Origin of the sequence: Flavobacterium gelidilacus DSM 15343 (assembly GCF_000422685.1) — a bacterium.
GTDB classification, from domain to species: domain Bacteria; phylum Bacteroidota; class Bacteroidia; order Flavobacteriales; family Flavobacteriaceae; genus Flavobacterium; species Flavobacterium gelidilacus.
In genome coordinates this window covers 240,942-356,284 of record NZ_KE383904.1, presented here as the reverse complement: position 1 = coordinate 356,284, position 115,343 = coordinate 240,942, and the positions used below count along the sequence as shown (strand labels likewise).

The 115,343-nt window shown below is 29.7% G+C and carries 114 protein-coding genes and 1 tRNA gene (2 of these 115 cut by a window edge); 51 read left to right on the top strand and 64 right to left on the bottom strand.

Going from position 1 to position 115,343, the window contains the following annotated elements:
• Both G507_RS0114250 and G507_RS0114245 read left to right on the top strand, forming a co-directional pair.
• Positions 1 to 382 carry the 3' end of a sensor histidine kinase gene (locus G507_RS0114250; protein WP_026718120.1) on the top strand. The gene continues 395 nt to the left of window position 1, outside the view, so the window shows 382 of its 777 coding nt (coding positions 396–777); the start codon falls outside the window, past its left edge; its stop codon occupies positions 380 to 382.
• Between the two features lies 1 nt (position 383).
• Complete coding sequence (locus tag G507_RS0114245) at positions 384 to 1,022, top strand: response regulator transcription factor (RefSeq protein WP_026718119.1); 639 nt, start codon at positions 384 to 386, stop codon at positions 1,020 to 1,022.
• Between the two features lie 10 nt (positions 1,023 to 1,032).
• Here G507_RS0114245 and G507_RS0114240 read toward each other — a convergent pair whose 3' ends face one another.
• The 6 genes from G507_RS0114240 to G507_RS0114215 all read right to left on the bottom strand — a co-directional run bounded on the left by G507_RS0114240 (position 1,033) and on the right by G507_RS0114215 (position 7,399).
• A complete protein-coding gene (locus G507_RS0114240) occupies positions 1,033 to 2,073 on the bottom strand; it encodes a hypothetical protein (protein ID WP_026718118.1) in 1,041 nt (346 codons plus the stop codon).
• A 3-nt stretch (positions 2,074 to 2,076) separates the two neighbouring features.
• Entirely contained in the window at positions 2,077 to 3,867 is a 1,791-nt protein-coding gene (locus G507_RS17040) for an OmpA family protein (RefSeq protein ID WP_051191723.1), read from the bottom strand.
• Positions 3,868 to 3,980: 113 nt separating this feature from the next.
• Complete coding sequence (locus tag G507_RS0114230; protein ID WP_026718117.1) at positions 3,981 to 4,208, bottom strand: hypothetical protein; 228 nt, start codon at positions 4,206 to 4,208, stop codon at positions 3,981 to 3,983.
• 7 nt (positions 4,209 to 4,215) lie between these two features.
• Positions 4,216 to 5,121: a prohibitin family protein gene (locus G507_RS0114225; protein ID WP_026718116.1), complete on the bottom strand. Its 906-nt coding sequence runs from the start codon at positions 5,119 to 5,121 to the stop codon at positions 4,216 to 4,218.
• Complete coding sequence (locus G507_RS0114220) at positions 5,118 to 6,494, bottom strand: MATE family efflux transporter (protein ID WP_026718115.1); 1,377 nt, start codon at positions 6,492 to 6,494, stop codon at positions 5,118 to 5,120. Before G507_RS0114220 ends, G507_RS0114225 begins: the two co-directional genes overlap by 4 nt.
• A gap of 26 nt (positions 6,495 to 6,520) precedes the next feature.
• Positions 6,521 to 7,399, bottom strand: a complete 879-nt coding sequence (locus tag G507_RS0114215) for a PPK2 family polyphosphate kinase (RefSeq protein ID WP_026718114.1) — start codon at positions 7,397 to 7,399, stop codon at positions 6,521 to 6,523.
• Between the two features lie 61 nt (positions 7,400 to 7,460).
• Between G507_RS0114215 and G507_RS0114210 the strand changes: the two genes are divergently transcribed.
• The 10 genes from G507_RS0114210 to G507_RS0114165 all read left to right on the top strand — a co-directional run bounded on the left by G507_RS0114210 (position 7,461) and on the right by G507_RS0114165 (position 18,107).
• Complete coding sequence (locus G507_RS0114210) at positions 7,461 to 8,282, top strand: DUF6929 family protein (RefSeq protein WP_026718113.1); 822 nt, start codon at positions 7,461 to 7,463, stop codon at positions 8,280 to 8,282.
• Between the two features lie 66 nt (positions 8,283 to 8,348).
• A complete protein-coding gene (locus tag G507_RS0114205) occupies positions 8,349 to 8,882 on the top strand; it encodes an RNA polymerase sigma factor (protein ID WP_026718112.1) in 534 nt (177 codons plus the stop codon).
• A gap of 1 nt (position 8,883) precedes the next feature.
• A complete protein-coding gene (locus G507_RS0114200; protein ID WP_026718111.1) occupies positions 8,884 to 9,852 on the top strand; it encodes a hypothetical protein in 969 nt (322 codons plus the stop codon).
• A 44-nt stretch (positions 9,853 to 9,896) separates the two neighbouring features.
• Positions 9,897 to 12,101, top strand: coding sequence for a VWA domain-containing protein (locus G507_RS17035; RefSeq protein WP_035666302.1), 2,205 nt, complete (start codon positions 9,897 to 9,899; stop codon positions 12,099 to 12,101).
• 17 nt (positions 12,102 to 12,118) lie between these two features.
• Positions 12,119 to 13,615, top strand: coding sequence for a DUF2330 domain-containing protein (locus G507_RS17030; RefSeq protein WP_051191721.1), 1,497 nt, complete (start codon positions 12,119 to 12,121; stop codon positions 13,613 to 13,615).
• A 68-nt stretch (positions 13,616 to 13,683) separates the two neighbouring features.
• The gene (locus G507_RS0114185; protein WP_051191719.1) at positions 13,684 to 14,508 is read left to right on the top strand and encodes an RnfABCDGE type electron transport complex subunit D; all 825 of its coding nucleotides are present in this window, start codon (positions 13,684 to 13,686) and stop codon (positions 14,506 to 14,508) included.
• A 49-nt stretch (positions 14,509 to 14,557) separates the two neighbouring features.
• Entirely contained in the window at positions 14,558 to 16,009 is a 1,452-nt protein-coding gene (locus G507_RS17410; RefSeq protein ID WP_051191716.1) for a hypothetical protein, read from the top strand.
• Positions 16,010 to 16,114: 105 nt separating this feature from the next.
• Positions 16,115 to 16,570: a heme-binding domain-containing protein gene (locus G507_RS0114175; RefSeq protein WP_026718109.1), complete on the top strand. Its 456-nt coding sequence runs from the start codon at positions 16,115 to 16,117 to the stop codon at positions 16,568 to 16,570.
• Positions 16,571 to 16,636: 66 nt separating this feature from the next.
• On the top strand, positions 16,637 to 17,014 hold the full coding sequence (locus G507_RS0114170; protein ID WP_026718108.1) for a hypothetical protein: 378 nt from the start codon (positions 16,637 to 16,639) through the stop codon (positions 17,012 to 17,014).
• 73 nt (positions 17,015 to 17,087) lie between these two features.
• Positions 17,088 to 18,107 (top strand): TQO small subunit DoxD, encoded by a 1,020-nt coding sequence (locus tag G507_RS0114165; RefSeq protein ID WP_026718107.1) that lies wholly within the window; start codon positions 17,088 to 17,090, stop codon positions 18,105 to 18,107.
• Between the two features lie 58 nt (positions 18,108 to 18,165).
• Here G507_RS0114165 and abc-f read toward each other — a convergent pair whose 3' ends face one another.
• Positions 18,166 to 19,803, bottom strand: a complete 1,638-nt coding sequence (gene abc-f, locus G507_RS0114160) for a ribosomal protection-like ABC-F family protein (protein ID WP_026718106.1) — start codon at positions 19,801 to 19,803, stop codon at positions 18,166 to 18,168.
• Positions 19,804 to 19,969: 166 nt separating this feature from the next.
• Between abc-f and G507_RS0114155 the strand changes: the two genes are divergently transcribed.
• Both G507_RS0114155 and G507_RS0114150 read left to right on the top strand, forming a co-directional pair.
• Entirely contained in the window at positions 19,970 to 20,710 is a 741-nt protein-coding gene (locus tag G507_RS0114155; RefSeq protein ID WP_157496613.1) for a hypothetical protein, read from the top strand.
• A gap of 172 nt (positions 20,711 to 20,882) precedes the next feature.
• Positions 20,883 to 21,497, top strand: a complete 615-nt coding sequence (locus G507_RS0114150; RefSeq protein WP_026718104.1) for a YceI family protein — start codon at positions 20,883 to 20,885, stop codon at positions 21,495 to 21,497.
• 56 nt (positions 21,498 to 21,553) lie between these two features.
• Here the strand turns inward: G507_RS0114150 and G507_RS0114145 are convergent, their stop codons facing one another.
• The 8 genes from G507_RS0114145 to G507_RS0114110 all read right to left on the bottom strand — a co-directional run bounded on the left by G507_RS0114145 (position 21,554) and on the right by G507_RS0114110 (position 28,803).
• Positions 21,554 to 21,772 (bottom strand): putative signal transducing protein, encoded by a 219-nt coding sequence (locus tag G507_RS0114145; protein ID WP_026718103.1) that lies wholly within the window; start codon positions 21,770 to 21,772, stop codon positions 21,554 to 21,556.
• Between the two features lie 54 nt (positions 21,773 to 21,826).
• Complete coding sequence (locus G507_RS0114140) at positions 21,827 to 22,441, bottom strand: DEAD/DEAH box helicase (RefSeq protein WP_026718102.1); 615 nt, start codon at positions 22,439 to 22,441, stop codon at positions 21,827 to 21,829.
• Between the two features lie 44 nt (positions 22,442 to 22,485).
• A complete protein-coding gene (locus tag G507_RS0114135) occupies positions 22,486 to 23,649 on the bottom strand; it encodes a sigma-54-dependent transcriptional regulator (protein ID WP_026718101.1) in 1,164 nt (387 codons plus the stop codon).
• 188 nt (positions 23,650 to 23,837) lie between these two features.
• Positions 23,838 to 24,662 (bottom strand): mechanosensitive ion channel family protein, encoded by an 825-nt coding sequence (locus G507_RS0114130; RefSeq protein ID WP_026718100.1) that lies wholly within the window; start codon positions 24,660 to 24,662, stop codon positions 23,838 to 23,840.
• Positions 24,663 to 24,665: 3 nt separating this feature from the next.
• Positions 24,666 to 25,967 (bottom strand): ABC transporter permease, encoded by a 1,302-nt coding sequence (locus G507_RS0114125; protein WP_026718099.1) that lies wholly within the window; start codon positions 25,965 to 25,967, stop codon positions 24,666 to 24,668.
• Entirely contained in the window at positions 25,967 to 26,890 is a 924-nt protein-coding gene (locus G507_RS0114120; protein WP_026718098.1) for an ABC transporter ATP-binding protein, read from the bottom strand. The genes G507_RS0114125 and G507_RS0114120 overlap by 1 nt, the downstream gene beginning before the upstream one ends.
• A 160-nt stretch (positions 26,891 to 27,050) precedes the next feature.
• Positions 27,051 to 28,172 (bottom strand): molecular chaperone DnaJ, encoded by a 1,122-nt coding sequence (gene dnaJ / locus G507_RS0114115; protein ID WP_026718097.1) that lies wholly within the window; start codon positions 28,170 to 28,172, stop codon positions 27,051 to 27,053.
• Positions 28,173 to 28,245: 73 nt separating this feature from the next.
• A complete protein-coding gene (locus G507_RS0114110; RefSeq protein ID WP_026718096.1) occupies positions 28,246 to 28,803 on the bottom strand; it encodes a nucleotide exchange factor GrpE in 558 nt (185 codons plus the stop codon).
• A 173-nt stretch (positions 28,804 to 28,976) separates the two neighbouring features.
• Between G507_RS0114110 and G507_RS0114105 the strand changes: the two genes are divergently transcribed.
• Entirely contained in the window at positions 28,977 to 29,621 is a 645-nt protein-coding gene (locus G507_RS0114105; RefSeq protein WP_026718095.1) for a YceI family protein, read from the top strand.
• Between the two features lie 35 nt (positions 29,622 to 29,656).
• Here the strand turns inward: G507_RS0114105 and G507_RS0114100 are convergent, their stop codons facing one another.
• On the bottom strand, positions 29,657 to 30,580 hold the full coding sequence (locus tag G507_RS0114100) for a TIGR01777 family oxidoreductase (protein WP_035666300.1): 924 nt from the start codon (positions 30,578 to 30,580) through the stop codon (positions 29,657 to 29,659).
• A 174-nt stretch (positions 30,581 to 30,754) separates the two neighbouring features.
• Positions 30,755 to 31,213 carry a DUF4442 domain-containing protein gene (locus G507_RS0114095; protein ID WP_026718093.1) on the bottom strand — a complete coding sequence of 153 codons (459 nt, stop codon included), beginning with the start codon at positions 31,211 to 31,213 and terminating at the stop codon, positions 30,755 to 30,757.
• Between the two features lie 305 nt (positions 31,214 to 31,518).
• On the opposite strand from G507_RS0114095, the gene G507_RS0114090 reads away from it, so the two are divergent.
• The 4 genes from G507_RS0114090 (at position 31,519) to G507_RS0114075 (ending at position 35,274) form a co-directional block, all read left to right on the top strand.
• Positions 31,519 to 31,842, top strand: a complete 324-nt coding sequence (locus tag G507_RS0114090) for a PadR family transcriptional regulator (protein ID WP_026718092.1) — start codon at positions 31,519 to 31,521, stop codon at positions 31,840 to 31,842.
• Between the two features lie 10 nt (positions 31,843 to 31,852).
• Positions 31,853 to 33,577: a PspC domain-containing protein gene (locus G507_RS0114085; RefSeq protein WP_026718091.1), complete on the top strand. Its 1,725-nt coding sequence runs from the start codon at positions 31,853 to 31,855 to the stop codon at positions 33,575 to 33,577.
• Between the two features lie 38 nt (positions 33,578 to 33,615).
• Positions 33,616 to 34,356, top strand: coding sequence for a head GIN domain-containing protein (locus G507_RS0114080; protein WP_026718090.1), 741 nt, complete (start codon positions 33,616 to 33,618; stop codon positions 34,354 to 34,356).
• Positions 34,357 to 34,437: 81 nt separating this feature from the next.
• On the top strand, positions 34,438 to 35,274 hold the full coding sequence (locus G507_RS0114075) for a GIN domain-containing protein (RefSeq protein ID WP_026718089.1): 837 nt from the start codon (positions 34,438 to 34,440) through the stop codon (positions 35,272 to 35,274).
• A 241-nt stretch (positions 35,275 to 35,515) separates the two neighbouring features.
• Here G507_RS0114075 and trxB read toward each other — a convergent pair whose 3' ends face one another.
• Both trxB and G507_RS0114065 read right to left on the bottom strand, forming a co-directional pair.
• Complete coding sequence (gene trxB, locus G507_RS0114070) at positions 35,516 to 36,463, bottom strand: thioredoxin-disulfide reductase (RefSeq protein WP_026718088.1); 948 nt, start codon at positions 36,461 to 36,463, stop codon at positions 35,516 to 35,518.
• Positions 36,464 to 36,610: 147 nt separating this feature from the next.
• Positions 36,611 to 36,685 (bottom strand) — tRNA-Pro (locus tag G507_RS0114065).
• Between the two features lie 132 nt (positions 36,686 to 36,817).
• On the opposite strand from G507_RS0114065, the gene udk reads away from it, so the two are divergent.
• Genes udk through G507_RS0114040 form a run of 5 tightly spaced genes read left to right on the top strand, consistent with a single transcriptional unit; the run spans position 36,818 to position 41,725 of the window.
• The gene (gene udk, locus G507_RS0114060; RefSeq protein WP_026718087.1) at positions 36,818 to 37,429 is read left to right on the top strand and encodes a uridine kinase; all 612 of its coding nucleotides are present in this window, start codon (positions 36,818 to 36,820) and stop codon (positions 37,427 to 37,429) included.
• Entirely contained in the window at positions 37,430 to 37,783 is a 354-nt protein-coding gene (locus tag G507_RS0114055) for an FtsB family cell division protein (protein WP_051191715.1), read from the top strand.
• Between the two features lie 49 nt (positions 37,784 to 37,832).
• Positions 37,833 to 39,191 carry a methylmalonyl-CoA mutase subunit beta gene (locus tag G507_RS0114050; protein ID WP_035666352.1) on the top strand — a complete coding sequence of 453 codons (1,359 nt, stop codon included), beginning with the start codon at positions 37,833 to 37,835 and terminating at the stop codon, positions 39,189 to 39,191.
• Between the two features lie 3 nt (positions 39,192 to 39,194).
• Entirely contained in the window at positions 39,195 to 41,318 is a 2,124-nt protein-coding gene (gene scpA, locus G507_RS0114045; RefSeq protein ID WP_026718084.1) for a methylmalonyl-CoA mutase, read from the top strand.
• A gap of 23 nt (positions 41,319 to 41,341) precedes the next feature.
• Positions 41,342 to 41,725 (top strand): hypothetical protein, encoded by a 384-nt coding sequence (locus tag G507_RS0114040; RefSeq protein WP_026718083.1) that lies wholly within the window; start codon positions 41,342 to 41,344, stop codon positions 41,723 to 41,725.
• 78 nt (positions 41,726 to 41,803) lie between these two features.
• On the opposite strand, the gene G507_RS0114035 is transcribed toward G507_RS0114040, so the two are convergent.
• The gene (locus G507_RS0114035; protein ID WP_026718082.1) at positions 41,804 to 43,432 is read right to left on the bottom strand and encodes an amidohydrolase; all 1,629 of its coding nucleotides are present in this window, start codon (positions 43,430 to 43,432) and stop codon (positions 41,804 to 41,806) included.
• Between the two features lie 92 nt (positions 43,433 to 43,524).
• A complete protein-coding gene (locus G507_RS0114030; protein ID WP_245575625.1) occupies positions 43,525 to 44,079 on the bottom strand; it encodes a hypothetical protein in 555 nt (184 codons plus the stop codon).
• Between the two features lie 300 nt (positions 44,080 to 44,379).
• On the opposite strand from G507_RS0114030, the gene G507_RS0114025 reads away from it, so the two are divergent.
• The gene (locus tag G507_RS0114025) at positions 44,380 to 47,478 is read left to right on the top strand and encodes a T9SS type B sorting domain-containing protein (RefSeq protein WP_026718080.1); all 3,099 of its coding nucleotides are present in this window, start codon (positions 44,380 to 44,382) and stop codon (positions 47,476 to 47,478) included.
• A 230-nt stretch (positions 47,479 to 47,708) separates the two neighbouring features.
• On the opposite strand, the gene G507_RS17020 is transcribed toward G507_RS0114025, so the two are convergent.
• Positions 47,709 to 48,620 carry a glycerophosphodiester phosphodiesterase family protein gene (locus tag G507_RS17020; protein ID WP_084518991.1) on the bottom strand — a complete coding sequence of 304 codons (912 nt, stop codon included), beginning with the start codon at positions 48,618 to 48,620 and terminating at the stop codon, positions 47,709 to 47,711.
• Between the two features lie 207 nt (positions 48,621 to 48,827).
• Between G507_RS17020 and G507_RS0114010 the strand changes: the two genes are divergently transcribed.
• From G507_RS0114010 to G507_RS0113985, 6 genes are all read left to right on the top strand, one after another.
• Positions 48,828 to 49,595: a ParA family protein gene (locus G507_RS0114010; protein WP_026718079.1), complete on the top strand. Its 768-nt coding sequence runs from the start codon at positions 48,828 to 48,830 to the stop codon at positions 49,593 to 49,595.
• A gap of 3 nt (positions 49,596 to 49,598) precedes the next feature.
• Positions 49,599 to 50,495 carry a ParB/RepB/Spo0J family partition protein gene (locus G507_RS0114005; protein ID WP_026718078.1) on the top strand — a complete coding sequence of 299 codons (897 nt, stop codon included), beginning with the start codon at positions 49,599 to 49,601 and terminating at the stop codon, positions 50,493 to 50,495.
• Between the two features lie 116 nt (positions 50,496 to 50,611).
• Entirely contained in the window at positions 50,612 to 51,055 is a 444-nt protein-coding gene (locus G507_RS0114000) for a DUF5683 domain-containing protein (RefSeq protein ID WP_415776910.1), read from the top strand.
• Between the two features lie 54 nt (positions 51,056 to 51,109).
• A complete protein-coding gene (gene dapB / locus G507_RS0113995; protein ID WP_026718076.1) occupies positions 51,110 to 51,808 on the top strand; it encodes a 4-hydroxy-tetrahydrodipicolinate reductase in 699 nt (232 codons plus the stop codon).
• A gap of 63 nt (positions 51,809 to 51,871) precedes the next feature.
• On the top strand, positions 51,872 to 53,635 hold the full coding sequence (gene lepB, locus G507_RS0113990) for a signal peptidase I (RefSeq protein WP_026718075.1): 1,764 nt from the start codon (positions 51,872 to 51,874) through the stop codon (positions 53,633 to 53,635).
• Between the two features lie 13 nt (positions 53,636 to 53,648).
• Complete coding sequence (locus G507_RS0113985; RefSeq protein ID WP_026718074.1) at positions 53,649 to 54,260, top strand: WbqC family protein; 612 nt, start codon at positions 53,649 to 53,651, stop codon at positions 54,258 to 54,260.
• Between the two features lie 3 nt (positions 54,261 to 54,263).
• On the opposite strand, the gene G507_RS0113980 is transcribed toward G507_RS0113985, so the two are convergent.
• The 7 genes from G507_RS0113980 to G507_RS0113950 form a co-directional block, all read right to left on the bottom strand.
• Complete coding sequence (locus G507_RS0113980) at positions 54,264 to 55,304, bottom strand: endonuclease/exonuclease/phosphatase family protein (RefSeq protein ID WP_026718073.1); 1,041 nt, start codon at positions 55,302 to 55,304, stop codon at positions 54,264 to 54,266.
• A 6-nt stretch (positions 55,305 to 55,310) separates the two neighbouring features.
• Positions 55,311 to 56,153, bottom strand: coding sequence for a rhomboid family intramembrane serine protease (locus tag G507_RS0113975; protein WP_026718072.1), 843 nt, complete (start codon positions 56,151 to 56,153; stop codon positions 55,311 to 55,313).
• 29 nt (positions 56,154 to 56,182) lie between these two features.
• Positions 56,183 to 56,929 (bottom strand): rhomboid family intramembrane serine protease, encoded by a 747-nt coding sequence (locus tag G507_RS0113970; RefSeq protein WP_035666348.1) that lies wholly within the window; start codon positions 56,927 to 56,929, stop codon positions 56,183 to 56,185.
• On the bottom strand, positions 56,929 to 58,764 hold the full coding sequence (gene mutL, locus G507_RS0113965; protein WP_026718070.1) for a DNA mismatch repair endonuclease MutL: 1,836 nt from the start codon (positions 58,762 to 58,764) through the stop codon (positions 56,929 to 56,931). The genes G507_RS0113970 and mutL overlap by 1 nt, the downstream gene beginning before the upstream one ends.
• Entirely contained in the window at positions 58,765 to 59,040 is a 276-nt protein-coding gene (locus tag G507_RS0113960) for a hypothetical protein (protein WP_026718069.1), read from the bottom strand. It abuts the gene before it with no gap.
• A 104-nt stretch (positions 59,041 to 59,144) separates the two neighbouring features.
• Complete coding sequence (gene ribH, locus G507_RS0113955; protein ID WP_026718068.1) at positions 59,145 to 59,624, bottom strand: 6,7-dimethyl-8-ribityllumazine synthase; 480 nt, start codon at positions 59,622 to 59,624, stop codon at positions 59,145 to 59,147.
• A 2-nt stretch (positions 59,625 to 59,626) separates the two neighbouring features.
• Positions 59,627 to 60,409 carry a tetratricopeptide repeat protein gene (locus G507_RS0113950; RefSeq protein ID WP_026718067.1) on the bottom strand — a complete coding sequence of 261 codons (783 nt, stop codon included), beginning with the start codon at positions 60,407 to 60,409 and terminating at the stop codon, positions 59,627 to 59,629.
• 156 nt (positions 60,410 to 60,565) lie between these two features.
• Between G507_RS0113950 and recF the strand changes: the two genes are divergently transcribed.
• From recF to G507_RS17015, 8 genes are all read left to right on the top strand, one after another.
• On the top strand, positions 60,566 to 61,645 hold the full coding sequence (gene recF, locus G507_RS0113945) for a DNA replication/repair protein RecF (protein ID WP_026718066.1): 1,080 nt from the start codon (positions 60,566 to 60,568) through the stop codon (positions 61,643 to 61,645).
• Between the two features lie 53 nt (positions 61,646 to 61,698).
• The gene (gene murB, locus G507_RS0113940; RefSeq protein ID WP_026718065.1) at positions 61,699 to 62,706 is read left to right on the top strand and encodes a UDP-N-acetylmuramate dehydrogenase; all 1,008 of its coding nucleotides are present in this window, start codon (positions 61,699 to 61,701) and stop codon (positions 62,704 to 62,706) included.
• Positions 62,707 to 62,822: 116 nt separating this feature from the next.
• Positions 62,823 to 63,026 carry a hypothetical protein gene (locus tag G507_RS0113935; protein ID WP_026718064.1) on the top strand — a complete coding sequence of 68 codons (204 nt, stop codon included), beginning with the start codon at positions 62,823 to 62,825 and terminating at the stop codon, positions 63,024 to 63,026.
• 12 nt (positions 63,027 to 63,038) lie between these two features.
• Entirely contained in the window at positions 63,039 to 64,145 is a 1,107-nt protein-coding gene (locus tag G507_RS0113930; protein WP_026718063.1) for a glycosyltransferase, read from the top strand.
• Positions 64,136 to 64,696 carry an RNA polymerase sigma factor gene (locus G507_RS0113925; protein WP_026718062.1) on the top strand — a complete coding sequence of 187 codons (561 nt, stop codon included), beginning with the start codon at positions 64,136 to 64,138 and terminating at the stop codon, positions 64,694 to 64,696. Before G507_RS0113930 ends, G507_RS0113925 begins: the two co-directional genes overlap by 10 nt.
• 117 nt (positions 64,697 to 64,813) lie before the next feature.
• Complete coding sequence (lipA, locus tag G507_RS0113920) at positions 64,814 to 65,689, top strand: lipoyl synthase (protein ID WP_026718061.1); 876 nt, start codon at positions 64,814 to 64,816, stop codon at positions 65,687 to 65,689.
• Between the two features lie 118 nt (positions 65,690 to 65,807).
• The gene (gene gap / locus G507_RS0113915; RefSeq protein ID WP_026718060.1) at positions 65,808 to 66,803 is read left to right on the top strand and encodes a type I glyceraldehyde-3-phosphate dehydrogenase; all 996 of its coding nucleotides are present in this window, start codon (positions 65,808 to 65,810) and stop codon (positions 66,801 to 66,803) included.
• Positions 66,804 to 66,838: 35 nt separating this feature from the next.
• A complete protein-coding gene (locus tag G507_RS17015) occupies positions 66,839 to 68,314 on the top strand; it encodes an ATP-binding protein (protein ID WP_051191710.1) in 1,476 nt (491 codons plus the stop codon).
• On the opposite strand, the gene G507_RS0113905 is transcribed toward G507_RS17015, so the two are convergent.
• Both G507_RS0113905 and lpxK read right to left on the bottom strand, forming a co-directional pair.
• Positions 68,297 to 69,112 (bottom strand): purine-nucleoside phosphorylase, encoded by an 816-nt coding sequence (locus G507_RS0113905; RefSeq protein WP_026718059.1) that lies wholly within the window; start codon positions 69,110 to 69,112, stop codon positions 68,297 to 68,299. The two genes, G507_RS17015 and G507_RS0113905, sit on opposite strands and share 18 nt — an antisense overlap.
• Positions 69,084 to 70,103 (bottom strand): tetraacyldisaccharide 4'-kinase, encoded by a 1,020-nt coding sequence (gene lpxK / locus G507_RS0113900; protein ID WP_026718058.1) that lies wholly within the window; start codon positions 70,101 to 70,103, stop codon positions 69,084 to 69,086. Before lpxK ends, G507_RS0113905 begins: the two co-directional genes overlap by 29 nt.
• An 82-nt stretch (positions 70,104 to 70,185) precedes the next feature.
• Here lpxK and G507_RS0113895 point away from each other — a divergent pair, with 82 nt between their 5' ends.
• From G507_RS0113895 to G507_RS0113865, 6 genes are all read left to right on the top strand, one after another.
• Positions 70,186 to 71,280 carry a Nif3-like dinuclear metal center hexameric protein gene (locus tag G507_RS0113895; RefSeq protein WP_026718057.1) on the top strand — a complete coding sequence of 365 codons (1,095 nt, stop codon included), beginning with the start codon at positions 70,186 to 70,188 and terminating at the stop codon, positions 71,278 to 71,280.
• A 3-nt stretch (positions 71,281 to 71,283) separates the two neighbouring features.
• Positions 71,284 to 72,063, top strand: coding sequence for a zinc ribbon domain-containing protein (locus G507_RS0113890; RefSeq protein WP_026718056.1), 780 nt, complete (start codon positions 71,284 to 71,286; stop codon positions 72,061 to 72,063).
• A gap of 220 nt (positions 72,064 to 72,283) precedes the next feature.
• A complete protein-coding gene (gene rluF, locus G507_RS0113885) occupies positions 72,284 to 73,081 on the top strand; it encodes a 23S rRNA pseudouridine(2604) synthase RluF (protein WP_026718055.1) in 798 nt (265 codons plus the stop codon).
• A 32-nt stretch (positions 73,082 to 73,113) separates the two neighbouring features.
• Positions 73,114 to 74,958 carry a PLP-dependent aminotransferase family protein gene (locus G507_RS0113880; RefSeq protein WP_026718054.1) on the top strand — a complete coding sequence of 615 codons (1,845 nt, stop codon included), beginning with the start codon at positions 73,114 to 73,116 and terminating at the stop codon, positions 74,956 to 74,958.
• 218 nt (positions 74,959 to 75,176) lie between these two features.
• A complete protein-coding gene (locus tag G507_RS0113870) occupies positions 75,177 to 77,024 on the top strand; it encodes a Xaa-Pro dipeptidyl-peptidase (RefSeq protein ID WP_026718053.1) in 1,848 nt (615 codons plus the stop codon).
• A gap of 163 nt (positions 77,025 to 77,187) precedes the next feature.
• On the top strand, positions 77,188 to 78,498 hold the full coding sequence (locus G507_RS0113865) for a DUF2254 domain-containing protein (RefSeq protein ID WP_026718052.1): 1,311 nt from the start codon (positions 77,188 to 77,190) through the stop codon (positions 78,496 to 78,498).
• A 4-nt stretch (positions 78,499 to 78,502) separates the two neighbouring features.
• On the opposite strand, the gene G507_RS0113860 is transcribed toward G507_RS0113865, so the two are convergent.
• The 3 genes from G507_RS0113860 to ffh all read right to left on the bottom strand — a co-directional run bounded on the left by G507_RS0113860 (position 78,503) and on the right by ffh (position 81,429).
• On the bottom strand, positions 78,503 to 78,994 hold the full coding sequence (locus G507_RS0113860) for a GNAT family N-acetyltransferase (protein ID WP_026718051.1): 492 nt from the start codon (positions 78,992 to 78,994) through the stop codon (positions 78,503 to 78,505).
• A 102-nt stretch (positions 78,995 to 79,096) separates the two neighbouring features.
• Positions 79,097 to 79,984 (bottom strand): bifunctional 5,10-methylenetetrahydrofolate dehydrogenase/5,10-methenyltetrahydrofolate cyclohydrolase, encoded by an 888-nt coding sequence (locus tag G507_RS0113855; protein WP_026718050.1) that lies wholly within the window; start codon positions 79,982 to 79,984, stop codon positions 79,097 to 79,099.
• A gap of 107 nt (positions 79,985 to 80,091) precedes the next feature.
• Positions 80,092 to 81,429 (bottom strand): signal recognition particle protein, encoded by a 1,338-nt coding sequence (gene ffh, locus G507_RS0113850; RefSeq protein ID WP_026718049.1) that lies wholly within the window; start codon positions 81,427 to 81,429, stop codon positions 80,092 to 80,094.
• Positions 81,430 to 81,598: 169 nt separating this feature from the next.
• On the opposite strand from ffh, the gene G507_RS0113845 reads away from it, so the two are divergent.
• Complete coding sequence (locus tag G507_RS0113845) at positions 81,599 to 82,597, top strand: FAD:protein FMN transferase (protein WP_026718048.1); 999 nt, start codon at positions 81,599 to 81,601, stop codon at positions 82,595 to 82,597.
• Positions 82,598 to 82,652: 55 nt separating this feature from the next.
• On the opposite strand, the gene G507_RS0113840 is transcribed toward G507_RS0113845, so the two are convergent.
• The 7 genes from G507_RS0113840 to G507_RS0113805 all read right to left on the bottom strand — a co-directional run bounded on the left by G507_RS0113840 (position 82,653) and on the right by G507_RS0113805 (position 87,421).
• Positions 82,653 to 83,513, bottom strand: a complete 861-nt coding sequence (locus G507_RS0113840) for a T9SS type A sorting domain-containing protein (RefSeq protein ID WP_026718047.1) — start codon at positions 83,511 to 83,513, stop codon at positions 82,653 to 82,655.
• A gap of 31 nt (positions 83,514 to 83,544) precedes the next feature.
• Entirely contained in the window at positions 83,545 to 84,090 is a 546-nt protein-coding gene (locus G507_RS0113835; RefSeq protein ID WP_026718046.1) for a YceI family protein, read from the bottom strand.
• Between the two features lie 10 nt (positions 84,091 to 84,100).
• On the bottom strand, positions 84,101 to 84,472 hold the full coding sequence (locus G507_RS0113830) for a c-type cytochrome (protein ID WP_026718045.1): 372 nt from the start codon (positions 84,470 to 84,472) through the stop codon (positions 84,101 to 84,103).
• Positions 84,473 to 84,484: 12 nt separating this feature from the next.
• Positions 84,485 to 85,363, bottom strand: a complete 879-nt coding sequence (locus G507_RS0113825; RefSeq protein WP_026718044.1) for a DUF5777 family beta-barrel protein — start codon at positions 85,361 to 85,363, stop codon at positions 84,485 to 84,487.
• A gap of 8 nt (positions 85,364 to 85,371) precedes the next feature.
• Complete coding sequence (locus G507_RS0113820) at positions 85,372 to 85,767, bottom strand: OB-fold protein (protein WP_169627296.1); 396 nt, start codon at positions 85,765 to 85,767, stop codon at positions 85,372 to 85,374.
• A 128-nt stretch (positions 85,768 to 85,895) separates the two neighbouring features.
• Positions 85,896 to 86,366 (bottom strand): hypothetical protein, encoded by a 471-nt coding sequence (locus G507_RS0113810; protein WP_026718042.1) that lies wholly within the window; start codon positions 86,364 to 86,366, stop codon positions 85,896 to 85,898.
• A gap of 23 nt (positions 86,367 to 86,389) precedes the next feature.
• A complete protein-coding gene (locus tag G507_RS0113805) occupies positions 86,390 to 87,421 on the bottom strand; it encodes a hypothetical protein (RefSeq protein ID WP_026718041.1) in 1,032 nt (343 codons plus the stop codon).
• A 98-nt stretch (positions 87,422 to 87,519) separates the two neighbouring features.
• Here G507_RS0113805 and G507_RS0113800 point away from each other — a divergent pair, with 98 nt between their 5' ends.
• From G507_RS0113800 to G507_RS0113780, 5 genes are all read left to right on the top strand, one after another.
• Positions 87,520 to 88,032, top strand: a complete 513-nt coding sequence (locus G507_RS0113800) for an RNA polymerase sigma factor (protein ID WP_026718040.1) — start codon at positions 87,520 to 87,522, stop codon at positions 88,030 to 88,032.
• A 57-nt stretch (positions 88,033 to 88,089) separates the two neighbouring features.
• Positions 88,090 to 89,001 (top strand): FecR family protein, encoded by a 912-nt coding sequence (locus tag G507_RS0113795; RefSeq protein ID WP_026718039.1) that lies wholly within the window; start codon positions 88,090 to 88,092, stop codon positions 88,999 to 89,001.
• Positions 89,002 to 89,057: 56 nt separating this feature from the next.
• Positions 89,058 to 91,535 (top strand): TonB-dependent receptor plug domain-containing protein, encoded by a 2,478-nt coding sequence (locus G507_RS0113790; RefSeq protein WP_169627295.1) that lies wholly within the window; start codon positions 89,058 to 89,060, stop codon positions 91,533 to 91,535.
• Positions 91,536 to 91,598: 63 nt separating this feature from the next.
• Positions 91,599 to 92,024: a QcrA and Rieske domain-containing protein gene (locus G507_RS0113785; protein WP_026718037.1), complete on the top strand. Its 426-nt coding sequence runs from the start codon at positions 91,599 to 91,601 to the stop codon at positions 92,022 to 92,024.
• Between the two features lie 65 nt (positions 92,025 to 92,089).
• Complete coding sequence (locus G507_RS0113780) at positions 92,090 to 92,392, top strand: heavy metal-binding domain-containing protein (protein ID WP_026718036.1); 303 nt, start codon at positions 92,090 to 92,092, stop codon at positions 92,390 to 92,392.
• A gap of 71 nt (positions 92,393 to 92,463) precedes the next feature.
• On the opposite strand, the gene G507_RS0113775 is transcribed toward G507_RS0113780, so the two are convergent.
• From G507_RS0113775 to G507_RS0113665, 23 genes are all read right to left on the bottom strand, one after another.
• Positions 92,464 to 92,652 (bottom strand): YgaP family membrane protein, encoded by a 189-nt coding sequence (locus tag G507_RS0113775; protein WP_026718035.1) that lies wholly within the window; start codon positions 92,650 to 92,652, stop codon positions 92,464 to 92,466.
• Between the two features lie 12 nt (positions 92,653 to 92,664).
• Positions 92,665 to 92,970: a hypothetical protein gene (locus G507_RS0113770; RefSeq protein ID WP_026718034.1), complete on the bottom strand. Its 306-nt coding sequence runs from the start codon at positions 92,968 to 92,970 to the stop codon at positions 92,665 to 92,667.
• A gap of 5 nt (positions 92,971 to 92,975) precedes the next feature.
• Entirely contained in the window at positions 92,976 to 96,206 is a 3,231-nt protein-coding gene (locus tag G507_RS0113765) for an efflux RND transporter permease subunit (RefSeq protein WP_026718033.1), read from the bottom strand.
• An 84-nt stretch (positions 96,207 to 96,290) separates the two neighbouring features.
• Complete coding sequence (locus tag G507_RS0113760) at positions 96,291 to 97,382, bottom strand: efflux RND transporter periplasmic adaptor subunit (protein WP_026718032.1); 1,092 nt, start codon at positions 97,380 to 97,382, stop codon at positions 96,291 to 96,293.
• 92 nt (positions 97,383 to 97,474) lie between these two features.
• A complete protein-coding gene (locus tag G507_RS0113755; protein ID WP_026718031.1) occupies positions 97,475 to 98,788 on the bottom strand; it encodes a TolC family protein in 1,314 nt (437 codons plus the stop codon).
• Positions 98,789 to 98,950: 162 nt separating this feature from the next.
• A complete protein-coding gene (locus G507_RS17945) occupies positions 98,951 to 99,079 on the bottom strand; it encodes a hypothetical protein (protein WP_281169401.1) in 129 nt (42 codons plus the stop codon).
• A 47-nt stretch (positions 99,080 to 99,126) separates the two neighbouring features.
• Entirely contained in the window at positions 99,127 to 100,587 is a 1,461-nt protein-coding gene (locus tag G507_RS0113745) for an NAD(P)/FAD-dependent oxidoreductase (protein WP_026718030.1), read from the bottom strand.
• Between the two features lie 100 nt (positions 100,588 to 100,687).
• A complete protein-coding gene (locus tag G507_RS0113740) occupies positions 100,688 to 101,584 on the bottom strand; it encodes a hypothetical protein (RefSeq protein WP_026718029.1) in 897 nt (298 codons plus the stop codon).
• A 72-nt stretch (positions 101,585 to 101,656) separates the two neighbouring features.
• Complete coding sequence (locus G507_RS0113735; protein WP_026718028.1) at positions 101,657 to 102,361, bottom strand: DUF6799 domain-containing protein; 705 nt, start codon at positions 102,359 to 102,361, stop codon at positions 101,657 to 101,659.
• A 196-nt stretch (positions 102,362 to 102,557) separates the two neighbouring features.
• Positions 102,558 to 103,169, bottom strand: coding sequence for a DUF2202 domain-containing protein (locus G507_RS0113730; RefSeq protein WP_026718027.1), 612 nt, complete (start codon positions 103,167 to 103,169; stop codon positions 102,558 to 102,560).
• Between the two features lie 104 nt (positions 103,170 to 103,273).
• A complete protein-coding gene (gene cydB, locus G507_RS0113725; RefSeq protein WP_026718026.1) occupies positions 103,274 to 104,311 on the bottom strand; it encodes a cytochrome d ubiquinol oxidase subunit II in 1,038 nt (345 codons plus the stop codon).
• 10 nt (positions 104,312 to 104,321) lie between these two features.
• The gene (locus G507_RS0113720) at positions 104,322 to 105,668 is read right to left on the bottom strand and encodes a cytochrome ubiquinol oxidase subunit I (RefSeq protein ID WP_026718025.1); all 1,347 of its coding nucleotides are present in this window, start codon (positions 105,666 to 105,668) and stop codon (positions 104,322 to 104,324) included.
• Positions 105,669 to 105,773: 105 nt separating this feature from the next.
• Positions 105,774 to 106,898: an ABC transporter permease gene (locus tag G507_RS0113715; protein ID WP_026718024.1), complete on the bottom strand. Its 1,125-nt coding sequence runs from the start codon at positions 106,896 to 106,898 to the stop codon at positions 105,774 to 105,776.
• Between the two features lie 79 nt (positions 106,899 to 106,977).
• A complete protein-coding gene (locus G507_RS0113710; protein ID WP_026718023.1) occupies positions 106,978 to 108,084 on the bottom strand; it encodes an ABC transporter permease in 1,107 nt (368 codons plus the stop codon).
• A 196-nt stretch (positions 108,085 to 108,280) separates the two neighbouring features.
• The gene (locus G507_RS0113705; protein WP_026718022.1) at positions 108,281 to 109,015 is read right to left on the bottom strand and encodes an ABC transporter ATP-binding protein; all 735 of its coding nucleotides are present in this window, start codon (positions 109,013 to 109,015) and stop codon (positions 108,281 to 108,283) included.
• A gap of 3 nt (positions 109,016 to 109,018) precedes the next feature.
• Entirely contained in the window at positions 109,019 to 109,915 is an 897-nt protein-coding gene (locus tag G507_RS0113700) for an ABC transporter ATP-binding protein (RefSeq protein WP_026718021.1), read from the bottom strand.
• Between the two features lie 52 nt (positions 109,916 to 109,967).
• Positions 109,968 to 110,333 carry a cupin domain-containing protein gene (locus G507_RS0113695; RefSeq protein ID WP_245575624.1) on the bottom strand — a complete coding sequence of 122 codons (366 nt, stop codon included), beginning with the start codon at positions 110,331 to 110,333 and terminating at the stop codon, positions 109,968 to 109,970.
• Between the two features lie 37 nt (positions 110,334 to 110,370).
• Positions 110,371 to 110,655, bottom strand: coding sequence for a cupin domain-containing protein (locus G507_RS0113690; protein WP_026718019.1), 285 nt, complete (start codon positions 110,653 to 110,655; stop codon positions 110,371 to 110,373).
• A 197-nt stretch (positions 110,656 to 110,852) separates the two neighbouring features.
• A complete protein-coding gene (locus G507_RS0113685; protein ID WP_026718018.1) occupies positions 110,853 to 111,725 on the bottom strand; it encodes an HlyD family secretion protein in 873 nt (290 codons plus the stop codon).
• 1 nt (position 111,726) lies between these two features.
• Positions 111,727 to 112,977: a TolC family protein gene (locus tag G507_RS0113680; RefSeq protein ID WP_026718017.1), complete on the bottom strand. Its 1,251-nt coding sequence runs from the start codon at positions 112,975 to 112,977 to the stop codon at positions 111,727 to 111,729.
• Positions 112,974 to 113,582, bottom strand: coding sequence for a TetR/AcrR family transcriptional regulator (locus G507_RS0113675; RefSeq protein ID WP_026718016.1), 609 nt, complete (start codon positions 113,580 to 113,582; stop codon positions 112,974 to 112,976). The genes G507_RS0113680 and G507_RS0113675 overlap by 4 nt, the downstream gene beginning before the upstream one ends.
• 81 nt (positions 113,583 to 113,663) lie before the next feature.
• A complete protein-coding gene (locus G507_RS0113670) occupies positions 113,664 to 113,867 on the bottom strand; it encodes a hypothetical protein (protein ID WP_026718015.1) in 204 nt (67 codons plus the stop codon).
• A gap of 76 nt (positions 113,868 to 113,943) precedes the next feature.
• Positions 113,944 to 115,343, bottom strand: the 3' portion of a protein-coding gene (locus G507_RS0113665; protein ID WP_026718014.1) for a hypothetical protein. Its footprint extends 199 nt past the window's final position; only the last 1,400 of its 1,599 coding nucleotides appear in the window; its start codon lies off the right edge, out of view; it ends in the stop codon at positions 113,944 to 113,946.

Sequence of the window (115,343 nt, the reverse complement as noted above, 5' to 3'; positions counted from 1 at the left end):
TTCAATTATTGACCTTATAGAAAATGAATGTGTAAGAATAAATGATTTAAAAAAATGTGAAGTAATTTTTAAATATGAGTTAAAAATAATTGTAGACTCTTATCAAATAAAAAGCATCTTATTCAGAATTACACAAGAGTTTTTACAAAACAGTATTAAGCATTCTAAATGCAAAATCATCAACATTTCTCTTAAGAAATCTGAAAATTCTATTCAATTAGAATTACAAGATGATGGAGTTGGTTTTAATATTAATACTATTGAATCAAAAGGAATAGGATTAAGTAATATGAAAAAAAGAACCGAAATTTTAAATGGAACTTTTGATTTAGAAAGTAAAATTAATTTTGGAACAAATCTTATGATACAAATACCAATTTAAAATGAAAAAATCTATTGTAATCGTTGATGATCATGTATTAATTGCAAATGCATTAAGCAGCATAATTTCAAACTTTCAATCTTTTGAAGTGCTTTATGTTTGTGAAAATGGTAAAGATTTGCAAGACAAATTTGAAACCAATACAATTCCAGATATCATTTTATTAGATATAAGTATGCCTATTATGAATGGGTTTGAGAGTGCAAAATGGCTTAAAGAAAATCATCCAAATATATTGATTATGGCTTTAAGTATGCAAGATGACGAACAAAGCTTAATCAAAATGATAAAAAATGGCACAAAAGGTTATATGCTTAAAAATGTGCATCCTACAGAATTAGAAAATGCTTTATTAAAACTAGTTTCAAACGGACATCATTTTCCTGAATGGGCAGCTAGTAAAGTATTTACAAGTATTGGTGATGACAATATCGATGCCGAAAGCAAAATTATTTTATCGGATAGAGAAAAAGAATTCCTAAAATATACTGTAACCGAAATGAATTACAGAGAAATATCGGAAAAAATGTTTTGTAGTCCAAGAACTATAGAAAATTATAGAGATAGTCTTTTTGAAAAACTAGAGCTCAAAACTAGAGTTGGATTAGCCGTTTATGCCATAAAAAATGGCTTTGAATAGTGATCTATTGTTACGGGCAAACAAAAATATTAAAATTCTTTACTTCATTGTTTGAAACAGTTACTTGAAAATTATTAGGAGAAATAGATGCTGCAGAGGGTAAAGTTGAAAGGTTTATTGTATAAGTTCCGTCTGGTAAACCTGCAAAAAAAACATCTTCAAATCCTTCTATTTGTTGAGTAAGAATTAAATTTCCAGAAGTATCAAAAAGAGAAACTGTTGTAAAATTATTAGATAAAACATTATCGATATTCGAATCAAAAAAACCATCACAACTATTGTCTTCTATAAGCATTAAATTTATTACATTATTTGCGCAACAGTTATTCTTATTATTTGATAGAACAAAAGAGTTATCAGTTGTTTTAATATTTCCTACTAATGAAAATGCTGGTAATGTAGAACCCTTATAAATTAAATATGCTCTAATACTATAATTTCCAGGCAGAACATTAACAGTTTCATTCCAAGACATTAGATTAGCTGTAGCACTTTGACTAGTGCTATATGTTATATTAGTGCTATTATTAATCAACTTAAAGTATACTTGTAAATTTCCTCTTGCTGTAAAGTTAATTATTAAATTAGTTGGCTGTTTTACGCAAAAAGATCTTTCAAAGACATAAGGTGTATAGTCTATATTGTCTCTTACAGTTACAGCGTTAAATGATTGTGTTGTTCCTGCATTTAAAGCACAGATTGGTGATGAATTTTCTTGATTTATCCAATTTGTAGTATTACTTGAGTCATTATTATCAACTAGAAATGCATTTCCATTAATTGTATTTACTAACTGTTGGTCAGTTGCGGAAACCGTAGATTGCTTAAACAAAGGCCTATTAATCAATCTCCAATACGGATCTATAACTCCTGTTCCGGGAGCAATAACATTTCCCGATTCGTCAATTCCTGTTGATAAGTTTAAGATATTTGTTGTACCACAAGGATCAATAATTGTTACATACTCACAATCATTACTAGAACAAGATGTAGTAATTGAAAACAGAACTACTATTAATGCTAAAACTGGATATACTATTATTCTTTTCATAATTTATTTATTATCTGGACAAATAACTTTCATTTCTGTTCTTCTATTTACTTGATGTTGTTCTTCTGTACAATCTACCCCATCAGCACATTCATTTAAGAGTTGAGATTCACCATAACCATTTGCTGTTAACCTACTTCTTTTTATTCCTTGTGAAACTATATAATCAACAACTGAATTTGCTCTGTTTTGAGACAATGTTTGGTTATATGTATTTTGACCTCTTGAATCGGTATGAGAAGATAATTCTACTTTTATCTCAGGATTATCGTTTAAAAACTGAACTAGTCTGTTTAGTTCAACTTTACCTTCTTTCTTAACTGCATATTTATCTGTGTCGTACTGAATGTCGTTAAGTTTAATTGCTTTCCCACAGTCAACTTGTTCCATACAAATTTCCAACTTGACAAATAATGTTGTCATTCTGTCAAAGTTTTCTGTATTAATAGTTTCTGTTTGTGAAAAATAACTGTCTTTTTTACCATAAATAGTAAATGAAGTTTTTTCATTTAGGTTAAAAGTATATTCACCATTTTCATTTGTAATTGAATTTTTCTGAATAGTTGCATCTAAACTTCTCAATATTACAGATACATCAGCTAAAGAACTTGTCGTATTACATCTTACAGTTTTTCCTTTTAGAATAAAGTTTTTATCTGTATAACTCAACTCTTTTTGAAGTGTTTTTCCCTTTTTGAATTCGCGTTTTTTTGCATCTTCATTTTCTAAATTAATACCGTATAACGAACCTTCAATAACATAAGAATCAGGCTCAATTTCTTCAAATACTACAACTCCAAAATTATTAGTTTTACCTGTTTTTAAAATTTCCCCATCATTATTTTTTAAGACTATTTCCGTTTCTGGAAGAATGTCTTTTGTAAATTTGTCTCTTGCTGTAACTGTCAACGAATAAATTTCCTTCTCTTTTTCTTTTTTAGTTTTTTCTTTCTTAGGTTTATTTGGGTCTGAAGTAAATTTATAAACAAGTCCAACAAAAATACCTATAGAGCTAACATCACAATTACATGGATTTTCTCTTAATTGTGTATTAGATGTTTGATTAGTATATTCATTATTAGTACCTAAAACAGGTGTGATTGGCTTATAGCTAGTAGTATAATTTAATAAAGTGTTTTTTGATTCTTCTGAATCAAAATGTTTTAAATAATAACCTCCAAGACTTAAACCAAGTTTTTCAGTTACAAAATAATTAAACTGCAATGATCCTTTTGCAGAAAATATATTAGTTTGAGAATATCCATTATGATAATTAAATATTTCTGTTGAAGGTACATTGGAAGAATTCACATAACTCCCTTCTAAACTTGTTTTTCCGCCATCTATTGAACTTATACCTGCTCTTAATTTTAACTCTACACTATATTTTTTTGTAGGCTGATATTGAAAACTGGGACCAATTCCTATAAAGTTTCTAGTGATTTTATCTTCTGTTAAATTAAAATTAGTGACGTTGTTACCGTTATAATATAAATTTCCAGTTCGATAACTACTTGAAGGTTTGTTTTGTATATAATCAAAATCAACTCCTAAACCATACCATTTAAAATAATAATCAATAGAAGCTCCAGCCATTAATCCTCCTTTATAGTCAATATAAGGAGTGTTATTATCAAATGTTGGAATATCAAATCCACCTCTCAAAGCTACTTGAAAACCTTTTAAATTAACAACATTAGCAATAGTGTCAGTTGGTGCCAACTCTTGGGCATTTATACTTATTAATCCACTTAAATAAAAAGTGATTATTAATATTAATTTTATTTTTTTCATATTTGTATATGGTATATAGTCTAATTAATTCATATTAAATATATTAAATCTACTACAAAGATTATAAAAAAATATTTAATATTAATGTGCTTTCTATCTTTTTAGAAAAAAAACTATTCTTCGTAATTTTCCATTTCTTTATCGTAAAATTCACCCGCTAAAGTGATTAAATGTTCCATTTCCGATTCTAACTCGCGTTCATCTTCTTCTTCAATATCCTCTAGAAACTCTACTTCGTCATCTTTTAAATTTATTAAAAAACGTGGGTAATCTAAATGCACAATAAAGATATCATCCGGAAAATCAGTATTGTCTCCTAATATAAATTTTGGTCTTTCCATTTTAATTTTATTTATCTGAAAGTATTATTGGTGTGGTTTTGCCATTCATTAATATCACTTTGGCATTTTGTGATTTTGCTATTTCTAATTGAGCTTTAATAGACTCATACTGTAGCTGTTTATCAGTTAGTCCAGAAGAAATAATTTTTTGATAATCTGCAATTCCTTGAGCTTCTACTCTTTTACGTTCTGCTTCTTGCTTTTCTTTTTGCAAAACGAATGTCATTTTTTGTGCTTCTTGTTCTGCATTAATTTTAGATTCAATTGTAGTTTTAACTGATTCAGGTAAATTAATATTTCTTATCAACAACTGCTCTAAAATTAAGCCTCTACTTTTAAAATCTTTTTCAATTGAATTATAAATTCGAGTTTGAAATTCTTCTCTTTTTGAGGAATATAAAGCGACAGCATCATAAAAAACAGCATTGTCTCTTATTCTTGTTCGTGTAACAGGTCGTACAATTTTGTCTGAATAGTTTACACCTAGTTTTTTGTAAATAACTGGTGCGTCAGCTGGTAAAACTCTATATAAAACTGTTAAATCTATAATTACTTCTAATCCGTCTGCAGATAAAACCCTAATTGCATCATCTCCAGATTTAGCTCCTTCTTCATTTAAAGCTGACATAGTATAATTTTGTGTTTGAATATCAAATGATGTAACATCTATAAGTGGATTAACAATATGCAAACCACTTTCCAATATAGTTGGTTTAACTTCTCCAAAAAGCGATTTCACACCTACATTTCCTGCTTCTATTTGCACAAAAAGTGAAGATAAAATACCAATTAATACAATTAGTATACCTACATATTTTAGGGGAATTGCAATTTTATTTAAAGGAGAAGTTTGAGATTTTAAAGCAAAACTTATTAGTATTAAAATTATTCCTAGTACTGCTGCTGCTATCATAATTGTTGATTTATTAATTTCTTTGTCAAATAATTAAAGCGAAGATACAAAAATATTGCTGCTGACGTTAATCCTGCCAAAAGTCCTATCCAGATTCCTGTTGCTTTTAAATCTGTATAAATTCCTAAATATATTGAGATTGGAAAGCCAATTACCCAATAAGAAATAAAAGTCATATACATTGGAATCTTAACATCTTGCAAACCACGCAAAGCTCCTAAAACAACTACTTGTATTCCATCAGAAATTTGAAAAACCGCTGCTACCATTAATAATTGTCCTGCAATAGCTATTACTTCTTTATTTTTTGCTAAATCGGCTAAACTATTCATATCAACAAACAAAGCTGGTAATGAGTTGTGAAACAAAATAAATAATAAGGCAAAAATTATTGATAAAAGTGTTGCTAATAAAAACATCGATAAAGCTACAATTCGCAACTTCTTATAATCGTTCAATCCTTTTTGATTTCCAACTCTAATCATTGCAGCAACACTTAATCCCATGGCAAACATAAAAGTAAATGAAGCCAAACTCAATGCAATTTGATTAGCCGCTTGACTTGTAGTTCCTATATAACCAGAAAGTAAAATGGCTCCAGTAAACAAACCTATTTCAAAAAACATTTGTAAGGCTGAAGGTGTTCCCAATCTGATTATTTTCATATTGACTTCTCTTTTAATTTTCTTTAAATCAAAGCCTTTAAAAAAAGGATGGAATTTTTCTTTTTTATGCATCACATAATGCATGTAACCTAACATAACAAAACGTGACACAATAGTTCCAATAGCTGCTCCAAGAATTCCTAATTTTGGAAAAACCCAAACACCATAAATCAATAAGTAATTCAGAAGAACATTAACTAAATTAGCTAATATGGTTGCCCACATTGAATATTTAGTTTCACTCATTCCATCAGCAAACTGTTTGTAAGCTTGGAAAATGATTAAAGGAACTAGTGAAAATGCTACAATATCTAAATAAGGTTTAGCTAATTCCACAACGTGTTCTGGTTGCCCCATGAATGAAATTAGTGGTTTTGAAAAGAAAATCAAAGTAAATAAAGCAAATCCTAAAATCGTACACAAATACAAACCGTGATGAAAAGCACTTCTTCCATCTTCAATATTATGTTTTCCATCTGCTTCTGCAACCAAAGGGGTTATGGCAGTTGAAAATCCTATTCCAAGTGACATGGCTATAAAAACGAAACTGTTTCCTAAAGAAACTGCAGCCAATTCATCTGGACCAATTTTTCCAACCATTATATTATCGACAATACCTACAATAGTATGTCCTAACATTCCAAGAATAATAGGATAAGCCAGTTTTAAATTATAAGTAAACTCTTTGGTATAAGTAGATAAATTCATTTGCAATTTTGAATCGGCAAAGATAGTTATTTCTCACTACTTAGCTTATCATGATACATTTTAATATTATCTTTTACTTCTTGATCTAACTCAGGATAATGAAACTCGTATTTATTTAGTTCATCTAGCATCGTTTTTGCAACAATATATCTTGCAGTTTCCTTATTATCAGCTGGAACTATGAACCAAGGTGCATGTTCTTTTGAAGTTTTATTCAAAATTTCTTCATAACAATTTTGATAATCATCCCATAATAAACGCTCTTTTAAATCATCTGGAGAAAATTTCCAATTGTGTTTTTCTTTTTCTAATCTTCTTAATAAACGCTGACGTTGCTCTTCTTTACTCAAATGTAAAAAGAACTTCATAATGATAATTCCATTTGTAGCAATATGTTTTTCAAAAGCATTAATACTTTCAAAACGATTTTCCCAAAATTCTTCTGTAATATCTTCTATATTTTCAATTTCAGGAATATTTTCGTTCATGATATAGTTAGGATGGACTTTGGTAATCAAAACATTTTCATAATGAGTTCTATTAAAGACAGAAAATTTTCCCTTTTCAGGTAAAGCAATATAATGTCTCCATAAATAATCGTGTTCCAATTCGTTCGAAGAAGGCGTTTTGAAGCTATTAACTACTACTCCACGTGCATTAAATTCTTTAAAAACCTCACGAATTAAACTATCTTTTCCGGCCGTATCCATTCCTTGTAAACAAATTAAAACGCTATATTTATTATGAGCATACATTTTGTCTTGTACTTTGCTTAATTTCTCACGAATCTTTTGCAACTGTTTTTCTTTTTTCTTTTCAGAAGTTTCTACATTTATAAATGTTGAAATTTCGCTCAATTTTATGGTTTCAGATACTTTAAAGTCTTCAGATTTTAAGGATTTCATATGTTTTTGCTGTTTTTTACAATTATATTTGTGACAGTAATTTAACTCGTTTTGTAAAAGTATGGAAAATTTTCAATTGCAACTATTTTTTCAAATTATAGGAATTGGTTCAGCCTCTGGACTTTTATACCATAATGATTTGCTTTATCTAATTTCTGACAGTAGTTCCTTTTTGTATGAATATAGTATTAATGAAAATGAATTAAACAAAATAGCTTTAGTAGAAAATCCTGAAAAAAATATTCCTAAAAAAGATAAACCTGATTTTGAATCAATAACTTTGGATGGAAACAAATTACTTATATTTGGTTCTGGTTCTACTGAAAATAGAGATTCATTAAAGACATATCATTTTTCTACTAAAAAAATTAGAGCGAAAGATTTATCTGAACTTTATAATAAAATAAAGTCTCAATTTTCAATACAAAATGATGAACTAAATATTGAAGGCGTTTTTTATCTTAATAAAAAGTTTTATTTATTTCAAAGAGGAAATGGAAAAAATGCTTCAAATGGAATTTTTATAGTAAATAAAGACAAAGAAATTGAAATCCAATTTAAAAAAGTAGAGTTACCTAAAATCAATAATATTCAATCTTCTTTCACTGATGCAATTTTAGTAGATGAAACTATTTATTTTTTAGCTTCTGTAGAAGACACAATCTCAACTTATGACGATGGAGAAATATTAGGAACATTTTTAGGCAAAATGAAATTAGCCGATTTTTCAATAGAAGAAACTATATTAATTTCTGATAAAAATAAATTTGAAGGAATTACACTTTATAAAAAAACAGAAAATCAATTAGAATTTTTATTATGTGAAGACAATGATACTGATGTATTAGAGTCAAAAATATATAAATTAACGATTAATAAATAATTTTTTTTAAATGCTTTCCAACCTTTTACAACTTTTTATGCTCTTATAATAAAGGAACCTTTTATGATGGATGAAAAAATAATCATAGCCTGCAAAAAAAATCAACGAGAAGCCCAACGTTTACTATACGAACAGATGGCAACTAAATTGTATTATACTTGCAAACGCTATCTAAAAAAAGAAGAAGAGATTGAAGAAGTATTGGCCGATACTTTCTATATCATCTTTACGAAAATAGAGCAACTCAAAGAAATTAAAGCTTTTGAAGGTTGGGCACGAAAAATTGCAGTCAATCAATGTTTGTTGCAATTAAAAAAGAATTTAAATTTCAATCTTTATTTGGAAGATACAAACATACAATCGCAACCTTTTACAGATGAAGTAACTGATTTAGAAGAAGAAGATTTATTGAAGTTGGTTGAGAAAATTCCAGAAGGTTGTCGAACCATTTTTAATCTTTTTGTTATTGAAGGTTTTTCGCATAAAGAAATTGCAGAACAACTCAAAATATCAGAAGGAACATCCAAATCACAATTAAACGTTGCTAAAACAAAATTGAAAGAATTAGTGAATACTTTTTACTATCAAAAAGCAAAATAAAATGAATCAAGAAGAAAAAATATATCAAAAAATAAAAAACGCTTCTAACAAAGCAGAAGAAACATCTTTTTCAGGAATGGATAAAGTGTGGAATCGTGTAGAAGAAAAACTCGACACCAAAATAATTAAGAAGAAAAGTGAAGTTTGGAAAAAATTAGCAATCGCTGCTTCTTTCTTATTGTTTTTTACAGTTGGAATTCAATTATTTACTACTCAAAAAGAATTGACCAAACCAATTGAACCAAAACTAAATATAGAATCTACAACTGAACAAATTCAAGAGAATATTGAAACCAAAATAGAGGTTAAAAAAACAGAAAGCAATAAGCCTTTACCAGAAGTAGAAACTTTTGCGAATTCAAACAATGTTCAAACAAACACCAACAAACCTAAATCAATTGTTTCTGAAAGTTATGATGATGTTCCTGAAATTGTTAAAAAAGAAACAAAAAGTTCAGTAGCAGCCAAAACATCCTTTGCTGCTGAAGAGATTTCTGATGAAATTCAAATCATGTCTCAAAAAGAAGCTATTGAAAAAGGATACTTAAATAGTGCAAGTTCAAAAAGTAATGATTTTTTAAGCAACAGAACAATATATGCTGCTAGAAGTTCAAACTTTAAATATGATGTTTCGATTTCTAAAAATTCAAAAGTTGAAGAAAAAGCTAAAAAACCTCAAACAAAAAGCGATGATTTAGTTCTAATTAACGGAGAATTATCATCTAAAAAAAGAGAAGATTTAAGTTCAAGCGAAATGGATGAAATGGTTGAACTAAAAAACCCAATCTACATTATTAATGGTGAAGAGTTTTCAGAAGAATCCTTATTTGGAGAAAGTCCCACAAGTAAATATGCTCCATTAAATTCCCAAAAGATAGATTCTATAAAAGTCTATTTACCTGATGAAGCCAAGCCAATTTATGGTGAAAAAGGCAAAAATGGTGTGGTAATTATTTCCATCAAAAAGTAAATTCGAAAAAAGAAAAACCTAATTTTTAACTAAAATAATACATTATGAAAAATCTAATACATATTTCATCAGGGATTGCTATGCTTATACTTTTCCTAAATTTTAAAACTATAAATCATGAAAAAAATCATGAAAACTACATTGTTGTTACTGGAACGGTAAGTGATGAATTAGGAACACTACCTGGTGCGTCTGTAGTAGTTAAAGGCACAACAAGAGGAACAACAACAGGTTTTAATGGAGAATACTCTATTGAAGCAAGTGAACAAGATGAGATAGAATTTACTTTCACAGGAAAAAAGAAAAAAACTGTAAAAGTGGGAAAACAAAAAGTCATTGATGTAGTTCTTGAAAATGGATATATCGGTGAGGAAGTTGTACTTACTGGAATTGTTGGTAAAGCTAGAAAAGCTGATGCAACTACTTCATCATATCAAAGTGTTAAGAGTTATGAAATAAACCAAAGAGCAAACCCTAAGACTATAAAGTCACTTTCTGGGAAAGTACAAGGTCTTAAAATAACTACAACAAATAATGGTGTAAATCAAAATAACTCAATTGTTTTAAGAGGTAATCGCTCAACTACAGGAACTAATGAAGCTCTTATTGAGATTGACAATAAAATTTCAACAGTCGAAACATTACAAAATATGGATCCTAAAGAAATTGAGGCAATGAATGTAATAAAAGGTGCTCAAGGTGCTGCACTATATGGTGAAAAAGGTGTGAACGGAGTAATTGTTGTAGTTTCAAAAAACGGATTACCAAAAGATGAAAAGAAAAAATTATTAGACCAAATTAAAAAGAACAACCAACCAATTCCATTAATTGAACCTGAGAATGAAGATTATGAAACTTTTGTGGAAAATCAATTTGAAAGTCCAAGTAACGAACCACTTTCAACCTTTTCTATAGATGTTGATAATGCTTCTTACACAAACATTAGAAGATTTATCAATCAAGGGCAAACGGTTCCAAAAGATGCAGTAAGAGTTGAAGAAATGGTTAATTTTTTCAAATATAATTATGCAAAACCAGACAACGATCAACCTTTTGCAATCCATACAGAATACAATGATTGTCCATGGAATGAAAACCACAAATTAATAAAAATTGGCTTACAAGGAAAAGAAATTCCAAGTGATAATTTACCAAATTCTAATTTTGTTTTTTTAGTGGATGTATCAGGTTCAATGAGTGAACAAAATAAATTGCCTCTTTTAAAAGAATCAATGAAAGTATTGGTGAATCAATTAAGAGAAAATGACAAAGTTGCCATTGTTGTTTATGCTGGTGCAGCAGGTTTAGTTTTGCCCCCAACTTCTGGAAATGACAAAGAAACAATAATCAAATCTTTAGAAAACCTAAACGCTGGTGGAAGCACTGCAGGTGGAGCCGGAATTGAATTAGCCTATAAAATTGCAGCAGAAAACTTCATAAAAGGTGGAAATAACAGAGTCATTTTAGCAACTGATGGTGATTTTAACGTAGGCTCAACTTCAAACAAAGACATGGAAACTTTAATTGAAGAAAAACGTGAAACTGGAGTTTTCTTAACGTGTTTAGGCTTTGGAATGGGAAATTACAAAGACAGTAAAATGGAAATTTTAGCGGACAAAGGAAACGGAAACTATGCTTATATAGACAACATTCAGGAAGCAAATCGTTTTCTTGGTAAGGAATTTAAAGGAAGTATGTTTGCCATTGCAAAAGATGTGAAAATCCAAATTGAATTCAACCCAAAACATGTTCAAAATTATCGATTAATTGGTTACGAAAACAGAAAATTACGTACCGAAGATTTTAAAAATGACACTATTGATGCTGGAGAATTAGGAAGTGGTCACACTGTTACAGCTTTGTATGAAATTATTCCAACTGGCGTTGAGAGTACATTTAAAAACGAAATTCCAGAACTTAAGTATTCAGAAACTAATAAAAAATCAAATACTTATTCTGACGAATTAGCCACAATAAAATTTCGTTACAAAAAACCAGATGGCAAAAAAAGTATCGAATTAGTTGAAGTAATTAAAAATTCTGATAACTCTATCCAAAATTCAAGCGAAGATTTTAAATTTAGTGCTGCAGTTGCTTGGTTTGGATTAAAATTAAGAGATTCAAAATTAATCACCAACAAAACTACAAAAGATATAAAAAACCTAGCACTTCAAGGAAAATCATTTGATAATGAAGGCTATAAAGCTGAGTTTATTCGCTTAGTTGAAGCAACAAATACCATAAATTAATTTAAAAATAATAAATCATGAAAAAGAAAGTAATCCTTGTTTTGATAGTATTTACAGCGCTACCATTACTACAATCGTTCTGTGGATTTTATGTTTCCACAGGAGATATCAAAATTTTTAATCAAGCTTCTGAAGTTATTTTAGTACGTGATGGAAATAAAAGCACAATAACCATGAATAGTGATTTTCAAGGTGATGTTAAAGATTTTGCCATCGTAATTCCTGTGCCAACAGTGTTAAAAGAAAATGATATTAAAGTCGTTAAAAAAGACATTTTTAACAAGCTAAATAAATATTCAGAACCAAGATTAGTAGAATATTATGATGAACATCCTTGTGAGCCAAGAATAATGTATGATGAAATGGTTGTTACAAAAAGTGTTTCTTTTAATTCAAGTGTAGCTGAACGTAAAAAAGAAAAAGAATTAGGAGTTACCATAGAAGCAAAATACACGGTTGGGGAATATGACATTTTAATCTTATCAGCCAAAGAATCTACAGGTTTAAAAACTTGGTTGCTTCAAAATGACTATAAAATTCCAGCTAAAGCCGAAGAAGTTTTGGAACCTTATATCAAATCTAAAATGAATTTTTTTGTAGTAAAAGTCAATTTAGCTGAAATGAAAAAACTAGGTCGAGATGAATTAAGTCCCATCCAAATTTCGTTTGAAAGTGAAAAGTTCATGTTACCTATTCGCTTGGGAATGGCAAATGCAAATGGAGCACAAGATTTAATCATTTATGCTTTTACAAAAAATGGAAGAGTTGAAAGTACAAATTATAGAACTGTAAAAATTCCGACAGATAAAAACATTCCGACTTTCATGCGTCCGAAATTCCAAGACTTTTATAAAGATTTATTCACCAAACAATATAAAAAACACGGAAAAAATGCCGTTTTCACGGAATATGCTTGGGATTTAAGTTCACACAATTATCAAAAGTGTGATCCTTGTTCGACAACGCCACCAAGTTATGCTGAATTAAAAGATGCTGGAGTTTTCTTTGCCAATTACAGAACACCACAAGGTTATCAAGGTAGCGATTATGAAGGAAATTTGTTCTTTACCCGTTTACATGTACGTTATGATAGAGCTAATTTTCCAATGGATTTACAGTTTCAAGAAACTATGGATCAACAATCTTTTCAGGGAAGATATATCATGCAACATTCTGTAAATGTTGATATGCAAACATGTTCAGAAGGAAAAAGATATTACAATGATGTTTTAAGTAGAAGAGAAAATGAATTGGAAACTTTAGCAAATCTAACAAATTGGGATATTGATTCGTATGATGATTACACCAATGAAATCAGAACCAAATTAGGTTATAAAACTACGAAAAGTGAAACAAAAAAAGGTGGTTTCTTCTTCTTCTCAAAAGGAAACAAACCTAATAAAACGCTTCCAACCTTGTTATTACTTTCTGGATTAGCATTAGTCTCTTTCTTGATTTATAAGAGAAAAACCATTTTTCCAAAATTAGGAACAATCAAAAGTTTTTTATTCTAAAAAAATATGCTACAGATTCACAGACTAAAATTAAAATCAGTAAATCTGTGGCTACTAAAAATAAAAAAATGAACACAACAACTTTAGAATTTCCAAAAAACAACATTTTATCATTACTAAGTGATGCTCGACATTTTCAAATTTTATTTTTGGGAAGCTTCTTGGTTCTAGTTTTGTTTGCCAACGATTTTCCGAAAGATTTTCTATTTCAAATTGGATTGACGATTTCAAGTTGTATTGTATTTCAATTGTTATTTAGTCATTTTACAACTAAAAATTATAGTTCTTGGAAAAGCGCTTTAATTACTTCGCTTGGACTTTGTTTACTATTAAAAGTTGACAATTTGAATTGGATTTTAGTAGCAAGTCTACTTGCAATTGGCTCTAAATTTCTAATTAGATATAAAGGAAAACACATTTTCAACCCAGCAAATATTGGTGTTGTCGGAACAATTTTATTTTCGCACCACGCTTGGATTTCACCAGGACAATGGGGAAGCAATATTGTCTATTTATTCATCATAGGTTCACTTGGATTTTTAGTGATTAAAAAAGTGGCACGAATTGACATTGCGCTAACGTTTATTGCAACTTTTGGAGGATTATTATTCATTAGAAATATCTTATATTTGGGTTGGCCAATTGATTTTTGGACGCATCAAATGACAAATGGAACTTTAATGTTGTTCACTTTTTTTATGATAACTGATCCAATGACAACTCCAAATAATAAAAAAGGAAGAATTATATTTGCTTTAATTTTAGCTATAATTGCTTTCTATTTAACAACTTTTAATCATTTTTACGCAGCACCAGTTTTGGTTTTACTTTTCATGTCTCCATTGACGATTATTTTTGATAAAATATGGAAAAGTGAGAAATATAGTTGGTAGCAATAGTTTTTAGATTTTCAGATAATAGATTTTCAGATAAAAAAATAACATGACAAAATTCAAATTACTTCTTATACTATTTTTTAGCTCATTGACAATTTTTGGTCAGGATAGTTTACCAAAAGCAAACGGATTAACAATTCTTAATAAAGATAGTTTAACCAATAGCAAAGGTTGGAAAATCAATAACAAAAATAAAATAATCCTAAAAAGTGATAATCCTTTACTAATCTTAAATGGAAATTTAGTTGATTATGAATTGATGAATGATCTTGATCCACAAAAAATAGAATCCCTAAATGTTATAAAAGGTGAAGCATCAATTTCAAAATATGGCGAAAAAGGAAAACATGGATCAATTGAAATTACTTCAAAAGATATTTCTAAAAAAGAATTAGCTAAACTTTATAAACTCTACGCTTATAGTTATGAACCAAATACAAAAGGAAAAAACAAAATTATTGCAGGAAAAATAACTGATTGTGAAAAAAATCCATTGAAAATTTCTATTGAAAATTTAAACTCAAAAAAGATAACTTATTCTGATTCTTTAGGGAATTATACTATTGAAACTCATAAAGATGATGTTTTATTATATTCGCGATTTGGTTCAATTTCTCAAAGAATTTTAATTGAAAACCAAAAAGTGATAGACATTTCTTTAAAGAAAAATCCAGAAAATAAAAACATTATATTTAAAAAACCTGTTATCTATTTATATCCAAAAGAGAAAACTGAAATCACTTTAACATTAGATTTTAAAGGAAAATTACTAACTACTTTTCCAAAATATGATAAAAATTGGAAAGTAATTGCAGAACCAAACGGACAATTATTTGATACCAAAACTAAGCGAAATTATTCCTCTTTATTTTGGGATGGAGATACTTCATTCGAACCAGAACATTATCAATATGAAAATGGTTTTGTAGTTGAAAAAGATAAGTTAACCGATTTCTTAATCGAAAAACTAGAATATATTGGTTTAAACACCACTGAAACTAATGAATTCGTGCAGTTTTGGCTACCAATTTTAGAACAAAACAACTATAATTTTATTCATTTTTTAGTGAATGATGCTTGTAATGAAGTTTCAGTGAACAAAGTAAATCCAAAGCCTGAAACTTCAATTAGAGTTTATATGGAATTTTATGGTTTGGAAACTACAACTCGTATAAAAGAACAAATTTTACCAACAATAGAACGCAAAGGATTTACACTTGTAGAATGGGGAGGTGCAGATATTAGTGATGCTATGGATTTATCCTTTTTTAAAAAATTAAATAAATTACCTGAAATTATTACTTTCTACTGTAAAAGAAGAACTTATGAAGATACAAAACCATTATATATTATTAACAATGCCATTGCATCAAAAAAAATGTTTGACAATTTAAAACCCTTTAATATTAAAAAAATAGAATATATATCATCAGAAAAAGGTGCTGCACTTTATGGTTCAGACGGAATTGGTGGCGTATTTGTTGTTGAAACGAAATAATTAGATTTAATATTAATTTAATTCATTTAATAAAATTAAAATTTTCAATTTGAGTTGTATTTGTTATAAAAATAGTACTTTTAATCTTTATTAAAATCAATTCTCATGAAAAAAGTTCTAATTGTCCTTTTAGTGGTTCTTGTTGTGATTCAGTTTTTTCAAATTGATAAGACAAATCCTGTAACTGATATTAATCAAGATTTCTTAAAAATTCATGAAACGCCAACTGAAATTGCGGCAACTATAAAAGCAACTTGTTATGATTGTCATTCAAACCAAAGCGTTTATCCGTGGTATACGAATGTGCAACCTGTTGGATGGTTTGTCAAAAATCACATTGAAGACGGAAAAAAACACCTGAATTTTTCTGAATTCGGAACTTATACAGCCAAAAAACAAGCTCATAAATTAGAAGAATGCTATGAATTAATTGAAAAAGGAGAAATGCCTTTATCAAGTTATACAATTATTCATAAAGAAGCTGTTTTGACTGAAACGCAGCAAACTGCTCTTGTGAATTATTTTAAAGAAATGGAATTGAAAATTAATAAAGTCCAATAATTTTATTAACTTTTTTAAATGAAAAATTAGAAATACTATTTATTTGATTTTTTGTAAGTTTGCATTGTGAAAGAAAAATTAAACATAAAAAATATAAATTCAATATTCCCATTATTAGGTTTAGTTTTATTGTTATTGTTATCTCCTTGCAAAGTTCGTAACTATATAGAAACAGAACTTGGTGTTCCTCAAACTGAAGTACATAACAAAAGTAAATCAACTTTAAGTCAAGCTAATTGTACTAATTTAGATATTATTTTTAAAAGTAGTACTAAAGAAAAATCAAACGTTAAGTATTTACCTATAATTAGTCCAAAATTTGAAGTATTCTTTGAAACTGCAAATCTTGCGACAAGTTATATTTTACCTCAAGAAAAGAAAAAAGTATCTGCTTATTCTACTCCTTTATACATTCTCTATCAAAACTTTAAAGATTATCTATAATTGTTTTTTACTCAAAAAAACAATAACCAGTTAGTGCTCTAAACTGGAATTTTAATAGTATAGATAAAAAAAAATGAAAAACATAAATATAAAAAATGATGCTGGGCTTTTGGCTTTAGCATTAAGATTAGTAGTAGGTTGGACTTATTTTTCTGCCTTTTGGAGAAGAACTATTTTAGAAAACAAACTCGATCCAGATGTTGCTGGATATATTGGAGAAAAATTCAATCACTTTTTACCTAATGCTTTAGGAATAAAACCAATAATACTTTATATGGTTGAAAATCCTGATATTTTGTGGATAAACATGGTAATATTCACCATCATTGAAGGCATTGTTGGCTTATTTATTATCTTAGGTTTATATACAAGACTAATGAGTATTGGCGTTTTTGGATTAGCAATGGGTATTTTACTCGGTTCTGGTTGGATTGGTACAACTTGCTTAGATGAATGGCAAATTGGTATATTAGGAATAGCAACAGGTTTTGTATTATTCTTAACAGGAAGTGGAAAATATTCTTTAGATAACTATTTGATGAAAAATAATTATTCCATTACCAAAAAGAAAGCATTTTCTTGGTTAGCTTCAGGTATTTTACCAGTTAGAGAAAGTATTTTTCCTAAAGTAGTATTAATTGGTTCTATTTTTATTTTAGGAATGACTTTAATGACTAATCAAATTTTTCATGGCGGATTATGGGGAAAATTACATAACAAATCCGTTAAACCAAAACTTGAAATCACTGAGGGAATAATTACTGATAATAAACTATCTTTTGACGTTTTTAGAACAGAAGGTGTTGATGTTTATGGTTCGTGGACTATTAAAATTGAATTGCTAAACAGCCAAAATGAAAGTATTTTAGAATATAATCAAGAAGATTTAGCATTGTTGCAAAATGATAATATTGCTAATTATTATGTCGCAAAAATTAAACCAGGAAAGCATAGTTTAATAATTCCGTTAGGTGCAAAAGCTAAACTGACACTTAAAGATGAAAATTTAAAAAACTTACCAAATGGTTCATATAATCTTAAAATTACAGATATAAGTGGTGCTTTTTGGGAACACACTATTCAAAAAAAATAAAGTAATAAAAAAGCAGTTTAGTAATTATCTAAACTGCTTTTTTTAAATATAAATAAACTTATTTTTTTTCTATTTCACTCATACTTTCCATTTTCTTATGTTCTAAGAAACCATTTAAATCTTCGAAATGTTCTATTACTCTTTTATCTTTAAATTCGAAAACTTTTGTAGCTAAACCGTCCAAGAAATCTCTATCGTGAGAAACTAAGATTAAAGTTCCATCAAAATCTCGTAAAGCATCTTTGATGATGTCTTTGGTTTTCATATCTAAGTGATTAGAAGGTTCATCCAGAATTAATAAATTAACAGGTTCTAACAATAATTTAATCATGGCTAAACGTGTTTTTTCTCCACCAGAAAGCACTTTGACTTTTTTGTGAATATCATCTCCTTGAAACATGAAAGCTCCTAATATGTTTTTAATTTGTGTACGAACATCACCAACAGCAATTCTATCAATTACCTCAAAAATAGTTGCACTTTCGTCTAATAAGGATGCTTGATTTTGAGCAAAGTAACCAATTTGAGCATTGTGACCAATTTCAACACTTCCTGAATTAATTTCGATTTCTTTCATAATGGCTTTGATCATTGTTGACTTTCCTTCCCCATTTTTACCTACGAAAGCTACTTTCTCACCTCTTTCAATTACGATATTCGCGTCTTTGAAAATCACATGCTCACCATAACTTTTATGCAAATCCTTAACCACAACTGGATATTGTCCTGAACGAACTGAAGGTGGAAATTTCAATTTCAAAGCTGAATTATCTACTTCATCCACTTCGATTGGAACAATTTTTTCTAGCATTTTTACACGCGATTGAACCGATTCTGTTTTTGAAAATGTTCCTCTAAATCTATCAATAAAAGCTTGATTATCTGCTATAAATTTTTGTTGCTCATCATAAGCTTTTTGCTGATGAACTCGTCTATCTTTTCTTAATTCTAAATAATAAGAATATTTGGCTTTGTAGTCATAAATTCTTCCCATTGTAACTTCAATAGTTCTATTTGTGATGTTATCCACAAAGGCTCTATCATGAGAAATTACCATTACAGCTTTCGCTTGATTGATTAAAAAGTCTTCTAACCACTGAATACTATCCATATCCAAGTGATTTGTTGGTTCATCTAATAAAATTAAATCAGGTTTCTTTAATAAGATTTTGGCCAATTCAATTCGCATTCTCCAACCACCAGAAAATTCAGATGTTAAACGACTAAAATCCTCACGTTCAAAGCCTAAACCTTTTAATACTTTTTCTACTTCAGCTTCATAATTCACTTCATCAATGGCATAAAATTTCTCTGAAAGTTCAGAAACTCTCTCGATTAATTTCATGTACGCATCACTTTCATAATCTGTACGAATCGTTAATTGCTCATTAATTTCGTCAATTTCTTTCTTCATATCCAAAACATCTGCAAATGCTTTTGAAGTTTCTTCCATAACGGTGCAATCGTCATTTGACAATAAATGTTGTGGTAAATAAGCTATAACAGCTTCTTTTGGAGCCGAAATATTTCCACGCGATGGTTTGTCTTGACCAGCAACAATCTTAAGCAATGTAGATTTTCCTGCTCCATTTTTACCCATTAAGGCAATTTTATCGGTTTCATTTATGGCAAAAGTTACATCACTAAAGAGTACTGTTCCACCAAATTCTACTGCTACGTCGTTTACTGTAATCATTTTGTTTAGATTGTTCTATTTTTTGATTGTTCGAAATTTCGAAGAATCGAAGAATCGATTTTGAAGGTGCAAATATAGTCTAATTGTGGAATTTGGCAATTGGAAAAAATAAATAGAATTAATAAAAATAAAGTATACATTTACAGCCAAATAAAAAATGAAAAAAATGAAATTATTAAAATCAATTATTTATGTTGTAATGCTATTTTCTATAGCTCAAACTGTTACAGCTCAAAAAAAGAAAGTAGCCGTTGTTACTTTTTATGCAAATAAAATGGTCGATTATTCGGCTTTAGAAATTCCAGCTGGCGAAATGATGAAAGAATTATTGGACTTAAGAAATGATCCAAACTTTAATTTAGCTCCTCTTTTAGAAACATATCATACAAATTTCTTTAATGAGTATTCTAAAAGTTTTCCTTTTGAATTATTACCCGAAAATGTAGTTACTGAAAATAAAGCTTATCAAGCATATAATGAAGGTTCAGGTAATACTACTTATGACGCTTTAGATTATTTAATGTTTCCTGGTTACAAATATCTTTATGAAGGTATTTTAGGAAAATCAAATGAAGTAGCTGTTGCAAAAATGTTTGAAAATGAAGCAGACGGTGTAATGTTTGTATATATTGACTTTAGCTTTCAAAAAGGATTTGGTATTGGTAAAACAATGTCGATAAAAATGAGAGCAACAACTAGAATTGCATTATACAACAAAAAAGGAGAAAAAGTATTTGCTTTTAGTGAAGGTGAAAATTCTAAAAAAACGGGTGTAATGGTTAAAGGTATACCAGTTATGAAACCAGAAAAGATTTTACCAATGTGTGAAAGTGCGTTAACTGAATTAATGGGTGATTTAGATAAAAGAATTGAAAAAATTGTAAAAAAATCTGAAGCAAAATTATAGTTTCAAATAATTTCAAAATAAAAGGCAATCAAATTTTGGTTGCCTTTTTTATTTTTAATCAATAATTAACACTTGTCTTTAGATTCAATTTAATAATCTTATTACCTTTGAATATTAAATAATTTTAATCAACAGATGCTGAAATTAATTCAGCATAAAAATTCAACATAAAATGAAAAAATTAAGTGTATTAATCTTAGGATTAGCTTTTGTGACTTTTACAAGTTGTAAAAAAGAAGAAAAAACAGAAACTCCAACCGAAACTAAAGAAGAAGTTAAAGGTTTGACTATTGTAAATGATTCTACAAAAGTAAAATGGACTGCTTTTAAAACAACAGACAAAGTTGCAGTTGGTGGAAGTTTTACTCAAATTGAATTGAAAGATGTAAAAACAGGTACTTCTCCAGAACAAGTACTAGAAGGTGTTGCGTTTTCTATACCAGTAAGCAGTTTGTTTACAAATAATCCTGATAGAGATTCTAAATTAAAAACATTCTTTTTTGGAACTTTAAAAAACACTGAATTATTATCTGGAATTTTAAACTTTAGAGATAATCAGTTGTTTATGACGCTTTCTATGAATGATGTTACTAAGCAAATTCCATTAGAATATACTTTTGAAAACAATTTATTAAGTATGAAAACTACTTTAAATTTGAATGATTTCGGTGGTGAAAAAGCTTTAGCTGCAATCAATAAAGTTTGTTATGACTTACACAAAGGTCCTGATGGAGTAAGTAAAACTTGGGAAACAGTAGATATTATGGGAGAAGTTTTGTTTCAATAATTTCTTCTTCTAATAAAAAAACCACTTTTCTAAATGAAAAGTGGTTTTTTTATGTATTATAAATTCATTTTAAAGTCATCGATGATAGGATCAGCTTTTTCTCTGTCTGCTTCATTGATAAAAATTTCAACTGCTAAATCTGTATTACCAAAACCAGCTACTCTTGCTGATTGTAAGTTGTTTTTAACTAAAGTGGTAATTTCTTTTTCTTGTAATTTTGCGTCCAAAGCCATTGCAATGATTTCGCTTCCTGAAAATATTTTTACTAGTGCCATTTTATATTATATTAAGTAATCGTTTGTTGAAATAGTACAATAAATATACAAAAATTATTCGTCAAATTCTATGAACATAGGTTCAATCATTATTCTTTCTGCCAAAGCTTCTACTCTTTCTGTTATTTGATTACAAAAGAATATTTTTTGAATTCTTGGCATACTATCAGACATTCTTAATATAGGAGAATCCATTCTATTTCTAAACAAATTATCTGCATCGTCAACTATCATTACTTTTAAGCGATTTACATTGAAACCTGCTGAAGAAAACATAAAGTTTAATTTATTTGCTGTTCCGACTAATACGTCGATTCCGTCTGAAATTTGATTTTTGTCCTCGTCTAAATCCGTTTTATCATGAACTCCATAGACTCTTACTTCATTGTCTTTTCCTAATTGTTTGAACAATTCAACCATTTCTAAAACTTGGGGCTTATCGTCAACAAAAACTAAAGCTCTAGGAGATTGTTCTTTAGGCTCATTTAATTTTTGAATTACATTTAAAACAATAGTAGTAGTTTTTCCTGAACCTTTTTTAGATTGGATAACAGCATCTACTCCACTTTTAATAATAGAGAATGTTTCTTGTTGTAATTCGTTGGCTTCTGTTAATCCATTTCGAATTAATCCGTTCTGAAGTCCTTGATTTATTTTTTTTAATTTCATTTTTTAACTTTATTCCGTTGGCTGAAGCCGAACGGCAATGAATTTTATTTGCTTGCGAACATTTTTACATCATTTTCAGAAATCTCTGTTCCTCCTAAAATTATTAACCTTTCTACTACATTACGAAGTTCACGAATATTTCCTGTCCAATCGTATTCTTGTAATAGTTTGATGGCTTGTTTTGAAAAACTTTTAACCGAATTTCCTTGTTCTTCTGCTATTTTATTAGTGAAATGTTCAATTAATTCTGGAATATCGTTTCTTCTTTCGTTTAATGATGGAACATTTATTAAGATTACAGCCAAACGATGATATAAGTCTTCTCTAAAACGACCTTCTGCTATTTCTTTTTTCAAATCTTTATTAGTAGCAGCAATAACTCTAACATCTACTTTAATGTCTTTATCTGCTCCTACTCTTTGTATTAAATTTTCTTGTAAAGCACGTAGCACTTTTGCTTGAGCCGGCAAGCTCATATCGCCAATTTCATCTAGGAAGATTGTTCCTTTGTGAGCGGCTTCAAATTTTCCAGCTCTGTCTTTAATGGCTGAAGTAAATGCACCTTTTACATGTCCAAATAATTCACTTTCTATTAATTCACTTGGAATTGCTGCACAATTTACTTCTATAATTAGCGCAGATGAACGATCACTTTTTTCGTGTAATTGATGAGCTACTAATTCTTTCCCTGTTCCGTTTGGCCCAGTAATTAAAACTCTTGCATCTGTTGGAGCAACTTTATCAATCATAGTTCTAATATGATTAATTTCGTCGCTATTACCGATCATTTGATAGTTCTTACTGACTTTTTTCTTTAGGTTTTTATTTTCAACTACTAGTTGTTTTTTATCTAAAGCGTTACGAACTGTATTTAACAATCTGTTTAAATCTGGTGGTTTTGAAATGTAATCAAAAGCGCCTAAACGCATTGTGTTTACAGCTGTTTCTAAATCTCCGTGACCTGAAATCATAACCATTGGAATTTCGGGTTTGATTTTTTTTACAGCTTCTAAGACTTCAACACCATCCATTCTTGGCATTTTGATGTCGCACAAAACCAAATCGTAATCTTCATTTTTTATTTTTTCAATTCCTTTTAATCCATCTTCTGCTTCTTCTACTATATAACTATCGTTTTCTTCTGAAAGGATTTTTGTTAGCACTCTACGAATCGTGGCTTCGTCTTCTATAATTAGTATTTTTGGCATCAAGTTTAGGATAAAGGTTATTCGTAAAAAATTATGAGCAAAGTTAGTAAAAAATAAAGACAAATGGCTATCTAACCCTGATGGGAATGGCATCTTTTTTATCTCGTTTTAAAACGAGATAAAAAAATAGAATGGACAGCAGGAATTACATGACTAGATAAAGCCCAAACCTGCTGTTTCTAAAAATTTTATTTATTTATGATGTGAATATCTCTTTGTGGAAAAGGAATTGCGATATTATTTTGTCTAAAAGCTGCATCGATTTTGAAACGAATATCACTTTGAATTTTTGGACTTTTCATTCCGTCATTAACATAAAAATAGAGAGAAAAATTTAGAGATGAATCGGCAAAGTCTTCAAACAGTACTAAAATTTTATCTTCTTCTACCACGTCTATGGTATTTTTTGCACAATCTTCTAAGATACGTTTTACCAGATTTACATCGCTACCATATGCAACTCCGACTTTCACTTGCTCTCTATTTGTAGTTGTATTTTGTGTCCAGTTGAACAAAATATCGGTCATGAATTTATTGTTTGGAATAACCATAACTCTATCGTTTCGGGTAACCATTCGAGTTGTTCTTAAACGAATTTCTTTTACGATTCCGACTTTTCCATCTACTTCTATAATATCTCCAACGTGAAGTGATTGATCTAAAATCATTAAAACGCCAGAAATAATGTCTAAGAAAAAGGTTTGAAGCGCAAATCCAAGTCCAACAAATAAAGCTGCCGAAGCTGTTAAGAATATTTTCATATCTACTCCAGAAGCATCTAAAGTAAACATTATAGCAAAGACATAAACCAGGTATTTAATAAATTGAAAAACACTAATAAACTTATTTTTATCTTCTAACGGTAATTTTCGAGTAACAATACTTCTAACAAATTTTAACACAAAAGTAGTTATAACAATAATTCCTACTAAAAAAATAAGATTAAGTAAGGTGAATTTTATTTTCTCACCATCAATTAATTTATAATTTAATATGTCTAATATTTCTTGCATTTGTTAGTATTTTAACCATTTGTAAAGTTCTTTCCAAGTTGGTTTTTTTCCATACATAAGAATTCCAACTCTATATATTTTTGCTGCAAACCATACTACAAATAAGAAGGTTGCAAACAAAATAACTATGGAAAGTATCAATTGCCACAAAGGCACACCAAATGGTATTCGCATTAACATAACAATAGGAGAAGTTAATGGAAAAATCGAAAACACAGTTGCAATAGTTCCGTGAGGATCATTTAGAACTGTAAAAAACCCAATATAAACACCTAAAACCAAAGGTAAAATTATTGGCAACAAAAACTGTTGTGAATCAGTTTCAGAATCAACTGCAGCTCCAATGGCTGCATAAAATGAACTATAAAGAAAATAACCTCCAATAAAGTAAATTATAAAACTGATTAATAAAGTTGCAATTGGCAAACTCTTTAATTCATTAATATATAATGGAATATTTGCTGCAAAACCTGTAGTTTCTGCATTTGCAACCATATCTGTTGGCGAAGATGCGCCCATTTGCATGCCTAAAAAATATGAAAATATAAAAAACAAGATTCCACCAACAATTGCCCAAATTGCAAATTGAAGAATTCCGGCTAATGAGTTACCTATTATTTTCCCCATCATTAATTGAAATGGTTTTACTGATGAAATAATGATTTCAATAATTCGGTTCGTTTTTTCTTCAATAACGCTTCGCATTACAAAATTTCCGTATATGACGATGAACATCATAATTAGATATCCAAAAACTCCTCCAATAATTAATTTAATTTCATTGATTCCTCTTACGGTTTCTTCTCCTGAAAATTTTGAAAGTTTTAAATCTGAATTTACTGTTGCTTCTTCAATTTTTTTGGCATCAAAACCTAATATTTTTAACTTATCTGATGTTAATGTAGAATCTACAATATGCTCAACATCTGTAATGAAATCTATACTTGGACTATCTTCTGAAATATATTCGACTTTTGAAGCTAGTTGTTGTATAGAATCTACTTTCGGAATATATAATAAACCATCATAATTATTACTTGCAGTGTCTTTAGCCGTCTCAAAAGTCATGAACGAAATATCGATATAATGCGTATTTTTATCATTTTTGAATTCATTTTTGAATAATCCTGCTTCATCGTGAATAGCAATTTGAGTAGCTTCATCTTTATCCATCGAAGCTAAAAAACCAACAAAAACTGCAATTCCTACAAATAATAATGGACTTAAAAATGTCATTACTATAAAAGACTTGTTTCGAACTTTGGCAATAAATTCTCTTTTTATTATTAAGGATAATGTTTTCATTATTTATTACTTACAGTTTGAATGAATATATCGTTTACACTTGGAATTTTCTCTAAAAAATGAGTTACTTGACCGTTTTTGGTTAAAATACTCAACAAATCATTGGAATGATGTTCTCCTAATTGGACGTCTAATTTTATATCATCATTTAAAGATTTGAAATTAGTTTGTCCTACTTTAAATTTCTGCGTTAAATCATACATTAAACCTTCTACGTTTGGAGAAATTATTCCTACTTCAAAAGTATTGGTTCTGTATTCTTTTTTCACATCAACTAATTTTCCTTCGATAAGCTTGTTTGACTTGTGAATTAAAGCTATATAATCACACATTTCCTCTACACTTTCCATTCTGTGTGTTGAAAAGATAATTGAAGTTCCTTGTTTGTTTAATTCAATAATTTCGTCTTTAATTAAATTAGCGTTTACTGGATCAAATCCTGAAAAAGGTTCGTCTAATATTAATAATTTTGGTTTGTGAAGTACAGTTACTACAAATTGAATCTTTTGAGCCATTCCTTTTGAAAGCTCTTGAATTTTTTTGTTCCACCAACCTTCAATCTCTAATTTTTCAAACCAATATTTAAGTTGTTTTTTGGCGTCTTCTTTAGAAAGTCCTTTTAACTGAGCCAAATAAAGACATTGCTCTCCTACTTTCATAGTTTTATACAAACCACGTTCTTCTGGCATATAACCAATATGTTGAATATCTGAAGGGCTTAATTTTTTTCCATCTAAAAAAACTTCACCAGAATCTGGCATAGTAATTTGATTAATGATTCGAATTAAAGTTGTTTTTCCTGCTCCATTTGGACCAAGTAAGCCGTAAATACTTCCTTCTGGAATAGTAAAACTAACATCATTTAGTGCTTTGTAATCACCAAATTGCTTTACTACATTTTTTACTTCTAGTATAGAATTCATTTAAAAAAGAGATTTATTGTATTAGTTGGAATTCTGTGAGTTTTGTTACAAAAAAAAACCCACCTTAATGAATAAACTTTAAGATGGGAAAAATTGCTATGAAAAAGAAAAATTCACTTTCCTAAAAAAGTGATGTTCAAATGTAACTAATTAAATTTAATTACGAAAACATATCCTTAACTTTTTCAAAAAAAGATTTATCTGACTTTTCAGGTTTTGGAATAAAGTTTTCTTCTGAAATCATACTTTCGAAGAAATTCTTTTGTTCTTTATTCAATGTCTTTGGTGTCCAAACATTTACATGAACAAGTAAGTCTCCATTTCCATAAGAATTTATGCTTGGAATACCTTTTCCTTTTAACCTTAATATTTTTCCAGATTGAATTCCTTCATCTAATTTGATTCTAACTTTTCCGGAAACTGTATCAATTTCTTTTGAAACTCCTAAAGCAGCTTCTGGAAAACTTACATACAAATCATAATGAAGATTTTCACCTTCACGTTTTAAAAATTCATGCTCAATTTCTTCAATGGCTACAATTAAATCACCTGGTATACTGTTGCTTCCTGGTGCTTCATTTCCTTTTCCAGAAACTTTTAATTGCATTCCATCAACAACTCCAGCTGGAATTTTAATTGAAACTGTATCTTCGTCCACCAACATTCCAAATGCATCTGAACCTTCTGGTTTTTTATCTAAAATTTGTCCAGAACCTTGACAAGTTGGGCAAGTTGCAGCTGTTTGCATTCTACCTAAAATAGTATTAGAAACACGCATAACTTGTCCTTGACCATTACATGTAGCACAAGTTCTAAAAGTAGCACCAGCAGCTTGTACCTTACGTTTTACTTTTACTTTTTTCTCAACACCATTAGCTATTTCTTCAAGTGTTAATTTTACTTTTATTCTAAGGTTACTCCCTTTCACTCTACGTTGACCACCTCCATTAAATCCTCCACCGAAACCACCTCCAAAGGCACTTCCAAAGATATCTCCAAATTGGCTAAAGATGTCATCCATGTTCATATGTTGACTTCCTCCACCAAATCCACCAGCACCATCAAAAGCAGCGTGACCCATTCTGTCATAACGTGCTCTTTTGTCAGCATCACCAAGAACTTCATAAGCTTCTGCAGCTGTTTTAAAATTTTCTTCTGCCTCTGCATCACCTGGGTTTTTATCAGGATGATATTGAATCGCTTTTTTTCGGTAAGCTTTCTTTATTTCTTCAGTAGTTGAAGATTTGCTAACACTTAATATTTCGTAAAAATCTTTCTTCATGTTTTATATAAATTCCAATGAAAAACCCCACATTCCAATAAAAATTGGCTCATGGAATAGTTTTGGATTACTATTATTGACCAATTACTACTTTAGGAAAACGAATGATTTTGTCTCCTAACTTATATCCTTTTTCGATTACATCTACGATTTTACCTTTCATATTAGGAGAAGGTATTTGTGTAATTGCTTCTGCAAAATCTGCATCAAAAACATCACCCGCTTTTAATTCAACGATTTCTAATCCTTTAGAAACCAATGTAGATTTTAGTTTTTCGTGAATTAATTCTACTCCTTTTATTAAAGTCTCATCTTCCGATTTTGTAATTTCAATCATAGCTCTATCAAAATCGTCTAATACAGGCAACATAGACTGTAAGACTTCTTGATTAGCTGATTTGAATAAATCGATACGTTCTTTAGCTGTACGCTTTTTAAAATTGTCATATTCGGCAAAAAGACGTAAAAATTTATCTTTTTCCTTTGCCAAATCTTCCTGTAATTGTTCTTCAATCGATAATTCGGGCTGTTGTTCTTCTTGATTTTCTGAAAGAGTTTCTGCGTTTACTTCATCTTTCTCAATGTTTTCAGCACTTTCTTGATTCATATTTTTGAATATTTTTTTAAACATTTTTGCTTTTGATGTAATATAGCAAATGTATTGCCATTTCTTATTTAATGTCAAATTGTCACAAATCACTAAGTTCATTTTTCTTTGGTATGTCAATTCGTAACTGAAATTTAATTTTTTATTAAGATTTGTTTGTATTTGAATTCCTATTTTTGAAAACTAAAATTATAAATATGAAAAAAATAGCATTATTAGGATTAGGTCTTTTATTTTTTGTTAGCTGTAAAAAAGAAGCTGAAGCTGAAACAACTGAACCATCAATTGTAGAAAACGGAATAAACGGTACTTTTGAAATTGATTCTACTTCAACAATTGCTTGGATTGGGTCAAAACCAACTGGTAAACACAATGGAATAATCACAGTTAAAAACGGTGAATTTAAAGTTGAAAGCGGTAAAGTTAAAGAAGGTAAATTCACAATAGACATGACTTCAATAGTAGTTGAAGACTTAGATGGTGAAGACAAAGAAAGTTTAGAAGCACATTTAAAAGGTACAAATAAGCCAGAAGCGGTTGATCATTTCTTTAATATTGCAAAATATCCTGAAGCTTCATTTACTATTACTAGTTTTATGAATGAAGGTGGTTCTGATATGGTTGAAGGAGATTTAACTATTAAAGACAAAACAAATAAAGTAAAATTCCCTGTTTCAATAACAGAAGTTGATGGCGTTGTAACAATGACTTCTCCTGAATTTAAAATTAACAGAACACTTTGGGGTGTAAATTATGGTTCAAAATCTATTTTTGATGATTTAGGAGATAAATTTATTGATGATGAAATTTCACTTCAAATTAATTTAAAAGCAAAAAAATAAGGAATTTAGGTTATTTATTCAAACTAAAAAAGCACTCAAATTGAGTGCTTTTTTAGTTTGAATAAATCAGCCAAAGCTTTTTCTATTGTTGCATATTTAAATTGATATCCTTGATTTAATATTTTTAAAGCACTCACGCTTTGACTTGAAAAAACCAAAATATACATTTCTCCTAATATCATTTTCATAACAAATTTTGGAATATTAGGCAACCATAAAGGTCTTTTTAAAACATTTGCAATTTCTTTAGTCATGGCTGAATTTGTAACAGGATGTGGTGCAACAGCATTGTAAATTCCATCTAATTCACTAACTTGAGAATAATAAAAAATATTCACCAAATCTTCTACATGAATCCAAGATTGATATTGTTTACCCGAACCAAAAGCTGCTCCAACTCCATATTTAATTGGAGTAACCATTTGCGGTAAAGCTCCTCCTTTATTAGAAAGTACAATTCCAATTCTAATTTTAGTTACTAATATATTTAGCTTTTTAAAAGCATCAACTTCATTTTCCCATTTTTGAACCACTTCTCCTAAAAATGAATTATCAACTCCTGTATTCTCTTCATTATAAATAGCTCCTAGACTATTTGGATAGATTCCGATGGCTGATGCAGAAATAATTTGAGTAACTTTATTTGGATTCTTTTCTAAAGTCGAAAATAGCAACCTTGTGGGAATCGTTCTACTATCAAGAATTTCTTTTTTATAAGAAGATGTCCATCTTTTGGCAACCGTAGCACCAGCTAAATGATAAATAACGGAAACACCATCAAAAGCATTAATGTCAATTTCATTTGTACTTGGATTCCAATAAAAACCTTTATAATTCTCTTTTGAAACTAATTTATCTTTTGAAGTAGAGAGGTAATTTACTTTAACATTGTTTTCGTGCAAAACTTTCACCAATTCTTGCCCTATCATTCCGGTTGCACCTGTTATTAATACTTTCATCTTTTTCTTTTTATTCAAAGTTACGGAAGAAATAATCAAATCAATAGGTATTTAACTACTCTTAACAGATGTTTTTGATAGGCTTCAGATTTTCAGATATCGTATATCAGAAAAAAATATAAATAACCATTGGCTAAAGCCGAACCGCAATTGAAAATCCTATTTGGAATTTAACTATTGTGATTTAATCTTTACACTCCATTCAAATTGCATTTCTGATACTTGATCTCCTTTTTCGTCAGTTCCTATTGAAGTCAACCAAATAGTTTGTCCTTCTTTTGTTTCTATGGCTTTTTGAATTATATCTTTAATTAAAGTACCTTGATTGCACTCAAATGTAATTCTTCCTTTTGCTTTTTTGGTAAAAGTAGCCTTGTTATTTGCAACCAACATCGAAATTTTTTTTCCACTTTTTTCAATTTGGTACATCACTAAAACTCCTGTTGTGAATTCTGCTGCCATTGCTTGAACAGCAAAATACATCGAATTAAAAGGGTTTTGATTAAACCATCTGTGTTTAACAGTTGATTGACAAACTTCAGCTGAAATTGATTTTGCTCTAACGCCACACCAAAAAGCTGATGGCAATTTATAAAACATATATAAGTTCAATTTGAATGGAGAAATACTCATAAATTGTATATTTTTCGCTAATGTACAAAAAAATACAATGCACGCATACTAATTGTTAAATGTTAAATAAATGTTAATTATTAGTACTATGTGTAACATAATACCATCTAATAGACATATATTTGTATAAGAAAATAATAGGTTAAGGAATTTATTAGTTTCAATCATCAATAATATTGGACTCAAAATCAATCAGAGGGTTCTGAAATACTGAAATATATCAGTTAAAAAATTTAACAGATTCTGAAACGAGTTCAGAATAAATCAAAAAATGAGTAGTAACTTAAAAAAAACAAAAGTGAATTATGAACATTGAAAACACAAAAGCTCAAATGAGAAAAGGTGTTTTAGAATTTTGCATTCTTTCTGTATTAAAAGTAAAGGATGCATATACTTCTGAAATCTTAGAAACATTAAAAGAAGCCAAGCTATTAGTCGTTGAGGGAACAGTTTATCCTTTATTAACAAGACTAAAAAACGATGGATTATTGCTTTATCGTTGGGAAGAATCAACATCTGGACCACCAAGAAAATATTATGGGTTAACAGATGAAGGAAAAGAATTTTTAAACGAATTAGGCAGCACTTGGAAAGAATTATCCGATGCTGTGAACACCATAACAAACTAAAATTAAGATCATGAACAAGACAATAAGTATAAATTTAGGAGGGTTCTTTTTCCACATAGACGAAGATGCTTACAGCAAGCTAACCCGCTATTTAGATGCCGTGAAACGTTCACTTTCTCCAGAAGGTAGAGATGAAATTATTAAAGACATCGAAAGTAGAATTGCTGAACTTTTTCAAGAAAAAATTAAAAATGAAAAACAAGTAATTAGCGCTAAAGAAGTTGATGACATGATTGATATTATGGGGCAGCCGGAAGATTATAAAATTGACGACGAACCAATAAACAACTCATATAATAGTTCTACTTATAATTATACCAATAACGGTGGTACAAAAAAACTATATAGAGACAAAGACAACTCAATTATTGGTGGAGTTTTATCTGGAATAAGCCAATATATAGGTGTAGATCCAATTTGGTTAAGAATTGTTATGGCAATTTTATTAGTATTCTTTGGAACAGGCTTTTTTATCTATATAATTTTATGGATAATTATTCCAGAGGCTAGAACAACAACCCAAAAACTAGAAATGCGTGGAATGCCTATTAATATTACTAATATCGAGAAAAAAGTAAAGGAAGGCATTGACGATATTACTTCAAAAATAAGCGACATTGATACTGAAAAAATGATGCATAATGCAAGGAATGGTTCTCAAAAAGTAGGTTCTACTATAGAAGATATTTTTAAAACTATTTTTAAAATTATTGGTAAATTGTTGGGAGGTTTTATCGTCTTAGTAACTTCAATTTCTTTAATTGGATTACTTATCGGAACCATTTTTATGTTTTTCTCAACTACTCTTGACCATGTTAGTATGCCTTGGAATGAATATTTAAGAGCAAGTAATTATACTGATTTTCCAATGTGGATATTATATATATTTTCTTTTTTTGCTGCTGCTATTCCAACCTTTTTCTTCTTTATTTTAGGAATGAAATTATTGGTAACCAATGTAAAATCAATTGGAAATTATGCTAAATATAGTTTACTAGGAATTTGGATACTATCAATAGTGTTTTTAGTTTATTTTGGATTAAGTCAAGCTTCACAAATTGGCCATGAAGGTAAAGTTGTTGAAAAAAGAGAGTTAATTATTTCTCCAAATGACACCCTTAAAATCAATATGAAATACAATAGTTTTTATTCAAAAAGTGTTTTTAATAGAACTGATTTTAGATTTACAGCAGATGAAAGTAATAAAGAAGTTATCTATTCTAACAATGTAAAAATACATTTAATGAAAACAGACGAAAGCAAACCTTTTATTCAAATTGAAAAAACTGCTAATGGTCGTTCTTATAATGATGCGAAAAACAGAGCTCAAAAAATAATCTATAATTTTGAAATTCAGGGAAATATCATTAATTTAGACAATTATTTACTTACCGACAGAAGTAATAAATTTAGAGACCAAGAAGTTCATATTTATTTATACATACCAAAAGGGACTATTATTTACCCAAATGAATCTATATCAGATTATTTAACCAATCGATCTTCTGACATTGATATGTATTATGGAGAAGAAAACCACCATTACAAACTAATTAACGGTGAATTTGAATGTCTAGATTGTCCAAATGATGAGGATGAATGGAATTCTGAAGATAAAGACAGTAAAGTAGAATTAAAAATAAATGGTAAAGATATTATTACTTCTGAATCAGAAATAAGCACAATTAATATTGATGAAAATGGTATAAAAATCCAAACAAAAAATAAAAAATAAAACTCTAACTCTTCTTCTGAAGAACTAAAAAACTAATCATGGTAAAATTTATTTTTCAACTTACAAAAATCATTATTGCAGTTGTAATGTTACTGTTATCAGTATCATGTGGAAATAATATCAATTTCATGAATGATGGCCTTACCGGAAACGGAAATGTAACATCATCAAAACGAACTACAGAAAATTTTGATGCCATAGAAGCTAAAACAGGTATTAAAGTAATAATTGAACAATCTGACAACTATGCTATTGAAGTTAAAACAAATGAAAACTTACAAGAACATTTAAAAACAGAAGTTTCAAACGGAGTTTTAGCCATCTATTTTGATGAAAACATAAATACAGCCGATGAAAGAACTGTTTATGTTAAAGTTCCTAGCCTTAGAAAGATTTCATCGTCAAGCGGATCTTCTGTAGAAAGTGTAAGTACTATTAAATCAGAAAATTTAGATTTAAAATCAAGTAGTGGTAGCGAAATGAAATTACGTGTTAACGCTAAAAATCTAACTTGTGATAGTAGCAGTGGTAGCCAAATTGTAGCAAATGGTAAATCAGAAAATTTAAGAACAGAATCTTCGAGTGGAAGTTCTATTATTTTAAATGACTTAGAAGTAGCCAATGCTGTTTGCAAATCTTCTAGCGGAAGTTCTACAAAAGTAAATCCAACTGTGTCACTAGATGCAGATGCTTCAAGCGGAAGTAGTATAAAGTATTATACCACTCCAAAACAAATAAAAGTTGACGAAAGTTCGGGTGCAAGTGTTTCAAAAAAATAAAAAAAAATAACATCAGCCAAAAACTGGTGTTTTTTTTGATCTATAAAAAAACATACATTTGTATCAAATTAAATTAATACTATGAAATTTAAAATATCTTATATCATTGTTGTTTTATTTATAACAACTTTTTCTCATGCACAAAAGAAAGAAAAAATTAAAGGATCTAAAATCATAACAGTTACAGTCAAAGAAATTGATACTTTTGATGCTGTTGATATTGCAGATAACTTAGAAGTTTTCTTGGTTAAATCTGATAAAAATTCAGTTGAAATTGAAGCTGATGATAATTTGCATGATGCTGTTATCTTTGAAATTATTGGATCAACTTTAAAACTTTATTCAACCAAAGATGTTATAAGAGCTAAAAAATTTAGCATTAGAATTAATTATACCAATGATTTAAAAATGGTAGTCGTTAAAAATGAAGCTACTCTAAATGCTTTAGCCGATTTGAGCTTAGACAACATAACCATCAAAAATTTTGACAGTTCAAAATCATTTTTAAATGTAAAATCTACCGATTTCACACTTATACTCAATGATAAATCAGAAGCCGAATTAAATATAAAAGCGGAGAAAACAACATTAGAATTAAGTGCAGATAGCGAATTAAAAGCATTGATTGCTACTGCGAATTTAAAATTAGATATGTATCAAAAATCTAAAGCTGCAATTGAAGGTGAAGCCAAAATGGCTAACATAAGATTAGATAACGATGCCAAATTAGAAGCAAAAAAACTAGCTGTTAATGAAATGAGTTTATCCACAGAAATGTATAGCTATTGCGAAATAAATGTAAAAGATAAAGTAACCATTTCTGCCACAGGAAAATCTGAAATTGAACTTCTTGGAGATGCAAAAGTAGAATTACCTGTTTTTAGAAATAATGCAACACTTCAAAAAATTGAAAAATAGATTCTTTAGAAACAGTAGGTCAGTGCCTTATTTAGTTATGTAATTCCTGCTGTCCATTCTATTTTTTTACAGTTTTTCAAACTATAAAAAAGATGCCATTCCCATCAGGGTTAGATAGAAAACTGTATGGATTATTTATAAACTTTATTTAAAATAAAAACCTAACAAATTTAAAAATCTGTTAGGTTTATTAATTTATAAATAGACTTAATTTTTCTAAATATCTAAATAGAATAAAAAATTATTCTTTAGCAGCCAAATATCTTTCAGCATCTAACGCAGCCATACAACCTGTTCCAGCAGCAGTTATAGCTTGTCTATAGACATGATCCGCAGCATCACCACCAACAAACACTCCAGGAACATTTGTCTTAGCTGTACCAGGAATATTCTTAATATATCCTGTTTCATCTAAATCTAGATAATCTTTAAAAATATCAGTATTTGGTTTGTGACCAATAGCTACAAAAAATCCAGTTGCTGGAATTTCTGTTAAAACGCCTGTTACATTGTTTTTTACTCTAACACCTGTTACAACTTGACCATCTCCTAAAACCTCATCAGTTTCTGTATTGTATAAAATTGAAATGTTTTCAGTTTTACGTACACGTTCAGCCATAATTTTAGATGCTCTAAATTCGTCTTTTCTAACAATCATGGTAACTTTTGTACATAATTTAGACAAATAATGAGCTTCTTCACAAGCACTATCTCCTGCTCCAACAATCACAACCTCCTGATTTCTATAAAAGAAACCATCACAAACGGCACAAGCTGAAACTCCACCACCTAAATTTAAATATTTTTGTTCAGAAGGCAAGCCTAAATATTTAGCAGTAGCACCAGTTGAAATAATAATAGTTTCAGCGTGTATTTCTTTATCATCTTGAATCCAAGCTTTATGAACATCACCAGAAAAATCCACCTTAGTTACCCAACCATCACGAACATCTGCTCCAAAACGTTGTGCTTGAGCTTGTAAACCAACCATCATTTCTGGTCCGGTGATTCCCTCAGGATTTCCAGGCCAATTCTCTACTTCATTTGTTGTTGTTAACTGACCACCTGGCTGCGTTCCTTGATATAAAACCGGAAACATATTAGCTCTTGATGCATAAATTGCAGCTGTATATCCTGCAGGTCCAGAACCAATTATTAAACATTTTACTTTTTCTATAGTATCTGACATAATTATAATTTTAAAGTCCCAAAAGTAATAATTTTGAATGAATTGAAATGTATTATAGCTTACAAAAAATCTATTTTAGTATAATTATAAGTTATTGAAGTTTTTATAAAGTAAAAAAGCCTCCTTGAATTTACAAGAAGGCTTTTGTCGGGGTGGCAGGATTCGAACCTGCGACCTCCTGCTCCCAAAGCAGGCGCGATGACCGGGCTACGCTACACCCCGAAAAGTGAGGTGCAAATATAAAGCTTAAATTTACAACTACAAGCCTTTTTTATAATTATTTTTTTAAGTTTAAATTAAACATAAAAATTAAATTCAAATACTTAAATTTGTCGAATAATAAAGATACATTTTATGCTTATAATTGGAATTGCAGGTGGTACAGGAAGTGGAAAAACTACAGTTGTACATCAAATAATGAACGAGTTACCTCAAACGGAAGTTGGAATCATCTCACAGGACTCCTATTATCGTGAAACATCTAATTTGGCTTATGATGAAAGAACTAAAATTAATTTTGACCACCCAAGAGCCATAGATTTCGAACTTTTAGTAGAACATTTAAAACAATTAAAAGAAGAAAAAACAATTGAACAACCCGTTTATTCATTTGTTACTCACAATAGAACTGATGATGTTATTATAACTCATCCAAGAAAAGTAATGATTGTAGAAGGAATTCTTATCTTAGCCAATCCAGAACTTAGAGAATTATTTGATATTAAAATATTCGTACACGCTGATTCTGATGAAAGACTAATAAGACGTTTAAAAAGAGATATTGCCGAACGTGGAAGAGACATGAATGAAGTGTTAAATCGTTATCAAAACACGCTTAAACCAATGCATCAGCAGTTTATTGAACCAACAAAAGCTTATGCCGACATAATTATTCCAAATGATAAGTACAATACAGTAGCAATTGATGTAGTAAGAGCCGTAATCAATCAACGAATAGAAAAATAAATGTTCAAAAAAATTCAACAATTACGCATAAAATACCCTTTTCTAAAAATTATTTGGAACAGGTATTTTTTAGTAGTGTTGTTTTTTATAATTTGGATGTTGTTTTTAGACAATTATTCGTATCTTGATCATAGACTTTTAAATAAAGAAATAAATGAATTAGAAGCTAATCAAAAATACTATAAAGAGGAGATAACTTCTGATAGCATTAAAATAAAAAAGCTTCAAAACCCAGATATGATTGAAAAATATGCTCGCGAAAAATATTTTATGAAAAAGGATAGCGAAGATATTTACATCATAGAGTTTGAAGATGATTTACAAAATGAAGAGTCAAAAAAAGATTTTAAATAGAATTCCAAATAAGTGTAAAATTTTGGAATAAATAAATTCAACAATCGTGATAAAAGAAGATAATTTATTTAATGGATTTGAAAAAGTTACTTCCAAACAATGGAAACAACAAATTCAATTTGAATTAAAAGGAGCTGACTATAATGAAAAGTTAGTTTGGGAAAGTTCAGAGGGCATCAAAGTGAAACCTTTTTATCATAACGATGAAGATAATTTAACCAATAATGTTCAAACAAGGGTTTCTGAATTTAAAATTCTACAAAACAATTACGTTCATGATGTAGAAAAATCTAATTCAAAAACAATTGATTCTCTAAAAAGAGGAGCAGAAAGTATAAGGTTTACAATTGAAAATGAAACTATTTCTTTAGAAAGCTTACTAAAAAATCTTCCTTTTGAAAATGTTTCTTATTATTTCAATTTGAAATTTATATCAATCGATTTCGTTAACAAACTAACAAAATTTGCATCAAAAAACAAAGCCACTTTCTTAATACAAATCGATCCAATCGGACAATTAGTAAAAGACGGAAACTGGTATAAAAATTTAGAAACTGATTTTAAATTCTTAAATCAAGTTAGTTCTAGAATTCCATTTTTAACCATTCAATCTGGCATTTATCAAAATGCTGGTGCAAATATGGTACAACAATTAGCTTATACTCTAGCACATATAAACGAATATTTTAATAGAGTTGAAAACTTAAACCAACCTATCACTATTGAAGTTGCAGTTGGGACTAATTACTTTTTTGAAATTGCCAAATTAAGAGCTTTAAGAATGTTATTCAATACTTTAGCCAAAGAATACAATCATTCACATGAATGTAACATCATAGCAACACCTTCAAAACGAAATAAAACATTATATGATTATAATGTAAATATGCTTCGCACAACAACTGAATGCATGTCAGCTATTCTAGGTGGAGCGAATGAAGTAGCTAATTTGCCTTATGATGCATTATATCATAAAGACAATGAATTTGGAGATAGAATAGCCAGAAACCAATTACTTGTTCTTAAAACAGAAAGTTATTTTGATAAAGTAAATAATCCGGCTGACGGTGCTTATTACATTGAATCGTTAACAGAACAATTAGCAGACAAAGCTTTAGAATTATTTAAAGATATTGAAGCAAATGGTGGTTTTATTACACAATTAATTGAAGGAACAATTCAAAGGAAAATTAACGAATCAGATCAAAAAGAACAAGAATTATTCGATAACGGAAAAGAAATTTTGTTAGGAACTAATAAATATCCCAACAAAAACGACAAAATGAAACACGATTTAGAGTTATATCCTTTTGTGAAAAACAATCCAAGAAAAACGTTAATCACACCTATAATCGAAAAACGTTTAGCAGAAAAAATGGAACAAGAACGATTAAATGCTGAAGAATAAGTCATGAGAAAAAACATCAAACATTTAAAGTTAGAAGTCAGAAGTCAGAAATCAGAAGTATCAAACAATGAAAACTTTCTTACTGCAGAAAATATAGAAGTAAAATCAACGTATTCGAAAGAAGATATTGAAAAACTTGAACACATTGGTTTTGCAGCAGGTTTTGCACCAAATCTTCGTGGTCCTTATGCAACAATGTATGTACAAAGACCTTGGACGGTTCGTCAATATGCTGGATTTTCTACAGCAGAAGAAAGTAATGCTTTTTACAGAAGAAATTTAGCGGCAGGACAAAAAGGTTTGTCAGTTGCCTTCGATTTAGCCACGCATAGAGGTTACGATTCAGATCATGAAAGAGTTTTTGGAGATGTAGGAAAAGCAGGAGTTGCCATCGATTCTGTAGAAGACATGAAAGTGCTTTTTGACCAAATTCCTTTAGATGAAATGTCAGTTTCCATGACTATGAATGGTGCAGTTTTACCAATTATGGCGTTTTATATTGTAGCTGCTATGGAACAAGGTGTTGATATTAAGGACTTATCTGGAACTATACAAAATGATATTTTAAAGGAATTTATGGTTAGAAATACATACATCTATCCACCTACTCCATCTATGAAAATTATTGCTGATATTTTTGAATATTCTAGTAAAAATATGCCCAAATTTAACTCGATTTCTATTTCGGGTTATCACATGCAAGAAGCTGGAGCAACGGCTGATATTGAATTAGCTTACACTTTAGCTGACGGTTTAGATTATATTAGAACTGGAATTGCAGCTGGAATGGACATTGATACTTTCGCACCAAGATTGTCGTTCTTTTGGGCAATCGGAATGAACCATTTTATGGAAATTGCTAAAATGCGTGCTGGAAGAATGTTGTGGGCAAAACTTGTAAAACAATTCAATCCCAAAAGTGATAAATCCTTATCTTTAAGAACACATTGTCAAACTAGTGGTTGGAGTTTAACAGAACAAGATCCTTTTAACAACGTAGCAAGAACAACTATTGAAGCTGCCGCTGCTGCTTTTGGAGGGACACAATCTTTACACACCAATGCATTAGATGAAGCCATTGCATTACCAACTGACTTTTCTGCTAGAATTGCTCGTAACACACAAATTTTCTTACAAGAAGAGACCAAAATCACCAAAACTGTTGATCCTTGGGCAGGAAGTTACTATGTAGAAAGTTTAACTGCTGAAATTGCTGATAAAGCTTGGGCTTTAATTGAAGAGGTAGAATCCCTTGGTGGAATGACAAAAGCTATCGAAGAAGGAATTCCGAAATTGCGTATTGAAGAAGCAGCTGCTCGTAAACAAGCTCGTATTGATAGCGGACAAGATATTATTGTAGGTGTAAACAAATACCGTTTAGAAAAAGAAGATCCATTACATATTTTGGATGTCGACAATGATATGGTTCGCAAACAACAAATTGAACGATTAGAACAAATAAAAGCTTCACGAGACAATGTTAAAGTAAAAGAATGTTTAGCTAAATTAACCGATTGTGCTAAAAATGCAAACGGAAATTTATTATCTTTAGCAGTAGAAGCAGCAAAAGAAAGAGCAACATTAGGTGAAATTAGTGATGCTTTAGAAGAAATTTATGGAAGATATAAAGCACAAATTAGAAGTTTTAGTGGAGTGTATAGTAAAGAAATAAAAAATGATGAAAGCTTTGAAAAGGCTAAACAATTAGCTGATGCTTTTGCTATGAAAGAAGGTCGTCGTCCAAGAATTATGATTGCCAAAATGGGACAAGACGGTCACGATAGAGGCGCAAAAGTAGTAGCCACTGGTTATGCAGATGTTGGCTTTGACGTTGATATTGGCCCATTATTCCAAACCCCTAAAGAAGCAGCCAAACAAGCCGTTGAAAATGACGTGCATATTTTAGGAGTTTCTTCTTTAGCAGCTGGACACAAAACTCTAGTTCCACAAGTAATTGAAGAACTAAAAAAATACGGCAGAGAGGACATTATGGTTGTTGTAGGTGGAGTAATTCCAGCTCAGGATTATCAATTCTTATTTGATGCTGGTGCAGTAGCCGTTTTTGGTCCAGGAACAAAAATTAGTGATGCAGCCATAACAATTTTAGAAGTTTTGTTGGAAGATTAATCTTATATTAAAAAACATTTTACGTGAAAAATAATTTAATCTTATTTCTTATTTTTATTAGCTCCGTTAGTTTACATGCTCAAACTGATAATACCGAAATTACAGTTGAAACTGTTTCGAGGAAATGGGAATTTTTTGATTTGATTAACCCTAAATTTTCAAAAGAAGAATATGAGGAAACTAAAGAAATGCTTGAATTGACAACAATTGAGTTTAAAGAAGATATGACTTTTAAATTTAGTTTTATGGTCGACCTTGAAGGCACATGGACGCTAAATAAGAATGTAATTACTACAACCGACAGACGTGGAAAAACTACATGGACCATTTACAAAATAAGTCCAAAAGAAATCACAATGTCTAGAAATGATGCGGAACAAAAAATTGTTTTTAAGGTTGCTAAATAGATAGATTTGAATATCTTAATATTATAAAAAAAACACCAACAATATTGTTGGTGTTTTTTTTATAATAAATCCTAAACACTATTTTACTTTCTTCCCTTTTATAAAAACATGATTTGGCAACACATAAGGTACTTTTTCAATTGGCATTGTCATAATATCGTCTGAAAAAATAGTAAAATCTGCCCATTTGCCTACTTCTAAACTTCCCTTTTCTTCTTCTTCAAAATTAGAATAAGCTGCCCAAATTGTCATCCCTTTTAAGGTCTCTTTCCTTGTTAAGGCATTTTGGATTTGGAATCCATCCTTTGGATAATTTTTTAAATCTTTTCGGGCTACAGCCGAATGAAATGTAAGCATTGGATTCACCTCTTCTATAGGGAAATCTGTTCCCAAAGCAATTACACCTGCTTTATCCAATATTTTCTTATAGGCATATGAATTTTTAATTCTATCTTTTCCAACCCTATCTTCTGCCCAATACATATCAGAAGTAGCATGTGTTGGTTGAACCGAAGGAATAATTCCAAGACTAAAATAATCAAAGTCTTTTTCTAGCATAATTTGAGCGTGTTCAATCCTCCATCTTCTATTAGGTTTGCCGTTTAGAACATCTTTGTAAATTTCTAACATAACCGAATTTGTAGAATCACCAATAGCATGTGTATTCATTTGATAATCTGAATTAGCAATTTGTCTAGCAACCTTTTTTATATCATTAATTGGTGACAATAAAGCTCCAAATTGTTTTGGTTTATCTGAATAAGGCAAGTGTAAACAAGCTCCTCTTGAACCCAAAGCACCATCACCCATAAATTTAAAGGAACGCACATTTAATTTATCTGTTTTATAAATTCCTTTTTTTGTATAATAATCAAGGTTTTCTTTTGAAGCACGCACCATGGCATAAATATTCAAATCAAGTTCATTTGCCTTTTGTAAACTATCTATTAACTCAATAATATTTCGTTCTAAACCTGCTTCATTTATAGTAGTAATTCCATAATCAAAAACTATTTTTTGAGCATCTTTTAAAGCTTGAATATTAGTTTTTAAATCTGGCTCTGGAATAATTTTATTTATTAAGGCCATAGCGTTATCCACTAAAATTCCAGTTGTTTTGCCATTAACAACTTCAACTTGACCTCCTTCAATTTTAGTTGCAGCAGTAATACCTGCTAATTCTAAAGCTTTACCATTTACAAGCATTGCATGAGCGTCTATTCTCGTTAAAACTACTGGTGTATCAGGAAATAATTCATCTAACTTTTCTCTCGATGGAAATTCTTTATTTTCCCAATCATTTTGATCCCAACCGCGTCCTTCAATAAAGTTTACATTATTATTTTTCTGATAATCTATTACTCTAGAAATAATTTCATCAAAACTCTTTGTATCTCTTAAGTTTACAATTTGCATAGTGATACCCAAACGATATAAGTGAGCGTGAGCATCATAAAAACCCGGATACACAAATTGGTTTTTGCCATCAATAATTTCTGTAGCCTCAAAAGTTTCATTTATTTCTTTAGAGGAACCAGTGGCAATAATTTTACCATCTCGAATCGCAATAGCTTCAACAATTTCAAAAGCATTGTTTACAGTATAAATTTTCGCATTTGTAATAACCAAATCTGCTTGTTGTTTGTTTGTCCCACAAGAGATAAAGATAAATAATACTAAAAAAAAGAGTGTTTTTAATAATTTCATATTATATTGTTTATAAAACAAATTTAAAAAATAAGTTCATGATTAATATTATTTCTAGTTATTTTATTAGAAATACAATTTGATAAAAACAATTAAATTTGTTCTAAAGCCAAAACTCCATCCATAAAATCAATTGCTTTTACATGTTCAAAAAAGTCAATTTCTGTTTCATGAGGCAAAAAATCAGAAATGATTCGAACAATAAAGTCTTGAGGTTTCTTTAAATACATAAAGGTATAATCTTCCATATTTATGACAGTTCCTTCATCTAAATCTGTCGTTCTAACAAATTTATCAGAGGTTAATGAAGACAAACAAGGCAACTTCAATTTAGGATCTGAATGAATAGGTTTTCCATTTTCAAATAAACCTCCTTCATAACCAAACAAAGAAGAAGTCCTAATTTCAATAGGCTTACCCATACCTAAATATGCAGGTAAATGAACTTCTTTACCGACAACAGCTGCAAAACCCATTAACACACAAATATCGTTTGTTGGCAAATTCAATAAAGCTTTGGCTGTACTTTCTCTACCAATACCAGAAACTTTTACTTCATAAGTATGTTTTAAAGTAGTTATTCTAGACAAAGCATTAAGCACTTTCTTCTGCTCAATCTCCATAGGAGTTAGAATGATTATTTTCAAGTTTTTTTTGTAAAGATAAAGTTTGTGATGAAAAGAACAATAGTTCATGAATACATTAAAAATATTATTCGCATTTATTTAAAAAACCAATTACGTAAATGTTTTATTGACCTTTACATCACCTATACAAAATAATAAATAAAGTATATTGATTTCAATTATGCAGCATATAACTAATAATTATAGCTTTTTACTATTGTTTTATGTGTATAGTTTTTATGAAACCAATTTATCGAAATGTTTAAATATTTGGTATTATATTTATAAAAATGTTTTTTTACCCAATAAATTTTAGCAATAATGAACAAGAACTACATTTTATTAGTCCTTTTATTTAACTATACAATAGCCTTTAGCCAATTAGGTTTCTGCAATGGAAGTAGTGGTGCTCCCATATTTTTTGAAAACTTTGGAAGTGATACAACTTACGGACCAGCTTTGCCTGCAGGTGTAACTAACTACACTTACGTAAACAGTGGCTTTCCAAATGATGGACAATATACTTTGTTCTATAGAACAGATCTTATTGGAAACAATTGGCTCTATTCATTAGATCATACTCCAGATAATCAGCCTGATGGCATAAATGGTAAAAGTTTAATAGTTAATGCCAGTAATACACCCGGTCAGTTTTACAAAAGAACTGTAACCGGTTTGTGTAGTAATACTACTTTTGAATTTTCGGCTTGGGTAATTAATATTATAAATTCAGCCTCAGGAGGTTGTCCTGGAACTGGAATTCCTGTAAATGTGACATTTGAAATTTGGGACATTACAGACACCATTTTATTACAATCAGGTAACACAGGTAACATTAACGGAACTCCAAATCCTATATGGAATCAATTTGGTTTAGTCTTTACTATGGGTGCAGGTCAAACTTCGGTAATTCTAAAAATGAGAAACAACGGTATTGGTGGCTGTGGTAATGACTTGGCAATAGACGACATCATGTTTCGTGCTTGTGGTGAATACAGTAATATTACAAATAGCGGAAATCCATCTAATACAATTTCTATTTGCGAAAACGAAACTATTACCAACAATCAATTACAAGTCACCACAACTGGAACCGCTTCAAATGTTTACCAATGGCAACAAAGTAGCGATAACATTAATTATGTAGATATAACAGGAGAAAATTCTTCTATTTACATCATTCCAACCATTACAACTACTACTTATTACAGAGTGAAAGTCGCAAATGATATATCTAATTTAAGCAATCCTTTTTGCTCGACTTTATCTGATATTTTTACTGTAGTTATTAATGCATTACCAAATTCACCGATATCAAATGGTAATCAATCACTTTGTAATAATCAAAACACTACACTTAATGTAACTGTGAATGCTAATGAAAGTGTCAATTGGTATGATGCACCAACCAACGGGAATTTACTGCAATCAAATTCAGCAAACTATACTCCAACTGTTATAGGAACTTTTTATGCTGAAGCCTATAACCTAACTACTGGTTGTATAAGCAATATAAGAACAGCCGTTACACTTTTACCAATGACAACGGCTTCTTATTCTGGAACAACAACAATTTGTTCAACTGAAGCAACAGCCATTACATTAACGGCTTCAGATACAAGTGCTACTTTTAATTGGACAGCCAATTCATCAAATACAACCGGGTTTTCTAACGGAACTGGAAATACAATTACACAAACTTTAGTTTACTCCGGAAGTACAACTGGAACTGTCACTTACAATGTTACTCCAATGGTTAATGGTTGTGAAGGAATGGTTGAAACAATAACCATAACTGTAAATCCACAGACGAACATTACCCCAACTTTTGCTGCTATTCCAACTACTTATTGTTTGAATGCAACTGCTCCAACACTACCATCACTATCATTAAATACAACGCCAATTAATGGGACTTGGAATCCAGCAGCCATTAATACATCAACTATTGGAACTACAACTTATACATTTATTCCACAATCAAATCCTTGTATAAATTACACCACTTATTCTTTAAACATTACAGTTGCAACTAATATTACACCTAATTTCAATGCTACCATATCATTGTGTTCTGGCACAAATGCACCAGTTTTAAATACAACCTCTCCTAATGGAATTGTTGGTATATGGAATCCTTCAGTTATTAATAATACAACTTCAGGAAGTTACACATTTACACCTAATGCTAATCAATGTGCCGTGTCGCAGACCATAAATGTAACCATTTTTCCAACGAATACGACGCTTTCCTATACAGGTTCAAATACAATTTGCTCTAATGAAACAACTGCTATTTCTTTAGTAGCTTCAAATACGAGTGCAACTTTTAATTGGACTGCTACTTCATCAAACGTTACAGGCTTTTCAAACGGAACTGGTAATACAATTGCACAAACATTATCTTATTCAGGTAGCACTTCAGGAACTGTTACTTATATAGTTACTCCAATACTTAATGGTTGTGAAGGAATAAGCGAAACTATAACTGTAACTGTAAATCCTCAAATAAACATCACACTAGTTTTTCCAGTGATACCAACTACTTATTGTTTGAATGCAACAGCTCCAATTTTGCCAACTACATCATCAAATACAACTCCAATTAATGGAACTTGGAATCCAACTGCAATTAACACTTCAAATACTGGGACAACCACATATACATTTACACCACAAACAACTGGATGTCAAAATATTCAACCTTATCAAATATCAATTACCGTATCTAGTGGCATATTACCCGATTTTGACGATGTCCTAACATTTTGTAAAGGTACAAATGCACCAACTTTAAGCACTACTTCTCCTAATGGAATAAACGGTTCGTGGAATCCTTCCACAATTAACAATTTAGTTTCAGGAAGTTACACATTTACTCCAAACCCAAATCAGTGTGCTGTTCCACAAACTATAAGTGTAACTATTTTAGAGCCAACTTTAACTAGTGTTGAGTATACTACAAGTGGAGCCTTTTCAGAAAATCAAATTATAACTGTTTTAGCTTTTAATAGTGGAGATTATTTATACCAATTAGACAATGGAAACTTTCAAAACAGCAACATCTTTAGCAATGTTTCTGCTGGTAGTCACACCGTTACTGTCACAGATAAAAATGAATGTTCTCCACCCTTGTCAAAAGATATTCTTATAATAAATTACCCTCGCTTTTTTACACCAAATGGTGATGGAATAAATGACTTTTGGACAATCACAGGTTTAAGTAATCTAAACAAAGTAGAAGTATTTATTTATGATAGGTATGGGAAACTCATTAAACAAATATCAACCAACAGTCCAGGTTGGGACGGAACTTTTAATGGATACTCCTTACCCGCAAGTGATTATTGGTTCACAGTTAATTTTGAAGAAAACAATATTTCTAGAACTTTTAGAGCTCATTTTAGCCTATCACGATAAGCAAAAAAGTTTTAGTTTTGTATTTAATGAAATTTAATTTATTATCTTTACTTAAAACTTTATATTATGGCAAAGAGTCAAGACGCTAAAAAAACAGAGAAGAAAGAACCGCTTAAAACTGCTAAAGAAAAAAAAGCAGAAAAACGAGACAAGAAAAATAGTCCAAAAAGAGACTAAATAATAAAACACGACTTAATCATCGTGTTTTTCTTTTTTATAAACTCTTTGTATTACTTTATTGATTTACTTTTTAACTTGTGTTCTTCAATATATAATTGCATTTGTTGAGCTACTTCCTTTGGCCTATCTGAAGAAATAATCATTACACCCGCGTTTATTATATCTAAATATATAGAGTCATTTTTAGCTTCAGCACTTTTATCTATATTTCCCATTGTACCAGAAATACAAGTAATTCCTTTTAACTTCATGTATGTCATAACTTCTGGTTTTGGAAAAGTTACACCAACAAAAGCAACCATATTTTCAACTTTCACTCCTAAGCTTTCCATACGCTCTATGTCTTCTTTACCTCTGGCAGATACTGATAGCAATAAATTAGGAGCTATAGCTGCAACTTCAGCAGCTTGATTTGCATTATAAGTAATTATAATAGAATAATTCTCGGCATTGTTTCTTTTCACAACATCTACAACCTTTTTAAAAGGCACACCTCTTTTTACATCTAAAGTATAAACTACCTTGTTCTTTCCCCAATTTAAAATTTCATCTAAAGTTTCTATTTTATAAGTTGTGACATTTCCTTCATTATCTTTTAGAAAAAATTGTTGCAATTCTTCGTAGGTATAATTGAAAATATTCCCCGTACCTGTTGTCGTTCTATCTAATGTATTATCATGCATCATAACTAAAACCGAATCTTTGGTCATGGCAATATCTGTCTCAATAATCGCGGGATTATATTGAATTGTATTTTGAAAAGTGGCTGTACAGTTTTCGGGAAAATTAACAGTTGGACCACCTCTATGCGCACTGACAATTGGGTAGAAATTACTTGATGAACGAAAGAAGGATTTGAATGCCTTTTCAGAATTAAATGAAATTGTGTGACTCTTTTCTTGACCTAAAATTGTTGAAAAACAAAACACGAACACCAAAAACGATAATATTATTTTTTTCAAAACAGCTGATTTTTATCTTACAAAAGTAATTAATACTTTACTATTTAGTTGCTAAAAGACGCTATAAAATTGTTAATTAGAGAAGCTAAAGCTTAAAAAGCTACCACTATATAACCTTACTAATAACTTTAATCTATTGTTAACAAATTAGACTTGAAAAAACCATAATTAATTGTATTTTTACAGTTCCTAATTTTAATATATCAAATGGGTAAAATCATTGCAATTGCAAATCAAAAAGGTGGTGTAGGTAAAACAACAACGTCAATAAATTTAGCGGCTTCATTAGGAGCTTTGGAAAAAAAAGTGCTTTTAATTGATGCAGATCCACAGGCAAATGCCAGTAGTGGATTAGGCATCGACGTGGAATCTGTTGAAATTGGTTCTTACCAAATTTTAGAACATAGCAACACTCCAGATGAAGCTATAATAACTAGTTCTGCACCCAATGTATGGGTTATTCCAGCTCATATCGATCTAGTAGCTATTGAAATAGAATTAGTGGATAAAGAAAATCGCGAGTACATGCTTAAACAAGCATTAGAAAGCGTTAAAGATAAATATGACTACATCTTAATAGATTGTGCTCCTTCTCTAGGTTTACTAACATTAAATGCCTTAACAGCTGCCGATAGCGTAATAATCCCTATTCAATGTGAGTATTTTGCCTTAGAAGGATTAGGTAAACTGTTAACAACCATTAAGAGTGTTCAAAAAATACATAATCCTGATTTAGATATTGAAGGCTTACTATTGACTATGTTTGATAGCCGCTTACGTTTATCAAATCAAGTGGTTGAAGAAGTACAAAAACACTTCTCCGATATGGTTTTCAATACAATCATTCAAAGAAATATTAAATTGAGTGAAGCACCAAGTTTTGGTGAAAGTATAATTAATTATGACGCTACCAGTAAAGGTGCTTCTAATTATTTACAATTGGCTGAAGAAATTATTAGAAAAAATAAAGCATAAAGGATGACAAAAGCTGTAAAAAAGCAAGCATTAGGAAGAGGACTATCAGCTCTTTTAAAAGATCCTGCCAATGATATAAAATCGGTAGAAGATAAAAATGCAGATAAAGTAGTAGGAAATATTGTTGAATTAGATATTAATTCAATCGAGATAAATCCGTTTCAACCTAGAACAAATTTTAATAAAGATACGCTTAACGAATTAGCAACCTCAATTAAAGAACTAGGTGTAATACAACCGATTACAGTTCGTAAACTTGACTTTAACAAATACCAATTAATTTCTGGAGAAAGACGTTTAAGAGCTTCAAAAATAATTGGTCTTGAAACTGTTCCTGCATATATTCGCATAGCAAATGATCAAGAATCTCTTGAAATGGCTTTGGTTGAAAATATCCAACGTCATGACTTAGATCCTATTGAAATTGCTTTGTCATACCAACGTTTAATTGACGAAATCAATCTTACACAAGAACAAATGAGTGATCGTGTTGGTAAAAAACGTTCAACCATTGCCAATTATCTTCGTTTATTAAAATTAGATCCAATTATCCAAACCGGAATTCGTGATGGCTTTATTTCTATGGGTCACGGAAGAGCATTAATAAATATAGAAGATAATGATGTTCAAGGAGATATTTATCATAAAATCGTTACGGAAAATTTATCTGTTAGAGATACTGAAGCTTTAGTAAAAAAATACCAAGAAAGTCTTTTACCAAAAGCTAAGAAACCTAAGGCTGATTCTTTTCAAATAGATGAAGAACAAAAGAAAACTTTTGCACATTATTTTGGAGCAAAAGTAGATATTAAATCAGCTGGAAATGGAAAAGGGAAAATTACTATTCCATTTCACTCTGAAGAAGATTTTGAACGTATTTTGAAACTTATTAAAGAATAGTGAAGCAAACAGTTTTCATATATTTACTTATTTTGTTTTTTTGTAGCACTACTCTTTTTGCACAAAAACCCGAAATTATTAAGGTAAAAGATACTGTTGTTACAACAATAGATCCTTTGAAACCATCAAAAGCTGCTTTTTATTCCGCAATTTTACCTGGTCTTGGACAAGCATATAATAAAAAATATTGGAAAATTCCTATTGTTTATGCTGGTTTGGGGATTTCAATATATTCTTATACTTTCAACCAAAGAGAATATAATAAATTTAGGGATGAGTATAAAAGAAGACTTGATGGAACCTCAGATCCAAATCATCCTATTTATGGAAATCTAGATGATGCTCGTTTAATTAGTGCTCAAAAATTTCACCAAAGAAACAGAGATTTATCTATGCTACTTACTGTTGGAATTTACATTCTAAATATAGTAGATGCTAATGTCGACGCACATCTAATTCAGTTTAACGTGAATGACAACCTATCTGTAAAACCAGATTTATATCAAAATCAGTTGAACAATAGGCAAAATGTAGGATTGTCTTTTAATTACAATTTTTAACTATAATTAACGCTTCAAACTGTAACAAACATTAATTTCTTTACACTAATCTACATGAAAATTGCACTTTTAGGCTACGGAAAAATGGGAAAAGTTATTGAAAAAATAGCTTTAGAGAGAGGACATTCTATAGTGTTAAAAAAATCAAGTACTGATTCTTTTGAAGGATTGAAAAATGCTGATGTTGCAATTGATTTTAGTGTTCCCGATTCTGCCGTAACTCATATCTCTGAATGTTTAAACAACAACATTCCTGTTATTTCAGGAACAACAGGTTGGCTAGATAATTATGAAAAAATGGCTGAATTGTGTGAAATTAATAAGGGAAGTTTCATTTACAGCTCAAATTTTAGTTTAGGTGTAAATGTTTTTTTTGAACTAAATGATTATTTAGCAAAAATGATGCATAACTTGAAACAATATAACGTTTCAATGGAAGAAATACATCACACACAAAAACTTGACGCACCAAGTGGAACAGCTATTTCATTAGCAAAAGGTGTTATCGATAATTCAGATTACACGAATTGGACTTTAGAAAATCCAAAAAATAACGAAATTCATATTGAAGCCAAAAGAATTGAAAACGTACCAGGTACACATAGCGTTTTTTACGATTCTGAAGTAGATCAAATAGAAATAAAACATACAGCACACAATAGAGAAGGATTTGCACTGGGTTCTGTAATTGCCGCTGAATGGTTAATAGAACAGAAAGGAGTCTTTACAATGAAAGACGTTTTAGGAATATAAAATATATCTTGTCTCCGGGTTTCTTTTAAGCTCGCGAACTTTTAAACTTTTAAAAAATAAAAAATGACAGCATTACAATGGTTATTCTTCATATTGATAGTTCAACTAATCCATGGATTAGGAACTTGGAAATTATATGTAAAAGCAGGTAGACAAGCTTGGGAAGCTTTTATTCCTGTTTACAATGCAATAGTTTTAATGCAAATTATCAACAGACCTAAATGGTATACTTTTTTATTATTCATTCCTATTATCAACCTAATAATGATTCCTGTTGTTTGGGTAGAAACGATTAGAAGTTTTGGATATAACTCCACAAAAGATACAGCTTTAGTCATTCTGACTTTAGGTTTTTATATTTATTATATAAATTACACACAAAACCCAACATATATTACTGATAGAAGTTTAGTACCAAAAAACAAAACAGCAGACACTGTTAGCTCATTATTATTTGCGATCGTCGTTGCTACTTTTGTACATACTTATTTTATTCAGCCTTTTACGATTCCGACATCTTCATTAGAAAAATCGTTATTGGTTGGTGATTTCTTATTTGTAAGTAAATATAATTATGGCGCAAGAACTCCAATGACAACAGTTGCTGCTCCAATGGTTCATGATACAATACCTTTCATAAAAACTAAATCATATACTATTTGGCCACAATTACCTTATTTTAGATTACCTGGTTATGAAAAAATAAAGAATAATGACATCGTTGTTTTTAATTGGCCAATTGATACTGTTTACCAATTTAGAGATCCTTTACATAGATATGCTTGGAAACCAATCGACAAAAGATCAAATTACGTAAAAAGATGTGTCGGAATTCCTGGTGATAAAATTGAAGTTAAAAATTCTGAATTATATGTAAACGATAAGGTTTTAGTTTTATCAGAAAGAGCAAAACCACAGTTTTCATATTCAGCAAAAGTAGAACCTGTTGATAATATTGACTACAATACTTTATTTAGTGATTTAAACACTCACGATAGATATGGATTTCTTGCAGAGCAAAAAACTGCTTATTTTCCGGCTTTAACTTCAGAAAATGTGGAGAAATTAAAGAAAATTCCAGGTGTTTCAAATCTCGAAAAGATGATTGACACAACAAATACCATTTTCTCGTATGAATTTAAAATTGATCCAAAAATTAAAGACATTGAATTACAAAACATCATAACTAGAATAAAAGAATCAAATAAATTTGTCGTATTTGAAGACAAAAACAAAAACTTATTATGTATCAACAGACTTCCTCTAGAGTTTGTTAATTTGATTAAAAGTCAAAAATCGGTAATAAGTACTAAAGAAATGCATGATATTTTTCCTCATGGACCTAATCAAAAGAACTGGACAAAAGACAATTTAGGACCAATTTACATTCCTCAAGCTGGAAAAACAGTGGAATTAAATATAGAAACACTTCCTTATTATAAAAGAATAATTACAGAATACGAAGGAAACACTTTACAACAAACTGGAAATGAAATTAGAATTAACGGTCAAATTGCCACATCATATACTTTTAAACAAGATTATTATTGGATGATGGGAGACAATCGTCATAATTCTGAAGATTCACGTTATTGGGGTTATGTTCCTGCTGATCATATTGTTGGAAAACCAATCTTTATTTGGATGAGTTGGGATTCAAATGCACAAGGAATAATGAACAAAATTCGTTGGGATAGAATGTTTACTACAGTAAGTGGTGAAGGTCAACCACAATCATATTTTAAATATTTCTTGTTCTTATTGGCTGGTTATTTTGCGTTTGACTACTTTAGAAGTAAAAAGAAAAACAAAGAAGAAAATCAGTAGTCTTTTAAAAACAATGAAAACATTACTTCATCCAACCTATTTCCCTTCTGTCAGTCATTATATAGCAATGATTCAAGCAGATAAATTAGTATTTGAAGTAGATGATAATTTTCAAAAGCAAACCAATAGAAATCGAATGTACATTTACAGTGCAAACGGCATTCAATTACTTAATATTTCGGTTAAACATTCTACAGAAAAAAAGCAGAAATATAAACATGTACTTCTTGATGAAACTGCAGATTGGCAAAAAAATCATTTAAAATCACTTGAAGCAGCTTATAAAAATTCTCCTTTTTTTGAGTACTTTATAGATGATATTTTGCCTATTTATCAGAAAAAATATAAATTCTTAATGGATTTAAATTTCGAAACATTTGAAATCGTAAATTCATGTTTAGGAATTGATTTACCTTTTTTAAAAACGACAGAATATTTTCATACTATTGAAAACGAAAATGATTTACGCTATTTAGTCGATGGAAAAAAAGATACTACTCAATTAGAATCTTATACCCAAGTTTTTGACGACAAACATGGCTTTATTAATAATCTCAGTATTCTAGATTTATTATTTAATGAAGGACGATATGCTGTTGATTATTTAAAAAAGCAAACTTTATAAATACTACTTGTCTTTCCTTTTCAATTCTAATCTTGTAGAAATCGGAAAGTGATCACTATTAAAAAAAGAATCAAATGACTGGTATTGTTTCACTGCGAATTCTTTTTCAACTAATAAATAATCTATTCGTGCTGGATAATATTTAAAATTATAGGTTTTACCAAAACCTGAACCTGCTTCTTCAAACGAATCTTTTAAATCGCTTTTAATTAATCTATAAACATATGAAAAAGCACTATTATTCATGTCACCACAAATAATTTTTGGCAATTTACAATCCTCTACATTTTTCCTAATTAATTCTGCTTGCTGTTGTTGTTCTGTGAAAGCTTCACTAATTCTTTTGAAAATAAATTTTGATTTTGCCTCATCAATTTTCTCATTAATATCTGTACTAATTTTTACAGATTGCATGTGCATACTATATACTCTAATTGTATCTTTTTTCTTTAAAACATCTACATAAATCACTTTATTAGAGGAATTTGGGAATGCAATTTCTCCTTCATTTATTATTTTAAATTTTGAAAAAATAGCTTGACCATATTTATTTTTCTTTCCTTCTACGTTAATGTAATTATATTTATATTGACTAAAATTGATTGCATCAACAAGAGAAAATTCTTGAATACATAGTATTTCTGGATTTTCTTGAGCTATAAATTTATTAATTTCTTTTGGTACATCTTTTTTGGGTAACCATTCATACAAATTGAATAATCGCACATTATAACTCATTATAACAAAATCGTTTTCTGATTCTGGCATATTTGTTTCAGAAAATTTATATAGCTTGTTAATGAATGTTATCCCTAATAACAATACAATTCCAGAAATGAAAGTGTATTTTTTTAATTGAAGTAACCAATAAATAAAAAACAGAAAATTTAGAATTAATAGAAAAGGCAAAACCAAGGTAAACACACTTAATAAAGGAAATAATTTGGGTGCTAAAAAAGGTAAAACATAAGCAAGTATTGTAACTATAACTAGTACAATATTTAAAAAACGCATAATTTTACTTAACCATGTTTGGTTCTTCATCCTTACTTATTTTCCAAGTTTAAAAAGAAATTCTTTTTCTTCTTTTGTCAAACTATCATAACCTGATTTACTTATTTTATCCAAAATATCATCAACTTTTTTCTGCTCAACATCTGTTTTAGGAGCTTTAGAAAGGTTTGATGCAGCTTTATTTACATGAACTTTTGAAAAAGGTGTTTTCTTTTTTATAGGTCTTTTAAAAGATAAATTAGAAAAAGGCTTGGCTAAATCTGTACCTCTTTTTAATAAAAATACATATAAGAAACCAAAAAAAGCTCCTGAAAGATGAACAATATGTCCACCCGTATTTACCAACAATAATTGCAGAATATCTATGAAAAGAATTAAAGCTGTTACATGCCACAATTTTAGTCTTCCAATCAAAGGAATTTGTAAAATATAATAAGGTGAATAAGCTGTTGCTGCAACTAATAAAGTCATAATAGCACCACTTGCTCCAACAACTGGAATTCTTATTCCTAAAAAATAATAAATTGTAACAAATACCAATCCACCAAAAACTCCTCCAAGTAAATAAACTACTAAGTATTGTTTTTCAGTAAAAAATGTAAGGAAAAATCGGCTTACAAAATGCAACATCAGCATATTAAACAATAAATGAATAAATCCTGAATGAACAAACATATAAGAAATCAATGTCCATGGTTTTGTTAGTACATCTGAAAATGAAGAATACAGAGCAACCCAAATAGGAAAAGAAAAATCACCCGATTTAAAATTATAAAAGAAAATAATAGTCAACAAAAATAAGCCTATGTTCCAAAAAATAAGTTTTTGAACAATACCATTATTTGTGTATTGATTTTTTAAATCTTGAAAAATATTCATGTGTTTATTTATTCTAAAATCTACTATACTTATCTATCCCAACGGTTATCGTTAAATTGATTTTTCTTCCAATACCACATCATTATGAAACCACATAATGCACCACCTAAATGAGCAAAATGAGCAATTCCTGTGCCACCATCTCCAAAAAGCGAATTTCCTTTTAATCCTAAAACTAAATCAATTACTAAAATTCCTGGAACAAAATACTTTGCTTTTATTGGAACTGGAATAAACATCAAAGCTAACTCAGCATTTGGATATAAAAAGGCAAACGCAACTAATAAACCATATATTGCACCAGAAGCACCAACTGCTGTTCCATAAAATACACTTGAAAAGGAATTAAATTGTTCTTGAGAAATTATTCCATCAAACGAATTGAATTTTTGTGTATTCATTGCTTCTAAAATCGTTGATTTAGACAAACCACCGTTTAATAAGGGTTGAATAGCTTCATGAAATTGATAATAATTAAAAGCAGAATATAATACGGCTGAACCTAAACCACAAGAAATGTAGAAAAAGATAAACTTCTTTGCACCCCATCTATGTTCCAAAGCACTTCCGAAAGAATACAACGCAAACATATTAAAGGCTATATGCATCAAACCTCCATGCATAAACATAGATGTTAATGGTTGCCATAGCTTAAATTTATCGCTTTCAAAATAATGCAAAGCTAATAAATCATAAGAAGCTGGCACAAATTGGCTTCCTATGAAAAATAAAACGTTAATTATCAACAGCTGTTTCACTGTTTCGGTGATGTTCATCATAAAGAAAATCGTTTATCTAAATCATCCGTTGTTATTGTGATGAATGTTGGTTTATGAAAAGGTGAAATATTTGGATCTTTACAAGCAAACATAGCATTGACCATGTTGTCTATTTCTAACTGTGTTAGATAAGTTCCTGTTTTTATTGCTAAACTATTTGCCATAGATTTAGCTATGCTATCATTCTGCGAAAAACTACTTTGTGGAAAATCTTGTTGCAAGTCGTTAACTAAATCATCTAACAAACTAGGCACTTTTCCTTCTTGAACATTGGTCGGAATTCCTGAAAAAATAACAGTTTCTTTTGTGAATTTATCGAATACAAAACCTGTATGTTCTAATTGAACTTTTAATTCTTTTAGCAATTCTAGTTCGTGTGATGACATTATAATTGACAAAGGAAACAACAATTGCTGACTATTTCCTTTTAATATAGTAATATTTGTCAAAAATTGTTCATACAAAATACGCTGGTGAGCTTTTCGTTGATCAATAATTAATAAGCCTGATTTTATTGGACTTATGATATATTTCTTTTGTAATTGATAGTTTTTTTGAACTACTGAGTCTACTTCTACATCATCAAACAATGAAGTTGCAACTTCATCGGCTTCATAATGATTGCTTTTAGATTGAAATTCATCTGTTAATCCAACATACAAACTTTCCCAATTTGCCGTTTCTTGTTTGTGATATACTTGACGAACAGGCTTATCATCAGACTTTTTAAAAGGATTAAAAGTAGCATCAAACTCAACTATAGGAACATCTGCTTCTTTTTTAGAATATTCGTATGGTGTATCTAAATTAGAATCCCTTTCAAAATCTAAAATTGGTGACACATTAAATTGACCCAAACTATGCTTAATACTCGCTCTTAAAATAGCATAAATAGATTGCTCATCATCAAACTTAATTTCTGTTTTTGTCGGATGAATATTAATATCAATGGTATGTTTTGGTACGTCAAAATATAAAAAATAAGAAGGTTGTGTCCCTTCTTTTAATAAACCATCATATGCATTCATAATCGCATGATGCAAGTAACCGCTTTTAATATATCTATCGTTAACAAATAGAAATTGTTCTCCTCTATTTTTTTTGGCGAATTCTGGTTTTGAAACAAATCCGTGAATTGCAACTATATCTGTATTTTCAGTTACAGGAACTAATTTTTCATTGGTTTTTCCTGCAAAAAGATTTACAATACGTTGTCTATAATTTGAAATGGGTAAGTTTAAATATTCTTCACCATTGTGGTATAAAATGAAAGAAATATTTGGATGAGCCAAAGCAACACGCTGAAACTCATCTACAATATGCCTAAACTCTACTGTATCTGATTTAAGAAAATTTCTTCGGGCTGGAATATTATAAAATAAATTTTTAACTGAAAAAGAAGTTCCAGTTGGAGACACAACAACATCTTGAGATGTAAATTTACTTCCTTCAATTATTATATGTGTTCCAAGTTCTTCAGCAACTAGTTTCGTTTTTAATTCTACATGAGCAATAGCAGCGATTGAGGCTAAAGCTTCACCACGAAATCCTTTGGTATGTAAATCAAATAAATCTTCTGCATTTTTTATTTTTGAAGTAGCATGGCGATCAAAACACATTCTTGCATCAATAACATTCATACCAGAACCATTATCAATTACTTGAATTAAGGTTTTCCCAGCGTCTTTTATTATTAATTTTATTTCTGAAGCATTTGCATCTACTGCATTTTCAATCAATTCTTTGACTACAGAAGCAGGTCGTTGAACAACTTCTCCAGCGGCAATTTGATTGGCAACGTGATCAGGTAATAGTTTTATTTTTGCTGACATTTAATATAAATCAATATTTAGCGAACGTAAAATGAAGTAACAAATTAAGATTAAAACACCAGCTATTATTGCTATTCTAAAACTACTAGACCTTGAAGAATACATTTTACTTTCTGCATGCCAACCCGTTCTAAAGGAAATACGTTTCTCAGTATCTCTCAATAGTCGTCTGTTTTCAAGTCTTTGTTCTCTTTGCTCTTTTTGTTCATCATAATAGCGAGGTTGATAATCAAACCTTCTATGAGAATGAAGTCTTAACAATGATTTAATAAACATAGCATTTTTGTTAGTTAAATAATAATCAAATTTACAGAATTATTAGCTAAAAGCCATAAAAAAACCTACTCAAATGAGTAGGTTAACTATTTTTTAAGTCAATTTTAACCCAAAGTTACCATTTTAATAGCTGCAATGGCTGCTTCAACTCCTTTGTTTCCGTGTTTCCCACCACTTCTATCTAATGATTGTTGTTTGTTGTTGTCTGTTAAAAGACAAAATATCGTAGGAATGTCATACATCAAGTTTAAATCTTTTATACCTTGTGTAACTCCTTCACAAACATATTCAAAATGCATTGTTTCGCCTTTAATTAGAGAACCAATTACAATTATAACATCAACTTCTGATTCTTCGTGCATTTTTTTTGCACCAAAGATTAATTCAAAACTTCCTGGCACATTCCATCTTACAATGTTTTCTGAAATTGCCCCACAATCAATTAATGTATCAAAAGCACCATTAAAAAGTCCTTCTGTAACATCGTCGTTCCATTCTGAAACAACAATCCCAAACCGAAAATCTTTCACGTTTGGGATTGTGTTTTTATCGTAATTAGATAAATTTTTGTTTTCTGTTGCCATATTTATTCAACTCTTGCAATGTATCCATCAATATTTGCAGCTTCAGAAGAAGTGCTATATTTTTCTTTAATTGTTTTGAATGACTTTAAAGCTGCTTCTTTTTTACCATTCATCATAGCTAATAAACCATGTTTCATAAAGTAACGAGGAGAAGTAAAATCATTATCAGAAGCTTCAGCTGCTTTTAAATAATATGAAAGTGCATCATCAACTTTTTTCAATTCAGAAAATGAATCACCGATAGCTCCTAAAGCAATTGGCTTTAACATTTCATCATCAGAAGAAAATTTCTCTAAATGCTCAACAGCATTTTTATAATCTTTTAAGTTTAAATAAGACATTCCAGCATAATACTGAGCCAAGTTAGCTGACTTAGTTCCAGAATATTCTGAAATAATTCCTTCAAATCCTAATTTCCCTTCAGCCCCTTTTAAAGCTAAAGTAAATAAAGAATCTGGAGTAGCTTGTCCGTCAACCGCTTGCTTAAAGTATTGTTGCGCTTGAAACATTTCGTTAACCGCTTTTTCTTCATTAGGTACAGCAATAAATCTGTCATAAGCAAAATAAGCTACTAACAAAAGAACTATTGCTCCAACAACTCCCATTATTAATTTTTGGTGCTTAACAACCCAGTCTTCCGCTTTATTAGCTTGAACATCTAAGGTTTCAAAAACTTCTGCTGTAGTACTATCACCATCATAAGTTCCATCAATTTCATTTGTTGCATCATCTGCAATATCTTTCGGTTTAGGTGCTTTATATCCTCTTTTGTTATACGTTGCCATTTATTTTAATTTAATGAGGTGCAAAAATATAACTTTTATTGAATTAGCCATAAAAAATTTAAGAAAATTAAAAACAATCTCAACATTATTATTCCATTAATTACCCTTAAATTTGTGCTTTACTATTTTTTCACCTCCAAAACCTTAAATTTACTAGTGTTTTTAAAATCCATTTCCTTACTTAATTACAAGAACATAACTGATCTACAATATGACTTTGATACCAAAATCAATAGCTTTGTTGGGAAAAATGGTGTTGGAAAAACAAATGTTTTAGATGCGATCTATCATTTGTCCTATGGAAAAAGTTATTTTAATCCATTAGCAAGTCAAAATATAAAGCATGGTGAAGAGTTTTTTGTAATAGATGGAATATTCGAGAAAGAAAACAAGGAAGAAAAAGTAGTCTGCAGTCTAAAAAAAGGCCAAAAGAAAACCATAAAACGCAATGGAAAAGTATATGAAAAACTTTCTGAACACATTGGTTTTATTCCTTTAGTAATTATTTCTCCTTCAGATTCTGATTTAATAACAGAAGGAAGTGAAACTCGCAGAAAGTTTATTGATAGTGTGATTTCTATTTTAGATAATTCCTATTTAAATCAATTAATTCGCTACCAAAAAATCGTATCCCAAAGAAATGCCTTGTTGAAGTATTTTGCTTTAAATCAGGTTTTTGACGCTGACAATTTAGCTATTTATGACGAACCTATGGCTGAAATTGGATTGAAAATATTCAATAAGAGAAAACAGTTTTTAGATAGTTTTATTCCGATTTTTCAAAAACACCATCAAACTATAACAGATTCTGCAGAAGAAGTACAATTAAAATATGAAAGCCAATTGTTTGAAAATTCGTTAGAAAATTTATTAAAAAACAATTTACCAAAAGATAAGGCTTTACAATATACTTCGGTTGGAATACACAAAGATGATTTATCGTTTGAAATTGATGGTTTTCCTATTAAGAAATTTGGATCACAAGGACAACAGAAATCATTTTTGATTGCCTTAAAACTAGCTCAATTTGAATTCATTAAAGAAAAAAGTGGTGTTTTACCTATTTTATTATTTGATGATATTTTTGATAAATTAGATGAAACTCGAGTTCAAAAAATAGTTTCTATGGTAAACAATGATGTTTTTGGACAAATTTTCATCACAGACACACACGAACAGAGAACAGAAATTATTATTCAATCTACTCTTCAATCGTACAAGATTTTTAAACTTTAAGTTGATATTATTATTGAATAATAAATCTTATTTTTGCACTTTAAATTTTATACATGAATTTTCAATCTAATTTTCAATTAAAAGAATATAATACGTTTGGCATTTCAGCTCAAGCAAAAGAGTTTATTGCCGTTTCAAACACGACTGAATTGGCTTCAGTTTTAAAAACTAATCAAGACATTTTTGTTCTTGGCGGTGGAAGCAATATGTTACTGACTCAAAATATTGAAAAATTAGTAGTTCATGTTAATTTAAAAGGAATTGAAATTGTAAATGAAGACGAAAACTTTGCATGGATAAAAGCGCAAGCTGGAGAAAACTGGCATGAATTTGTACTTTGGTGTATTGAACACAATTTTGGAGGCATTGAAAATTTATCTCTAATTCCGGGAAATGTTGGTACTACACCAATTCAAAATATTGGTGCTTATGGTGTTGAAATTAAAGACACTTTTGATAGTTGCACTGCCATGAAAATTGATAATCAAAGTATAAAATCATTTGATAAAGCGACTTGTAAATTTGGTTATAGAGAAAGTGTTTTTAAAAACGAATTAAAAAATCAATACATTATTACTGATGTAACTTTCAAACTAACCAAGACAAATCATAAAATCAATACTTCTTATGGGGCAATTGATACTGAATTAGAAAAAAACAATATTACAAATCCTACTTTAAAAGAGATTAGTAATGCTGTAATTTCTATTAGACAAAGTAAACTTCCAAACCCAAAAGAACTTGGAAATAGTGGTAGTTTTTTTAAAAATCCAATAATCTTAAAAGCTGATTACGATAAAGCAAAGCAAAATCATCCAGAAATGCCTCATTATGTTGTTTCGGAAACGGAAGTAAAAGTCCCAGCTGGTTGGTTAATCGAACAAGCTGGTTTTAAAGGCAAACGCTTTGGTGATGCTGGAATTCACAAAAATCAAGCTTTGGTTTTAGTAAATTATGGCAATGCTACTGGACAAGAAATTTTGGCTGTTTCAAGAAATATTCAAGATACAATTTTTAAAAAATTCGGAATTCAAATTCAAGCAGAAGTAAATGTTATTTAGTGATTTTTAGATATTCGGATATTGGATATTCAGACTGTCCGAAAATCTATCATCTGAAAATCTAAAAATCAAACAAACTTTCATATCTTTGCAGCAAATAAAAATTACATAAAAAGATGAAACTTATTTTACTAACCATAGGATTATTAGCTCTAGCTTTTGCTGGAATTGCCATTAAAATTTGGGCAAAAAAAGACGGTAAATTTGCTGGAACATGTGCTAGCCAAAGTCCGTTTTTAAACAAAGATGGAGAAAGTTGTGGTTTTTGCGGAAAAACGCCAGAACAAATGAAAGATTGTAGCGAGCCAACTCATAACTAATTTATAGAAATGATTTTATTCATTTTACTTTATGCTTTCATAGCAATAGTTGTTATTCAATTTATTTATTATATCGGAATTTTTGGCCAATTTACTTTTGCTCACAAACAAGATATTACTCCCAAAAAAGTTCCTGTTTCAGTAATTGTTTGTGCAAAAAACGAAGCTGAAAACGTAAAGAAATTTTTCCCTTTATTAATTAATCAAAATTATTCAGATTATGAAATTGTCTTAATTGACGATGCTTCTAGCGATGAAACTTTGGATATTTTTGAAGCATATGAAAAACAATATCCAACTGTAAAATTAGTTAAAGTTGAAAACAATGAAGCCTTTTGGGGAAACAAAAAATTTGCCTTAACATTAGGAATTAAAGCTGCAACAAAAGATTACTTGGTGTTTATTGATGCAGATTGCTATCCAAATTCTAAGGATTGGTTACAACAAATGACTGCACAATTTACCATGAAAAAAACAATTGTTTTAGGTTATGGTGCTTATGATAAAATCAAGAACTCTTTCTTAAATAAAATTATTCGTTACGAAACTTTATTGACTGCCGTTCAATATTTTTCTTGGGCTAAAATCGGAAAACCTTATATGGGTGTTGGCCGAAATTTAGCTTACAAAAAATCTGTTTTCTTTGATAATCGTGGATTTATGGATCACATGCGAGTTCGTTCTGGTGATGATGATTTGTTTATCAATCAAGCAGCTGATAAAGAAAATACAGCTATTGTTTTTACACCCGAAAGTTTTACCTATTCAACTCCAAGAACAACTTACAAAGATTGGTTTAACCAAAAAAGAAGACACGTAACTACAGCCAAATTATACAAACCTTTTGATAAATTTCAATTAAGTTTATATTTTCTTTCGCAATTGTTGTTCTTTGTTTTAGCTATTCTTTTATTAGCATTTCAATTTCAATGGATGATTGTTTTAGGAATCATATTTTTTAGATATATTTTCTGTTGGATTTCACTAGGTTATGGAGCTGGAAAATTAAATGAAAAAGATGTAATGTTTTGGTATCCAATTATAGAATTAGTGCTTATATTTACACATGTCAACATATTTTTAACTAATATTTTCTCAAAACCAGTACATTGGAAATAACTTCAGCCATAATACAAACCAATATTGAAAAAGCTAAAAAAGGTGACCAAGTTGCTTTTACTTTTTTATTGGATTTCTATTGGAATGAAGTGTATGGATTTATGATAAAACGCACAGAAAACGAAACTGATACAGAAGATATTGCTATCGAAACATTTGCCAAAGCTTTTGATAAAATCACTACTTACAACGCCGAATATGGTTTTAACACTTGGCTTATAGCAATTGCTAAAAACGTACACATTGATATGCTTCGCAAAAAAAAATCTTCTCTTTTTGTAGACAATACCGATGATTCAAATTATGCCAATTCAATTGCTGATGATTCTCCAACTGCTGAGGATGAATTAATTATTGAACAAAATTTAGCCCAATTATTACTTTGCATTAAAGAATTAAAACCTGCTTATCAGGAAGTTATTCAAATGCGTTATTTTCAGGAAATGAGCTATCAAGAAATTGCTGATCAACTTGAAGAACCTTTGAATAATATTAAAATAAAATTACTTCGAGGCAAAAAATTATTAGCAGAAATTATTAAGAAGAAATAAAATTTTACTGGTTGCAATTAATTGAATTCATTTCAGTTTATTTAACTTTATTTTCTAAAATGTAATTTCAGTATTCTAAATTCATTATCGTATATTTGCAATTCAAATTTTATTTCCATGAACAACGTTATAGAAAATGTATTTCCACCAAGAGAACCAAAACCAAAATGGCTTCGTGTAAAACTTCCGACAGGAAAAAAATACACTGAACTTCGCAGTTTGGTTGACAAATATAAACTAAATACTATTTGCGCATCAGGAAGTTGTCCAAACATGGGAGAATGTTGGGGTGAAGGAACTGCAACTTTTATGATTTTAGGAAATATTTGTACGCGTTCTTGTGGTTTTTGTGGTGTAAAAACAGGTCGCCCAGAAGATGTAGATTGGGACGAACCAGAAAAAGTAGCTCGTTCTATCAAATTAATGAGCATCAAACATGCAGTAATTACTAGTGTAGATAGAGATGATATTAAAGATATGGGTTCAATTATATGGGCAGAAACGGTGAAAGCTATTCGCAGAATGAATCCTACTACAACATTAGAAACACTTATTCCTGATTTTCAAGGAAATACAAGAAATATTGACCGAATAGTTGAAGTTGCTCCAGAAGTAGTTTCACATAACATGGAAACAGTTAAACGTTTGACTCGTGAAGTTCGTATTCAAGCGAAATATGATAGAAGTTTAGAGGTTTTACGTTACTTAAAAGAACAAGGTATCAAAAGAACTAAATCTGGAATTATGCTAGGTTTAGGTGAAACTGAAGAAGAAGTCATCGAAGTTTTACACGATTTAGCAAATGCTAAAGTAGACATTGTAACTATTGGACAATATCTACAACCTTCAAAAAAACACTTGCCTGTTAAAGAATTTATCACTCCAGAACAATTTGAAAAGTACGAAAAAATCGGAAAAGAACTTGGATTTAGACATGTTGAAAGTGGTGCTTTAGTTCGTTCATCTTATCACGCAGAAAAGCATATTTTATAAAAGAGGTTAAAAGGTTATGAGTTTAAAAGATTAAAAGTCAAGTGCTACAATAAACACAAAGTCTTTTAAACTCATAACCTTTTAAACATTTAACCTAAAAAAAATAACCACAAAAAAAATGAAAACACGCATTGCAATTAATGGTTTTGGAAGAATAGGTCGAAATGTTTTTCGCTTATTGTTAAATCATCCTACTATAGAAGTTATTGCCATTAATGACATTGCTGATACAAAAACCATGAGTCATTTAATTAAATATGACAGCATTCATGGTGTTTTAAAAGAAAAAGTGTCTCACACTTTAAATTCGATAGTTATAAATGATAAATCTTTTTTATATTTTAGTGAAAAAGAAATCAAAAACTTAGACTGGAAATCTTTAAATATTGATGTAGTAATTGAAGCTACTGGAAAATTTAAAACTTCAGAATTATTAAACAAACACATTTTAGCTGGAGCGAAAAAAGTTATTTTATCTGTTCCACCAGAAGATGAAATCATAAAAACTGTTGTTCTAGGTGTAAACGAACAAATTTTGGATGGCTCTGAAACTATAATTTCAAATGCAAGTTGCACTACAAATAATGCTGCTCCAATGCTAAAAATCATGCAAGAACTATGTGGAGTTGAACAAGCATATATTACTACAGTTCATTCCTATACTACAGACCAAAGTTTACACGATCAACCTCATAAAGATTTGAGAAGAGCTCGTGGTGCTTCACAATCCATTGTTCCTACAACAACTGGTGCAGCTAAAGCATTAACTAAAATTTTTCCTGAATTAGAAGGTAAAATTGGTGGCTGTGGAATTCGTGTTCCCGTTCCAGACGGTTCTTTGACCGATATCACTTTAAATGTAAAGCGCAAAGTTACGATTGAAGAAATTAACGATGCTTTTAGACAAGCCTCTGAAACAAGCTTAAAGAATATTTTAGATTACACAGAAGACCCAATCGTTTCTGTTGATATTATTGGAAATACTAATTCTTGTTTGTTTGATGCTCAACTGACTTCTGTGATAGATAATATGGTTAAAATTGTAGGATGGTATGATAATGAAATTGGTTATTCTTCAAGAATTATAGATTTAATAACTTATATAGAAAAATAATTCATAAATTCCCTTTTTAAAAAAAAACTTTTGGTATGAAAAGGTGGCTTCTTTTTATTTTTCTTTTTTTTAGTATTTGTACAATTGCAAAAACTGGTGAAACGTTTGTAACTTCTACGAACACAAATACAATAAGCAGTAATCTTAAAGTAACTCAAACAACTAATAATTCTGACATTACTCCCGACAACAATCATCCTAAAACAAATATTTCTGAAAACGACAAAACAAAACATTTTAATAAATTAGTAAACCTTTTAAGCATTGCTTTGGTTGCAATATTATCTCTTTTAAGCTTGTCTTTGTATAAAAACAATACCATTGAATTTAAAAATCACAATCTTTTAAAAGAAAAAAATAAGGAATTAGAACAGGAAAAAGAAAAATCAGAAAAAGCTATTAAAGCTAAAAGTGATTTCTTAGCAACTATAAGTCATGAATTAAGGACTCCTTTAAACGCAATTAATATTATCTCTGAAATATTAATTAATGAAGATCCAAAGGAAAGTCAAATGGAAAATTTGATTTCTCTAAAAATTTCGGCTGGCCATTTGATGAACTTAATTAATGACGTCCTTCAAATTAATAAAATTGAGTCTCCAAATTTATTGACAGAAGAAATAGAATTTAATCTTAGAAAAGACATTATAAATATTGACAAATCTCTTAATGAAATTGCAAAATTAAACAATGTAAAGTGTGAGGTAAATATTGATGAAGAAATACCAAGAAAGGTTATTGGTGACCCAACTAAAATTACACAAATTTTAATTAATTTAATTTCAAATGCTATAAAATTTAGTAGCAATGGAACAGTAACAACGAATTTAAAACTAAGTAAAGAAACAGAACAAGAAGTCACTATAAAATTTGAAATTATTGACAATGGAATGGGAATTCCAAAAGACAAACAAGAATTAATATTTGAAAACTTTACACAAGGCTCGACTGAAATTAATAGAAAATTTGGTGGAACTGGTTTAGGCTTAGCTATTGTAAAAAAATTACTGGAACATTTAGGCAGTTCAATAAATCTTAGTAGTGAAGAGAATGTTGGAAGTAATTTTAATTTTGAACTTGTTTTTAAAACCGTTAAAGAACATATTGAACCAATTTATGAAATTGATTTTTCAGTTTTGGAAAATAAAAATTTCTTACTCGTTGAAGACAATAGCATTACACAAATAGTCACAAGAAAACTTATTGAAAAACACAAGGCTTTCTGTACTATTGCATCAAATGGTAAAGAAGCTTTAAATTTATCAAAACATAACTATTATGATATAATAATTATGGATATCAATCTTCCTGATATTAATGGTGATAAAGTTTCTGAAAAAATAAGAAAATTCAATACCAAAACACCAATAATTGCTTTTACTGCAGCTATTGAAAGTGAAAGTTCTATAAATAACTATAAATCAAATGGAATGAATGATTATATAAGCAAACCAACTGATTCAAAATTATTTTATAAGACAATAATTGAACAATTAAATACTAATAATTAAATTTCTAATCAACTCTCTTACATGTGGTTCTGCTTTTTTCGCAGCTTTTAGAACTTCTTCATGATTAACTTCTTCTATACTTTCCACATCACCCATATCTGTAATTACTGAAATTCCAAAGCAATCCATATCCATATGTTTGGCAACAATAACCTCTGGCACTGTTGACATTCCAACGCAATCACCACCAATAGCTTTTACCATTTTATATTCGGCTAACGTTTCAAAAGTTGGTCCTTGCAAACCTACATAAACCCCTTCTTTAACATCAATATTTAATTCTTTAGCAATTTCTTTTGCTTTTAGAATTAACTTTCTAGAATAAGGCTCACTCATATTTACAAATCGCGGTCCAAAACGTTCATCATTATGTCCTCTTAAAGGATGTTCTGGCATCATATTAATGTGATCTGTAATTATCATCACATCACCCACAACAAAATTTGAATTAACACCACCAGAAGCATTCGATACAATTAAGTTTTGCAAACCTAAATATTTCATTACACGAACCGGAAAAGTAACTTCTTGCATGTTATAACCTTCATAAAAATGAAATCTACCTTGCATGGCCATTACTTTTTTCGAACCAATTGATCCAAATAATAAAGCTCCTTTATGACCTTCAACCGTTGAAACTGGAAAATTAGGAATGTCTTTATAAGCTAAAGTATATTCAATCTGAATGTCTTCTGAAAAATTTCCTAAACCTGAACCTAAAATAACTCCAAAATCGGGTTTAAAACTATTGGTTTTTGACTGAATAAAACTAACAGTTTCTTGAACTTTGTTCCACATAATCTTTTATTTTGTTATTAAAATCTGAACCTAAATTTATAAATTGCGATTGAATTGGTAAATAATAAAGTTGCTCTTTTGGCAACTTATCTTTCAATCTTACATAATCCTTTTCGGTTGTAATGATTTTATTGTTTTTTGCTTTATTTAAAATTGAATTTATATCTTTTTCTTCGAAATTGTGATGGTCAGAAAAAATCATTGTTTCACTTGATTTGGCTTCTAAAAAATCAAAAAATGGTTTTGGCTTTGCAATTCCGGCAACTACAACTTTTTCTTCTTCTTTAATTTCATTTACCAAAAGTTGTCCCAATTCACTATTAACATAACTATCATAAGCAATAGTTGTAAAATAAACAGGTTGCGAAACTTTCAATTTATCTTTAATTTTCTTTTGTGCAAGTTCGTCAATATCATTTGGACATTTAGTGACAATTATCATATCGGCACGATTTTTCCCAAAACTTGGTTCGCGTAAATTCCCGAAAGGCAAAATAAAATCATCACAAAATAAATCATCATACGCAGTCAATAAAATATAAAAACCAGCTTTAACTTTCCTATGTTGATAAGCATCATCTAATAAAATTACGCTTGGTTTTTTATCTAATTCTAATAAAATCTCAATACCTTCTACTCTATTTTCATCAACAGCCACAATAGTTTTGGGATATTTTGAATAAAACTGAAAAGGTTCATCACCAAGTGTTTTGGCATTCGCATTATGATCTGCTAAAACAAAACCTGTTGTACTTCTTTTATAGCCACGACTTAAAGTTGCTACTTGATAATTATCAGACAACAAACGAATTAGGTATTCAATTTGAGGTGATTTTCCTGTGCCACCAACACTCAAATTTCCAACAGCAATAATTGGAACATCAAAGGATTCACTTTTAAACACTCCTATATCATATAGAAAATTTCTAATAAAAGTTACAAGCCAATAAATTAAGGCAACCGGAAAAAGTAGTTTTCGAAAAAAATTCATAGCACGAAAATACACTTTTTTTGCATCTAATTTTTATCTTGAAATGATTATTCGTTACTTTGTTAAACAAAATTACTTTCAAATGAAAATTAAAGACACACTTGCAATTCTTGAAGAAATGGCTCCACTAGGTTATGCCGAAAGTTTTGATAATGTTGGTTTGTTAGTTGGTGACTCTAATGCAAATCTGACAGGAATTTTAGTTTGTCACGATGCATTAGAAGCAGTTATTGATGAAGCAATTACTAATAATTGTAATTTAGTTGTATGCTTCCATCCTATTCTTTTTGGTGGTTTAAAGAAAATCACAGGAAAAAACTATGTAGAAAGAGCAGTTATAAAAGCAATTAAAAATGACGTAGCAGTTTATGCCGTTCATACAGCTTTAGATAATCATAAGGATGGAGTTAATAAAATATTTTGTGATGCTTTAGGAATAGAAAATTCAAAAGTATTAATTCCAAAAGAAAATTATATTCAAAAATTAGTGACTTATACAGTTTCTGATAATGCTGAAAAATTAAGAAACGCTTTGTTTGATGCTGGTGCTGGAAATATAGGAAATTATGAAGATTGCAGTTTCAGCAGTCAAGGAATTGGAACTTACATGGGAAATGAAAATAGTAATCCAGAAGTAGGTTCGCAATTTGAGTTTGTAGAAGCCAAAGAAATAAAAATTGAAGTCACATTTGAAAAGCATTTACAATCAAAAATCATAAAAGCATTATTTTCAAATCATGTTTATGAAGAAGTAGCTTATGAAATTTATAACATTGAAAACAAACATCAAAATATAGGTTTAGGAAGAGTTGGCTCGCTTAAAAATGCGCTTTCAGAATCAGATTTCTTACAATTAATTAGCGAAAAACTAGATTGCAAAGGCATTAGACATAGTCAATTTTTAGGAAAACCTATTAAAAAAGTTGCTGTTCTAGGTGGATCAGGAAGTTATGCTATAAAGAACGCTATTGCCTCTGGAGCAGACGCTTATCTAACGGCAGATTTAAAATACCATCAATTTTATGAAGCTGAAAATCAACTTTTATTGGCCGATATTGGTCATTTTGAAAGTGAAAGATTTACAAAAAACTATATTGTTGATTATCTTAAAGAAAAAATCACTAATTTTGCAATCATTTTATCACAAGAAAATACAAATCCAGTTAAGTACTTTTAAAATATGGCAGCTACTAAAGAATTAAACGTTGAAGACAAATTAAGAGCATTATATGCTTTACAACTAATCGATTCTAAAATTGATGAAATCAGAAATGTTAGAGGTGAATTGCCTTTAGAAGTTGAAGATTTAGAAGATGAAGTTACAGGATTAACTACTCGTTTAGATAAGTTAAAAGCTGACTTGGAAAGCATTGATGAAAAAATCAAAGAAAAGAAAAATGCAATTGATGAGCATAAAACTTCAATCAAAAAATATTTAGAACAACAAAATAATGTTCGTAATAATAGAGAATTCAACTCTTTAGCTAAGGAAATGGAATTTCAAGAATTAGAAATTCAATTGGCTGAAAAGCATATTAAAGAAATGAAAGCTTCTTTAGAACACAAAAAAGAAGTTATCGGACAATCAAAAGAGCGTTTAGAATCTAAACAAACACACTTAAAGCATAAAAAATCTGAATTAAACGATATATTATCTGAAACTGAAAAAGAAGAAACGTTCTTAACTAAAAAATCAGAAGAATATCAAAAACAAATAGAAGAAAGATTGTTAAACGCTTACAATAGAATTAGATCTAGTGTAAGAAACGGAATGGCAGTTGTTTCTATCGAACGTGGCGCTTCTGCAGGATCTTTTTTTACAATTCCACCACAAACTCAAATGGAAATTGCTGGTAGAAAGAAAATCATCACTGATGAACACAGTGGTAGAATTTTAGTTGACAGTATGTTAGCTGAAGAAGAAAGAGAAAAAATGGAAAAGCTTTTTGCTAAAATGTAATATGAATCCCGATGAAAATCGGGATTTTTTTTTGCTTTTATTTTTGATTATAGATTAGCACTTTTAAAAACACATAGAATAACATGAATTTTTTGGTCTTTTAACTTCTAAAAGTTTAAACCAATTTTCAATTTTATACTAAATTCTAAATAATCTTGAAGCTTTAGAAATTCACAATTCATAATTCACAATTCATAATTCTATTTCATATCTTTGCACTATGGAAGAAAATGCAACACGAATTAATAAATTTTTATCAGAATCTGGTTATTGTTCCCGTAGAGAAGCCGATAAGTTAATTGAACAAGGAAGAGTTACAATTAATGGAGTTGTGCCAGAAATGGGAACTAAAATCACTTCAAAAGACGCTGTTCGTGTCGACGGTGTTATGATTAATGAAAATACTGAAAAACGTATCTATTTAGCTTTTAACAAACCTGTTGGAATTGAATGCACAACTAATCAAAGTGTGCGTGATAATATTGTTGATTATGTCAATTATCCAGAACGTATTTTTCCTATTGGACGTTTAGACAAAGCCAGTGAAGGATTGATCTTTATGACAAATGATGGTGATATTGTCAATAAAATTCTTCGTGCCAGAAACAATCACGAAAAAGAATATATTGTAACCGTAAACAAAACAATTACAGAACGCTTTATCCAAAGAATGGGTAACGGAATTCCGATTTTAGAAACTTTAACACGAAAATGTAAAGTAGAACAAATTAGTAAAACCGTTTTCCGAATTATCTTAACACAAGGTTTAAACCGCCAAATTCGTAGAATGTGTGAATATTTAGATTACGAAGTTGTTGCCTTAAAACGAACTCGTATCATTAATATTTCATTAGATGTTCCAGTCGGACAATTTAGAGATTTAACTGAATCTGAAATCACACAACTAAACGAATTAATCGAACCTTCAAGCAAAACAGAAGAAGCTAGTTTACCTAAAGTTGACAGAAGTATACCAGGACAAAGAGCTACTCCAAACAAGACTTTTAAGAAGAAATAATTAATGCTCCTTTCCAACTCAAAATAAAAATAATGAAAGAAAATAAAATGCTAAATTATATTAAAGAAGTACTAAAAAACATGCCTATTGGCTGGTTAAATATAACAACTCATAGATTAGATATTTATGATGAAAAAGCTGCTAAAACTCAATTTCTAGAGGAGTTTGAGACCTTATACAACAACAGTAACTCAGAATTATCGGCACTAAGTGAATTACCAACTGCTTACGATTATATTCGTTTAGGTCATCCTTTGTCTTGTATTCTAGAATGGGGAATTGCTAACTTAAACAATCTAAAATCAGAAAATGTAATTAGTTTCTCATCAATGACAGTTCCTGTTTTAGCTGTTCTAAGAAAAAATTTATTAGACCATAAAAACACCCAAATTATTTATACGGGTGAATTACCTGCTTTTTTTGATGCTGAAATAGTAAAAACCATTTATGGCTATACTTTTGATTTAAAGAAAGTTGAAAACACAGAGGCAATTCCAGCTTTTAATGGTAGTACTATTTTAATTTCAAATGAAGAAAAATTTGGTGTAATTAACATTCCAACTGGAGTTGATTTTCTTATAAGTCTTTATAACAACTTAGGAAGTGTTTTGGTTGTAAACGGAGCGCAAAATGAAAATTACATTTCAGATATTCAGCATGTAAGAAGAAGAGAAACCATTGCGATGACACCAGATGATTCTCTTTCAGCTTTGAAATTACTTGTATCTCAAGCTGCTGTTAATACTACAACTAGAAATATTGAAACAGACAAAAAATCGGTTTTAGATTCAATTAAAAAGATAACTAACACAAATACCAAACCATTGGTCGCTTCAAGTGGATTATCAATCCAGTATGCAATTTTAATGGGATTAATTCATGATGCAATAGAAAATCATAAAGGAAAAGCGATAAAAATTGTCGTTCCTCCTAATTGTTATGGTGGAACAAATGACCAAGCAAGACGTGTTGCAGCTTGTATTGATAATGTTGAAATAGTAGATTTACTAGTAGATGGTGATAATGACATGGTTCAAAGTATTGACACGGTTTTATCTCAAATTGCAAATGAAGATGCAGTTCCATACATCATTGCTGAGATTCCAACAAACCCAAGAGTTGAAGTTCCAAATCTTATAGATTTAAAAAATGTTTTAAGCCAAGAACGCAAAACTGCAAAAGGTACAATTGCTATTGATCCTGTTTTTATTTTAGATCAAACATTTTGTCCCAATGTACACTTTTTAGGTGAAGATGATATACTTGCTTCCGTTATAACAATTTCATTTGCAAGTGGATCAAAATTTCCAAGTGGCGGACAATGTACTGCTGGTTACTGTGTAGGGAATAAAAAAACAACTGCTTTGATGGAAAAAATAGCCATTCATCTAGATCTTTGTGATAATGAAGCTACAGCGCTTCAATATGAGATATTAGCCAAACAATTGCCTTCAATGAATCAAAGAATTATTGATGCTTATAAAAACACTCGTGATTTTGTAAACTTTATCAACGCTACTTTGCCTGAAGCCAAAATAAATTTTGTTTCAGAGGAATTAGCCGAACAAGGATTTACACCTTCAGTGTTTTCATTAGATCTTCCTACAAAAGGAAATACTGATGCAGAAAAAGAAACTTATAAAAGAGCCTTAAATCTTAAATTAATCCATTTAATGATTACCGAAATCCCTAACGAAAGTAAATTTTGTGTAAGTTACGGACAGTTAAAAGGGTGCTATTGGACTATACCTGCAACATCTACTCAAGGAACTACAAAAGAAGGTGACAAAGATTATATTGTTCGTGCATCACTTTCTCCTAATTTGGATCTTGAACTTCACAAAAAAGTATTTTTAAAGTTTGTTGAAAGTATTTGATATTAGTTTACAATACATAAAATAGAATTTAGTGTACAGAAAGCTGAAAAATTACTTCTAAAAAAAGTTTTATTTTAATGGTTTGGACTTTGTTTTTTCCTTCTTTAAAATCACTACGATTCAAAATTTTGTCTATATTTGTTATGCTTGTGATTAATATACCACAATTTATAGCATAAACTGCAAACAAACATTAAGACAATAAAGACAAAAGAACCATGAAAAAACTAATCAAATTAAGTTTCTTTTTATCAATACTAATTTTACCTTTTATTTCTGCTCAAGCACAAACGGTGGTAAAATCTGTTCCTATTTTTGAAAATGGTGAGGCACAAATTGTTCCTGAATTTAAAGATTCTGAAAAATGGATTAGACATGATCTTTGGGTAGAAACAACTTTTGATACTGATGGTGATGGTAAAAAAGATCGAATGTATGTTGATGTCACTAGACCTATTCAAACTGATACTGAAGGATTAAAACTTCCTATAATTTATGAATCAAGCCCCTATTATTCTGGTGTTGCACCAGATGTAGAAGGTGGTTTTTGGGATGTAAATCATGAATTAGGAGAAATAGGAAAAGAACGTGTTCATGCAGAAGTGGTTAGAACAGGTAAACGTCCTATTATATCAAACTCACAAGTTTCAACTTGGTTACCTAGAGGTTTTATTGTAGTACATTCTTGTTCTCCTGGAACAGGTTTATCACAAGGTTCACCAACAGTTGGTGGTGAAAATGAATCTTTAGCTCCAAAAGCAGTTATAGATTGGTTAAACGGACGAGCAAAAGGCTACACAACTCCTGATGGAAACGAAAAAGTTAAGGCTTATTGGACTACTGGAAAGGTAGGCATGACAGGAACTTCATATAATGGAACTATTCCACTTGCAGCAGCTACAACAGGAGTAAAAGGCTTAGAAGTTATCATTCCTGTTGCTCCAAATACATCTTATTATCATTATTATCGATCTAACGGATTAGTACGCTCACCTGGAGGTTATTTAGGTGAAGATGTAGATGTTTTATATGATTTTATTCACAGTGGTGATGAATCTAAACGTGCTTATAGTAATGCTGTAATTCGTGATACCGAAATGAAAAACGGCATGGATAGAATTACGGGAGATTATAACGATTTTTGGGCTGGACGTGATTATCTAAATCATATGGGAACCATGAAAGCTGCTATGTTAATGTCCCATGGTTTTAACGATTGGAATGTTATGCCAGAACATAGTTACCGCATTTACAAGAAAGCCAAAGAAATGGGCTTAGAAACAGGTATTTATTACCATCAAAATGCTCACGGTGGTCAGCCACCAATTAGTATGATGAACAAATGGTTTACACATTATTTATTTGGTATTGATAATGGCATTGAAAAAGAAACAAACAAAGCATGGATTGTCCGCGAAAATGATGACATGAACAACCCAACACCATATAAAGATTACCCAAACCCAGATGCTAAATCAATATCATTTTATTTAACTAAAGGTGCTCCGAAAGTTGGAGGCTTAACAACAACTAAATCTTCAAATCAAGGTAAAGAAACTTTAGTTGACAATTATTCTTTTACTGGTGAAATTTTAGCTAGAGCAGAAAACACAAATCACCGTGTTTTATATGTTACTCCAAAATTTTCACAAGACGTTCACATATCTGGAGTACCAAAAATTACAGTTAAATTATCAAGTAGCAAGCCTGCTGCAAATTTATCGGTTTGGTTAGTGTCACTTCCTTGGAATGAAGGAAGAGGAACAAAAATTAATGACAATATCATTACTCGTGGTTGGGCTGACCCTCAAAACCATAGTTCCATAAGAAAAGGTGAACCTCTAGCCGCAGGTAAATTCTATGAAGTATCTTTCGATTTAATGCCAGATGATCAAATCATCAAAAAAGGGCAACAAATAGGATTAATGATTTTTTCAAGCGATAAAGAATATACTTTACATCCAGAACCTGGAACGGAATTAACAATTGATTTAGACGGAACCATTTTAACTTTACCTATTGTGGGTGGACTTGATGCATTTACTAATGCCTTAAAAGAAAATTAATATTAAGTTGAAATTAAAAACAAAACTTAGGCTAAGTTTATTGAAGTTTTAATTTAAATAGCCTCTTTCTAGTTGTTAAATTTGATAAAATAAGATTACTAAAATTATATAATTAATTTTAAATGGCAGTGAATACTATTCGATTGTAAAATTCTTTATTAAAATGAAAAAAATACTGTTTTTCTATAATAAATTAATGGATACCTTTTGGTTTATCCCAGTATTGATTATCATTATTTCAATTTCCCTTTCTGTAAGTTTAGTAATAATAGATCAAGAGTTTACATTTTCACAAGATGGATTGGGTAAATACTTTTTTGTTACTAGTGCTGATTCAGCTAGAAGCATATTATCCACAATTTCCGGAGCCATGATTGGTGTTGCAGGAACCGTTTTTTCAGTGACTCTTGTGGCATTAACTTTGGCTTCATCCCAATTTGGCCCAAGGTTAATTAAAAACTTCATGTATGTAAGACTTAACCAAGTTGTTTTAGGTTCATACGTCGCAACCTACTTATATTGTCTTTTTGTTCTAAATGCTATAAAAGAAGGTGATGATTACACCTTTATACCTGTAATTTCGATTCTTGTAGCCATAATTACCGCTTTAATCAACATAATACTTCTTATCATATTTATACATAAAATAGCAACAAGCATTCAGGCTGATAAAGTTATTTCAGATATTTCAGAAGTTATTTACAAACAAATTAATTCTTTGTATCCTAATAAAATGGGAGAAGAACTAGAAAATGAAAAAATCAATATTGTTGATATTATTAAAACAAAATATATTAACTCTATAGCTATTAAATCCCCTAAAAGTGGTTATATTCAATATATTGACAGTGAAGCACTTTTAAAAATAGTCTCTTCTTATGATGCCCTATTAGAATTATTTTTTAGACCAGGAGATCACTTAGTTGAAGGCATTGAAATGGGAAAATTAAACTTCAACAATGATTTAAACAAAGAACAAATCGAAGAAATTTGTAATCAATTCGTTATTGGAAAAACAAAAGTTGCAGATCAAGACCTTGAGTTCTCCATTCATCAAATGGTTGAAATAGCTTCACGAGCACTTTCTCCTGGAGTAAATGATCCATATACCGCTATTACTTGTATAGATAATTTAACAGCTACGACGTGTCGTTTTTCACAAATTGAGTTCCCTTCTAAATATAGAATTGATGACAAACAAAATTTAAGGATAATTGCAAACACTACAGATTTTGAAGGTTTGTTAAATGCTTCATTTAATCAAATTCGACAATTTTCAGCAGGAAGTCCAGCTGTAATTATTAGGTTAATGGAAGCACAAATAACAATATATGGATTTGTAAAAAAAGAAAATTACAAAAAAGCAGTTAGAAAACATGCCACAATGATTTTAAATATTGGAAAACAAACGATTAAAGAAGATATTGACCTTAATGATTTACTCGAAAGATCAAAAAGAATTTTGTCTGAGTAAAAAATTAAATCTTTTTTTCCATCACAAAATCTTCCATTAAATAATCATTTCCAATTTTGATGTCTTCTTCATAAGCGATTTCGAAACCTAATTTTTTATAAAAATGTTGGGCTTTATTAAATCGATTTACATTCAAGAATAAAATTTTATTTTGAGCTTCTTTAGCTTTATTTTCCATTTCATTTAACAATTGAACACCAAAACCTTTTCCTTGTGTTTCAGGCAAAACATAAATTTTATGAACCTTAGTCTTATTGCCTTCAATATTCAATTCATAGGAAGCATATCCAACAAATATTCCATTTTCTTCCGCTAATAAAAAAACATGACTACGTTGCTCTAATTGTTCCGTTAAAGCTTCAAGGCTATAAAACTTCTCCAACATATATTTGAGTTGTTCAACTGATAAAATTTTTCCATATGCTGAAGGCCAAATTGCATAAGCTAATGCTGCAATAATTGGTAATTGAGTTATATTAGCTTGAATTATTTTCATTTTATTATTAAATATGGGATAATGTTAAAATATAAATTTCACAAATTTACACAAAATAAACTGTGATAACTTGTGAAATTTATTTGTGTTCTTAAGAATTAACTAAGAATTTTTCATTCGTTTTTGTTCTCTGGCTAAAAGTGTGTTTTTTAACAACATAGCAATTGTCATTGGTCCTACTCCACCAGGAACTGGAGTTATATATGAGGCTTTTTTTGAAACATTTTCAAAATCTACATCACCAGTAATTCTATATCCTTTTTCTGTTGTTTCGTCAGCTACACGTGTAATTCCGACATCTATAACTACAACATCATCTTTTACCATTTCAGCTTTTAGATAATTTGGAACTCCTAATGCTGTAATAATAATATCAGCTTGACTAGTAATTTGGTTGATGTTTTTAGTATGACTATGCGTTAAAGTAACGGTTGAATTTCCAGGAAAACCTTTTCTTCCCATTAAGATACTCATTGGACGACCCACAATGTGACTACGACCAATAACAACAGTATGTTTCCCCGCTGTATCAACGTTATATCTTTCTAATAATTCAAGAATTCCAAAAGGAGTTGCCGGAATAAAAGTTGACATATCTAAAGCCATTTTTCCAAAATTCTCAGGATGAAATCCGTCAACATCTTTACTTGGATCTACTGCCATTAATACTTTTTGAGTATCGATTTGTTTAGGCAAAGGCAACTGAACGATGAATCCATCAATATCATCATTTTCGTTTAATTCTTTGATTTTTTTAAGCAGTTCAGTTTCAGAAGTTGTGCTTGGCATTTTTACTAAAGTAGACTCAAACCCTACTCTTTCACAAGCTTTTACTTTACTTCTTACATAAGTTAAACTTGCCCCATCATTACCCACAATAACTGCTGCTAAATGAGGGACTTTTTCTCCATTAGCTTTCATTTTTACTACTTCAGCAGTAATTTCATTTTTAATGTCTTCTGATACTTTTTTACCGTCTAATAAAATCATTTTTTGTGTTGTTTATTCTGAATTAATTTCAGAATCTGTTGAATATTTGTAGTTGTTTGATTTATATTTTATAAAAAAAAAGACGCGATAAAACGCGTCTTTAACTATTATCTCATGCCTTTCATGCCTTGCATCATTTTCATCATATTTTTTCCTCCGCCACCTTGCATCATCTTCATCATTTTGCTCATCTGTTCAAACTGCTTCATCAATTGATTTACTTGCTCAATTTTTGTCCCTGATCCTTTGGCAATTCTATTTTTTCTTTTTACATCAATTAATGAAGGTTTGCTTCTTTCAATTGGCGTCATTGAATGAATGATTGCTTCAATATGTTTGAATGCATCATCTTCGATTTCAACATCTTTCATAGCTTTTCCAGCACCTGGTATCATTCCAACCAAGTCTTTCATGCTACCCATTTTCTTTATTTGTTGAATTTGTGATAAGAAATCATCAAAACCAAATTCATTTTTAGCAATTTTCTTTTGTAATTTTCTTGCTTCTTCTTCGTCATATTGTTCTTGTGCTCTTTCCACAAGGGAAACAACATCACCCATTCCTAAAATTCTATCAGCCATACGTGAAGGATAGAACACATCGATAGCGTCCATTTTTTCACCTGTACCAATAAATTTAATAGGTTTATCAACAACTGATTTAATAGAAATAGCAGCTCCACCACGAGTATCACCGTCTAATTTGGTAAGAATAACTCCATCAAAGTTTAACTTATCGTTAAATGCTTTTGCAGTATTTACAGCATCTTGTCCAGTCATTGCATCCACAACAAACAATGTTTCTTGTGGTTGAATCGCTTTATGAACCTCAGCAATTTCGTTCATCATGTGTTCGTCTATGGCTAAACGACCAGCTGTATCGACAATTACTACATTAAAACCGTTAGCTTTAGCATGTTTGATTGCATTTTGAGCAATTTCAACTGGATTTTTATTTTCTGGTTCAGAATAAACCTCAACACCAATTTGATCTCCAACAACGTGAAGCTGATTAATTGCCGCTGGACGATATATATCACAAGCTACCAATAATGGTTTTTTATTCTTTTTAGTTTTAAGGTAATTGGCTAATTTTCCAGAGAAAGTTGTTTTTCCAGAACCTTGTAAACCTGACATTAAAATCACTGAAGGTGTTCCAGATAAATTGATACCTTCAACGTCTCCACCCATTAATTCGGTTAATTCGTCTTTAACAACTTTTACCAACAATTGTCCTGGCTGCAAGCTAGTTAACACGTTTTGACCAATTGCTTTTTCTTTTACTTTAGTGGTAAAATCTTTAGCAATTTTGAAGTTAACATCGGCATCTAATAAAGCTCTACGTACTTCTTTTAAGGTGTCGGCAACGTTTACATCAGTAATCTTTCCGTGCCCTTTTAAAATATGAAACGCTTTATCTAATTTATCGGTTAAATTATTAAACATAATGGTTTGTGATTTTTATAAGTTGCAAATATAAGTTTTTGAATTTTAATTTTAGAATTTACATTGTTTTTTTAATGCTAAAAAAATTAATTTTTCATTTAAAAACACTAAATTTATATTTATGAAAAATCAGAATTAATAAATTTAGTTATTCTTTTAAATTTTAAAAATGAAAACCAATTATTTTTTACTATTCTTCTTTTTTTCTTCAATTGCATTTTCTCAACAAGAATCTATAAAAATTGAAGGTGAAGCTCAAGGAACAACTTATCACATTAGTTATTTTGATTCTCAAAACAGAAATTTTCAATCAGAAATCGAAAAAATCCTAGCTGATTTTGATAAATCTGTTTCCACATATTTACCAACCTCAATTATTTCAAGAATAAATAATAATGATAAAAATGTAAAAGTTGATAAATACTTTAAAGCATGTTTTAAAAAAGCAAAAGAGGTATGGAAAAATACAAATGGTGCCTTTGACCCAACAGTTTACCCTTTAGTAAATATTTGGGGTTTTGGTCCTGAAAAAAAACAAATAATCGAAAAAAACAAGATTGATAGTGTATTAGAATTTGTGGGATTTGAATTAATTAAGTTAAAAGGAAATAGAGTCGTAAAAATTGATTCAAGAGTGAAATTAGATTTTAATGCTTTTGCACAAGGTTATTCAGTAGATGTAGTTTCTGAATTTTTAAACTCCAAAAAAATTGATTCATATTTAGTTGAAATTGGTGGTGAAGTTTATGCAAAAGGCAAAAAACCCGATAATTCAAACTGGACAGTTGGAATAGAAAAACCTATAGACAATAAAGAAGCAACAAATCCTTTAAAAGCAATTATAAAATTAGAAAATATAGGCATTGCTACTTCTGGAGATTACAGAAGATATACTATAGAAAACGGAATAAAATATGCTCATCATATTGATCCAAAGACTGGTTATCCAACTAAAAATAATTTATTAAGTGCTACTGTCTTTTCAAATAAATGTATTACTTCTGATGCAACTGCAACTGGCATTTTAGTTATGGGAATTGAAAAAGCAAAACTGTTTTTAGAATCTCGCCCAGAAATTCAAGCCTATTTAATATATTCTGATGAAAAAGGGAATTTTCAAGTTTATGAAACGCCTCATTTAAAATCTATTGTTATGGATGTTGAATAAAAAAACACCTTTAAAAAAAGGTGTTTTTAAAATTAAAAAAAAATATAAACTAACTTTACTTATTCAATATTACCTCATAATTTGATGTACCGTTTACATTAGTCAGACTAATAATATATGCTCCATTATTTAAATTAGACAAATCTATTTTCTTTGTTGTTGATACATTTGCAGTGTCTAATTTTTCTGAATAAACAGATTGACCTAATAAATTATATACTTCTATACTTTCAATCTCATTTTTAAAATCGATATTAAAAACACCAGTTGATGGAACTGGATAAATGACTACGACAGGCTCGGTATTTTTAACTTCTTCAACCGAAAGACCTGAAGGCACCCAATCAATCACTACACTATCAAAAAATGTACTCGGTGAAGTTGGAGTGAGATGCACAGTAGTTGGTCCTTTTGTAAATGTAAAACTTGCAATTGCACCATGATTATTAGAACCAGAATCTCTCCAAGAACTTTCAATCCAAACCACATAATTACCGTCAGCTACTGTTGTTCCATTAGTTGTTCCTACAACATTTTTCCCATCCCATGTAATAGTTTTTGAGCCAAAAGCTGTTGGCGCTGTAGTGTTGGTTCTTGTTGCACCTGTTAATCCGTCAGTAACATTGCAATTATTTCCAGTGGCTGCTACCGCAGTAGCACTTGAACAACCTGCTTTTGCACCCCAAGAAGGCAAATGATCATCTGTAGAAGCTGAAACATATCTTGCTTTTGTTTTAATAAAAGTTCCTGCTGCATTTTCAATCCAAACAGCATAAACATTTTTTATACCAGCATTTGGCGCAGGATTTGTTGGCTGTGGCTGATTATATGAAAATGTTAATGTTCCTTGTGTTTGAGCAAATGAATTTATTACAAAACACAGTAAAATTGATGCTATAATTCCTGTTTTTTTCATGATAAAATAGTTTGTATGTTAATTGTTTATTTTATTGTTTTTCTAAATTAAACTTTAGTGCTATACTTGCATTTTCAGCAATTTTACTTTTCACTAAACTTGGAATTTTAATTCCATAATCAACTGGTTTTACAGAAAAATTAGAAGTTACAATCAGTTTTTCTCCTGAAGGAGTTAATGTTATTTTTGTCTTTATTTTTTTTGTAATTCCATGAATTGTTAGATCCCCCTCTAAATCATACGTTTGTGCTTTATCTGTTAATTTTGACGAATCAAAACCTATAACTTTTCCTTTAAAAGTTGATTTTGGATAAGTTGAAGATTCCATATAATTTTCATTAAAATGCTCTTCCATTAATGGGGCTTTGAACTTGAAGGATTTTACTAGTGTTAGTGCTGCAATATCACCCGTAGATTTATCAAAAACACAAGATGAAGTTGTACTTGTTCCAGCTACTTCTTCGATTCCGGGCATTGAAGCTTCAAATTTTACTTCTCCTGTTCTGGTTAACATTTTTTGGGCAAAACCCATATTAATGAAAAGTAATCCGAATAAAATTATTTTAAAATTTTTCATAATTTGTTTTTTATTGTTCAACATATCCGTTTGTTTGCCAAAGTTTTATTAAATCAATTGTTGTTTGTGGCATTCTTCCAGCTGGTGGCATAATATCACTATAAAAACAATCTTCTGGATTATCTATAATACATAGAACTACTCCGTTTTCGATTCCATCTTTAACTTCAGCATAAGTAGTTAAATAAGGTGATTGTTGCGTGCCATTTTCACTATGACAACTTGTACAATTTGAAGTGAATATTGATTTCATATTAGCCTCATAAGTAGGATTTGTAATTTTTGAAATCTCTTCATAAGTACTAGAATCACATGAATTAAGTGCACTAATTGAAATTGTTACTACTGCTATAAATAGTATTAATTGAATTGTTTTTTTCATCTTTATTTATTTTTAAAAAACTCTGTACATATTAAATCCGAAATAAAGTGGCCCTCTTTTAAAGTCCCAATTACCTCTTGCATTTGTTAACATTGCGACATCATTCATTGGTTGACTGTTAGCAAAAACCAATTGAAAAACATGTCCTCCTGTTTCAATATCTAAACCAACAGTTAGTGGATTATTGAATGGTGAATTAGACAAACCACTATCAACGTTTGTTCTATAGGCATATTCTGCATTTAGACTCAATCGTTTACTAAGTTTATACCTTCCTCCAGCTCCTATTAAAAAAGTTTCTTTTTGATCAATAGTATTATCATATAGATTTTTATGAACAAATATTGGCAATACTTGCATTGAAAATGATTCTGAAAATTTTCTAGAAATTATTAATTGAGACGAATATTGCAATCTGTTTTGAAAGACCAATTGAGGGTTGTTGTCTTTTTTTAAATCACTATTTATATCCATAGTATTATACCCAACAATAGTAAAAGGAAAACCTTCTTCTCTTTGGCTTATAAATTTATATTTAGCAGCTAACTCATAAGTTTTATTATAAGTATGTCTTGATGCACCTAGTGACAACCAATTAGTAACACCCCAAATTCCTCCAATTTTTGTTAAGGCATTATCCAGCCCAAAAAAGTTATCTAATCCATTTGATAAATCCCCAAAACGGTGAGATACCAAAAAGTAAAACTCCCCTTTAACTGGTAGTTTGGTTGATTGCATATTACATACTTGCAATCCTTTGAAAGCTGCAGTAGCAATTCCTTTTTCTTTAGGTTGAATTGAATCTAATTGATCCAATAAATCGTCTTGAGCATTAGCAAGATTAAATGCTAAAAACAAAAAAAGCAAATGAGTGACTTTTGTTAATTTCATAATTTTAGTTAGTTGGTTTTTATATTACATTCGTCTAGTTTAATTTCTCCCAAAAGGTCATCAAAGCCAACAAGTCTTCCTTTTATGGTTATCTTGTCTTTATTTTCTTTAACATTTTTAAAAGAAATCATTTTGCAAAAAATAGTTTCATCAATTGTAACTATACTATCCTTAATGTTTGAAATTAGTCCAGAAATTTCAATAGTTTTATTAAGATATTTTTTTGTTGCTTCATCTATGTTCTTAGTAAATTCATTTTTAATATCATTTGAAGAAACTACAAAAGCACTTTCCTCTAATTGAATATCTCTAGCTCCACCATGCATTATGTAATTATATCCATAAAAACCAACCAATAAAACTATTCCTAAAACAATCAATATCTTTTTTAATTTGCTATTCATAAATGTGTTATTTAGATTTTTTAGACTCATTATAATGTTAAAACAATTAAACAAATTGAAACCCTACCTAAAATATTTTTTTAACAAAAAAAAACCATCAAACTTAATTGATGGCTTTTTTAAAATTTTTAATTTTTTTCAAATGTGAGGTAATCGGTTCCTCCATTTCCTCCACTTACATCTACTAATTCAACTTTTGTATCAGTTCGTGATAAAATATCCCAATCATCAGATAATTCATCTGAAAAATTTGTTGGTGAAGTAAATAGAATATTAAAATCCAAATCATTACTTGGACTATCATCATTAGTATCACTATTTGTCACTGACCATATTCCTGTATATATATCTACTCCATTTGAAGCTGTAAGGACATTTGATGTGCCAAAAGTAAAATTATACCCAGTAAAATAGTTCGTATGATTTTCACCAGAATCTTCATAAAAAGTAATCCTCCAAGTGCCTTGAGACATAGTATTAATTACTGGAACTGGATCAGAGTTACTCGATGAATTTGAATCATCATCATTGCTACACATTGAAGCAACATTTAGCATAAAAATCATTGCTAATAAAGGAATTAATTTAATTTTTTTCATAGTAAAAATATTTAAGTTTATAATTAATTTTTTGCAAAATACAAATATCTAATTTCACTGTTTTCAGTCTTTTTCAATCTTATATTTGTTTCGGAAAACTCTGTTACTTTCCAATCTTCTTTTATTTCTGACAAGGAGTCTCCTTCAAAATTTAAATCTAGTTTTTGAATTCCATTATCTAACTCTATCAGCCAACTTCCATTTATAACTCCTGCGTTTTTTACTACTTGTGAATCACCATTGTTTAAAAATGTAAAATTGTATCCATTGTAGTAATAGGTTCCGTCGATATTCTTATAATAGTACGAAATATACCAACTCCCAGATGTTAAAACCGTTTCTAAATCTAATGTCCCAGTTCCTCCAGAATTTGTGACACAATCATCTATAGCGTTGTTTATAAACGATTCTAATTCAGTATTAGAATATATTATTACATTTTCACCACTTGAACCTGTCATAGTTATAGGAAACGCAAATGCTGCAATTATATTTGAATTTAATCCATTAATATAATTGTAAAATTGTTCATTATTTTGAATTGTTATTAAATCTGCAATTTGATTATCTGCATTATAAATATTTATAACTAAAGGAAAATTAAATGAGATACAATCTATTTCATTAAAACCATTATCATATTCACAGTTTTCAACTAAATCATGAAACTGTGAATAATTTGAGACGTTTTCTGTACTGAAATTTTTAAATATTACTGTAACAGGATAATCTAAATAGACTATATCATTATCTGAAGTATACTGATTTTTAATATCTTGAACATTTTGGTAATCCAAATTGGTAGCAACATTAACAGCCACACCATTAACAGTCAAACTTAAGGGAAGCTGAACACTAAAACCACTACAGTTGTCTATAACATTATCTATTTCTGTAGGGTTTTGTGTGGTTCTAGAAATTAAATCAAACAAAGGTGAACCTACAACAATATTATTTACGTTTTGATTAGGGTTCTCAATTTCACTCTCTTCATTTTGACAACTTGTACTAAGAATCCCTAGAACAATAATTAAAAATATATTTATCTTTTTCATAATCTTTTGTGTGCTACAACTTAATTAAAAACAATTTACAAATAAAAAACCCTACTTTAAAAAAAAAGTATAAATTTACCTAATCAATTTATTTAAACATGTCATCTTCTGAAGTTTGTAATGAAAGTGTATTTTCTATTTTTTTTAGAAAAAATGCAAATGCCTTACGAAATTATCTTTATTACAAATTTGGCAATCTAAGTCAAGCCGAAGACATAACACAAGATGCATTTATTAAACTTTGGCAAAATTGTGCCGATGTTCCTCTAGAAAAAGCCAAATCGTATGTTTATACAATCGCAACTAATTCTTCTTTAAATGTAATAACACATGAAAAAGTAAAATTAAAATATCAAAAAAGCAATACTCAAAATGATCGAATCCATGAAAATCCAGAATTTTTATTAGAAGAATCACAATTTAAAGAGAAGTTACTTAAGGCTATTGAAAAATTAAATGAAACCCAGCGTGTTGCTTTTTTAATGCACCGAATTGACGGAAAAAAATATAGCGAAATAGCTGAAATATTGAATATTAGTGTAAAAGCAGTGGAAAAAAGAATACATATTGCTTTAACTGAATTGAGAAAAGAATTCGACTATTTTAAATAGCATACACTTTATCTAAAAAAGTAGGGTAAAGTATAGTTACTATGTTATAATATAATCATGGAAAAAAATTACAAACTATCTAAATGGCTCAATGGCGAAATGACTAAAACGGAATTAAATGAATTCCAAAGTCAGGAGGATTTTGCTATATATGAAAAAATTAAAAAATATTCATCTGAATTAGAAATAGAAACAGATAAAAATAATGAAGAAGAAATGCTTGACAAAGTAATATCTTCCAAAATAAAACTAAATAAAACTAAACCACTATATAAAAATTGGTATCTAAAAATAGCAGCCGTTTTAGTTATTGGTTTTGGCCTTTTTTTAGGATTAGAGGCCTTTTCTGAAATTACTGAAATTGCAATAAATGGAAAACAAAACGTATTTTCTTTACCAGATAATTCAGAAGTTGTTATGAATTCTGGTTCTAAAATTGAATATAGCAAATGGAATTGGTACAATAAAAGGCAATTAAATTTGTCTGGAGAAGCTTATTTTAAAGTTGCAAAAGGCAAAAAATTTACGGTAAATACAAACTCAGGAAAAGTAACAGTTTTAGGCACTCAATTTAATGTTAAATCAAGAAATAAAAGGTTTGATGTAACTTGTTATGAAGGGAAAGTAAGAGTAAAATCAACCAAAAATGAAGTTATCCTTTTAAAAGGACAAACTGTTTCATTTGAGAATAATAAAATGATTATTAATCAATCTGTAACAGAAAATAAGCCGCTTTGGACTTTGAACGAAATGAAATTTGAAAAAGAAAAATTTAAAAATCTTATTCAAGAAATTGAAATTCAATACAATATATCTTTGAAAACCTATGATTTTAAATCAGAACAATTATTTACAGGAACAATTCCAACTGACAATATAGATATAACTTTACAAATTATTGCCTCAAACTATCACTTAAAAATAAAAAAAATAAATGAAAATTCTTTTGAATTAGTTACAAGTAGGTGATAAAAAAAAATATAATACTAATTATAATTGCTTTTTTTGTTTTAGTTCCAAAATTGGTGGCACAAGACAAAAATGAAGGTCTCTTGTTGAAAGAAATTTTAGAAAAAATAAGCATACAACACAAAGTCAATTTTAATTTTATTGAAGATGAAATTACTTCATTTAAAATTATTCCTCCAAAAAATTCATTATCTTTATTTGACAAGCTTGATTATATAACTCAAAAAACGCAACTTAAATTTATTTTTGTTTCTGGTAAATATATTTCTGTTGTTAACAATCAAAACTTAGACAAAACTGTTTGTGGCTATCTTTATGATGATGAAGCAAAACTTCCAATTGAAAATGCTTCCATTCATATAAAAAACTCTAATAATTACGCTATTTCTAATCCTTTAGGTTTTTTTGAATTGCAATTAAAATCAACTAATGAAATTGAAATTTCTCACTTGAATTATGATATAAAAACAATTCAAACTTCAGATTTTGATGGAAATGATTGCCTAAAAATTTATATAAAAAATAAGATCAATGAATTAAATATTTTCATCTTTGAAGAATATCTTACGAAAGGAATTATAAAAAAAAGAGACGGAACTTTTGAAATAAATCCAAAAAAACAAGGATTATTACCCGGATTATCTGAACCTGATGTTTTTCAAACAATTCAACAAATTCCTGGAATAAACATAACGGATGGAACAATTTCTAATATGAGTATTAGAGGTGGTACTCATGATCAAAATTTATTTCTTTGGAATGGCATTCAACTATATCAAACAGGGCATTTTTTTGGATTAATTTCTGTTTTAAATCCAAATCTAACTCATAAAATAACGCTTTCAAAAAACGGAACTTCTTCTTTTTATGGAAATGGTGTTTCGAGTTCCGTTCTAATTTCAACACAAACAGATTCAATAGAAAAATCAACTGGTGCTTTTGGCATAAATATGATTAATGTTGATTTCTACACCAAATTAAAAACTTCAAAAAAATCAAATTTAGAAATTAGCGGAAGACGTTCATTTACTGATTTACTTAGTTCGTCAACCTATAAAAATTATTACAATAAAGTGTTTCAAAACACTATAGTAACTAATAATCTAAATACTAGTTACAATTCTGATGTGTATTTTTATTTTTATGATTTATCTTTACAATATCATCAAAAAATAAAAAAAGAAACTGATTTTTTTATTGATGTTTTGCACTTTTCAAATGATTTGGATATTAATCAATCTAAAAACGAAAACAACACTATAATAACTAAACAAAGTGTCCTTGATCAAGAAACTTATGGAGCAAATGTGATGTTTAAGACCAATTGGAATCCGAAAAATAGTTCAAAAATTTCTATTTACACTTCTTATTTCAATATACAATCTGAAAATCAATCTATACAAAATAATCAAATTTTTAATCAAGAAAATACGATTTTAGACATAGGTATAAAATTAGAAAACAATCATATTTTATCTAATGTTTTTTCCTTTTCTAATGGTTATCAATACAATGAAATTGGAATAAGAAATAATGACAAAATAAATAGTCCTACTTTCTCTAGAAACAATAAACATGTATTACGTAATCATGCCATAATTGGTGAACTAAAATATCTTTCAAAGAATGATAAGTTTTTAAGTACGTTTGGAATAAGACAAAATTATATTGAACAATTTCAATCTTTTATTTTTGAACCGAGAATACAACTTAATTATAAAATTGCACCCTTTTTTTCAATAGAATTTTTGGCAGAAAAAAAACACCAAGTCACATCGCAAATTGTAGATTTACAAAAAGATTTTTTAGGAATTGAAAAAAGAAGATGGGTTTTATCAAACAATAATGCTATTCCAATAATCAAAAGTAACCAAGTATCTCTTGGTTTTTTATTTTCTAAAAAAAATTGGTTATTAACTGTTGATAATTTTTACAAAAAAGTAGATGGAATTACTTCTATGACAGAAGCTTTTCAAAATCAATTTGAATTTATTAGAACAAATGGAAGTTATACTGTTTATGGCACCGAATTTTTAACTCAAAAAAAATATAAAAATTTAATGTTTTGGGTAAGTTATGCCTTCACTCAAAATGATTATACTTTTAAGAATTTAACTCCTTCTTCATTTCCCAATAATTTCGAAATAAAACATACTATTAAATCGGCAATAATTACTAATTTCAATAAATTAGACTTATCACTTGGAGCACAATGGTTTACTGGGAAACCTACAACTCTCCCAATAAGTTTAACACCAATATATTTAAGTAATAGTTCTACAGAAATAGCATATTCAAATCCAAATTCAACTAATTTAAAAAATTTCTTTCAAATTAATTTATCGGGTTCTTATGATATTAATTTAACTCAAAAATCTAAAATGAAAATTGGTTTCTCAATCCAAAATTTATTGAATTCAAAAACTAACCTAAATCAATTTTACAGAATAAATTCTAATTCTAATTCTGTAGAGCAAGTTAATACATATGCTCTAAAAAGAACTCCAAATATTTTTGTTAGATATAGTTTTTAGGTTTTAAAAAAAGTAGGGCTTTTGGGGCTGAAATTGTTATTAAAATATAAAAGCTTAAACATTATGACAAGAAAAGAATTTTTTTCAAAAGCAGGATTTGGAGCAGCACTAATTTTAGTTCCTGCATGTATAGGTGGATTAACAACAAGTTGTAGCAATGACGGCTCAGGCAGCCCTGCTCCTGCTCCTTCAGGTGTAGATTTTACTGTAGATGTTTCTACTGGTTCATTAGCTACAAATGGTGGTTTTATGGTTACTAATGGAATTGTAATTGCTCGTACAAATACTGGAACATTTTTAGCCGTTTCTGCTGCTTGCACTCACGATGGAACAAGTGTAAATTATGTAGCTAGTAGTAATGATTTTCATTGTCCAAATCATGGAGCTAATTTTAGTAATGCAGGGCAACATTTGAGTGGCCCAGGTTCTAAAAATTTAACACAATATAACACTGCATTAACTGGAAGTGAATTGAGAATCTTCTCTTAAAATTAAAAAAATTAGTAACAATAAGTTAATTTGAACTACTAATTATAAACAAAAATTAAGAACCAATGATTTTAACCACAACCAATTCCGTAGAAGATTATAAAATTTTAGCATACAGAGGTATTGTTTCGGGAATTGCTGTCAATAGTCAAAAAATGACCATGACTTTTAATATGGAAAAATATTACGAAGGCATTAGTGAAAGTGTTTCTGAAATCAAGGCAAAAGCTTTTGAAAAATTAACAGAAAATGCTGAAAAATTGAATGCCAATGCTGTGGTAGGAATCGCTGTTGACATAGAACTAACTTCAAGTGGCTATATCACTGTGAATATAACTGGAACCGCTGTTAGTATTGTAAACAGATAGTATATTTTAATTTATTATTAGTGATAAAAAAAGCCGTTTTAGAAATTAAAACGGCTTTTAAAAATTTTTATTTAGTCTTTCACTTTAAATACTTTTCGAAGTATATCTCCTAATAAGCACCAATTGGTGAATGATGATTGAAGCAGATTTGCTCCAACGAATAAAGTAAACCAATAAAAGTTTGGATTTACATACATTCCTAATAGAACACTTAGTATTATAAATATTCCTGCGATTCTTGTTATTAATTTATTTACCATTTTTTCTTTTTTTTAATTTGATTTTTCAATTGCCAAAACGGCTACATGAATATGTGAAAGCGTTTCTTGTTTTGCGTTAAACTCGTTAATAGAATCAAATAACATGTCAACATTTTCTTTTTTTACAAAGGCATAAAATAATATAGATTCTGATTTATTCATTTCGCTTGAAAACCAATTTGATTCTATTACATCTTCTGTATTATCTCTATATCCAATGACATTTTTATAAGAAAACGTTTCTACTTTTGCTTTTTTTAATTTCTGTTTGATTTCTTTTTCAAACTCTTTTATTGCTGTAATTATTAGTAGTTTCATAATGTTTATATATTAGATTCATCATTATTTTCTTTAATCACATCTTGTTTCTCCCATTTTTTACGTTCCACGATGTAATAAATTAATGGCACAACAATTAAGGTTAATACAGTTGAAACAATTGCTCCAAATACTAACGAAATGGCTAATCCTTGGAAAATTGGATCAAAAAGTATGATTACTGCTCCAATTACAACTGCCCCTGTTGTTAGTAAAATTGGCGTTGTTCTAACAGCTCCAGCTTCAATAATAGCTTGTTTTAAAGGAACACCATCGTTTAATCGTATTTCTATAAAGTCAATCAGTAAGACGGAATTCCGCACCATTACTCCTGCTAAAGCAATCATTCCAATAAAAGATGTTGCTGTAAAATAAGCTCCTAACAACCAGTGACCAAATACAATTCCGACTAATGAAAGTGGAATAGCCATCATCATGACCATTGGCGTTTTAAAGTTTTGAAACCATCCAACAATCAACATATAAATGATTACGATTACTACTCCAAAAGCAATTCCTAAATCACGGAATACTTCTAAGGTAATTTGCCATTCTCCATCCCATTTAACCGTGAAATCACTTTCATCTGTAGGTTGTTCCATGTACAGTTCATTTACCTTGTAGCCTTTTGGTAGTTTCATTTTTTGCAATTCTTCATTCATGCCTAAAATAGCATAAACAGGACTTTCTAAATCTCCAGCCATATCAGCCGTTACATAAACTACTCGTTTTTGGTCTTTTCTATAAATAGTTTTTTGTAACGTTCCTTCAACCACTTTTACCAAATCAGAAACTGGAACAACATTACCTCTACTTCCTTTAATTTTTAAGTTTTGAATATCTTGTAATGATGATTTGTCTTTATCATCTAACGAAAGAACGATTCCAACACTATTATTTGAATTTTCATCATACAGGCTTGAAACTGGATATTCTTTTAATAAATACGTCAGATTTCCAACTACTTGTTGAGGAGCAATTCCGTTAAGCATTGCTTTTTCTTTATCAACTTCTAAGGTGTATTCAACTTGATTGTCTTCTGTCATCCAATCCACATCTACAATATCCGCTGTTTTTTCAAGAATTCCTTTTACTTGATTGGCAACTTCAATTTGTTGTTTGTAATCTGGTCCATAAATTTCGGCAACTAAAGTGGATAAAACTGGTGGTCCAGGTGGAACTTCAATAATTTTGACATTAGCTCCGTATTTTTTAGCAATTTTTTGCACTTCTGGACGTACAATTTTTGCAATATCATGACTTTGTAAGTCACGATCTGCTTTGTGTAATAAGTTTACTTGAATATCAGCCATATTGCTTCCTCCACGCAAATCGTAATGACGAACTAGTCCGTTAAACGTGATTGGTGCAGAAGTTCCAATATAATTTTGATAATCTACCACTTCTGGAATTGTAGTCAAATATTGAGCAATTTCTTGTGTAACAGCAGCTGTTCTTTCTAACGTTGTTCCTTCAGGCATATCTACTACTACTTGAAACTCGTTTTTATTATCAAATGGTAGCATTTTAACTAAAACTGATTTCGTGAAAAACATCGCTACAGAACCCATTAACAACAAAACAGTAACTCCTAACATTACTCTACGTTTTGTAGAACTATCTAAAAATGGTCGTTCCAATTTATTGTACATTCTATAAATCCAAGAAGTTTCTAAACCTTGCTCTTCTTTCTCTTTTTGTTCGTCTTTTTCGTGTAATAAATGATATCCTAAATAAGGTGTCACCGTTAAAGCTACAAACAATGAAAGTAACATTGCAATAGAAGCACCAATTGGCATTGGACTCATATATGGTCCCATCATTCCTGATACGAAAGCCATTGGAAGAATCGCAGCAATTACGGTAAACGTTGCTAAAATCGTTGGATTTCCTACTTCGTTAATTGCAAAAATAGCTGCTTGTTTGAAAGGCAATCGCTTCATTTTGAAATGTCGGTGCATATTCTCGGCTATAATAATACTATCATCTACCACAATTCCTACTACGAAAACTAGTGCAAAAAGTGTAATTCTGTTCAAAGTATACCCTAACATGTAATAAGCAAATAGTGTTAATGCAAAGGTTAAGGGTACAGAAAAGAATACTACTAATCCACCACGCCAACCCATAGCTAACATTACTAAAAGCGTTACCGCAATAATTGCAATTCCAAGGTGCATTAATAATTCACCTACTTTGTGTGAAGCCGTTTCTCCGTAATTTCTAGAAACCTCAACATGCACATCATTTGTGATTAAATTTTTCTTTAGACCCTCGACTTTTTCAAGAATTTTATCTGAAATTTTCATCGCATCTGCACCTTTTACTTTTCCTACTGAAATCGTAACGGCTGGATATTCTGATTTGTTTTTGGTATATTTTTCATTCGCTTTTCCATATCCAAAAGACACATAACTACTTGGTGTTGCTGGTCCGTCTTGAATTTTAGCTACTTGTTTTAAATAAACGGGCATATTTGCATTTACGCCAATTACTAAGTTTTCTACATCTTCTGAATTTGATAAAAATTCTCCTGTTGTAACTAAAAACTCTTCGTCTTTTGACACAAAACTTCCTGATTGTGAGCTTCCATTATTGGCTTGAATCATTTGCATAATTCCAAGAGCATCTACTCCGTTTTCTGCCATTTTATCTTTGTCTAAAACCACTTTAAGCTGACGAGTTCTTCCACCAATTTCTTTAGTAATGGCAACATCTTTTACTTTTTCAATTTCAGAGGTAACTTCTTCTGCAATTTGACGAATTTCAAAATCGTTTAATGTTTCACTCCAAAGCGTTAACCCCAACATAGGAACATCGTCAATAGAACGTGTTTTTACCATTGGTTTATAAACACCTTTCGGGAAAATATTTTCGTTTTTCATCAACTCATCGTATAATTTCACATACGAACGCTCTGAATCTTCTCCCACATAAAACTGCACAATTATCATAGCTTGACCATTCATAGCCATACTATGTAAATGCTCCACTCCTTTGATGTTTGACAATACTTTTTCAAGTGGTTTTATGACACGACTTTCAACTTCTGCCGGACTTGCTCCTGGATAACCAATCATTACATCGGCCATTGGAACGTTAATTTGTGGTTCTTCTTCACGTGGAATTAAAAACGAACTATATACTCCAATTATCATCAAACCTACCATTAATAGAATGGTCAATTTAGAATTGATGAAAAAATGGGCTATTTTACCTGCTATACCTTCTTGCATAATTTTTTGTTTAAAAGTTTTTTTAGTTTTTTTAGTTTCAGGTTTCAAACTTTATGAAAACTGCGACTGAATACTAAAAACTAATTACTGAATACTAACTTTTACTCCGTTGTATAATTTTCCTTCTGCTGAAACTATGTATTTTTCATCTGCTGATAATCCTGATAGAACTTCTACTTGATTTCCGAATGATTTTCCTGTTCTTATCCAACGAAGAATGGCTACATTATTACTTACAGTATAAATTCCAGTTAATTGACCTTGATTTACTAATGCAGATTCTGGAACTAAAATCCTATCTGATTTTTTTGTTTCTGTTTCTGCTTTAGCCTTTGTTTTTTCAATAGGAAATTGAACATTTACGAACATTCCCGAAAGGATATTTTTATCTGTTTTATCTAAATTGATTTTTACTAAATATTGTCCACCAGTATTTGTTGCTGAACCACTAACTTCACTAACTTTCCCTTTTAATTGTTGGTTGGATGATTTTACTAAAACATCAACAGACATTCCGTTTTTGATTGAAGTTATATCTCCTTCAGAAACCATTGCCATTACTTGCATTAAGCCGTTTCCTTCTACACTTACTAAAGGCATTCCTGGGTTTGCCATATCACCTTCTTTTACGAAAGTATTTGTAACTTCTCCAGAAAATGGTGCTGTAATATTTGAGTAAGAAAATTGAGCCATAACTTCGTTACGCATTTGCTTTGCTCCTTCTAAACCAGCTTTTGCCATTTCGTAACGAGATGTCATATCGTCTAATTCTTTTTGAGAAGCACTTTGCTGTGAAAACAAAGTTTTAAAACGCTCATAATCTTTTTTTGCATTATTGAATCCTGCAGTTGCTTGTAAAATAGAAGCGTCAACTTGTGCTTTTTTAGCTTGTAAATCTGTGTTATTGATGCTTACCAATAATTGACCTTGACTTACTTTTTGTCCCATTTTTACATTGACTTTGGTTACGTAACCCATCATTCTTGTGCTTACATTGGCACTTTTTTGGGATTCGATTTTTCCACTTGCCGTTACAAATGGACTGTTATCGTTTTCTGTTGTTCCACTAACTTTTACTGCGATTGGAGTTTCAGTTGCGATTTCGTTTTTCTTTTCGTCACCACAAGAGATTAGGAAAAGAGCTGAAAGGATTAATGTCGTTATTTTTGTTTTCATCTTGATAATTTTATTTTTTTGGAACACAGATTTGAGAAATTTGAGAAATCTTAAAAATTTTGTCTTTTCTCTTTCTTCTCGTTTCTTTCATCTTATTTGGTTAAAAATTCTAAATATTTTTGGGTGAAATTATATTCAAAAACGGCTTGTAAGTATTCTAATTCTTTTTGGAATTGTAAGGTTTCTGAATTTAATAAATCGGTTGTTTTTTCTAAACCTTCTTTGAAACGATTTTCTCTAATTCTATAAGCTTCTTGTGATTGCTCTAAAGCTAATTTTGAAAGATTTACTTTGTTTTCAGCATCTACTAATTGACGATTGGTTTTATTTAATTCCAACTGACTTTGTGCTTTGTATTGTTGACTTTCGGTTTGAGCTTTGTCATAATCTGCTTTTGCTTTTTGATATTTTCCGATAGTTTTGTATCCATCAAAAACACTCCAAGATAATTGAGCTCCAACTGTATATCCTTTTGCACCAGTTTGAAAAACTTTGGTATCATATAATTCATAACTTCCAAAAGCGTTTAGTCTTGGTAAGAAACCCATTTTATTCATTTGTGTCATTTGTCCGTAAGCTTCTACCGACTTATCCATAGCTAAAATGTCTTTTCTGTTGGAAATCAATTTTGGGTCAAATGATGAAATTTCTATAACTTTTTCAATATCTTCAGTTGGTTTGAAAACTTTGTTTGTATTATCTTCATTTAGTAAAAAAGCTAAATAATCCGAAGCATTTTGAACATTAGATTTAGCATATTGCAATTGATTTTTGATTTCATTTACACGAACTTGAACAGAAAGTAAATCCGTTTTTTGAAGCATACCTTGTTTAGCGTAATTCTCTACTAATTTAAGATTTGCTTGTCCAGTTATGTTTGCCTTTTCTAAAACGGCAACCGCTTTATAAGCTAATTGTAATTGCATAAACGACTTATTTACTTCGAGTTGTAAATATTCTTTCGTTCTTTCGGTTTGCAGTTGAAAAGCTTCGTATTTTGATTTAGCAGCTTGTCTTCCGTAAAAACCATCTACATTAATTAAAGGTTGTAACACTTCAATTTTAGTGGCAAAGTTTTGCGTTTTGTTTGGATTATTCAATAAGGCTGGATTAAAATCGGAGGCTGTTAAAATTTCCTGATTCAATTTAGAACCAAAAGCCATTAAAGGATTTGTTGTAGAAATTGCAGTGTGTGAAGCCGAAATACTTGGTAAAAACAAAGAATTCGATTGATTATAATCTGCTTTTGCTGAAGCTGCATTTTTTTCTGCAATTTTGATTTGCAAATTATTATCGTTTACTTTTTCTAAAATTTCTTTTTTAGAAATAGCAATGGTATCTTGACCTGAAGCATTAAAAGCTAAGGTAAAAATTCCAATTAAAGTGAGTACTAATTTATTCTTCATGGTTATTAACTTATTTATCACAAAAGTAGTTCAAGATTAAAGCGTAGTCTGTAACAAGAGTTACACTGTGTTTTATAAAAGAAAAGAGGCTGTTTACTTCAATTTAAACAACCTCTAATACTAACCAATAAACTAAAAACAATCATCAATTAAGACGATTTTCTATCGCGTTCCTCCATGACCTCCTGCTACGATTTTAATAATTCTAAAATTTAAATAGAAAAACTTAAAAAACTGTAAAATTGGATTTTGCATTTTGGCGTGCTGTGATTTTGATATTCTTTGTGTCATTTTTTTATTTTTTTTGTTGTCAGTTGACAATTATTAGTCTTTATATTCTATTCAGGAATTAACCACCAAAAAGGAAGCATTTTTGCTTTGTATATGAACGCATAGTGTAAAGATAATTTTACCCAATGTCCAGCTAAACCAATATCTCCAAACGTTTTGTTTATATCTCTTCCTCCTGTTTCTGGGTATTTTTTATAATCTGGAACAATTGGAAAAGTTGTTATACTTACACCACTTCCTTTTGTCATTCCAAAACCAGCTGAAGCTATACAAGCAGCACCCATATTTCCCATAGAACCTTTGTGGTGTAATGATTCTTTACCAGATTTGATTGAATCAATTATGTTATCAGCAACTAATCTTGCTGTAATTCCAGAAGGCATTCCTGTTCTTGGTGGTGCTGGAGAAATATCTGTTCCATTTTTACTCTTACGAGGTCTTGAAATAGCATGAGGTGGTGCAAAAGCAATTCCAGGTGCAAAAATATTTTTATAAGATGGATTTTGATAGGTTTCTGGCCAATCTTGAACGGTCCATTCTTCGTAAGGTCTTGGAGTATAATCGGCATCCACTATCATAAATCCTTTGAATAATTTATCTGTGATATCTGCATCATTTTTATCGTACGCTTTAAATCCGTGTCCAGAAAAAGCTGGTATTAACATGGCAAAATCATAAGTTTCTGATTTGTATTCTCCTTCTAAATTTTCATAATGAGCAATTCCATCTTCAATTTTATTGACACCAGCACCTAAAATCCATTTGATACCTCTGTCTTCAAAAATCATTTCGATCATGTCTTTGGATTTCATATTGAAACCATTGTAATCCATTAACATACCATCCATTCCAAAATCACCTAAGTCATTTTCATTGGAAATCCATGTAACATCTACTTTATCTCTAACACCATGTCTGACTAACTCTTTTTCTACATTTAATATATATTCAAATGCTGCACCTTGACAAGTTGCTTTAGCGTGACCAGTTCCGATAAGAATTTTAGCTTTTTTATCTGATTTTTTTAGTTGATCAATTAAATCTTTTAAACCATGCCAAGCGTGTTCTGCGTGATCATAAGTACAAACAGAAAAGGCTTTATTAGTTCCTGGATTTAAACCTTCCGTCATATCGAAAGCTAATTTTGGTCCAGTTGCGTTGATTAGATAATCATAGGTTACATTTTCTTGTGTACCTTTTTTTTCTCCAAAAACATATTCAACCGCAACATATGGTTTATCTTCTGTTTTATTTCCTTCAGGATGAAAAGAAACTACTTTGGCTTGTTTGTAACCAATTCCTTTTCTTTTGTATAAAGGTTCTAAAGGAAAGATTAATTGTTCAGCTTTCATTCTACCAATTCCCACCCAAATATTGGAAGGAACCCATTGGTAATTTCGATTAGGAGAAACTACAAGAACTTCGTGTTCTTTACCTAATTTTCTTCTTAAATGTGCAGCAGCTGTATGACCAGATATTCCTGCACCTAATATTACTATTTTTGACATCTTACTTAGTTTAATACTTCAAAATTAGTTTATTACTTATCTTCCTACTGCTACATTTGTTACAGATAAAAAAAGTACTTTTAAGATTGAAATATGGTTTTTATTTATTGTCTTTTCTTGTGTTAAACCAATAACTAATTCCTGCTGACCAATAAAAAACATCCTTAAGATTTTCTTTAAAAACAGCATCTTCAGTTGTGAACGTTGCATTACTTTGAGGAAATGCTAACTGGGGTGTAATTGAAATTATAAATGATTTATAATAATAATTAATTGGCATACTTAATTCTATACTAAGTAAATTAAACTTGTTAACTTCATTAATATCTATAACTACAAATTCAACTTGTTGGTTTTGTCCACTTCCATTACCCGCAATTTGATTATTTCCTGTTTTATTATACTTGTAATATTCTTCATAAAAATATTGAGAGCCAGCATATAAGCTTAAGGTTGGAATAATCTCAAAACTTTCGTCTCTTGTATGAATTTCCTTAACTAAATGAGCTCCAACAAAAAAATCAGGATTACTATTTTTATTAAAATAAGTACTTGCTGTTAAAGACGTTTTAATTATATTTAAATCATAACTAATTATTGCAGAAACATCTGCTACAATTTCAGATTGAATATTATAACTTATATCATTAAAGAAGTATTTTGTTCCTGAAACATAACCACTAAATTTTTTAGATTCAAAACGATATCCTGCTGTAAACAAAAATAAATCTACTCGGTTTTCATTTGATTTAGTAAGGTAAGACAAAGATGCATCCGCAAAAAAACCTGAAGCATCATAATAACCAATAGAAGGAACTAAATATGGTGCAGTAATAGAGTCATTACGCCCCATAAAAACGGCATCATTTTGAAAACTAACATCTGTTAATATATATGATTTTAATTTATTTATTTGTGTATTAGTACTATCCTGTGCAAACAAGTAAATTGGTAAGCAAAAAGTTAATACATATAATAAAATGTTGCTATTTTTCATTTTAGATGAGTTTAATAAGAAAATAAAGAAGTCTTCATATTAACTCCTTTATTTTCTAATGAATTAAAAAGGTCAATTTCCTTTTTTAGCCTTTGTCATTTTTTTAACGGTTGGTTTTTTTTGTGTTTTATTTTTTATAATTTTTTTATTTGCCTTACTGTTTTTTTGGACAAGCATTTTTCTTTGTTGGTTCATGTTTTTATGCATTTCACCATCCATATTCAAACACTCACCTTCTTTAAGACGCATTTGTTTTTGATTTTTATTTTGGTAAGTACCATCAGGATTAACTACTGTACCATCACCAAGACTAAGTTGTTTTTGCAAACGTGTTTGATCTTGTGTTCTAATTTGATATAACTCTCCATCTATAAGAGTTAATTGATAACGATTTTGATTTCTTTCTCTAATTTGATTTTCGTTCAAATTCTTATTTTCTTGTTGCATTCTTTGTCTATACTGATATTCATTGGTATAAACATTTCCATCCATATCTATACATTCGTCATTACGTAAACGCAATTTTTCTCCATCTCTTTTTTGATAAGTACCATCCGTTTCTACCAAAGTACCATCACTTAATGTTAGTTTATCTTTTAATCTTAATTGATCACGATCTCTAATTTGTAGAACATCACCATCAACTAACATAAGATGTACTCTATCTCGGTCCTGGTCTTGATCCTTGTCTCTATCTTGATCTTTAATTTGATCTTGTGCAATTAACGAAGTAGTACTTAAAACTACTAATGCGAATAACCATAAAATTTTTTTCATTAGATAAGTATTTAGAATTAATATTACTCAAATTTAAGCAATTTACAATCTTAAAAATATGATAATTATCAGTTTACCAGCAACTTAACAAAAAAAATCATTAAAACGTTTTATTGATATATATAAAATGTTTATGAATTTGAAATATTTACCTTAACCTAAAAAAAAAGTGCCTTAAAAAAGACACTTTTAAAATTTAATTGCATTGTTCGTGAGAACCATTGAGTATATTTTCATATTCTTCAATCGTCAAAAATTGGGGAATGTATATAGATTCATTGTTATTGATTGCTGAAACAAAACTTCTTAAATGATTTCTTGATCCACATTGTAGACTTTGATAGGTTGAAATTAAAACTTGATTTGTAGATTCATTAATATAATCTTCTAAATCAACTATGTCTAAATCTTCAATTGTTGCTCCTATTTGTAAAGCATATGAATTGCTTATTTGACCATCAATAACAAATTGATTGTATAAATTTTGTAAATTTTCATTATCGAATTGCCCTTCTGGGAGGATAGTATAATCTATATTATTTTGATCTAAAATAGTTTTAATAGAATTCATATGTGTTTGCTCACTATTTTTAATATTGTCAAACTGATTCATACTCCAAAGATTATTCATATAAATATAAGTATCTCTTGCCAATTTTTCTTCTTCCAACATAAACAATAATCCTACTTTTTCCTCTTCAGTTAAAGAAATAGTATCAGAAACTGTATTATTGCTCTCATTGTCATCACATGAAACGGCAAACAAGGCAATTATCATTGCACTCGCTAAAAATAAATTTGATTTCATTTTGTTTTATTTTAAAATTAATAATCAAATTTAACACCATAAAAATCAATTATAAGCCACATTTGTTACATAAAAAAAGTGCCTTAAAAAAGACACTTTTGAATTTAATAACTAGTATCATCTAGTTTAACTTTACCGTAAAATGTTCTGTAGAGAAATATGAAATAACCTGCTAATAAAGGAGTTCCAATTACTACTATTGTAAGCATGATTCCTAAAGATTTTTGAGAAGATGCAGCGTTATATATAGTTACACTATGTTCTGGATGTATTGTTGAGGGCAATAAAACAGGATATAATTGAAAAGCAACTAACATCAATAAAAAAGCCATCGTTAAGGATGAAAATATTAATGCTTGTCCATATTTTTTCTTAGATACTAATCTAGGCACATTTGCAACTGCTAAAAATGATAATAAAGGTAATATGAAAAATGCTGGTGTTTCTTTAAAATTATCTGTTACACCTGGAGTAAAGATTAAAGTATATAAAGATGTAATTGAAAAACTTACAATAAAAAAAATCATTCCTTTTTTTAATAAGAATGTTAATCTAGCATGTAATCTTCCTTCTGTTTTTAATAACAAGAAAATAGCTCCTTGTGTCATAAAAATCGATAATGTCGTAAATCCTGTCATGATTGCATAAGGACTTAAAAATGAAAAGAAAACACCACCTTGATAACTGAAGTTTGGACCAATTTCGAAACCTTGTAGCACATTTCCTAAAACAACTCCTAATAAAAAAGCAATGGATACATTAGATACAAAATAGGTAATATCCCACATTTTTCTCCACCAAAGCATTTCTTCTGCACTTCTAAATTTTATGGATGTAGAACGAAGTACCAAAAACATTAAAAACAACATAAAAGGAACATACATCGAAGATAACATCGTAGCATACATTACCGGAAATCCTGCAAACAAAGCTCCACCACCAATAATTAACCAAACTTGATTGGCATCCCAAATTGGACCAATAGCGTTTATGGCGATTCTTCTACTAATATCTTTTTTAAAAAATAAATGCCAAGCTCCAGCACCATAATCAAAACCTTCTAAAATTGCATATCCTGAAAATAACAATCCAACTACTAAAAACCAAAGTGTGGGATAATCTATACCTAAAAATGTTTCCATATTTTTTTATTTAAATAATTTCTAAAGGATTTACAGCTTCATCATAAGGACCATGTTTTATTTTTTTATTTAAAGAATATAAAAATAAAATCAACAATAAACTATAAACAACTGTAAACATGACTAATGAAAACACTATTTGATTTGCTGAAACTTCTTGAGAAAATCCTTGACTTGTTCGTAAATGTCCATAAACAATCCAGGGTTGCCTTCCCATTTCAGCCGCAAACCATCCTGCTTGATTGGCTATTTGTGGTAAAATAACCGAAAATGAAAATATCCACATCAACCATTTTTTTTCAAATAATTTGCCTCTCCACCATAAAAAACTAGCATAAAAAGTAATTGCTATTAAAAACATTCCAATAGAAATCATAATATGATAAAACTGAAAAACGGCATTAACTTGTCCAGGTCTATCTTCTTCAGGAAATGCATTTAAACCTGTAATTGGTGCTTGAAAGTCTTGATGAACTAAAAATGATAATCCTCCAGGCAATCCTAAACCAGTTACCTTTTGATTTTTATTATCCACCCATCCCAAAAGATATAAATCAGCTGGAGCTGACTTTTCATAATGACCTTCCATTGCAGCTAATTTTGCAGGTTGATTTACAGCAACTCCATCTGCAGAACTATGACCTGAAAGCAATTGAGTGAACGAAACTACTGTAGCTACGACTAAAGCAATTTTAAAAGCTCTTTTAGACAATTCAACGTATCTTCCTTTTCTAATGTAATATGCATGAACACTCAATACTAAAAAGGCACCTGCTAAAAAAGCTCCTTGCCAAACATGAATAATTCTATCTACACTTGACGGATTAAAAACCATAGCCCAAAAATCTGTTACTTCTGCACGAGCATTTAATCCCTCTCCAACAATATGATAACCTGCTGGTGTTTGTTGCCAACTATTTGCTACAACTATCCAAACCGCAGAAAACATTGAGCCTAAAAACACTCCTATTGTTGAAATAAAGTGAACTTTAGGTGAAACCCTATTCCATCCAAAAATTAAAATTCCTAAAAAAGTACTTTCTAATCCGAAAGCAAATAAACCTTCAGCTGCTAATGCACTTCCAAAAATGTCCCCAACATATTTTGAATAAACGGCCCAGTTGGTTCCAAATTCAAATTCCATAATAATTCCTGTTGCAACACCTATTCCAAAAGTTATTGCGAAAATTTTTAACCAAAAACGAGTTAAAACTTCATATTCTTTATTTCCAGTTTTTAGATACAAACCTTCCATAATAACCATAATTAAACCAATACCAATACTTAAAGGTGGATAGATATAATGAAAGGCAATTGTGAAAGCAAACTGAATTCTTGCTAATATTTCAACATCCATAACGTGTTATTTTTTATTGAGTACAAAATTATCTATATTTAACATGGTTTTAAGTAACAAGCGTTACATATTTCAAACTTTAACTAATGTTCATTAAAAATAGCCTTAATTTGACTTCCTGTAACTCCAAACAGCCAAACCATTTATGGCAAAAGCAAAAAGAGCTATTATGCCTAATTGTATTTTTATTTCTTGAAAACCAGCACCTTTTAGCATAACCATTCTGATTACTTCTACAAAGTAACGAATTGGATTGAGCAACGTTATTTTTTGAGCCCAAGTTGGCATACTTTCTATAGGTGTAAAAAGTCCACTCATTAAAATAAAAATTACGGTAAAAAACCAAGCAATAAACATAGCTTGCTGTTGGGTTTCAGTGTGATTAGAAATAAACAAACCAATACCTAAAATGAGGATTAAATAAACAGAAGTGAAACCGTAAATCAAGAAAATATTTCCTAAAATGGGTACGTTAAAAACTAGTTTTGCAATGATTAATCCAACTGTTAAAACCATTAAACCTATTACCCAAAAAGGAAATAATTTTCCGATTATAAATTGGTATTTTTTGATTGGTGTTACGTTAATTTGTTCTAAAGTTCCAATTTCTTTTTCGCGAACAATATTCATTGAGGACAAAAACAAAGACAACATAGTAACTAATAAAACCAAAATTCCTGGAACCATAAAAGTTTTATAATTTAGGGTTTTGTTGTACCAAAATGATGGAATGGTTTCTATATTTTGAGGTTTTACAAGCATTGCATCGTTATATTGAAATAATTTGGTTTGAATTTTTTGATTAAAACCAGCAATAATTTGCATAATGTAAACATTAGTCACACCTGCAGCTGCTCCATCAATAGCATTAATGCTCACTAATAAATTAGATTTTTTATCTTTTAATAGGTTTTTTTCAAAATAAATTGGAATTTCTAAAATGACATCTACTGTTCCTTTTTGCATTTCTAAATTGGCTTCTTTTTTGGAAGGAAATTCATTTATGATTTTGAAATAGTGTGAAGTTTCAAATTTACTAATCAATTCGCGTGAAGCTGCTGAATGATCTTTATCTACATAAGAAAACTTGATGTTTCTTACTTCAAAACTGGCTGCATTAGATAATACGATTAGTTGCACCAAAGGCAAAATAAAAATAATAGGTAGCATTCCTTTATTTCTAAAAATTTGCTTGAATTCTTTTTGTATGATGAATAATATTGTTTTCATTTTATTTCGTTTTTGACACGAAGACACGAAGTTTTTTTTATTGAAATTGATATTGTCATTGCAATTGATATTGAGTATTTCATTCTAATCGTATTTTATATTTTTTGATACTTACTACTATGAAAAACAAAGTCATGGCTACCAAAATTACTGTTTCTTTCCAAATTAAAGCTAGGCTTGATCCTTTTAGCATAATGGCTTTGATGATAATGATAAACCATTTAGCTGGAATTATATTGCTGATAATTTGCAAAGGAAATGGCATACTTGAAATCGGAAAAATAAATCCGGATAACAAAATTACGGGTAACATTAGTCCAAATAACGAAATCATCATAGCTGTTTGTTGTGAATTAGAAACAGTTGAAATTAAAATTCCCAATGACAAGGCACAGATAATAAACAATACACTTTCAAAAGCGAGTAAAAACAGACTTCCTTCAATAGGCATTCCAAAGACAAAAAAGCCTAATAACACAATAACTGTTGCGTTAATAATGGATAAAAAGATGTACGGAAACACTTTGCCAATAATAACTTGAATGGGTTTTAATGGTGAAACAAGTAAAATTTCCATCGTACCTAATTCTTTTTCACGTGTGATAGAAATTGAAGTCATCATAGCCGAAACCAACATTAAAATGACTGTCATTACTCCAGGAACAAAGGTAAAAACACTTTTCATTTCTGGGTTGTAATACAACTGTGTTTGCGTTTGAATTTGGTAAGCTGGATTTATATTGGCATTTTTTTCGGTTGCATGATTCTGTAAAATTGAATTGATATAATTGGAAATAGTGTTTGCCATATTGGGATCAGTTGCATCGGTAATGACTTGTACTTTAGCTGCTTTTTTAGTTTCTAAATGTTTAATAAAATCTTTTTCGAAAACTAAAACAGCTTTGACTTTTCCTTTTTTAAATATAGATTCAATTTGATTTTCGGATTGAATTCCTTGCTCTATACTAAAGTAACTTGAAGCTGAAATTTTGTTGATTATTTGTTGTGTTTCTGTATCTTTTGATTGATCTAAAACAGCAATTTTTACGTTATTAATTTCGTTGGTAATGGCAAAACCAAACAACATAATTTGCGCAACTGGCATTCCGAAAAGGATGAACATGGAACGTTTGTCACGAAAAATGTGATAGAATTCTTTTTTTACAAAACCGATGAATCTTTTCATTTTATTATTTTTTAACCGCGAAGTCCGCAAAGAATTATGCACAGTTCGCAAGGTTTTAATTTTTGGAACACAGATTTACTTCGTCAGTTCGCACTTTCAGGCTCGGGTAAGAAATTAGAAAAATCTGTTTTTGACACGGATTTTACGGATTAGCCCGGATTTTTTTGTCTTTGCTCTTTCATCTTTGTTCTTTGTGCTATTCAATATTTCTCGCTAATTTCAAAAACACTTCGTTCATGGAATCCACTTTAAATTGTTCTTTGAGCTTTTTTGGTGAATTCAAAGCTTCAATTTTACCTTCAACCATTATAGAAACTCGGTCGCAATATTCAGCTTCATCCATATAATGTGTTGTAACAAATATGGTTGTTCCTTTGTTGGCTTGTGTGTAAATCATTTCCCAAAACTGTCGTCTTGTAATGGGATCAACGCCTCCAGTTGGCTCATCTAGAAACACAATTTTTGGCTCGTGCAATAAAGCAACTGAAAAGGATAATTTTTGTTTCCAACCTAAAGGCAAAGAACCAACCAAATGATTCGCAACTTCTTGTAATTGCAATTCTTCTACTAGTTCGGCTATTTTTTCTTTTATTCTTTTTCTTGACAAACCATAAATTCCTCCAAAAAAGGTAATATTTTCTTTGATGGTTAAATCATCGTACAACGAGAATTTTTGACTCATGTAACCAATACTTTTCTTAACCATTTCGGCTTGTGAAAAAACATCGTATCCAGCAACAATTGCTTTTCCTGAAGTTGGATTTGAAATTCCGATTAGCATTTTCATAGCCGTTGTTTTTCCTGCTCCATTTGCTCCAAGAAAACCAAAAATTTCTCCTTTGTAAACATCAAAAGAAATACTATCCACTGCTGTGAAATCGCCAAATTCTTTGGTTAGGTTTTCGACTTGTATGATTTTTTCTCGGTTCATATTTTATAAATCCATAAAAACATCTTCAATACTTGTTTTTGCTGGTTGAATGATGATTTCTGAATGCTTTTTATGTTCTAAATATTCGTTTAAATCGCTTGGATTAAAATCTTTTTTGCTATCAATGTAATGAATAAATTCGCCAAAAGCATAAACACTATATTGACTTGGATAATTTTTTAAATCGTGAATTAAACCATGTGTATTTTTGGAACTTATATCGTAAATTAATTTATCATAATTTGAAATGATATTTTGTGGTGAATCGATCTTTAATATTTTCCCCTTTTGGATTAATGCTATTCTATCACAAAGTGAAGCTTCATCCATATAAGGCGTTGACACTAAAATGGTGATTCCTTTTTGCTGTAATCGCTTTAGCATTTGCCAAAATTCTTTTCGCGAAACTGGATCAACTCCAGTTGTTGGCTCGTCTAAAAACAAGACTTTTGGTGCGTGAATTAAAGCACAACATAAAGCCAATTTTTGTTTCATTCCACCAGATAATGCTCCAGCTCTACGGTTTTTAAAAGGTTCTATTTGGACGTAAATATCTTCAATTAAGTCGTAGTTTTCTTCAATGGTTGTTCCGAAAATAGTAGCAAAAAAGGTTAGGTTTTCTTCGACTGTTAAATCTTGGTATAATGAAAATTTTCCAGGCATATAACCCACAGAGTTTCTGATGGATTTATAATCTTTAACCACATCATATTCTAAAACTTTGGCTTTTCCTTCATCAGCTAATAAAAGCGTTGTTAGAATTCTAAAAATCGTTGTTTTACCTGCTCCATCTGGTCCAATTAATCCAAATAACTCTCCTTCATTTACTTCAAAAGAAATGGCATCAACAGCTTTGAGTTGTTGATAGGATTTGGAAATATTTTGGACAGAAATGCTCATATTTTAAATTTCAATTACAATGTCAATTACAAAAATCAAATTTTGAAATTGTTTATTTTATTAATAAAAAGTTGCTTTCTTCAAAAGCATCAACCCAATGTTTTACGTTTGGCTCAATTTTTACATAATCACCTGATTTTAAACTCATTTTTCTACCACTTTGATCACTATAGCTTCCGCTACCTGAAACGCAAACTAATAAGGCTGGCACAGTTGTGATGTGTTCTGCTAATTGTTTGCCTTTAGCAATTTGTAATGACACTACTTTACTTTCTGAAGGCACAAATAAAAGAGCTGTTTGAACATCTTTCTGTTCAGTATGCAAGTCTTTTAAATTCATTGTTTTTATTGGCTCTACTGTAACTGATTTACAACTAAATAAAGCAAAAAACGCTAATAATACGATTGATTTTTTCATGTTTTGGTTTTAAGAAAATTTGATTCTCTATTGAAAATTATTTGATTAATAAAAAGTTACTTTCTTCAAAAGCATCAACCCAATGTTTTACGTTTGGCTCAATTTTTACATAATCACCTGATTGTAAGCTAATATTTTTCCCTTGTTCGTCTCCAAACTTTGCTTTTCCAGAAACACAAACTAATAAAACTGGAATTTTTGAAATATGTTCTTTTAAGGTTTCTCCTTTTGCAATCTGCATGGAAATCACTTTTTCAGTCGGTTCAAATAATACATTTGTTTGAACAGCTTTGTTTTCGGTGTGAAGACTTTTTAAATTCATAGTGGTTGTTTTAGAATTAAGTTGAATTGTTTTGCATCCAAACAATATAAATAAGGATACTATTGTGATGATTTTTTAATTTTATATGTTTTTAAAATTGTTATTTTTTTTGGAACACAGATTCAAGAAATTTGAAAAATTTGAATAATCTTTTAATTTGAAATTTTCATTGATGTTGAAATTGATATTACAATTCTTTACAATTTTACTTCAGCTGGCATTCCTATTTTTAAACTGCCATCATTTTTAACCATCACTTTTACTGCATAAACCAAATTGACTCTTTCTTCTTTAGTTTGAATCACTTTTGGAGTAAACTCAGCTGAAGATGAAATCCAAGAAATAATTCCTTTATAAGATTTTGTTCCATCATTATTATCAATTGAAACCGTAACTTCTTGTCCCATTTTTATAGATGCTAATTGGGTTTCGCTAAAATAAACACGTAATGTCATTTCAGATAAATCGGCAATTTTGTATAAGGGTTTTCCAAAAGCTGTAATTTCATTTGGTTCTGCATATTTGGCCAAAACTGTTCCTTTAATCGGATTAATGATTTTAGCTTTTTTGAGTTGGTCGTTGATTTTTTCAATCTGTACTTCAATTGAATTTACTTCATTAATGATTGGTGCATTTTGTGTTGCAACGCTTTTTATTTGTTGTTGTAAAACGCTTACTTTTCCATTTACTTCGTCCACTTGTCGTTTGGTAGCAGCACTTTCAGCAAACATATTTTTAATTCGTTTTTGTTCTATCAAAGTTGTTTTTAATTGTTCGTTTAAAACACTTCGTTGTGATAAAACATTGGCAGATTTTGAATAGATTGTGTTTTTTGAAGCCATTAATTGTTGTTTGCTTAAATACAATTGAATTGTATCAATCTGACCTACAACGAAATCTTTATCTATCACATTTCCTTCTTCTGCTTTTAGAAATTCAATTTTTCCATTAGCTTCTGAAGAAATAGTAACTTCTGTTGCTTCAAAATTTCCATATGCATCTGCTTCGTTATTATCTTTGTTGCAAGAAATAAAACCTAGTGTTATAAGAAATAGTATTATGTTTTTCATTTTATAAACCTTTAATAATTTGGTAATTTACTTTTGCTAATTCGAGCTGTGTTTGATGCACCTTTTGGTTGGTTTTTGCATCGTATAATTGAGTTAGTTCAACTAAATAATCAGATGTTGTAATAACTCCATTTTTTAATTGTGAATCAGAAACTTTTAGAATTTCTTCTCGTAAAGTGATACTGTTTTCGTCAATTTCGATAATTTTTTCTATTTTATTTATTTGTGTTTCTATTTCCTTTACTTGCATCGAGTAATTTAATTCAAATGTTTCTTTTTCAGAATTTACAACCTCTTTTGCAATATCTAAGGCTTGCTTTTCAGCTTTAGTTTTATTCCAATCAAACACATTCCAATTCATTTTTAATCCAACCATATAAAAACTTTGAAAGGAATTTTCAAGCATATTTAAACCTGGATTCCCATAACCTGCTTGCCCAAAAGCGTTCAATTTTGGTAAATTACTTTTAGAAATAATTGTTTTAGATTGATCAATTTGTTGTTGTTGCAAATCAAAAAGTACTAATTCTGGACGATTTCCGTTTTTGCTATTATCAATAATTGGTCTTGTTAATTCTACATTATTTGAAATTGAAGTTGAAGTCAGACTAGCTAAATTTTGAATGTTTTCAATATGTTGAAAGTCATTTTCGATTAATTGTTGATCAATTTTTAGTAATTCAGCTTCTAAAGTTTGTTCAGATGAAGGTAATAATGCACCATATTTTACGGCTGTTTTAACTTCTTTAATTTTTTCTCCAATCTGATTTTTTTTAGACAACAATAATTCCTTTTGGTCTTGCAACAATAAAACCGACATAAAGTAATAGTTGACTTTAGATTTTAAAGGATATAAATTCACGGCCACTTGTTGTTGTTGCACTTTGGTTTGCACTTCTTTTAATTGCACATTGGCATCAATCATTCCTCCATTATATAGCAATTGATTTACATCAACTGTTGCTCTATATTGATCTTTGTTTAAGGGATTTATAGTGACATTAGGCAAACTAATTGGCAATTGAGTCACAGCAGATTGATAAGTAGCTTGAGCGTTTAAGCCTATTGTTGGTAATTTTGCTTTGTTTAATACTTCGGTTTCATAGTTTGCTTTTTGTTGTAACAACTCGTTTTGTTTGGCTAACGGATAATTTTTATCTACCAAAGCGTAACATTCTTCTATTGTTAATTTTTGTTGTGCATTTGACATCGTTATAAAAAACAAAAGCACTATTTTTAGAAAATTTTTCATTTTTTAATACTATTTATTAGCATTGAAGCTAAGTGTTTTTTTCGTTCTAAAAGCAAATCATCATATTCTTCTTCAGTAGAGTTTAAAATTTTATGAAGTAATGGCGAGCCTACAAATGGAAAAACTGCCAATGAAAACATATCAATTAATAATTGTTTCGGATTTATCGGTAGAATGGTTTCTTTTCTAATTTCCTCTTCTATTTGAAGTAAAAAATGGGTTGGTTTTGGAAATTCAGCTTGACTGAAAAAGTTTTTAGCAAAATCTGGATTGTTATTTAATTCTTGAATAATGAAGGTTGGCAAAAAACGATTTTCCATAATAAAGGAAATATACTTATCCGCAAAATTTTCAATCTTTTCGAATAAAGAATCCTCAGAGTTCAATACTTGTTGAATTTGTGGTGCTAATTGCATAAAAGCATTTTTAAATACAGCTTCAAACAACAATTGTTTACTTCTAAAATAATAATGCAACATGGCTTTGTTAATTCCAGCTTCATCGGCAATTTCTTGCATACGTGATCCAGCCAATCCTTTTTTATGAAAAATTGTGATGGCACTTTTAAAAATTATTTCTTCAGTATTTGATTCTATTTTTTTCATTTCAACTAATTGGTTTAACCATTTGGTTAACAAAGATACAAAAAAAAGCATTTCAATTAAGAAATGCTTTAATTATTATAATTAATCTTCTTTTTTAGCTTCTGCTTTTTTAGAAGAACAACAAGAACTTTTAGCTTCTGTTCCACAAGATTTTTTTTCTTCTTTAGAGCAAGATGCTTTTTCAGTTTTTGCTTTTTCTTTCTTTTTTTGTTTTGGCTCTTGAGCGCTAGCATCGAAAGAAAACATAAATAAAGCTACTGCTAATATTGTTACTAATTTTTTCATTGTGTATAGTTTTAAAATTATTTTTAATCGTTTCAGTCACAAATATATAAATATTTGTTTAACTTTTTTATTTCTTTTATTTTTTTATGATTTTTTTTGATTCGTAAAATTTATGGTCAAAAACAAATGTTAAAATAACCGTTTTAGTTTGTGCTTCTTCTAAACTAAAATCCATTTGGTTATTTCCTATTTTTAAATCTTCAATTGTTCCTTCTGATAAAATTTTTCCATCTAAACTAGACATCATATATTCTAATTCGGCTAAATATGGAATTGTCAAATCAACTTTGATAGTGTCATTTTCGGCAGGATTTGGATAAACCGTAAATGAAAACGGATTTCTTCCATCAATTTTATCAACACTTAAGGCTGGGTTATAAACCAACTTAACTTCATAAACTGTTGGATCTGCGCTAGTAGTACTAGTTTGATTATTAGTAAATGGAGAAGTCGAACTACTTTGAATTCCACCAAAAAGATGACCAATCACAAATTCATTTGCCGTTATATCTGAAAGTTTTATTACTTCATTTGAATAATGCGGTAAATTTTCATTCGGAATAAATTCCGCTCCAGCGCCTTTTAAATTAGGCATTTCAACTGGCAATTGATACTCAGTTAAAGAACCGTTAGAAGTCCTAGTCGTTCTACTAATTGTTTTTACAAAAGGAACTGTATCATCTTGAATTAAAGTACCGTTATTGTAATAATATTGACTTATTCCACCAAAAAACAGATTATGCATATTATTATTAGTTGCATCATACAAACAAGCTTTTCCTGAATGATAATTACTCAAATATTGATTAAAACCTGTTTGTGGAAAATAACCACTAGCTTTAATGTCAACTGGATACAAAAATGGTAAATCTGCATTGATTTGAAATACTCCAGAAGAAATAGTGTATCCTAATTCACCATTAGGAAATACTTGTGGTAACAGGTTATAATCCCTTCTGTGTAAATGAACAGCATCGGTTATAGCCGAATAATTACTGATAGATAATTGTGTTCCTGAATTATCAATTTCAAACTTTCTAATAGAATTTGAATAGGTTTGAGTAAACGTTGGATTATTCATAGGATTATATCGACCATCAAAACGATGACCTCCTACTAAATAAAATTCATTCCCAATTTTACCTAAATATCCTCCAGTAATTGCAAAATTTGTATTTGTAATTTGCTTAAAATAACTTGTAATACTAGCATTAGTTGTAATCGCAGTAATCAAACCTGAAACATCGATTGACGTTAATTTATCATGTGTAATATGATCATTAGTCGAAGTTGCAAAAGCATAACCACCAATTATAAACAATGCATTTCCATCTTGATAAAAATTCATGTTAGTAGATTGTAATTGCTCTTGTATTCCAGTTGCTAAAGTGGTTACAGAAGCAGACCAAGTTTGTTGTGTAGCAATATCAACTACATAAATATCCGTATTATTCTGGCTTCCCGGAAAAGCGTTAA

Coding starts and splice junctions, on each gene's coding strand:
- G507_RS0114245 (WP_026718119.1), top strand. CDS start 384: ATGAAAAAATCTATTGTAATCGTTGATGATCATGTATTAATTGCAAAT.
- G507_RS0114240 (WP_026718118.1), bottom strand. CDS start 2,073: ATGAAAAGAATAATAGTATATCCAGTTTTAGCATTAATAGTAGTTCTG.
- G507_RS17040 (WP_051191723.1), bottom strand. CDS start 3,867: ATGAAAAAAATAAAATTAATATTAATAATCACTTTTTATTTAAGTGGA.
- G507_RS0114230 (WP_026718117.1), bottom strand. CDS start 4,208: ATGGAAAGACCAAAATTTATATTAGGAGACAATACTGATTTTCCGGAT.
- G507_RS0114225 (WP_026718116.1), bottom strand. CDS start 5,121: ATGATAGCAGCAGCAGTACTAGGAATAATTTTAATACTAATAAGTTTT.
- G507_RS0114220 (WP_026718115.1), bottom strand. CDS start 6,494: ATGAATTTATCTACTTATACCAAAGAGTTTACTTATAATTTAAAACTG.
- G507_RS0114215 (WP_026718114.1), bottom strand. CDS start 7,399: ATGAAATCCTTAAAATCTGAAGACTTTAAAGTATCTGAAACCATAAAA.
- G507_RS0114210 (WP_026718113.1), top strand. CDS start 7,461: ATGGAAAATTTTCAATTGCAACTATTTTTTCAAATTATAGGAATTGGT.
- G507_RS0114205 (WP_026718112.1), top strand. CDS start 8,349: ATGGATGAAAAAATAATCATAGCCTGCAAAAAAAATCAACGAGAAGCC.
- G507_RS0114200 (WP_026718111.1), top strand. CDS start 8,884: ATGAATCAAGAAGAAAAAATATATCAAAAAATAAAAAACGCTTCTAAC.
- G507_RS17035 (WP_035666302.1), top strand. CDS start 9,897: ATGAAAAATCTAATACATATTTCATCAGGGATTGCTATGCTTATACTT.
- G507_RS17030 (WP_051191721.1), top strand. CDS start 12,119: ATGAAAAAGAAAGTAATCCTTGTTTTGATAGTATTTACAGCGCTACCA.
- G507_RS0114185 (WP_051191719.1), top strand. CDS start 13,684: ATGAACACAACAACTTTAGAATTTCCAAAAAACAACATTTTATCATTA.
- G507_RS17410 (WP_051191716.1), top strand. CDS start 14,558: ATGACAAAATTCAAATTACTTCTTATACTATTTTTTAGCTCATTGACA.
- G507_RS0114175 (WP_026718109.1), top strand. CDS start 16,115: ATGAAAAAAGTTCTAATTGTCCTTTTAGTGGTTCTTGTTGTGATTCAG.
- G507_RS0114165 (WP_026718107.1), top strand. CDS start 17,088: ATGAAAAACATAAATATAAAAAATGATGCTGGGCTTTTGGCTTTAGCA.
- abc-f (WP_026718106.1), bottom strand. CDS start 19,803: ATGATTACAGTAAACGACGTAGCAGTAGAATTTGGTGGAACAGTACTC.
- G507_RS0114155 (WP_157496613.1), top strand. CDS start 19,970: ATGAAATTATTAAAATCAATTATTTATGTTGTAATGCTATTTTCTATA.
- G507_RS0114150 (WP_026718104.1), top strand. CDS start 20,883: ATGAAAAAATTAAGTGTATTAATCTTAGGATTAGCTTTTGTGACTTTT.
- G507_RS0114145 (WP_026718103.1), bottom strand. CDS start 21,772: ATGGCACTAGTAAAAATATTTTCAGGAAGCGAAATCATTGCAATGGCT.
- G507_RS0114140 (WP_026718102.1), bottom strand. CDS start 22,441: ATGAAATTAAAAAAAATAAATCAAGGACTTCAGAACGGATTAATTCGA.
- G507_RS0114135 (WP_026718101.1), bottom strand. CDS start 23,649: ATGCCAAAAATACTAATTATAGAAGACGAAGCCACGATTCGTAGAGTG.
- G507_RS0114130 (WP_026718100.1), bottom strand. CDS start 24,662: ATGCAAGAAATATTAGACATATTAAATTATAAATTAATTGATGGTGAG.
- G507_RS0114125 (WP_026718099.1), bottom strand. CDS start 25,967: ATGAAAACATTATCCTTAATAATAAAAAGAGAATTTATTGCCAAAGTT.
- G507_RS0114120 (WP_026718098.1), bottom strand. CDS start 26,890: ATGAATTCTATACTAGAAGTAAAAAATGTAGTAAAGCAATTTGGTGAT.
- dnaJ (WP_026718097.1), bottom strand. CDS start 28,172: ATGAAGAAAGATTTTTACGAAATATTAAGTGTTAGCAAATCTTCAACT.
- G507_RS0114110 (WP_026718096.1), bottom strand. CDS start 28,803: ATGTTTAAAAAAATATTCAAAAATATGAATCAAGAAAGTGCTGAAAAC.
- G507_RS0114105 (WP_026718095.1), top strand. CDS start 28,977: ATGAAAAAAATAGCATTATTAGGATTAGGTCTTTTATTTTTTGTTAGC.
- G507_RS0114100 (WP_035666300.1), bottom strand. CDS start 30,580: ATGAAAGTATTAATAACAGGTGCAACCGGAATGATAGGGCAAGAATTG.
- G507_RS0114095 (WP_026718093.1), bottom strand. CDS start 31,213: ATGAGTATTTCTCCATTCAAATTGAACTTATATATGTTTTATAAATTG.
- G507_RS0114090 (WP_026718092.1), top strand. CDS start 31,519: ATGAACATTGAAAACACAAAAGCTCAAATGAGAAAAGGTGTTTTAGAA.
- G507_RS0114085 (WP_026718091.1), top strand. CDS start 31,853: ATGAACAAGACAATAAGTATAAATTTAGGAGGGTTCTTTTTCCACATA.
- G507_RS0114080 (WP_026718090.1), top strand. CDS start 33,616: ATGGTAAAATTTATTTTTCAACTTACAAAAATCATTATTGCAGTTGTA.
- G507_RS0114075 (WP_026718089.1), top strand. CDS start 34,438: ATGAAATTTAAAATATCTTATATCATTGTTGTTTTATTTATAACAACT.
- trxB (WP_026718088.1), bottom strand. CDS start 36,463: ATGTCAGATACTATAGAAAAAGTAAAATGTTTAATAATTGGTTCTGGA.
- udk (WP_026718087.1), top strand. CDS start 36,818: ATGCTTATAATTGGAATTGCAGGTGGTACAGGAAGTGGAAAAACTACA.
- G507_RS0114055 (WP_051191715.1), top strand. CDS start 37,430: ATGTTCAAAAAAATTCAACAATTACGCATAAAATACCCTTTTCTAAAA.
- scpA (WP_026718084.1), top strand. CDS start 39,195: ATGAGAAAAAACATCAAACATTTAAAGTTAGAAGTCAGAAGTCAGAAA.
- G507_RS0114035 (WP_026718082.1), bottom strand. CDS start 43,432: ATGAAATTATTAAAAACACTCTTTTTTTTAGTATTATTTATCTTTATC.
- G507_RS0114025 (WP_026718080.1), top strand. CDS start 44,380: ATGAACAAGAACTACATTTTATTAGTCCTTTTATTTAACTATACAATA.
- G507_RS0114010 (WP_026718079.1), top strand. CDS start 48,828: ATGGGTAAAATCATTGCAATTGCAAATCAAAAAGGTGGTGTAGGTAAA.
- G507_RS0114005 (WP_026718078.1), top strand. CDS start 49,599: ATGACAAAAGCTGTAAAAAAGCAAGCATTAGGAAGAGGACTATCAGCT.
- dapB (WP_026718076.1), top strand. CDS start 51,110: ATGAAAATTGCACTTTTAGGCTACGGAAAAATGGGAAAAGTTATTGAA.
- lepB (WP_026718075.1), top strand. CDS start 51,872: ATGACAGCATTACAATGGTTATTCTTCATATTGATAGTTCAACTAATC.
- G507_RS0113985 (WP_026718074.1), top strand. CDS start 53,649: ATGAAAACATTACTTCATCCAACCTATTTCCCTTCTGTCAGTCATTAT.
- G507_RS0113980 (WP_026718073.1), bottom strand. CDS start 55,304: ATGAAGAACCAAACATGGTTAAGTAAAATTATGCGTTTTTTAAATATT.
- G507_RS0113975 (WP_026718072.1), bottom strand. CDS start 56,153: ATGAATATTTTTCAAGATTTAAAAAATCAATACACAAATAATGGTATT.
- G507_RS0113970 (WP_035666348.1), bottom strand. CDS start 56,929: ATGAACATCACCGAAACAGTGAAACAGCTGTTGATAATTAACGTTTTA.
- mutL (WP_026718070.1), bottom strand. CDS start 58,764: ATGTCAGCAAAAATAAAACTATTACCTGATCACGTTGCCAATCAAATT.
- G507_RS0113960 (WP_026718069.1), bottom strand. CDS start 59,040: ATGTTTATTAAATCATTGTTAAGACTTCATTCTCATAGAAGGTTTGAT.
- ribH (WP_026718068.1), bottom strand. CDS start 59,624: ATGGCAACAGAAAACAAAAATTTATCTAATTACGATAAAAACACAATC.
- G507_RS0113950 (WP_026718067.1), bottom strand. CDS start 60,409: ATGGCAACGTATAACAAAAGAGGATATAAAGCACCTAAACCGAAAGAT.
- murB (WP_026718065.1), top strand. CDS start 61,699: ATGAATTTTCAATCTAATTTTCAATTAAAAGAATATAATACGTTTGGC.
- G507_RS0113935 (WP_026718064.1), top strand. CDS start 62,823: ATGAAACTTATTTTACTAACCATAGGATTATTAGCTCTAGCTTTTGCT.
- lipA (WP_026718061.1), top strand. CDS start 64,814: ATGAACAACGTTATAGAAAATGTATTTCCACCAAGAGAACCAAAACCA.
- gap (WP_026718060.1), top strand. CDS start 65,808: ATGAAAACACGCATTGCAATTAATGGTTTTGGAAGAATAGGTCGAAAT.
- G507_RS17015 (WP_051191710.1), top strand. CDS start 66,839: ATGAAAAGGTGGCTTCTTTTTATTTTTCTTTTTTTTAGTATTTGTACA.
- G507_RS0113905 (WP_026718059.1), bottom strand. CDS start 69,112: ATGTGGAACAAAGTTCAAGAAACTGTTAGTTTTATTCAGTCAAAAACC.
- lpxK (WP_026718058.1), bottom strand. CDS start 70,103: ATGAATTTTTTTCGAAAACTACTTTTTCCGGTTGCCTTAATTTATTGG.
- G507_RS0113895 (WP_026718057.1), top strand. CDS start 70,186: ATGAAAATTAAAGACACACTTGCAATTCTTGAAGAAATGGCTCCACTA.
- G507_RS0113890 (WP_026718056.1), top strand. CDS start 71,284: ATGGCAGCTACTAAAGAATTAAACGTTGAAGACAAATTAAGAGCATTA.
- rluF (WP_026718055.1), top strand. CDS start 72,284: ATGGAAGAAAATGCAACACGAATTAATAAATTTTTATCAGAATCTGGT.
- G507_RS0113880 (WP_026718054.1), top strand. CDS start 73,114: ATGAAAGAAAATAAAATGCTAAATTATATTAAAGAAGTACTAAAAAAC.
- G507_RS0113870 (WP_026718053.1), top strand. CDS start 75,177: ATGAAAAAACTAATCAAATTAAGTTTCTTTTTATCAATACTAATTTTA.
- G507_RS0113865 (WP_026718052.1), top strand. CDS start 77,188: ATGAAAAAAATACTGTTTTTCTATAATAAATTAATGGATACCTTTTGG.
- G507_RS0113860 (WP_026718051.1), bottom strand. CDS start 78,994: ATGAAAATAATTCAAGCTAATATAACTCAATTACCAATTATTGCAGCA.
- G507_RS0113855 (WP_026718050.1), bottom strand. CDS start 79,984: ATGATTTTATTAGACGGTAAAAAAGTATCAGAAGACATTAAAAATGAA.
- ffh (WP_026718049.1), bottom strand. CDS start 81,429: ATGTTTAATAATTTAACCGATAAATTAGATAAAGCGTTTCATATTTTA.
- G507_RS0113845 (WP_026718048.1), top strand. CDS start 81,599: ATGAAAACCAATTATTTTTTACTATTCTTCTTTTTTTCTTCAATTGCA.
- G507_RS0113840 (WP_026718047.1), bottom strand. CDS start 83,513: ATGAAAAAAACAGGAATTATAGCATCAATTTTACTGTGTTTTGTAATA.
- G507_RS0113835 (WP_026718046.1), bottom strand. CDS start 84,090: ATGAAAAATTTTAAAATAATTTTATTCGGATTACTTTTCATTAATATG.
- G507_RS0113830 (WP_026718045.1), bottom strand. CDS start 84,472: ATGAAAAAAACAATTCAATTAATACTATTTATAGCAGTAGTAACAATT.
- G507_RS0113825 (WP_026718044.1), bottom strand. CDS start 85,363: ATGAAATTAACAAAAGTCACTCATTTGCTTTTTTTGTTTTTAGCATTT.
- G507_RS0113820 (WP_169627296.1), bottom strand. CDS start 85,767: ATGAATAGCAAATTAAAAAAGATATTGATTGTTTTAGGAATAGTTTTA.
- G507_RS0113810 (WP_026718042.1), bottom strand. CDS start 86,366: ATGAAAAAAATTAAATTAATTCCTTTATTAGCAATGATTTTTATGCTA.
- G507_RS0113805 (WP_026718041.1), bottom strand. CDS start 87,421: ATGAAAAAGATAAATATATTTTTAATTATTGTTCTAGGGATTCTTAGT.
- G507_RS0113800 (WP_026718040.1), top strand. CDS start 87,520: ATGTCATCTTCTGAAGTTTGTAATGAAAGTGTATTTTCTATTTTTTTT.
- G507_RS0113795 (WP_026718039.1), top strand. CDS start 88,090: ATGGAAAAAAATTACAAACTATCTAAATGGCTCAATGGCGAAATGACT.
- G507_RS0113785 (WP_026718037.1), top strand. CDS start 91,599: ATGACAAGAAAAGAATTTTTTTCAAAAGCAGGATTTGGAGCAGCACTA.
- G507_RS0113780 (WP_026718036.1), top strand. CDS start 92,090: ATGATTTTAACCACAACCAATTCCGTAGAAGATTATAAAATTTTAGCA.
- G507_RS0113775 (WP_026718035.1), bottom strand. CDS start 92,652: ATGGTAAATAAATTAATAACAAGAATCGCAGGAATATTTATAATACTA.
- G507_RS0113770 (WP_026718034.1), bottom strand. CDS start 92,970: ATGAAACTACTAATAATTACAGCAATAAAAGAGTTTGAAAAAGAAATC.
- G507_RS0113765 (WP_026718033.1), bottom strand. CDS start 96,206: ATGCAAGAAGGTATAGCAGGTAAAATAGCCCATTTTTTCATCAATTCT.
- G507_RS0113760 (WP_026718032.1), bottom strand. CDS start 97,382: ATGAAAACAAAAATAACGACATTAATCCTTTCAGCTCTTTTCCTAATC.
- G507_RS0113755 (WP_026718031.1), bottom strand. CDS start 98,788: ATGAAGAATAAATTAGTACTCACTTTAATTGGAATTTTTACCTTAGCT.
- G507_RS17945 (WP_281169401.1), bottom strand. CDS start 99,079: ATGACACAAAGAATATCAAAATCACAGCACGCCAAAATGCAAAATCCA.
- G507_RS0113745 (WP_026718030.1), bottom strand. CDS start 100,587: ATGTCAAAAATAGTAATATTAGGTGCAGGAATATCTGGTCATACAGCT.
- G507_RS0113740 (WP_026718029.1), bottom strand. CDS start 101,584: ATGAAAAATAGCAACATTTTATTATATGTATTAACTTTTTGCTTACCA.
- G507_RS0113735 (WP_026718028.1), bottom strand. CDS start 102,361: ATGAAAAAAATTTTATGGTTATTCGCATTAGTAGTTTTAAGTACTACT.
- G507_RS0113730 (WP_026718027.1), bottom strand. CDS start 103,169: ATGAAATCAAATTTATTTTTAGCGAGTGCAATGATAATTGCCTTGTTT.
- cydB (WP_026718026.1), bottom strand. CDS start 104,311: ATGGAAACATTTTTAGGTATAGATTATCCCACACTTTGGTTTTTAGTA.
- G507_RS0113720 (WP_026718025.1), bottom strand. CDS start 105,668: ATGGATGTTGAAATATTAGCAAGAATTCAGTTTGCTTTCACAATTGCC.
- G507_RS0113715 (WP_026718024.1), bottom strand. CDS start 106,898: ATGAAAACAATATTATTCATCATACAAAAAGAATTCAAGCAAATTTTT.
- G507_RS0113710 (WP_026718023.1), bottom strand. CDS start 108,084: ATGAAAAGATTCATCGGTTTTGTAAAAAAAGAATTCTATCACATTTTT.
- G507_RS0113705 (WP_026718022.1), bottom strand. CDS start 109,015: ATGAACCGAGAAAAAATCATACAAGTCGAAAACCTAACCAAAGAATTT.
- G507_RS0113700 (WP_026718021.1), bottom strand. CDS start 109,915: ATGAGCATTTCTGTCCAAAATATTTCCAAATCCTATCAACAACTCAAA.
- G507_RS0113695 (WP_245575624.1), bottom strand. CDS start 110,333: ATGAAAAAATCAATCGTATTATTAGCGTTTTTTGCTTTATTTAGTTGT.
- G507_RS0113690 (WP_026718019.1), bottom strand. CDS start 110,655: ATGAATTTAAAAAGTCTTCACACCGAAAACAAAGCTGTTCAAACAAAT.
- G507_RS0113685 (WP_026718018.1), bottom strand. CDS start 111,725: ATGAAAAACATAATACTATTTCTTATAACACTAGGTTTTATTTCTTGC.
- G507_RS0113680 (WP_026718017.1), bottom strand. CDS start 112,977: ATGAAAAATTTTCTAAAAATAGTGCTTTTGTTTTTTATAACGATGTCA.
- G507_RS0113675 (WP_026718016.1), bottom strand. CDS start 113,582: ATGAAAAAAATAGAATCAAATACTGAAGAAATAATTTTTAAAAGTGCC.
- G507_RS0113670 (WP_026718015.1), bottom strand. CDS start 113,867: ATGAAAAAATTAGTAACAATATTAGCAGTAGCTTTATTTATGTTTTCT.